Source organism: bacterium, assembly GCA_023382385.1.
In the GTDB taxonomy this organism is placed as follows: domain Bacteria; phylum Electryoneota; class RPQS01; order RPQS01; family RPQS01; genus JABWCQ01.
Map to the genome: position 1 here is coordinate 346,029 of JAHDVH010000003.1, position 80,900 is coordinate 426,928.

Sequence of the window (80,900 nt, forward strand, 5' to 3'; positions counted from 1 at the left end):
GCGCGGCCAGCGGTCCAATCACTTCCTGAATGAACCACTGTGCATTCTGAGGAGTGATCTGCACGTGATCCTGATTGTTCACTGGATAGTAGACCGAATCAAATGGTGTTAAGTCATAAAGATTCGGTGCACCTGCAATATTGAAGAACGGATCTGCCACATTCAGGTCCAGCGCGCTGATCGATGGAATGAAGCAGTGCGAGGGATAGAGAGCCTGAATATCGCCGTACGGTGCCGGCACAGCGGCCAGCTCTTCCATCGTGGCAGTTAATCCGCCGGGTGCGTTGTCCCACGGCAGGCACGGCGCAATGAATACATTGCTGAATCTGTCCGGCAGTGGCCAAATGACGTTGATCTCACCCTGCAACACACGGGTATTGACCGTGTTGCTGACTGCCCATACATTGCCGCGAATATCCACAAGAAAGCTGTCATACACCCAGCGAATGATCTGTGCACCCGGCGCGTATCCGCTGTTCTGCTGCGTGCTGCTTCCATTAATAACTGAAACCAGCCGCGGCTGCGACGGATAGTCTCCCAGTGAGGCTAAATCGCTCTGCAGAGCCGCAAACAACGGATCGGGGTTCGCCGTCCCGCTCCCGGATGACGAGAAGTGATACAGAAGCAGCTGGCGAGGAGCTGGAGTCAAGAGTGCGTCTCGAGCCGCGGCCGCTTCCGCCGCCTCGCTCGCAAAGAAGTCCGCCCAGTGCTGTATTCCAACCGGTATGTTTGCGCCGTTCTGCGGCGAATCAACTGAAATGAACGTCGACACGTTATGCTCGAGATTGTTCGCTTCCATGTAGGTCAGAGCATATCGTGTCGTGATGCCGCCGAGACTCGTCCCGATCATTACCAGAGGATGAATTCCGCCCGTCGCGGAGTTGATCTCCTCTATCAACTCCTGAACCAGGAACGCGTTGTCTTGAACGTGCATGGTCGAGTTGCCGTAGTTCAGCACAACAGCATCGAATCCGATCTCAAGCAATGTCTCGATGAGCAACTCCTGATTCATCAAGTCGTATAGCTCGTCCCAATTCAAACTGTTGTTCAAATCCAGGCCTTCCACCAGCACGATAGGACGGGTGAGCATACTGTGTCCCGGCGCGTACAGGATATACGCCTCGCCGCTCGCAGGAGTCCCCGAGAAGCTGTGGCTTGCGGTAAGCTGCCATGTCTCAGAAGGTGCGGGCGCGTCAAGCGAGCGCACGTCGAGGCGCGTCCGTGCGAATAGAACCTCACCGGAAGCCAACGTAACTCGCGCCGTGATTAGCTTCTCGCCCGTCGTGGCGTAGGATATGAGAGTTTTCTCTTCCGCGATTTTCCTATATCCCGAGCCATCAGAGAAGTCAACATCGAGAGAGGCAATCTCTCCGGCGTTTCCGAACATGTGACGCTCCCGGTCGAATTTGAAGACAACGTCTTCGCCGTGATAGGTCCATTCGTTCAGCACAGTCATTGCAACCGTGCGCTCGGTGGTCAGTAATTCTGTTCGCATTCCGGTTATCTGCCCGTTGTCATACTGAAGCAGGCTGTCCATGAGCCATTTGTCCGCGACGCGTTGATACTCATAGATCATCAGCATCAGCGGATAGTCGCCCGCGCGCTGCGCAATCTGACGGTCGCGGCGAAGTTCATCATACGCAGGAATCGTGTTCGGCGTCAAAGATGCACGCTTCAACTCGAACGCAATCTGCTCCCACGTCGAAAACGTCGCTGCGGGAGCCGCAAGTGTGCCATCGAAGTGCTCCAGTCCGGAGAGCGGTGTCGCGAGATCGTAAAGGATGCCGCTCGACAGCGGACTTTCTTTCATCCCGCCATACCGCGACTCCAACTGGCCCACGATCATGCTTTTCAATTCATCCAACTCGACACTCCCGAAAACCAACCGCGGAAGCACGACAAGAAACGCAAACAACGAAATTCTCATCATCAGCAATACACCTGTTCTTTGAAAGTTGGCTCACTTCTTAAGGTACGACCTCGCCCTTGAATCTGCAAGCCTCTTAGACCACAAAACAGCCCTCGACGCGTGTCGAGGGCTGCTTCACCTGTGCCTTTTTGCGAATTAGCGGGCTTTCGCCTGCTCAGGGAGGCGCTCCTCAACTGCCAGTGCCGACACTGCGATCACATGGTAGAATGCCTTGGGCGATCCATCGTAGGCAATCGTCAGCGATGTCCCCGATGTTGTGCCCTCTAACGTCAGGAAGGGTCCTTCCGGCTCCGGCGACGACCATAGCTCATAGAGCGGCGCACCGCTGCTTGTCCAGTTAAACTGGAGTTGATTCGTCCCGGGCAAGAAAAGAATTGTGAGGTTCGTCGGGGCAGGGATTGATCCTACCATGAACTCCACCGGCACAACGACAAGCCCTTCGTCAGGATCGCTTGTTTGAATCAAGAGATCGCCCGTATACGTTCCCGCAGGCAATTCCCCGGCGTCGAATGTCACAGGAATCGTCACACAATTCCCCGGATCAATCGTTCCGGCTTCCGGAGGCGTAATCGTCAGCCAATCCACTGCCGCCTTGAGTTCTATCGCCATGTTACTGTGCAGATAGGCCGCGTTATAGACGACCTGCAAGCCAACAGTGCCGGCTTCGTTGTTTAAGCCGATCGTGCAGGATGCTAATCCGGCCGAACCGAGAACTAAGTCCTCGTATTGCAGCACAATGCGCCCGTTCGCATAAAGTAAGACTTGGAACGTGTAAAAATCTCCCGTTCCGGGATAGTGCGCGATGTTGTCCCACTCGACAATGAACCTATTGTTGGCAACGTCGTGGTACGTGTAAACCGTGCCGCCGGCTGGTGGGTATAGGTCATCCCAAAACGGAGCAATCATCGCCAGTGGTCCGGACGGATAAGGCAAAGGCTGATTGAAGTAGGCGGCATTCGCTGCGCCAAAGTGAATGTTACCGTTCGATGAAATCTTGACCGAGGTGTAGCTGATTCCGTAGAATGAAAACGCGAACGGTAAGTTTACTGTCACAGTCTGATCGTCTCCGGTCACACCTGCGTTCGTTCCAATGGCGTTAATCTCAAACCAGCTATACGTGGGTCCGCCTGCTTCGTCTGAGTCGATCCAGCGATAGCCAAACGCATCCGGCCCGCCCTGTGCGTCTATAGGCGAACGACCGTCGCGATTCTCGATTTCAAGTTCCGGCTTCTCGCCGCGATTAATCGCTTCGATCAGGCTAATCTGCTCCTTCGTCATGACCACTTCCGTCGGCGCAACATAGCTTGACAGCGCGAGCGTCGGAGTCGTCTGATCCCAATCGATCTGCCAACTTAGAGGACACTCTCCGATATTGCAGATTTGCAGGGATCCTGTATCGGTTCCACCAATCGGTGCTGAGCCTGTCAATGAGGCCGGTGCAATGGTGACCTCACCAAATCCGTCACAGCCCGGTCCTGTTGAGAAGTAAACCGTGCGTCCCGCTTCCTGTCCCCACGAATTCGCGTCGGCCGCGCCGTTGCACACATATTGCGAATAAACACCGGCTGCAGTCTTGATGCCGACGGTCGTCGCGCTCGTTTGCGTCAACGGCTCGTCGTACTGGAACAGAATGTGATTGTCGCCGGTCGCCGAGGAATAGAAGCCCTGATCATAAATGATGATCTGGAAGCTCGATTGGCCGCCCCCACTGAAATGGCTGATCTGATAGAATGAAATCACCAGCCAATGGTTTGCAGCATCGTAGTAGTAGGCCACCTGACCTGAATAGGTCGTCATGTCGTCCCAGTTCGGATACAGTCCCGCTGGCATACTGCTCGGGAAACATGTGTTCGACCACGATGTTGCGCTGTTGCCGAATGTGACATAACCGTTGGACCCGATATAGTAGCTCGTGTACGTCGTGCCGTAGAACTGGAAAGGAAACGGGAAATTGATCGCTGTAGTTGCCCCGTCGTCTACCGAGTTTAGCACAGCCGTGCCGCTTCCGCCTTCCATAGGCGTAATCGCCCGCCACACGAGGGGGAATCCTCCCACGTCCACGTTTTCACACATTGTATACCCGTATCCATCCGGTGCACTGCACTCGTATCTTGGATCCGTTAACAACGTGAAGTTCCGTGTCGTCGAGGCCCCGATCACCACTCCGTCCACTTGATGCGGTGCGCAGCCTGCACCGGTCGCGCGCATGTCATAGGTCCCTTGTGGCAGCGTAATCGAATAGAATCCCACGCCATTTGTGGTCGCAGGGGCGATGGGCGTGTTCAAAACGGTCACGGTCGCTCCGACAGCGGGACCGCCGTTGCAGTCGGTCACTATGCCGGACACCGTCCCCTGCGGGGCAAGCGTCAGCACAAAATTCCGCGTCACCGTGTCGCCTTCCACGATGACCACATTTGTCGCGGACTGCGAGATGTAGCCGAACGCAGAACATACAACCGTGTAAGTTCCAGCGGAAAGAGGCAGACAGTATGAACCGTCGCCACCGGTCAGAACTTCATTTGTTCCGCTGGTGATTCCGATACGCGCGCCAACGATCGGAGCGTTCGATGCATCCCGAACAGTTCCACACACCCGGCCCAAATCCGAAACCGCAATCACCGCGTCGTAGGCGTTAATAAATCCGTGACCGTATTGATTATCCTGTCCCGCCGGACCGTAGTCAATTGCCGTCTGCATGATCGCATCTTTGATCGTGATGTGATCGCAGTCCGGACAAGCTTCGCGCATCAGCGCAACCACACCCGCCACGTGCGGACCCGCCATCGAGGTCCCCGAGTATCCGCTGCTGTAACCGCCGCCCGGTATTGAAGAATACACGTTAACTCCCGGCGCCGCAATCTCAGGCTTGATGTTGTCCGGAACCGCCGGTGCACACGGCGTCGGCCCTTGACTGGAAAACGACGCCAGCGGATACGGCGCGCTGAAATTCGTCGCGTCCACCGCGCCGACTGAGAATATCTGGTAGGCATTCAATGAGTAAATCGCCGGACTCCGCAATCCGCTCGTGCTCTCATTTCCGGCTGACCACGTCACTACCGGCCCGGCCGCTTCGCAATTCGTGATAAACGAATTCCACAAATCAAAACACTGCGCGTAACCAAGTCCTGTAAAGACTCCCCAACTGTTCTGAATCACGTCCGGCACGTCGTCGAGGGTCGCGGGGTTCCCGTCCGGATCAGCAAACCACTGATAGTCGGCAATAATGTCGTTGTCAAAATCCTGGCTGACGCCCTGATTGATTGAGTTCGTCGCAATCCATCTTGCGTTCGGAGCTGAACCAACCGTGTTGGTGTCGTTGCCGGAAATCGCACGTCCCGTGATGGTTCCCATGACATGCGTTCCATGCCCGTTGCCGTCCGACGGAAAGTTCGGTGCGCTTCCGAGCGCATCGCGCCAGCACTGTGCCGCAGGTGCGAAATTCCCCCGCCAGCGGGAAGCCAGTGCCGGATGATTCCCGTCCACGCCGGTGTCGCAATTCGCCACCAGCACGCCCTGACCTGTAATCCCGAGCACGCGATTCACTTCCGTCGCCCGAATCGCATCCTGGCCGGGCGTCGTCGTTTCAGTGTCCAGCGGATTCCGATCCGGCTCCCGCCCGTCACTCATAATCGGCTCGATAAGCTCAGGCCGGAAATTCTCCGTCACGTATTTGATATCCCCGCGACTCCGAAGTGACTCGAGATACTCCTTTGTTGCAGAGACCACAAACAGATTCTCAATCCAGTAGGCCGTGTAGCCTTTGACTCTGCTCTCAGCTTTCGCGGCGTCCAGCTCCGCTTGAAAAGCCGGCTGTGTCTGCGAGGCGTTGTACTTGAGCGCGCTGATAACTTCCGCGTGCCGCTCTGCTAAAGACGCCCGGCGCGTGTGTAGTTGGAAGTCCAAATTCATGATATCAATCGGACTCTCGAGAATGACAATCGCACTCACGAACTCCTCTGACTCCGACTTCTCAAGCTGATAGTCCAATGTCGGCGAGAACTCTGCGGCCAACGCCGCTGTGCACCATAGCAGAATCATCGCAACTAACAAACGGGATCCATGTCTCATCTTCCAGCCTACCTCTCTTGGATGTGCTCTATTCTCTCGTACTCTGGGTAAAATCAAGCTATTTCAATTTGTTCAGCTTGTCAATATCTAACACCTTGCTGCAATTTTTTGTTTAGCTCCTGGATTCTTTGCGCGGCGGGTCTCCACTTTTGAAGCCCGCAAAACCGCGTTTGATTACGTTGAACTTGCACGGAGTGTCTGCGAAGTCAACTTCCCACACAGATTTTTGCCTGCCCCCAACTCCGGCCGCAAGAGGCATCCGTCTGCGCGCCGCCGACTCTCGAGCCATGCAATCACACCAGACCCATGTCCGACTTCCTTACGGCGTGTTGCGGAGAGGCAACTGGGTCAGAACAATGTTCGACTCAAATAGTCGAGTTCCTTGCTCAAAAATCGACTATTCCCAACTCCTGAAACTGTTGAACATAAATTTACTGACCCTCCTTGCCGCCACTATAGTAAGTATACTCATCCTTATTTCTCATTGTTTTATCTTCTATTTCAATCTTCACTATTCCTTCGGATATACTTATCCTCTTTCACTATATTAGTTTCGCTTCGACCAATGGATGGTGATACTTTTTGGGAAAACATGAGGAAAGAAAACATGAAACGATTGGTTCTGATGTTGGGCCTTGTTGTAGCCTGTACCGGCGCGCTCTTCGCCGCTGGCAAGACGATTGATCAAACAGCAATCGGTCAACAGTCTGCCAACAACAAGAGCGCGCTCGACCGTGAATTGCAGCGTCAAGCTCTGGAGGCCCAGATCTTCGCGGCCAAGACCCAAGGCGCAATTCCGCAGGCTCTGCTCGCTGAGTACGAGCAACTTCTGGATGATATGGGCCGCCTGAACCCGCAACATGGCGCGCTGGATCAGGGCGGCGACAACTGCTCGGACGCCGTGGACCTTGGCTCCGCGCTCGGTAACGGGATTGCCTCCGGTTCCACCGCCAATGCTCAAAACGACTTCCTGCACTTTGCGCAACAGCCCCCCTGCTATCAGGGAACCTATTATACCGGCAGTGCCACTGCGCCTGATGTCACCTACAAATGGACAGCTCCCCGCACCAGCACGTATACCTTTGCCCTGTGCGGAAGCAACTTTGACACCGAGCTTTCCCTCTGGAACTACACCTGTCCCACGCACCCTTCTTTCCCTGCTGATTACATCTGCGGGAATGACGACGCTCTGTCGGCATTCACATGCGAGTCCAACGGACTTCACTCTGTTGTCGGCTGCATCGCTCTGAACGCCGGACAGGAAATCCTCGTCGTCGTGGACGGCTGGAGCGGCTCGTCAGGCCAGTATTTCCTCTCGATTTTCGATTGCGACCCCGTTTGCTATGACGTTACGCTCGCCGCACCGGGTGCATACTCGGGAACCACTTGCGAACAGGGCAACGACTGTGCAGCCTTCGGTTCCGATGATCTTGTGATCGCAGTCGAAATCCCGTCTGCAGGCTTGTGGTCGTTCGCCTATAACGGCATCGGTTTTGACCCCTATCTGCGAATCGGCTATGAGTGCTGCACCAGCGACATTTGTAGCGATGACGACAGCGGTGGCGGCTTGAATTCGCTTTGCCGCTGTGTTTCGCTTCAGCCCGGCACGGTCTATGTGACCCTCGAAGGTCTGGGTAACAGCTGTGGTGAGTTCACCCTCTCCGTCACCACCGATGACTGCGTCGGCGGTCGTTGCTGCTACACCAATCCCTTCGGCGGACCTGCCTGCTCCACGACGCGCTTCGAAGAGTGCATTGCGTTGGGCGGTGTCTGGGATGAAGGCCTGTCCTGCGAAGAGAATCCCTGCGGCGTCGGACGTTGCTGCTACTATGACGACGGCGAACCCGTCTGCGAAAGCGGAGTTCGCGAGGACTTCTGCCAGTTTGCCCTTGGCGGCGTCTGGACGGAAGGCGCAAGCTGCAACACCCCCTGCCCCGCTACGGGCGACTGCGGCCCGATTGACCTCGTGTTCGCTGTGGACGTCACGGGTTCGATGTTTCAGGCGATTGACAACATCGTCAACGAGCTGCCGAACATCATCGCCATTGCCAACACCGCTTCAAATGGCGACCTGCGTTTGGGTCTGGTGACTTTCGATGATGAAGTCTTCGTCCACCATGCACTGACCAACAATATTGCCGCCGTGCAGGCGACCATCGCCGGACTCACCTCCTTTGGTGGTTTTGGGCTTCCTGAAGCATCCGACGAAGCACTCCGCGAGATCCTCACGGGTGACGGTCAGTGCGTATCAGTGGGTGATTTCAATGTAGCCTTCCGCGCCGGTGCCAACAAGATTGTCGTGTTGATTACCGACGCATCAAACGGTGGCTGTGATGACACCCATACGCCTGCCGATGTGGCTTACGCCCATCAGCGAGCGCTCGACGCACAGGCTGCCGGCGTTCGCATCTGCCCCGTCTGGCGTCCGCTGCCTGGTGCCGAACCGTTCGGAATCATTGTACCGGTGCTGCAGGACTACGCTCTGACATCGGCCGGCACGTTCTCAATCATCGGCTTTGACGGCTCAGGTGCCGGCGGTGCGATTAATCAAATCGTCGCCAATTGCGGTCAGGGCGAATTGCGCCTGTTCTCGCCGGGCATCGACCTGCGTTGCGATCCGAACGGCGGCGGCATCACCACCCCGACCTTTGATCTGCTCGTCCGCGTCGGTAACAGCGGCACGGAAACCTGCGAAAACGTTATGCTCGAACTCACCAGCATCGGTGGCGATGCCGGAACCGTCGTGCTGAACTCTGCCAATCCGGTTGCGCTTGGCAATCTGCTCGCGGGTCAATCGGTTGATCAGCTCTTCAACCTCACCGTGACTCCGGATGCCGATGGCGGCCAGATCGTTATCACCGCGACCGTCACGAGCGACAATTGCCCGTCGAACTTCCTGCAGATCGTGATTGATGTGCCGGATTGCGACGGCGACTGCGAAGGCGACTCCGAAATTCACTTCTACGAAATCGATTTCCGGGTTCCGCCTGACTGCATCTGCGCCCACCTGTGTGTCGGTCATCCGGTGCACGTCTACGTCTGCGGTGAAGGCTTCTCACCGGGACGCTATCCGCTTCTGAACATCGCGCCGGGCTGCATGACCGACGGCTGCGACGAAGAGTGCGATCCTGCTCAGTGGATGTTCAGCAATACCGGCTGGACGCTGATCGGCGACACCTGCTGGCACAATGTGATTATCCCGGGCACGGATGGCTGCATCTGTGTCTGCTTCGACCGCTTCCTGCCGGCTGAATTGGCCTCGTTCTCGGCTCTCCCGGGCAATGAAGAAATTCAGATCCGCTGGACTACCGCTTCTGAAACCCAGAACGACCACTTTGAATTGCTGCGCGACGGTGCTGTTACAGCCCATGTCGCCGCCACCAATTCGCCGAGCGGTTCGTCCTACTCGTTCGTCGACCGTGGCCTGACCAACGGCCGCGTCTACACCTACGAACTGGTCAGCGTCAGCCTGACTGGAGATCGTCAGGTCATCGGCTCACTGGAATCTGCTCCGCAAGCGGGAGCCGCAGTGGTCTCTGAACTGGCGCTCTTCCAGAACTACCCGAATCCGTTCAACCCCGAGACGAGCATCTCGTTTGACCTGGTCGAAAACAGCAGCGTTAAGCTGTCGGTTTACAATCCGGTTGGTCAGCTGGTGGCAACGCTCGTGGAAGGCTCGCTGAATTCGGGTCGTCACACGGTGCAGTTCAATGCAGCCGGGCTGCCCAGCGGTCTCTACTTCTACCGTTTGACCGTTGGTGAGACGGTTATGCAGAAGAAGATGCTGCTGCTGAAGTAATCCGGCAGCCGGATTTCGGTCCATCGAGGGGCCGCAGGCACAGCCTGCGGCCCCTTCCTCTCTAAATCGGTGAGTTTGGTGACCCTCTCACTTAACGATTGTTTAGTTGCTCAGCACACGTTCGCCTGTTAGTCGAAAAAGCCCGGCGAAACCTCCAGAATATCAAGAGAATACAGGCACACTCATCGCAGAAGTTTACCTTAATTGTCATATTTGCAAAAGGATACACTTTCGAAATTGGTTGCAATCGTGAGGAATCATGACTATATTTATGCATGAAAAGAGCGTAACGCTCCGAATCGTCACGCATTTATTTTAAGGGCAAAACAATGAAATTCAATCGAATCATTATCAGTGCCGGCATCTGCCTGGCCTTCGCCATCAGCTCCTTTGCACAGGATGAGGCAAAGACTCCGACCTATGTCGGCTCGGGTAAGTGCAAGATCTGCCATAAGGGTGAGAAGAACGGCAACATCTACGAAACTTGGCTTGACAGCAAACATGCTAAAGCGTTGGAAACCCTTGTCGCAAAGGGCGAGCAGAACAACCCTGAATGTTTGTCCTGCCACACCACCGGCTATGGAACGGCCAGTGGCTTTGACAAAATGCCCGATCTGCATGGCATGGAAGATTTAGGCGGCGTCGGCTGCGAATCCTGTCACGGCCCGGGTTCTGAGTACAAGACCAAGAAGATTATGGAGTCCCGCGAAGCGTCGATCGCTGCCGGAATGTGGATTCCGGATGAAAATACCTGCAAGACTTGTCATAACGAAAAGTCCCCCACCTTTAAGGGCTTCAATTACGAAGAAGCATTGCAGAAGATTATCCATCACGTCCCGCCAAAGGCGGAAGCCACCGAATAATTTTGTCCTGATGATGGTCGGCGCAACGGGACTTCCCCGCGAGGAAGTCCTGCGCCGGCCACAGTGGACGCAACACCTTTTGACCCGGAGTTTCCGGGTTTGCGCACGGGGATTCTTGTGAAAAATTTCACATGAGTCGGTGAGACTCCGGCCAAAAGGGGGAACCGAATATGAAGATTAATCGTCGTAACTTCCTGAAACTTGCCGGACTTGCCACCGCTAATGTGGCCGTCGGCACGCTGCCGGGCAAAGCCGTCGCCTCCCCCGGCCACTTTACGGGTCACCCCGAACGGCGCGGCGTACTTGTGGACACCACACAGTGCATCGGACTGAACTGCCGACGCTGTGAACTTGCCTGTGCCAAAGAGCACAACCTGCCGACGCCGGAAAAAGCTCCCGAAGATCCCACCGTCTTCGACAAGAGACGACGGACACACGCCGACCAGTTCACCGTCGTCAATCGCTTCAAGGGACAGTCGCCTGAAACCCCGATCTACGCCAAGAAGCAGTGCATGCACTGCGATGAACCGGCGTGTGCTTCCGCGTGTCTGGTCGGCGCATTTTCCAAAACGCCAAGCGGCGCAGTCGAGTATGATGCCAGCGTCTGCATCGGCTGCCGATACTGCATGGTCGCCTGTCCCTTTGATATTCCCACGTACGAGTATTTCAGTGCACTTCACCCTCGGGTTCGCAAGTGCACTTTTTGTTTTGAATCGCGGCTCCAGCAGGGCAAACCGCCTGCCTGTGTCGAAGCCTGTCCTCGCGAAGTCATGACGTTCGGCCGCAGGGAAGACTTGATCAAAGTCGCACGACAAAAGATTGTCCGAAGTCCCAACCGATACGTCGATCACATCTATGGTGAACACGAAGTCGGCGGCACAAGCTGGATGTATCTCTCGTCCGTGCCGTTTGACCAAATCGGCTTCCGCACGGATCTGGGGACCACTCCCTACCCCGAACTGACGCGCAACTACCTGTCGGCCGCGCCGCTGGTCATGGCGATTTGGCCGACGTTCTTCCTGAGCATCTATCTGTTCACCAAACGCAAGGAGGAACTCGCCGCTGAACAGCGCCTGCTGAATCCCTCTGCGGACGGAAATCACAGAACCAAGGAGGACAAGTAATGGCTACTGTCCTCGCTCCTCCTGCTCACCTGCGTCCTACGCCGAACTTCGTTCGTGATAAGCTGCTGCTCGGCATGACGCCGCGCGAGTATCTCAAGAGTTTGATGACTCCCGGACATTACATTGCCGCACTGATTCTGGCTGTCGGAATTCCCGTCACCTATCAACGCTTCACCGGAGGTATCGGCGCGATTTCCAACCTTACCGACGCCAATCCGTGGGGTATCTGGATCGGTATCGATGTGCTCTGCGGGGTCGCGCTGGCTGCCGGAGGATTCATCATCGGCTCCATCTACCACATCTTCGGTATGCACGAATACAAACCGCTCGTGCGTCCGGCCATACTCACGGGCTTTCTCGGCTACGCGCTCGTCGTGTTCGGTTTGATGTTCGACTTGGGCCGCCCGTGGCGTCTCCCCTATCCGATGGTCTGGTCATTCGGCACAAGCTCAGTCATGTTTGAAGTCGGCTGGTGTGTCGCACTGTATTTGTTCTGTCAGTTCATTGAATTCTGGCCGCCGCTCTTCGAGTGGATTGGAGCCAAACGCGCGCGTGCCTTTGCCGTCAAGCTGACGCTCGGTGCGACGGTGATGGCCGTGGTCCTTTCGACGCTGCACCAATCATCACTTGGCGCGCTCTTCCTGATTATGCCGTCCAAGCTGCATCCGCTGTGGTACAGCATGTATCTGCCGGTCTTCTTCCTGATTTCGGCAGTCTCGGGCGGAATCGGAATGATCATCTTCGAAGCCACCATGTCCCACCGCTACTTCAAGATGCAAACTGGACATCTGAGTCATCGCGAGCTTGACAAGCTCATTCTCGGGTTGGCAAAGGGTGGTGCGCTTGTTCTTTATCTCTACTTCTGGCTCAAGATCATCGGCGTGGCGCATGAACACCAGTGGGCATTGATTGCCACCGGATGGGGAGCGTGGTGGCTCGTGGAAGTCGTCGGCTTTATCCTGCTCCCGGCCTTCATGTTCCTGTTCGCTGTGCGCAGACTGAGTCCGACCCTCGCTCGCATTGCCGCCGTCTGGACCGTGTTGGGACTCATCCTCAACCGGGTAAACGTTTCCATCATCGCACTGAACTGGTATGCCGAGGAACGCTACATCCCGCATTGGAAGGAAATTACCGTCACTTTGATGATTATCACAATCGGCGTGTTAGTCTTTAAGTTCATCGTGAATCGCATGCCGATTCTCCTGCAGCATCCTGATTATGCGGGCGACAGCCATTAAGGAAGGATGATATCCATGTATACATTACATGACTTTACTGTTCTGACACAGACGGGTGAATATCTTGTCGCCATCCTCGGTCTGTTATCGTTTGTCCCATTTTGGAAAGCTTTGAATCAACGACCCAAGCGCCACTAATCGCGCTGTCGAGTCGGAGAATTCCGGCCATGAAATATTACATATTCTTGCTTATCGCCAGTTTTACGCTTGTGCTCTCCAGCGAGCGCGCCGAAGCCGTCTCGCAGCAACCCGGCGCGTCCAATGGCTGCTCGCAATGTCACGTCTGCCGGACACCTACGGCGGACGACCCTTGCCTCCGTATCTGCCCGCGACCGCGCGTCACCCCGCAAGATCTGAAGATGGGGCCGGATGAAGTGCTCATCAACGAACTCGAGAATGAGTACGAAGCCGTTCGTTTTTCGCATCGCCTGCATGCGGAAATGACCGCGATGGATCGCGGATGTCAGGATTGTCACCACTTCCAGCAGGTCGGCGGCATCACCGCCTGCAAAGATTGTCATCCCCCGCACATCGCCGACGAAAATCTCGAACAGCCGGGCCTGAAAGGTGCCTATCATCGGCAATGTCTTGGCTGCCATCAGGATTGGAGTCACGACACGTCCTGCGAAATCTGCCACCTGAAGAAGGGACAAGAGACGGCGACGCATCCGCTGCCTAAGCGTTCGCCCGGAAGCAAATTCGCCGGACTCGTCGAACCTGAAAAGAAGGTCTGGCATTCGTCCTATGGCGGCGGAACGATTGTCACGCTGTTTCACAGAAATCACACCGAGAAATACGGCATCTCGTGTGCATCGTGCCATCATGCTGAAGGCTGCGCGTCGTGTCATTCGAAATCCGAGCAAACCACCACGTCCATTCGCCACAGCGAAGAAGCTTTGCACGGCATCTGCAATTCCTGTCACTCGGAGATGAGCTGCAATCAGTGTCACATGAAAACGGAAGCCGTTGAGTTTTCTCACGACCGGACGGGGTGGCCGCTCAAGTTCTACCACGAACGACTGTCGTGCCGCCGGTGTCACGGCAATCCGAATCACTTTACGAAACCGTCGCGCGACTGCAATAGTTGCCACAAGGACTGGGCCGTCGGCACGTTCAAACACGCGCACACCGGCTACGGATTGAACGACACGCATGCTGAAATCTCCTGCGAGGAATGCCACGTCGGGAAGAATTTCGCGGTCAAACCGACCTGCAATTCGTGTCACGACAACGACATTACATATCCTGCATCGCAACCCGGTGGAAGATTGAGATAATTCCATGAAACGAGCACTTCTTACTCTCCTGCTTGTTGCCTGTTTCGGCACGCTGGCTTACGCAAACAAAGACAAAGACGCGGCCTGCATCGAGTGTCACTCCGACGCGACGCTGACACGGACGAATCGAGACGGTTCCATCGTGTCGCTGGCCGTGACCCCGGACTCGCTCGCTCGCTCGAAACACGCTTCGCTCGCCTGTGTGGACTGCCACGCCGATTTGAAGAACTTTGATGACTGGCCGCACGCCGAACGACTGGCAGCCGTGAGCTGCGCAAGCTGTCACAAGGAAGCTGCGACGGAAGTTGCCATGGGCGGACATGAAGGTGTCTTGAAGTGCGCATCATGTCATGGAACCCATAACATATTGGATACCAAAGACCCGCGGTCAATGGTCTCAAAAGAGAAAATAGATCGCAGCTGCGAGCAGTGCCATAACAGGATGCATCCCCCTCATCGCGGACGTACCACCGTCTATGAAAGCTACGACGTCGGCATTCATGGAAGGCTCGCAAAACTTGGAAAACAGGGTCTGCCCTCCTGCACGGATTGCCACTCGTCGCACGCCGTGCACGCGGAAGATCGCCAACCCGAAAAGCTTGAACAATCCTGTTTGAACTGCCACAGTGAGATCGTCGCGGAATTCAAGAAGTCGGTGCACGGTCAGTTCCGCGATGGCAGAAATCTCTCGCACTGTTTCGATTGTCACGGTGAACATCGCAGCCGCGCGCCATCAGACTCTACCTTGCGCGTGACAAACGAGTCACCGGCCGAGGCGACCTGCGGCGCCTGCCACGAAGAGTCCGTGAGGCTTTACAATCAGAGCTTGCATGCGTATGCGCTGCAGAGCGGTTCTCCACGCGCACCGCGCTGTGAAAGCTGTCACGGCGCACATAACATCCGCAAAGTGGACGACCCCGAATCGCCGATGCACCGCTCAAAACAGGTCGAGACATGCGCAAAGTGTCATAGCCAGATCGGCATCGCGCTCGATCCTGAAGTGCGGCTGCCGCGATCTTTCGAAAACTATCTCGAAAGCACGCACGGCAAACTTCTGAAGCAGGGCAACGAGAACGTTCCTGTCTGCATCGATTGTCACGGCGGTCACGCGGTGCTTGGCAGCACGAACCCGCTGTCCACAATTACGCTGACTAACATTCACAAGACCTGCGGACAGTGCCATCCGAAAGAACAGCAGCTTTACGAAGTTTCCATTCACTACCGCGCACTGATGAGCGGCATCACGGACAGCCCGACGTGCACAGGATGTCATGGTGAGCACTTGATGGTTTCGCCGAAGGATCCGAAGAGCAAGGTCAGTCACGCGCGAATCGCGGCGGAAACGTGCGGAAAGTGTCACGAAAACCCCGATATCATTCGCAAGTATGGATTGGCCCCGGACGTGGTCTCAACATATACAGACAGTTATCACGGTCTGGCCACGCGGGCAAGAAACCGGAAAACTCCCTCGTGTGCAGATTGCCACGGTGCGCACGACGTGAGAACTGCGGCAGACCCGCTGTCCTCCATTCATGAAGCCAACGTCGTGCAGACCTGCGCGACTTGCCATCCCCGAGCGGATGCGAAGTTCGCGGCATCTTATACTCACCGTGCCTTGCAGCCGCGCGAGGGCGGGGCTCAATGGTGGATTGCGCGGATCTATTGGATTCTGATTTTTGCGGTTATCGGCGGAATGGTCCTGCACAACCTGATCATCCTGAACTATCATATGATCAAGGCGCGCGAGCATCAAACCAGCGGTCCGAAAGTCACGAGATTTGACCGGCATCAGATCATTCAACACTTGGTCCTCTCGTTCACGTTTATTCTGCTCGCAATAACGGGATTTGCTCTGAAGTATCCGGACGCGTGGTGGGTCAGGATGCTCGCTTCGATCGGCTTCAGCGAAGGCATTCGCAGTGTCACGCATCGCGTCATGGCAGTAGGTTTGATCGCGTGCTCGATCTATCACATCGTCTATCTGTTCTGGACAAGGCGCGGCCGTGAAGAGTGGCAGGCACTGATACCGGCTAAGACGGATGTCAGCGACTTGACCGAGAATCTCTCCTATCACATGCAGAAGCGCAAGGATCCGCCGAAGTTTGATCGTTATGATTACTCACAGAAGGCGGAGTATTGGGCGCTGATCTGGGGAACAATCCTGATGATTGCTACTGGATTTGTGCTGTGGTTCCCCGCAGAACTTTCTCCGATTCTTCCGGCGTGGGCGATTCCGGTCAGCCAGACCATCCACCTCTATGAAGCATGGCTCGCGACGCTTGCGATCGTTGTGTGGCACTTCTTCTTCGTCATCTTCCATCCCGAGGAGTATCCCATGAGCTGGACATGGTTGACGGGCAAGATTCCGCTGCATCTTGTCAAGCATCGTCACGGCCGCTGGTACGAGAAAATTACAGCCGGAAAGACCGACGTTGAGACGAGCGAGACTGAGGCGCCCAAGCCAACTGAACCCGCATCAGAATAAACGACAAGCTCATGAGACTACTTGCCAGACCCATTCCCGTCCTGCTCTTCATGCTGTCGCTGGTTTGCCTCGTGGCACGGGCGCAGACCAACAACGACTGCATGGAGTGCCATAGCGATCCGACGCTGACGATGGAGACGCTGACCGGCTCCAAGTCACTCACCGTGACGACTGACAGCCTGAAGCGTTCCGTTCATGCAGGTCTCGATTGCATCGACTGCCACGGCGATCTGAAGGGTGCGGACTTTCCGCACGAGCGACCACGCCATGTGAACTGCGGCGAGTGTCACGAAGCTGCGATGAAGACGTTCATGGCAGGCTTCTTCAATAAGCTGAATGCCATGGGCTTCCGTGGAGTGCCGGAGTGTTCGGACTGTCACGGCACGCACAACATTACCGACCATGCGGATTCGCGCAAGGTTTGCGGCATCTGCCACCGCGCAGAACTCGCGGCGTTTGACAAGAGTGTGCATGCGCGGACGGGCAAGGCGGCCAAGGCGGAAATGAGCTGCACGTCCTGTCACGATCCGCACTTCAAATCCAAACGCGACAGTATGACGGTGGCGCAGTGGCACGAATACAATATTCGCGGCTGCATGGAGTGCCACAAGAACGAATCACGTAACTATATTGCCAGTCAGCATTATCAGAAACTGAAAGGCGGAAATCTTGACGCGCCGAACTGCGTAACCTGTCACGGAGAGCATGGAATATTGTCTCCCGAAGATCCGGCTTCGCATACCTCGGTTGAACGTCTTGACGCGCTCTGCGCGACCTGTCACAAGGGCTATGAAGAGTCGCTGCACCGCAAGGACAGCGTGGACGCGCGGTTGATGACCTGCGTGGCCTGCCACACCGGACATCAGACTCAAATGGTGCATGCGGTAGGCGGAATCTTCCGCGAAGAGCTGCCGGCCACCTGCAACCGATGTCACGAGAGTGAGCGCCATGCCAAGGAGTTCCTCGCGCACGGACGGATCATGAGCGCATCGGAAACGGGCGAACTGGCGAATTGCACACAGTGCCACGTCTACCACTTCAATCGCAAGATAGAGGGACAAAAGCCGATTTCGAACCTTCGCATGCAGTGCGAGAACTGTCATGCCAAGGAATATCAGGAATACATGCGGTCAGAGCACGGAATAGCCTATGCCAAGGGGCATACGGAGGCTCCGACGTGCGTGACGTGTCACGGAGAGAAGGACATCAAGAAAGTCAGCGACGACATGCGGCCGCGGCATATCATTGATATGTGCAGCAAGTGTCACGGCAATCGCGAATTCGCGCTGAAATTCCAGCTTAATCCCGAAGTCGTGCGGTCTTATTCCCGCACATATCACGGACAGGCCTACAACCTCGGATATCAGGGTGACGAATTTGCGACGTGTGTGAACTGTCACGGCAATCACGACATTCGTTCACAGAATGATCCGGGTTCTTTGGTCAGCCGTGAGAAGATTGTGCAGACGTGCGCACGCTGTCACAAGGACGCGAACGAGAATTTTGTGCAGTTTCTCTCGCACTACGATCCTCACGGCGGGTCGCTCGGGCCGACTTCACCTCAGAGAAAGGTGAGTCGCGCCGAGAAGTTCATGACGTCGCTGCTGCTGTTCGTGTTCGGATTCTTCGGGATTCACACGGTGCTTTGGTTGATCAGAGGATTTGCGGAGGGTCGTCCGAAGCGAACGCCGGAAGCGATGCGGAAGTGGGTGCGAAGATTTTCGCCGTGGCAGCGGACTTTGCACATCTCGCTGGCCACGAGTTTTCTGGTGCAGGCGATGACGGGCTTGCCGCTGAAGTTCTCGCACAGCGTGGCCGCATACTGGATCACGAGCAATGTGATGGATCTGCGGACGATGGCGCTCACGCATCGCATCGGTGCGGTGATCATGATCGCGACGTTCGTGCTGCACATCTTGAGTCTATTGACTGCGGCCTTCATTCAGCGCAAGCGCGGAATGTTCTACGGTGAGCATTCGATGACACCGCGCCTGCAGGACGCGAAGGACATGTTCAACCACTTCAAGTGGTTCCTCTGGCTCGGTCCGAAGCCGAAATTCGGCAAATTCACCTACTGGGAGAAGTTCGACTACTTCGCAGTATTCTGGGGTGTGATCATCATTGGTTCGAGCGGGTTCATTCTGTGGTTCCCGGAGTATTTTACGAAGCTATTGCCGGGCTGGATGATCAATCTGGCGCACATCGTCCACAGCGAGGAGGCGTTGCTGGCAACGGCGTTTATCTTCACGGTGCACTTCTTCAACGGGCATCTGAGACCTTCCAAGTTCCCGTTTGACGACGTGATTCTGACGGGCCGCGAGTCCACCGAAGAGATGGAGCGCGAGCGGCCGCGCGAAATGGCAGAACTCGTTGGTGAAGACAAACTTGACAAGCATGTGGTTCCGCCGATGAAGCGGTGGCACAAGATCCTACTGACTATCTGGGGATGGAGCGCATTTATCACGGGACTTGTGCTGCTCGTGTTTATCCTGTATAGTTTGTTCGGATAGTTGGGAACGGTTTGTGGAAACTGGCGGCGGCCCGGCAACGGGTCGCCGTTTTTTTGTGGGACTGAAGAGAGGGTTCTCTTGCGGCACTCAGGCTGGGGACGGGCACTTGTTGTAGAGTCGGGCTTGGGGTGGGAAGCTGCTTAGAAGAGATCCTTTCGGTATGACAGGAAAGGTAAGTGGGAAAGGTAGAGCTTCGTCTGTATTGCGCTGGCTTGTGTTCGCCCCGCGATCGGAGTTACTTAAGTTGGTTCAAGACGAGAGGTGGTTGCTGAGTCATCAGAGCACAGAAGCGTGGGCGGGCCACAGTTGGCCAGTCTGCCCGGTTCCTCCGGTTCGGTGCTTTGGTTGGTTAGCTGGTGCTAATATAATACAATATTTACGAAAAGTCAAGTGTTTTTCGTAAAAATGTTGTAAACATTTGGGCAAATTGGAGTTAGGGGGTCGAGGTGGGTAAACAGGGGATCCTTCAGCCGCAACGGCTTCAGGATGACGACCTGCTACGGTTGGTGGGTGCACTTTGGGTAGCAACCCGCTTGGACAGGAATCTTTGCAGGATGACACAAAGGAACTAATTGGGTGATTGCCAATGCTGGCCATGAGAGTCGCAACGGCGAAGAAGAATGCGAACGGCCCCTCTCTCGAGGGGCCGCGCAACAGTAAGGCGGATGGCGAATTCGGTCTTACTGGAAGAAGATGTTTACGACACCATTGACATGCAGCGTATCGCCCGGCAGGAAGATAATCTGATTTGCGTCAAAGTAGTTGGAGTTCGGATCCACGTTGTGATGACACAAATGACACTGCGGAATTGCGGGATGCGTCGGACTGGCCGGCGGCACCTGATGACAGGAGCGACAGTTGTTAAGAGTCTGCCCCGTGCCCCACGTCACGGGAACCAGAGGATCCCCGCCGCGGGCGTTGGAATGACAGTAGGTGGCGCAGTTGCTTTGATTCGTATACGTCGCGGGATATCCGTTAGTAGTTGATATCCGCGCATCGTCGAAGCGCACGTCCGCAGGCAGCGGGCCGATGTGATCCAATCCACGAACGCGATTGTGGCATTCGGTGCAGGAATAGCGCGTGTGCGCATAATGAGCACCGGGGTTACGGTCACCGAGCGGATTCTGCGCCGAAGGCGGCATGCCGTGACAGGTGCTGCACGACGCCGGACCTGAGTTCTGCGTGTGGCAGGTGCGGCAGCTTGCCTCTGTGCGGCCACCTGCGAAATCGACACCGTGACATGCCTGACAGTCTCGGATCGTCTGCCACTCCATTGCGCGAATCTCTGCGGCATGTCCCTGCGCGAAGTCGCCCTGATGCGGATACGAGTGACATTCGTAGCACCCGGTCTGCTGCGCCGAGATCGGCGACGGATCGGGACGCTCACTGGCCGCAGGATCAAAGGGCAGGATGTTGTGACAGCCTGCGCAGCTTTGTCCCTGACTGCCCATCGCAGCCTGACCGTGCCATTCGGGGCTATGCACATCCATCCATCCGGTGGGATGCGTCTTGTAGCTTGACGTCACGCGGTCTTCGCTGCAGGAGAGCACGACAACGGCAATCACCGCAATACTGAGCAGCGCGAAGAGCGCTGACCTTTTGGAATTAGTTTGCATGGCACCTCACGCAGGTTGGTTCGCGACGCGGAGTGTCATGACAGGACATACAGCTTTCGAGATCGAACTCAGCGGCTTCGGCATGCCGTCCGCCGGTCGCAGTCAGGAAACCCGGGCGGAAGTGGTCGGCGGGCAGAATGTTCATCTGCGCGTGACAGTCCACACAGAAGCTGCGCTGCTCGTGGCACGTGCCGCACCGGAAGTCGGACAGATGCGCATCGTGGCCGTGACGACTTAAGTAGTTTTTCGGATGCGGGTTGAAGACGGCGTCGCCCTGATGACAGGACTGGCAATCGAGCTTCGAGCCGCTGATGTGACACATCGAGCAATTTGCGTTGGCAGCGGCAGCTTCAATGCCGTGCCTTTGATCCCACATGACGGCGTGATCGTCGGGAACGAGTTTCTCGCCGGGCAGGTGACACGTGTTGCATTCCATCGCGACGGCACGCGTGACGTGGCAGTCCATGCACTCGGACATCGTCGGGAAGCGTCCGCTCTGTTTTGCGGAGATCGGTTCATCGAGATTGTTGTGACAAGCCGTGCATGCGAGCTTGGCATTACTCAGATGACGCTGATGGCCGAAGCCTGGGCTGTAATCGGAGATCACTTTGAGGATGAATCCATCGTAAGGTTCACCGAGCGCGATGCCCTTACCCGCCAAGTCGTTGTGCTCGTGACAATCGGCACAGGCCGACCACTTGGGCATCAGATTGTCCGTGCCCGCCCTGCTGGTTTCAACTCCGACGTGACAGGCCGAGCACTCGAGTCCCTGTTCGATGTGCACGGCGTGGCTGAAGGCAGGCGGTGCCGCGCGTTCAGGCTTGGCCACCGCGAATCTGCCGACGATAAAGACCACGATAACGGCGCAACTCAAGATCAGGAAGATGAATCGTTTCATGACACACCTCCCAGCATGCGGCGGAAGCTTGTCGTCAGATGGAAGAGCGCGCGCCAATCCTCACTGCGCAGCGGATCTTTCAAATGCTCAATCCTTGCTCCGATCGACAACATGCGTTGCGGCGACCACGAGAGACCGCCGTAGATGACTTGTGCTTCGGTATTGGGACGAATCTCGCTATTCGAACCGCGAGAGTAATCGAACCCGGCCATCCCTTCAAACTCCCGGTAGAGATAACGCGCCTGACCGTAGAAGCCGTCCATGTCGCCGTCTCCCGCGGAGAGCCAATGCGTGTAGCCGACTTCGGCTTCGGGGATGCCGACGCCGCAGCGAGCTTTGTAGAGCATGTCGTCTTCGGAAAACACCAGATAGCCCATACCCGTAGCGTAGATGCCCCGGTTCTTACAGAAAGTCCACTGCGCGCCGCCGCGAGCGGAGGTGGTTTTGGATTCTTCCAAGAACATCGCGAAGAAGGAGTCTTCAAAGATACGCGGGGTTTGCGTTCGGACATCGGCGGACACCAGCAGTTTGGTCATGGCCTGCCAATAGGCCGTCAGCTGCGCGGTTTCGATAGACGACTGCATGAGGTTCATGTGCAAGCGGCCACGCAGAGTCACGTCATCGTGAGGTTTGCCCGAAGCGTCGAGACCTGCGCCGCTAAACAGGAGGTCACCGTCTCTGCCGACATAGTAATAGGACAGACCGAGACGAGTTCCCTGAATGCGTGTGCGCAGATTGACGCCCGCAGCCATTCCCTGATCGTCATTCTCACCATCAAGCCTCAAGGATGAAGCGAGTCGATATCCAACATAGACGCGCGCATCGGTCCTGCGGTTGAACGTGAAGCTACTCCAGAGACCTGTGACATTCCCGCGACCGACACCTTCCGTAATCCACTGTTGTCCGCCGCGGATTTCCCACGGGGAATCGGAGGGTTTCCAAATCAGCAGTGCCCGACTGACGCGCACGGACGCCGAGCTATCGGCGTAGCCGTTCTGATACTCCGCATAGCCGCGCAATGTGCTTTCGAATGACCACGCGCCGCCTCCGCCAAAGCGGTGGACATTGAGACTGAGCAGCGGCACAACCTGCACACGATCCACGGAGTCGTCACGAACGTACGACCAGAGTCCGAAACGTCCGGAGACGGAGGCCGCTCGCGCGGCCTCCGTACTCACAAACGTCAAGGCAAGTGAGATCGTCAGGAGGAGAGTGCCCTGCCGAGATATTATGAATCGCATAATTTTGCGACCGTTCTATTGATGAGCGTCAACAAGTGACGCGAGGTTTACTCTGTCCAGGCAGCCATCTTGTTTGAATCCGGAGACGTTATGGCGGCACCACTTGCGTGCAGATAGTCAATCGCGTTGATCAGCAGCGAGCGCGCATACGGGTAGTTGTGGACGCCCATCGAGCCTTCGTTAGTCACGAAGTACCAAGCGTAGCCGGCTTCGCGCTGGACACGTGTGGAATTGCTCGCCAAGAAGTTCGGGGAGGTGCCGTTGTTCGGAAGCAGATTGAACAGCGAATCTCTCAGAGCGGCAATTTCCGTACGACGGCCGTGATAGTCGAAGTCGGCGGGAGTCGCGTGGCAGGTATTGCAGGCCTGCAGATTCGGTGCAAAGCTGTGTCCGTGCAACGGACCGCCGGGCTGACCGAACGGAATCACGTAGATGTGGCACTTGACGCACATGTCTTCAAGCGTGCTTTCACCAATCACAACATCGGGCTGGTGCGGCGATTCACGATTGTAGGTGTAGCCCGGGATTTCATAGGAGCCGTAGCCAACGACCATGTCGGCCTGACAGCTTCCATGCGGGCCGGGGCGCGCGTTTCCGTTGTTGATTTGGCCGAGGACATTGGCTTCAGTGCGGCGCGCGTGGTGGCACTGGCCGCAGAGCTGGCCTTTGCCGTAGCTGGGAATGCCCATCGCCTCATTGGGAATCTCGAAGCCTTCGGGATGATCCGGTCCGCCGTAGATGATGTCGAACGGTGCGAGAGCACGCAGATAGCTGGGGTTGTTTTCGGCATCGTGCGAGTGCACATCATGGCAAGTTGCACACGTGACCTGATAGTGTTCTTCCGGCAACTCACGCGTTGCCCATTCGGCGTCCCAAAGCTTAATGAAGCCTTCGTTCGTATGGCAGTCCATACATCCGGTGCGCGCGAATTCAGTATTAAACTCTTCGAGGCCTCCGGCATTCGCAATCGCATGGCCGTGACCGGATTCCATGTATTCTTCGTTCTGGCTGTGGCAACGATTGCAGGCGTCACCCGTCAGAGCCTTGTGGATGTCCGGTGCATGTCCTGCGAACTGCGGACCCTGTGGAGAGTGGCAGGCTTCGCATTGCACGTTATGCAGCATCGCAGACGGGAAGTCGTCAAAGCCGCCGTTGTCAATACCGGGGGTTGCGATGGAGCCGTCGAAGTTCACGATGTCGTCGTAGCCCGTGACGTGGCACTGCACGCAATACGGGTTGTTCGTGACATTGCTCGTGACCAGCGTTTCCCAAGCATTCGCGTGGTGAGTGGTCGACCAGCCGTCTACGTAAGCGGCGTGGCAGTGGCTGCAGCGATTGGCGTTGTCACCTAAGAAGCTCGGGAAGACAGCGGGGACGTAGGTGTTTACACCGACAGTAACCGTCGCAGTCGCGCTGCCGTCGTTGTCGGTTACGGTCACTGAGACCTGATACAATCCGATTTCCCGAGGCGGAGAGTAATTCGTTACGGCCATCGTCGGAGTTGCGAGTGTGCCGGTCGCGGCACTCCACTGATAGGTCATCGGATCGCCGTTCGGATCGTAGGCACTGACGAACAGCACGGTGCTTTCGCCGGTACCTACCGAATCGGGTGCAGCGACAATAGCGGTAATAATAGGTGCGGAGTCAGGGTTAAGACCTGCAGGACCCGCAGGACCCTGGTCTCCTTCGCAGCCCATGAAAGCGACGGTCACAACCATGACACTGACGAGGAGAAATACGGCTGGATGTAATTTTTTTCGATACATATGGTACCCCTTTGGGACCTTTTTCCCTGTTTTGGAAAGCTCCTGCTACGGACGGAAAATAATGACCCCCCGCGGAAGTTTTCCACAGGGGGTGTCAATAATGTTGATAAGTTTTGTCAGATTAAGATGGCAAACGGGAATGCCTGCGTTGGTCAGCAACTGATTGGAAACAATGATGATTCGTTGATGATGGAGACTCATTGTGCGTTCAAATTGCAACGACTAATGCCTATCCTTAGCCAATGCATTTATTCTACACAACTTTCGTTCCAAGTGCAACGGTGCAAAGACCTTGGAAGAACCGGATCAGTTCCAGTTCAAAATCTCAAGCCTTTCTTTTTCAGCAATGTAGACCCAAGCAGTCCACTTTGCAATTTGCTTGATAAGGAGGCTCTTTTCAACACTTAGGTGTTGCGATGCCTCCACGCTGACTTTAGTTGCACGAGTCGAGCCGACTCGTAACCCTATGGTTTTCAGTAATTAAGCTTTTAATATTGCGCAATTAGCTTTTTAGTGTCCCGTGGCGCGGTGGTCTCGAATGAAGCGCATGATCTCATCACGTTCGAAAAGAATGACTTTACGTGATAAGCGCACACATTTCAAGCGATCTTCACGCACCCAACGCATAATTGTGGTACGATGTACACGGCCGAGCATTTCGGCAGCTTCGGACAGAGTTAGTAGTCCCTGCGGTCCTTCTCCCGGCGCACGCGGCGCGGTCCCACCGTCGGCCCGGGTCACCTTAGCAACGCGAGTTCGCGGTGCTGTGTTCATGGCTTCTCCTTTCGCGGCAGTCTTCATTGGTTTTCGAGTACTCATTGGGCTGCTCCAAGCGATTCATACCACCGCTTGAATAGTTCTGGGTTATGAGCGGTACCGCTTCCGTCTTTCTTCAGCAGGTCCGCCAATTGTTGGTATTTTCGATAAGGTTCACTTCCGGCACGGTAAGCTGACATTGCTTTCTGCACGTTGCGTGCAATTTCCTGTGCATCGGACTTCCACATTTTCAACGTGTCGGCAGTGTTCTCGTCGTGACACGCGATGCAAGACGGCAAAACGTCGCGTGAAACATGAGTCCCGCTTACGGCATGGCAGTCCGTACAAACGATTTCGAGGTCCATTTTAAATGACGGCTTCGCGCCCGCGAATTCAGGAACGTTGCCGGCATACACAGCCGCTTGCGTCGTATGACACGTCTTGCAATCTGTCTTCGCCAGTGCAACGGACTCATGGTGGCAGGCGTTGCACTGGTTGCTCGACATTTGAATCGCGCCGTGACGGTCCGTCCGTTCCGACACGTGGCAGGCTGTACAGTCACCAGCGCGCGAATGTTTGCTATGGTTAAAGAGCTTGCCGTCATAGGCCACCACAGCGTTGGCCGCGCCCGGGTGACAGACTGCGCAGGCGTGCCCGGTCGCCGCAGGTGAGCCGGTGATGCGCGCGGTGAGCACGTCCACCAATTCCGGATTGTGCAACGGATTTCCCCGCCTGTACACATCAATCGCCGCCCGAATCGTGTCTGCTTCCGCAGGACTCAGTGTATGAAGCTTTGCTTCGAGGTCGCGCAAGCCCTGGGCAATCGTCACTTCCCAACGCGGCCAGAGTCTGTCGAACTCCGCGTCATGACAAGGCGTGCAGGAGGGCGGCTCAGGCTTGCCGCGAATCGTGTGCACATCCCCTGTGTGACAGGACGTGCAGGACATTCCGGCACTTGCCATAGACGACGGAGAAGGCGGAATGCCGGGCAACTCGCCGCGCCAAACTTTTTCGATGGCGTTATCCGGTTTGCCGTGGCACTGCCCGCAGGTCCGTTCCTGACTGGCAAACGCGACGGCTTCCTTGCCGTGCCTGATTTGAATGTGACAAGCCGTGCATTCCACTTTACGATCGGTCACGTGCATCTGATGAACGAATTCGTGATCATCGTAGCGCTCGATGTGAGCGACCTGCGCGTGACAGGAATTGCAGCGTTCGCGCGGGACAAAACCGTCGCCTGCAATTTCCGAAACGTGGCAGCTTGAACAATCAATCTTGCGGGCAAGCATCTCGGTATGGTCGTAGCTCGTGTCCGCGGCGGCCGGTCCGGTCGGGGGATTGTGACAAATCGTGCATGTGGCGAGCGCAGTCACCTGTCCCAGGGAATCCGGCTTGAAGTGGCACAGGAAACACGTGGACTCGTTGACCGATATGTGCTCGCCTTGAACGATGTTTGCGTGGCACGATGTGCAGCGCAACTGCCGACCGCGCCGGACATTCTCGAGATGCGGCTTGTGGTCAAACATCACACCCCGAAAACTCTCGGTGCTCTGCAGCAAGCGAGTGTCATGACAACCGGAACGCAGACAGCTCCTGTCATCGATTTCCGCCCAAGGCTTTGAGCGCTTATACAGTCCCGTCATATAATTGGTGACCATCGAGATGGCCAAGAACTTCGAGTGAATCGTTCCTTCCAACCCGGGCGGAATATGGCACTCCGTGCAGGTAACCATACTATGCGTTGATGTTTCCCACGCATCGAAGTAGGGAATCATCACATGACACGACTTACAGAAGTTCGGCTGCGACGTGACTTTGACAAAGAACAACAAAGAAAACAGAATGACCGCGGCAGAGGCAAACAACACCAAGCCGATGCGTCGCGGTCCGAATTCCATCAATCGCTTCCAGCCAACGCCAAAAAGCCAGAAAGGAAGTTTGATCGTCTCCCAGCAGGCGATGAAGAATTCGTGCAGAAGGAACTTGAACTTGGACACGTCAGCCAGAATTAAGCGGCAGGAAGGCCCGCCGTCGGTTCAACAGAATTGGACTCACCCTGTAAGGATACGTGGAAGGGGACAGCGAATGTTCAAGCGGACTCTTGAATGAAGGATTCGCAGGCCGGTCTTTCGGAAGCCTAATGCCCTCCTGAGCTTGCCACGCACCCTGAGACGGATTCACCCTTAAATATCGGAAAGCAATCAAGAGCAGTCAAGCATAAATAATGTGTTTGTGTCACTTTGTGGCGAAAAAGCCTAACAGGCAGAAGTGCATATCTTCTATATAAACTGCAAATCCGCCTGATTATGTCAACTTTTTGAGGAGGCAATGTGTCTTTGCGATGATAATTTCTGAGGCGGAATCAGCGCAAAGCACACCAGTGTGAAGTAAACGGTATCTAAGACGTGTTCGAAGTAGTGGGAGGCCAGAAGGTAGGGAATTGGGAGCGAGTCGGAGGCGAAAGCGGGTTGCTGAGCAAGGGTCTGGAGACCGGCTTGCAGCGGAAGAATAGTCTGATAGGCAAGGAGCGGGAGCGCCAAGCCGAGCAGGCCGAGCACCAACCTGCGAACCGCAGCAGGCAGCTGCGCGTCTGCGGGAAACTCGGTAGCCAACCAGAATGCGGCAGGAATCGGAAAGAAAGTAAGCGGGAACGTTGCCAGTTCCCGCACGCTGTGAGCGAGATAGCGAGGATCGGTCAGAGCATGAAAGACAAGGCGGGCATCGTTTGTGAAGAACACTGCGAGTGCCATCGTCACGCCAAACGCGTATAGAAGCTTCCCTGTTATGCGCGGGCGCCAAACCACTTTCCGATGAGTCATCCATTTGGCCGCGAGAATGAACAACGGAGTGAGCACAAACAGCGAGAGCGTGCTTGGCAGATGCAGGAGAAAAGAGCCGCCCGACTCATTGCGCGACACGCTTTGTTTTCCTTGAAGGATGAAAGCCCAAGTATCCGTTGCTCCGAAGTGCCAGAGGCTGCCAAGCAGACTTACAGCAAGGAGTGCTCCGGCGGCAGCACTCCAGCCGAGTCTGGCTTTACGATTACTGACTGCATCTTCTGCAAAGGTGGAGTGCCAGACCGCAAAGATGAATGCAATGATCGTCAGCGAGGGGACGTGGCCAAGGAAGTGCGACGCGTAAAGCGTTGTCTCCAGCAGAGTGAGTGTGCCGCCTTCGTGAACGACGGTATTCCACAGCCACCACTTACCATGATAGAACGCGAGGTAAATGTAGGACAGGACGTAGACGGCCGCCGGAACGGCCAGCAACCGCCTACTGTTCAATCGCTTTGAGAATGAGACGTGCGGCGGTTTCACAGTCAGCTGGTCTGACGTCGCGGTGTGTGACGAGCCTGATCGTACGCGGACCAAATGCAAAGAAGGAGACACCCAAGCGCTCCGCTCTGCTTACCAAGGTCTCGGCATCCCGTGCTTCCGGGTTCAAATCAAAAATGACGATGTTTGTCTGCACGCTGTTCATATCCAATGAGACGAGCGGCGAACTGCTCAACGTTTCGGCGAGTTTGCGCGCGTTGTGATGGTCATTGTGTAGCTGTTCAAGATGGTTGTCGAGCGCATACATGCAGGCCGCTGCCAGAATACCGGTTTGCCGCATCGCTCCGCCAAGCATTCGGCGATAGCGGATCGCTCGATTGATGATGTCGCGCGACCCAGCGAGCATCGAGCCGGCGGGGCAGCCGAGTCCTTTAGAGAAAGCAACGGAAACGAGGTCAAAGGGCTCGGCGAGTTGTGCGAACTCCCTGCCTGTGGCGAGTGCGGCATTCCAGAGGCGGGCGCCGTCGCAGTATGAGAATACGTTGCGCTCGCGTGCCGCTTGACCAATACGTAAAGCCTCATCCAGCGGAAAAATCACACCGCCCGCCCGGTTATGTGTGTTCTCGACGGCGACCAGCGTCGTCGGCGGATGGACGATGTGACCGGGGGCTTTGTAGGCTGACACAAACTCTTCTGCGGTGAACATCCCGCCGCTCCCGATTTCCGTGAATTGCACACCAGAATTTGCCGCAGCCGCACCAGTCTCATGAATGACGACATGCGACTCTTTGCTGACGATCACGTCATCGCCGGGGCGGGTCAACGTGCGAATCGCGCATTGATTTGCCATCGTTCCCGTCGGAAAGAATAGCGAGGCTTCCTTGCCCAGCAGGTCGGCAACTCGCTCCTGCAGGAGATTGACCGTCGGGTCCTCACCGAACTGGTCATCGCCGACTTCGGCTCCGGCCATTGCTGAGCGCATTCCTGCAGTAGGTTTCGTGATAGTGTCTGAACGAAGATCAATCATATGTAAACCGTTCCGGTTTCGAGTTAGTCTTGATTTGCCGCGAGCAAGCGTTTCGCATCGGAGAAAGCGATACCCTTGCGGCGGGCGTAGTCTTCCACCTGATCATCGGCGATTTTGCCGACGCCGAAGTATTTGGAATCGGGATGCCAGAAGTAGAATCCGGATACCGACGAAGCGGGCAGCATCGCAAAACTCTCGGTGAGCGTCATGCCAATCTGATTCTCTGCCTGCAAGAGGTCAAACAGGACGCGCTTTTCTGAATGTTCAGGACACGCGGGGTAGCCGGGTGCGGGGCGTATTCCCTGATAACGCTCTTTGATCAAGTCTTCATTGGAGAGAGATTCGTCTGCAGCATAACCCCAGAACTCCCGTCGGACGCGTTCGTGCAGATGCTCGGCGAAAGCTTCGGCCAAGCGGTCGGCCAGTGCCTTCATCATGATCGCGTGGTAGTCGTCATGTTTGCTTTCATACTCGCTGACCAGCGCATCCAAGCCGATTCCTGCGGTTACTGCAAAGGCACCCACGTAATCCGCCACGCCGGATTCTTTCGGCGCGACGAAGTCGGCAAGCGACAGGTTTGGAGAGCCTGAGTCTTTCTTCATCTGCTGACGAAGCATGTGAAAAGTCTTCAGAACTTTTCCGCGCTGTTCGTCCGAGTAGACTTCAATCGAGTCGCCGATGCTATTGGCGGGGAACAGCCCGAATACCGCGTGCGCAGTTAACAGTCTGTTCCTGAGGATATCCTGCAAGAGTCTTTGGGCGTCCTCAAACAGCGAGCGAGCACTTTGGCCAACTACTGAGTCCGTGAGGATTGCCGGATAGCGGCCCGCAAGCTCCCAAGCTTGAAACAGCGGAGTCCAATCGATACGTTCAATCAGAGTCTCAATCGGGTAGTCGCGTAATACGGTTACTCCGAGATTCCGTGGAACGGGTGGAGCGGCGAACTGCAAACGGGCGCGATTGGCGCGCGCTTCGTCGAGTGTGGCAAGCTTCAGTGTGCCGGTCTGCTGCGCCCGAATCACTCGCACCTTCTCGTAGTCGGCGGAAATCTCTTTGACAAACTCCTCGCGCAGCTGCTTGCTAATCAGACTTGTTGCGACTCCCACCGCTCGGGAAGCGTCCAGCACGTGAACCGTCGGGCCACTGTAGTTCGGACTGATCTTGACGGCAGTGTGCACGCGAGAGGTCGTGGCTCCGCCGATCATTAGTGGCATGTGCATGCCGCGTCTTTGCATTTCCGATGCGACAAATGACATCTCTTCGAGCGAGGGAGTGATCAGTCCACTTAAACCGATGACGTCAACCTGCTCTCTTTCGGCTCGGTCGAGGATTGTTGCGCAGGGAACCATCACACCGAGATCAATTACCTCAAATCCGTTGCATTGCAGGACGACGCCGACAATATTCTTGCCGATATCATGCACGTCCCCTTTGACGGTCGCGAGCAGAATACGACCCTTGCTGCTGCTGTCACCGGCTTTCTTCGAGGCTTCAATGTATGGGATCAGGTGCGCGACAGCTTTCTTCATGACTCTGGCGCTCTTGACGACTTGCGGGAGAAACATCTTCCCCGCTCCGAACAGATCTCCGACTCTGTTCATTCCGGCCATCAGCGGCCCCTCGATGACTTCGATAGGTTCCGCAAACTGCAGACGGGCTTCTTCGGTGTCCTCGACAATGTAGTCGTCAATTCCTTCAACAAGGGCGTGTGTCAAGCGCTCCTGCGCAGTGTGCTTGCGCCACCCCAGCTCGGCCGTCCTTGATTTTCCCTTTCCCTTGACCGTCGCCGCAAATTCGAGCATCCGGTCTGTTGCATCAGGGCGGCGGTTGAGCACAATGTCCTCAACACGCTCCAGCAGCTCCGGCTCAATATCGTCATAGATGGGGAGTGCGCCGGCATTCACAATCGCCATGTCCATTCCCGCGTGAATCGCGTGATAGAGGAACACGGCATGAATCGCTTCCCGCACGGGATTGTTGCCGCGAAACGAGAACGAGACATTGCTCAAACCGCCGCTGATTCTTACGTGCGGCAGCTTCGCCTTTATTTGACGCGTCGCCTCAAAGAACTGCACGGCGTAGTCGTTATGCTGCTCGATGCCTGTGGCAATCGCGAACACATTCGGGTCAATGACGATGTCCTGCGGCGCGAAACCTGCACGCTCCGTCAGCAGGCGGTAGGCGCGCTCGGCAATCGCCACTCTTCGCTCGACTGTGTCCGCCTGACCGTCTTCATCGAAGCACATGACGATGACCGCCGCTCCGTAACGGCGGCAAAGCTTCGCCTGTCTGAGAAACTCCGCTTCGCCCTCTTTCAGGCTGATAGAATTGACGACAGGTTTGCCCTGAATGCACTTTAGCCCCGCTTCAATGACCGACCATTTGGACGAATCGATCATGAACGGCACCCGCGCAATCGAAGGCTCGGTCGCAATCAGATTCAGAAAACGAGTCATGGCCGCTTCGGAGTCGAGTAGCGCCTCGTCCATATTGATGTCAATGACTTGCGCACCACTCTCAACCTGCTGCCTTGCCACTTCAATGGCTGCCTCAAAGTCGCCACTCAGGATTAGTTTTGCGAAGCGAGCAGAGCCTGTCACATTGGTGCGTTCCCCGACATTTACGAAGCCGCTTTCTTCGCCTATCGTCAGCGGTTCGAGTCCGGAGAGTCTTAATCGGGCGGGCTGCTGTGCCACGCTACGACGGGGATGTTTCTTCACCGCGCTGGCAATCGCCGCGATATGTTCGGGTTCCGTGCCGCAGCACCCCCCTGCGATATTCAGGAGTCCTGCTTCAGCGTAGCCGCCCATGACTTTCGCCATACGCCCGGGCGTATCATCATATTCTCCGAATTCGTTGGGCAACCCCGCGTTCGGATGCAAACTCACATAGCAATCCGCGATGCGAGAAAGCTCCTGCAAGTAGGGCAAGAGCGTCTCCGCTCCGAGGGCGCAGTTCAACCCTACTGCAAAGGGTTTGGCGTGGGCAACTGAATTCCAAAACGCTTCGGTGGTCTGACCGGAGAGCGTGCGACCGCTGGCATCGGTAATCGTTCCTGAGACAATCAGAGGAATGCGTTCACCGCGTTCGTCAAACAATTTTTCGATGGCGAAGATCGCAGCTTTCGCGTTCAATGTGTCAAAAGACGTCTCAACCAATAACAGGTCCGCTCCGCCGTCATATAACCCGCGCGCGCAAGCAAGATAGACTTCGACCATTTGGTCGAAGTTCAAGTCACGGTATCCCGGATCATTGACGTTTGGAGAAAGGGACAGCGTCTTATTGGTCGGACCGATGCTTCCGGCAATAAATCGCGGACGACTCGGGTCTAATTCTTCATATTTGTCGGCCACGTCACGGGCGATGCGAGCCGCAGCGAAGTTGATTTCCTCGGAGAGTTCCTCAAGTCCGTAGTCCGCCAATGAAGGAGAATTTGCCGTGAAGCTATTCGTCGAAACAATGTCTGCATCGGCATCAAAATACAGCCCGTGAAGCCGTTTAATCAAATCCGGCTTGGTTAACGACAGGAGATCATTACAACCCTTCAAATCTCGGGTCCACTCTGCGAATCGAGCGGCGCGGTAGTCGGACTCGGTCAAGCCTTGCCGCTGAATCAGCGTTCCCATCGCTCCATCGAGCACAAGTATCCTCTCGGACGCTATCCTCTGAAGCGCATCTATCCGGGTCTTGCGAGTCCAGTTAGCCATGGTAGCGAAATCGTATCCTTCGGTTTGACAAGAGGTTAAGAAAATTAGGTCGCGGCAGGACTTCTGAGACAACAGAAGCAGTAATTATACGAAATCCTCACTCGTCTTGCATACCCACAAAAGAAAGCCCCCATCCGGTATGGGTAACCGGACAGGGGCTCTTGCCTGAGGGAGCAAGACTTATTTGAGGAGCAACATCCGGTTCACGAGGCTCTGCTCGTTCACTGTAATGCGATACATGTACATTCCTGACGGCAGGCTTGCGGCATTCCAGGTGGTGACGTACGAACCTGCGCTCAGGTTATCGTTCACCAGCGTGGCCACCTGACGACCCAGCACGTCAAAGACTGTCAGAGTTACCAGACCGGAGACCGGAGTCGAGAATTCGATGGTCGTAGTCGGGTTGAACGGGTTAGGATAGTTTGTTGCGACCAAGTGCGAGACCGGAATCATAGACGGATTCGGGCTAACAGACATGCCTTCGAGAGGATCGAGCCCTTCCGTGTCGCCGGGCATCCGATAGAATTGGCCATCCACTTCATAAACCACAACCCACCGAGCCTCAAGGTTATTGATCGGGCAGGGAACCATGCCACCGACCACTTCAACATTCTGGCCGAGCGTTGGAATCACTGGATTGCTGAGATCGAAGTTTTCGCCAAAGTCGATAACGTAGTCAGCTGAGCCATTCATGTCGCGGTCGATACCAAGGAACACCGAGCCGAAAACATTGATGTCCACAACCTGTCCGGAAATTTCGACCCACGTCAGCGGATCCGAGCAACCGAAGCCTTCCGAACGGCCGCCGCCATCTCCACCATGCTCACCGTCACGTCCACCACGCGGCTCCCACCACAGTTCACCGTTCAGGAAGTGAACGTGAACAATCGGGGCCTCGCCGTGCGACATCAGCGCACCGACGATTGTCACTTCATCGCCATCCGCCGGACGCTCAGCGCCGCTGGGCGGAGTATACCACGGAGGACCAAAATTCAGACGGTAGTCAATCGCGCCGTCGGCATCGACATCCAGCGCATAGAAGGTGCGATCCGGATAGAGCGGGTCTGGCGTAATAATTGAAACCGTACCGGCCAGCTCGACAATTTCAAAGTGATGCCCGCCACCGCCACCGCCGCCATGCTCGCCGGAATCGGCTGCAACAAGCGTCAGCGTAACAAACGTGGTCTGGGCTTCAGAAATCTCGATGACTTCGCTGGCAAAGCCGACGCCGCGCTTGGAGGCATTGACGTTGTAGATACCTACAGGCAGGGTGTTCACGAGCAAGTTACCTTCCGCATCGGTCAAACCGACGAAATGCTGCGGGCGCGGTCCGCCGTGGTCACGAATAAACGAGACGCGCACGCGGGCCTCCTCAACAGGACTCGTCACTCCGAGAGAATCGGTAACCACGACATCGACAGACAGGCTGCCGGTGATGATGTTTGCGCCATGACCCGTCAACGGGATAATAACGATGTCACGCACGGGATCATTCGAGGTCACCGTCAGCGTCCCTTCATACAATTGAATATCCGTCGGTGTGAATGTCACCAGCACTTCCGTGCCGTTGTTCATCGGATCGGCGGTCAGCGTGAATTCCGCTGGTGAGTTCAAGGCGAACGCTGCGCCCGAAACACTTAGGGACACGTTCAGGTCCGCCGTGCCGCGATTCTCGACGCGGACAATGCGCGTAAAGGTCGTCCCGATACCGACAGGGCCAAAGAACACATGTTCCGGCATCAGGAAGATGCGCGGGGCGGGTTCAAAGACAGGCAGCGTTAGCGTGACTTCCGCCAACTGCCCCGGCAGAACTTCGACATCCGCTCGCACCGGCGGAATACCCGGAATACCGGCGGTCACAGAATAACCGATGGCAGGAATGGCCGGGAAGAAGATCTGACCTTCGAGGTTCGTGATGCCGTCAAAGTGTGGGCGCTGGTGTCCCTGACCGTAGCCAAGCACATTGACCATAGCGCCTACGACGGGAGCATCGCCCGCCAGAACTGTTACTCGCAGGTCGCCCGTCTGGGCAAATGCCATTGAAATGCCGAGCAGGGTTGCGAGGGTGAGAAGGAATAGCTTTTTCATAATTTTCTCCAGATACCGAATAAAGTGTGAAACTGGGTTACTGTTACTGCTTTCTGCGCTATATAATGGCAAGACCCGTTCCACTTCTTAATTTATGTATTTTAAAATATTTTCAAGGAAAATCTACCTCGGAACTGTGCGCTCACTTCACAAGTGATGTGAATACGGTGCGCACCCCCTTTACAGGTGAATTTGGAGCCGTGCGCCGAATTCAGTCGGGACGATTTCGTATGCTTTAACTGGTATTCGCAGAAAAGCAAGGTCAATCTGGGAGACTATATAAAGGGCTCCTGCAGCTAAGCCATAGGTCCACATTCGGCGGTGATGCGAGTCATAGGTTTCATACAAGCGCTCGACCGACGCGGAATCGGCTGCCAAGTAGTCCTTGCGAGCCGAGTTATTCTGGCTCAGCTCGCTGAGCCAAAGCGCCGTTACGCCTGCCTGTGCCGCAATGTAAATGAGTCCGCGAACGCTTCGGCCCTCTGCCAAGAAACCTGCACCCGGCAAGGCAAGATTCAGAAGCTGGGAGGATGGTCTGGCTCCCTGCTGAATGGTAAACTCTCGAATCGCCGCCGTCGGCACATCCATTGTTCTGGTGGACATCCATTCCCGCTTGACGTCGTCAAACACGGTGCGAAACTTCGGACTGACCTGAATTGGGTCCAGCACCAGTGCGGAGTCGAGTTCGAGCGCTCTGGCGAAATGTGCGCGGGCCTCACTTTCCCGTTCCAGCATGATCAGTGAATAGCCCCCAAGCAGTTCGAGAGCAACTCTGTCTGTTGTAGGCAAATCTCCCTGTCGGTCGGCGCGCAACACGAGCAACTCGACTTGCTCATATTCGCCAAGACGAAAGAGCGAGTCGGCTTGCAAGCGGAGATTGTCTTGGGCGAACAGGCAGGAAACCAGAGAGAGTAGTGCGATGAGAAGTTTCAGTTGCCGCCTCCAGATTGTCGAACAGCAAGTTCTGAGGTTTGCAGGTTTGCGCGAATCGAAAGTGTTTCTCCTGCAGCGGCCTGCCAGTCAGTTTCGATGGCAGGGAGGCTTGGATGGGTGATGCGCAAATTGTGATCGCCCGGCAGCACAACGGGCATTCGATGCAACGGTGTCGTGCCAATCCGCTCTCCGTCAACATACACATCGCCCCACGGTTCGACCGATACGTCGAGATGCTGCACATAGTGATCGAGACTTACCGTCGTCCGAGTGTCCTGTCGTAAATCGATGGAGACTTGAATCGGAGGATACGCCGGATTGCGCAACAGCACCACGTGTCGACCCTCCGGCAGTTTAACGGGTGCCCCCAGTGGCGTGATGCCGAACTCCACTCCCTCCAATGACACACGTGCCCACGGAGTCGAGTCCAGAAACAGATTAAAGCTGTCTGTCGCAGCCGGTGCGTTAACGCGAGTCTGCATAGTCCGGTCGGAAGGGTCTGTCAAGCGTGCAGGAGTATCCTGTTTTGGTGGAGGTGGGAAAGATTGGGGAACACTGTCTCCGGCCGCGCGTCGCGCATCAGACACTTGCGAATTGGGCGACGCGGTTCCGGCAAGAGTCGATGCGGTGTCGCGGCGCGAGGATTCTGCTCCGTGCGCACTATCAATGGCAGAAGTAATGCTTTGGGCCCCAACAGAGTCTTGCGCGAGGCTCTGGGAATCAATCTGCGTCAGGTGGGTGTTGTTGCTTTCCACGACTTTGCGGGTAGGCCATAAGACGTAAGACAGCACTCCCAGAATAATCGCAAGAAACAACGCAAGTGGGATAGTCCGCGAATGTGCCCTTTTGGTAACTCTCGCATCATGAGTATGACCGTTGAGGGAGTCGCGGGCTGCCTGCGCGGAGGCAGGTCGTTGCTCTGCCTCCTTTGAAAGACAAGTCTTGATTAACTTCTCAAGAGACTCGTCAAGCTCTGCCGCCTCAAGGCGACTCCAATCCGGCTCTTCTTCGCGGACGCGGCGCAACGATTCAAGCAGCGCGCCGGCATCAAAAGGATTCTCTCCGGTCGCGGCTTCGAAGAGCACGACGCCCACCGCAAACAAATCTGAAAGCTCACTTGGTCCTTTGCCCCGCGCAACTTCGGGAGCAAGATAGGCGGGTGTTCCCACAATCGCCGTATGATAAGTCAACTTGGGAACATCGGCAAGCAGCGCTAAACTGAAATCCGTCAGCTTGAACTCGCCGCTCGAACTGCACAGAATGTTTTCCGGCTTGATGTCGCGATGCAAAATCCCGGAGGAGTGAAGTGCGCTCAAACCGGAACAAAGTGCCTCCGCAAGCCTGCGGACTTCTGACGGGGAGAGCTTCTTCTCTCGTGTCAGACGACTGCGCAGAGACTCGCCATCCACCCACTCGTGCACCATGTATGGACCCTCGGAAGGATCCTCGCCGACTTCGTAGATCTTGACCAGCTGCGGGTGATTCAATCGCGCAGCCGCTCTTGCTTCGCGTTCAAAGCGAGCGAGCAGTTCGGGATCTCCGGCCAAATGCGGATGGAGAATCTTCAGGAATACGTCACGATCCAGACGGGCGTCATGCGCGCGGTATGCCGCCGAAATGTCTCCTCTGGAAAGTAACTTGCGGTCGGTGAGTCGCTCCCTCAGCGCTCTCATTGCGAGTCTTGTTCCCCCCACTCTTTGAGCTTATAGTGAAGGTAGCGGCGGGAGATCCCGAGTAACTGAGCGGCACGCGACCGGTTTCCGCCGCAGAGCGACAGCACTTGAAGGATGTGAACCTTCTCCGCCGCTTTCCAGCTCCAGTCCTCCCCTGCGGACGACGCGCTGGCGATTGCCTGATGGGAAATGTCCTCCGCTTCAATGCGGTCGCTGCGTGTAATTACTGCCGCTCGGACAATCGTGTTTTCGAGTTCGCGCACGTTCCCGGGCCACGTGTAAGACTGCAGGCGCCGCAGCGCCTCGGGTGAGATTCCTGTGACGTGATTGCCGAGTTTGCGCAGGAAGTGGTGAACAAGGAAGGGAATATCCGAAAGCCGGTCGCGCAATGGAGGGACCGATATCGGAAGGATATACAACCGATAGTAGAGATCCTCGCGGAAGTTGCCGGACTGAATCTCTGCCTGAAGATTCTTATTGGTCGCCGTCAGAATACGAACGTTGGCCTTGCGCACCTCCGTATCCCCCACCCGCCTGTATTCGGACTCTTGCAGAAAACGAAGCAACTTGGCCTGCAGCGGGGCCGGGATATCCGCAACTTCATCGAGAAAGAGTGTTCCGCCTTCCGCCGCTTCGACCAATCCTTCCTTATCCGCAACCGCTCCCGTAAAAGAACCGCGTTTGTGGCCGAAGAGTTCGCTCTCAAACAATTCGGCGGAGACGTTTCCGCAATACAGCGCCAGAAAGGGCTTTCCCGAACGCTGGGACGTGCGATGAATTTCGCGCGCAACCAGCTCCTTGCCTGTCCCTGATTCACCGGTGATAATGACGGGCAAGTCACTGGCGGCAACGCGGTCAATCAGGCTATACAACTCGCGGATTGCCGGACTGTCGCCAACTATCAGATTCTTGCTGCCGCGTGACTTCAGTGCGGCGATTTCGTTTTGGACGTGTTCAAAACGACGGGCGTTTTCAATCGCGAGTGTGGCAAAGGCCGCGAGCGTGGAGAGCGGGGCCAGATTCTCTTTGCGAAAGAGGTCGCGGTCCGAGCGGCTGTCCAGATAGAGGGCGCCTTCGATGGCATGCCGGCCCGAGAGCGGGAGAATGACTGCAGACTGAATGTGTTGGAGAATGATTGAAGACTTGCCGGAGAATCGCGGGTCTTCCACCGCGCTCTCTGTCAGTATCGGCTTGTTGCTCGAGATGACTTCCCGGACCAACGATTGCGAAACGTCTTCTACGCTGCGAATGTCGCCGCGTCTGGAAAACGAAGCGGCTAACTGAAGCTGGGTGCCCGTCGACAGAATAACCACCGCAGTTTCCGCGTGCATGGCCTGCGCCGCCGTCTCGAGAATCGCAGAAAATACCTCCTCCAGCGGCCGCAGCTCAAGGAGCTTCTGGCCTGCAGCGAGGACTTGCTCAGCGGTTAGAAGACCGGTGCTCATGGTGCTGATGCCTCAACAAGAAAGTAGCCCTCACGTGAGCGCGTCGAATTGTTGAAGTCGTCGTAAACAAAAAGCGTCCAGTAGTAGTCGTCGTCTTCCAGCGAATCCGGAACCTGCACAGATGTGTTCGAGGATGGCAGCGTATCCGACACCCAGACACGCACAACGATCGAGAATTCAAGGATGCGATCCACTGCCGCCTGATAGCGGAACGGATAGAATGCACTGAACGGCTGCCAAACCAACTCGGGGAAAGGGCCGGCAACCTGATTGGAATCGGGTGACTCTACAACTGGCGTTTCCTGCAACACTCGGAACAGAAAGGTGGGACCCACCGCGTGGCTATCCTCAGGAGTATAGACCACAAAAGTAAACGGCTGACCTACGACTGATTCGAGACGGTTATCAGAAAAATAAGACGAAGAAAAGGAGGCGGCCCAGCGCGCGTCATTCGTCAGCGACATTCGGACCGGCGCTCGAGTCTTGTATCGCACCTTCACCGAGTCAATCTCAATTACTGAGTCCGGCCACAGCTCCGTTAACACCGAATACGAGTCTGTAGTCGGAAACAACCGAGCAGTGTGCACGCTGCGCACACGAGTCTGAAATGTCGGCACAGGCAGCTCTTCCGGCGGAATTACGGGCGGTCGATAGTTTTCGGAAGCAGGATCGAGCGGGTTGTCGTGCGGGGCCGAGCAGGCCAACAGCAGTCCAAAGCAGGATATAAGTAAATATATTTTATAATTTTGAATCATAATCGATCGTTGCTGAGGTTGCTCTGGTAAGCTCAACCGGTGATGTTCTTCCTTTTGGAGCTTAGACACGGTAGTTCGCAGGAAGGTTGAATCGACCATGCGCACATGTGCACTTGGTGCGCATTTCCCTCATAATATAGCCAATTCTTACAAAACATGCGCCGCTTTGCTGCTTGCCTGAAGCAGGCCCCGATTCTCATACTGCAAATGAGTTCTATCAGGCAAATTCCTGAGCTATCGAGAAGATGAATGACAAGCAAGATATTCACAAAACGACACAATTGCTCCTTACAACAAACAATCTCCATTTCTTGTGACAAAGTCGCTTTAGGAACGAATTCCACAACGCTCAAATCAGACCAAGGAGGGCCAATTCTAAACTTCTGCTATGTTCAAATTGCGCTTTCGCAGGCGCTTGATTTTCCTTGCTTGCCGAACACTCCATCACGCGCAAGCGATTCGCGGAAGTTTGCAGACTCTCTTTTGCATGTGTATATTAATAGATATCAATCATTGCTGGAAACCGCGCGACGGGCAAGTAGAAATGTTTTGAGTCCGTCGAGCGCAGCATAGACCGGAGGCTGCATGTCTGAACCAACAACTCCCAGTGTGGAGATCGCTCCTCATCTGTGCAAAGCCTGTTTGCGCTGTATCGAGGTTTGCAAACCGGGCGTCATCGAGACGAATCTCGAACGCGCGTTTAATGAGTTAGGTTATCAGTGGGTAGAGTATAAGGGAGACGGCTGCACGGGCTGCGGCGCATGCTTCTACGCATGCCCCGAGCCGGGCGCGATCATTGTATTCAAGAAAGGCAGTGCGGCCTGAGCCAAAGGAAAGAGTATGGAATTAATCAAAGCAAACGAAGCGGTTGTCAAGGCCGCGATTCTGGCAGGATGCACGCAGTACTACGGTTATCCGATTACTCCTGCATCAGAAGTGGCGATGGCCGCTGCCAAATATCTGCCTAAGATCGGTGGAACGTTTTTGCAGGCAGAGTCGGAAGTCGCCGCAATTAATATGGTATATGGAGCGGCTGGTGCCGGCGCTCGGGTCATGACGGCATCATCCGGCCCGGGTATTTCGCTAAAGCAAGAAGGCATCTCCTATATCGCTGCGGCGGAGTTACCTTGTGTGATCGTGGACGTCATGCGCGCCGGACCGGGTTTAGGAAATATCTGGCCGGAGCAAGGTGACTACATGCAGGTCGTTCACGGAGGCGGACATGGCAACTACAAGACGCTGGTGTTCCTGCCGAACTGCGCTCAGGAAATGGCGGATCTTACGATTCTGGCTTTCGAACTTGCCGACAAATATCGGATTCCCGCCTACATCCTGACCGATGCTTACATCGGGCAGATGATGGAGCCCGTTGAGTTCCCGACGAAGACAGTGCATCCGCCGCGCAAAGACTGGGCGCTCTATGCCGACCATGAGTCCAAGGAGCACCTAATCTCTTCAATTCACATGAGCACCGAAGACCTTGAAAAGCATAACCTGCATTTGCAGGCGAAGTATGCCGAAATCGAGGCCAATGAAGTCCGCTATCAGGAAATCGAAGTGGACGATGCCGAGTTGGTCATGATTGGCTACGGGTTCATTTCGAGACTCCTGCAATCCGTGCTCGAAACGCTGCGCGAAGAAGGACACAAGGTCGGATTGCTCAGGCCAATAACCGCGTTCCCTTTCCCCTCCGTCCGTATTGAAGAGCTTGCGGACCGAGGAAAGGCTTTTCTCAATGTTGAATTGTCCAACGGGCAGATGCTCCGCGATGTGCAACTGGCAGTGGGCAGAAAGACGCCGGTTCATTTCTATAACCGTATGGGCGGAATGGTTCCGTCAGTCGAAGAGCTGACGAACGTTGCGCGCCGATACTTGACGAAGTAGGAGGATAGCGATGTCGCAACAAGTTCTGGAAAAACCCCATTCCTTCTACGATAAGTTTGAGCGCAAGGGAGGACCGCAGAAGACCACGCACTACTGTCCGGGCTGCGGTCACGGCAATGTGCACAAACTGATTGCCGAAACCATTGATGAAATGGGACTCGCGGACAACACGGTATTCGTGTCTCCCGTAGGCTGCTCAGTCTTTGCATATTACTACTTTGATGTCGGCAACATTCAGGCCGCACATGGCCGGGCTCCTGCGGTCGGCACCGGAGTCAAGCGTACGCGCCACAATTCCATCGTCATCTCGTATCAGGGTGACGGTGACCTCGCTTCCATCGGCACCGCTGAGATTATTCATGCGGCAAATCGCGGCGAGCAGATGACTGTGTTCTTCATCAACAACGGCATCTACGGAATGACCGGCGGTCAAATGGCTGCGACCAGTCTGTTGGGTCAGAAGACCGCAACGACACCGTATGGCAGAACAGTGGAAAATGAGGGCTACCCAATCCACATGGCCGAAGTCATTGCCACGCTCGAAGCGCCCGTGTTCGTGGCCCGCACGCATCTCGCCGACTTGAAAGGCATCATGAACACGCGCAAGTGCGTCCGCAAGGCGGTTGAAGCACAGGTTAAGGGGAAAGGATTCACGTTTGTCGAGATTCTCTCTCCCTGCCCGACCGGCTGGAAGATGGACACGCAGACGGCATGCGAGTATATCCTGTCGCAAATGCTGCCGGTGTTCCCTGACAAGGTCTTCAAGGATGTCATCGCCGAACGCGAAAGTTATTTCAGAGAGAACATCGAGCTTACGGATGAACAAATCCTCGAGACGCTGGAACTCGGGCAACTTGGCGAGCCGTTTCCCTATGTCAAGGATTTTGTCGAGAATTTCCCGACTACGAAGTTCAAGTTCGCGGGTTTTGGCGGACAAGGCGTCTTGACAGCGGGCGCGATTCTGGCCGCCCTCGGCATGCAGGAACATCTTAAGGTTTCGTGGATTCCGTCTTATGGACCGGAAATGCGTGGCGGGACCGCGAATGCTTCTGTGGTCTTATCGACGAAACCGGTCGGCTCGCCGATGGTGGTGAAGCCGGATGTGCTGGCGGTCATGAATGACCCCTCAATGGACGCCTTTGAAGCTACGGTGCGACCCGGCGGGTTGATGATTGTGAACAACACAATCATTTCACGAAAGGCCAAACGCACCGACATCGATGTGCTCTATATGCCTTTGACTGGTATCGCGGATGAACTGGGGCTGAAAGCCTCCGCAAACATGGTGCTGCTCGGCGCCTATCTCGAATACAGCAAGCTCTTGCCGGTTGAGCATCTCAAGCAGATTGTTCCCAAGGGACTGAAACGCAAACAGCTGGGCGAGCAGAACATTGTCGCCGTCGAAGCGGGCGCAAAGTGGATTCGCGACAACGTCAAGCGCAAAGTTGCGGAACCCGCGCTGGCATAGAGAGAATCATCGTCAGTTATGTAAAAGGGCTTGCCGTTCGGCAAGCCCTTTCGATTGATACGTATCTCTATAGTGTCAGTGCCGCGCGTCCACCGCCGCGTAGGCCGCCATCTGCACGATATCGTTGACGGCGCAATCAGGCTGGAGAATGTGTACCGCATGACTCATTCCCATCAAGATTGGGCCGATCGCCGTTGCTCCGCTCAACTCGGTCAACAGCCTGAAGGCAATGTTGCCACTGTTCAGATCGGGGAAGATAAGTACGTTGGCCGCTCCGCCCTTCAATGTGGAGAACGGGTAGAGAGTCTGAATGATTGATTCATCCAGCGCCGTATCCGCCTGCATCTCCCCATCGATAACGATGTCCGGTCGCAGCTTCCTCACGATACGCACGGCTTCCGCAACTTTGCGTGAGGCCTCATGCGGAACATTGCCGAAGTCTGAGAAGCTCAGCATTGCGACGCGCGGCTCACTCTTGAAGTTCGCACGCACAGTGTCCGCCGACAATATCGCGATTTCGGCAAGGTCTTCCGCCGTTTTCAGCTCGACATTGACTCCAACATCGGCCAGATACAGGTTTCTGTTCTTGAAGACCAGCGCATACATCGCAGCGACATGATTAACACCGGGCTTCTTCGGCAGGACTTGCAGCGCCGGACGCACGGTGTCCGAGTAGTGCTGCGAGATACCCGCGACCAAAGCGTCCGCGCGGCCTTCACGGAGCAGCATCGGTCCAAGATAATTGGGATTCCGAACCAGCTTGCGAGCTTCCATCAGCGTCATCCCCTTCCGCCTGCGCAAATCCCAGAGCTTCCCGGCAAGATTTTCGACTTCGGGGAACGTCATGCGCTGGGGATCCAAGATCTCCATTTCAGCGAGGCTGATCCCCAATTCCTTCGCATGTTCATGGATGACATCACGATCACCAATCAAGAGCGGATAGCCGATTCCTTCCTTGACAATCAAACCTGCGGCCCGCAACACCTTGGGGTGACTGCCTTCCGGCAAAACAATTCGCTTGCGATTGAGTCGCGCCTGATCGATAAAGATGCGCGTGACGTGCCGGCCGCTCCCGAGCAACTTCTCGAGATGATTGTGATACGCGGCGAAATCCTTGATGGGTTTCCGTGCAACACCGGATTCTCCCGCTGCGCGGGCCACCGCAACTGCGACGCGCAAAAGCACCCGGTGATCCATCGGCTTCGGAATCACGTACTCGCGTCCGAAGTGCAGATAGTCGAGGCCGTAGGCCGCACTTACGTAGTCGGGAACATCTTCCATAGCAAGCTCAGCCAGTGCGCGCGACGCCGCCATCTTCATCTCTTCGTTGATTTGCGTGGCGTGGCAATCGAGTGCTCCGCGGAAGATTGCGGGGAATCCGAGCACATTGTTGATCTGATTCGGGAAGTCGCTGCGGCCTGTGCAGACAATCGCATCGGGGCACGCTTCTTTGGCATCGCGATAGGCAATCTCAGGATCGGGATTAGCGAGCGCGAAGATGATTGGCTGCTTTGCCATCGACTTTACCATCTCTGGCTTGACTACACCTCCGACGGAACAGCCGATGAACACGTCCGCGCCGACCATCGCTTCGGCCAGCGTGTTTGCCGAGGTTTCGCGGGCGAAAGCCGCCTTGTAGGGATTGTAGCGCTTATGTCCTTCGGCCATGTCCTCGCGGTCAAGGCGCAGTGTTCCCTTCGTATCGCACATCAATATGTTCGCAGGATTCACACCCAGCGATATATACATCTTCGCGCAGGCGATAGCCGAGGCTCCTGCGCCGTTTACGACGACCTTGACCTGCTTGATATCCTTCTCGACCAGCTTCAGAGCGTTGAGCAGGCCCGCACCCGAAATGATTGCCGTGCCGTGCTGATCATCGTGGAAGACGGGGATTCCCATCGTCTTCTTGAGGGTTTCTTCGATATAGAAACACGCGGGCGCAGCAATATCCTCAAGGTTTATTGCGCCGAAAGTCGGTTCAAGCAGCTGGCAGGCTCGAATGACTTCCTCTGGATCTTCGCTGTTGATTTCGATGTCGAAGACATCGACCGCAGCGAATCGTTTGAACAATACTCCTTTGCCTTCCATGACCGGCTTGCCCGCCAGCGCTCCAATGTTTCCAAGCCCGAGCACGGCCGTTCCGTTTGAGACAACCGCAACGAGATTCTGCCGCGCCGTGTACTCCGATACGAGCTCTGGATTCTTCTCGATTCTCAAACACGGTTCGGCAACTCCCGGACTGTAGGCAAGCGACAGATCATATTGCGTTTCGACCGGTTTGGTCGGTATGACTTCAATCTTCCCCTTCGGTTCTCGACTATGATATTCGAGGGCATCTTCTGCTAATGACATCTTTCCTTACTCCTGAATTTCAAGCAACAGTGCTTGTGAAATTTTTCATTAATATACGATTTGGCCCCGTAGGATGCTCGTTTCAGCACCTTAATTGCGCTGTTTACGCAACTATTTGTCGCATTGTCACATTTCAGACGAGAAATTTGCCCGAGGGCTTGACAAGCTTGACTGCAATTTGTATATTCAAATATTCAATTGATTAATTGAGACAAGAAATGACACATTTTGATCGTCTGCGCGACAACCTAAGTTCAGAATTCTCCAAAATTGGCAGAGTCCTCTCCAGCCCTAAGCGAATTGAAATCATTGAGTTGCTGTTCCAGTGTCCCAAGAGCGTCGAGACACTTGCCGAGAATACCGGAATGAGTCTCGCCAATACTTCCCAGCATCTACAAGTGCTGAGAGGCGCCGGAATGGTCGAGGCCCAAAGGAGCGGCACCTACATGATTTATCAGCTCGCGAGTCCGCTCGTCCATGAGTTGGTCAGTATGGTTCGACAGGTCGCCGAGACGCACCTTGCCGATGTGGACAGAGCGCTCGCCAAAATCAGAGAAGGCACGACAGACCTCGAGAATATCGATCGCACACAGTTGATGCAGCGCGCCAAGGAGGGCAAGGTTATCGTCTTGGATGTCCGCCCGCAGGACGAATATAATGCCGCCCATCTGCCATTTGCGGTGTCAATCCCGCTCGCAAAACTTGAGAAGCAGTTGGCGACTCTGCCGCGCGACCAGCAAATCGTCGCCTATTGCCGGGGACCATATTGTCTGCTGGCCGGCGAAGCCGTTCGCCTGCTCAAGCACAAGGGTTTCAAAGCAACTCACATTCGTGATGGAGTCGGCGAGTGGAAAGCACATGGACTCCCTTTGGAAACAGGCTCCGAAAAAGGGTCCGAAAAGTAAACCTTCTAAACTAAGAATAGAAAAGAATCATGGGACTGATTGAAAAGCTCTTCGGAAGTTCGAAGGGCGTAAAACCGCTTGAAACAAGCGATGAGACGTTTGAGACAGATGTATTGAACTCTGACCTGCCGGTGATGCTCGACCTCTGGTCGCCGGGCTGCATGCCCTGCCAGGTTCTGGGCGGAATGCTCAGGGAACTTGCACCCGAGTATGCGGATCGAGTCAAAATCCTCAAGCTGAATGTCTCGCAGAATATGCAGACAGCTATGAAATTTCAGGTGCGCGGGGTTCCGACAGTGCTGTTCTTTAAGAAAGGCAAAGTCGTTGACCAGATGGTGGGACTTGCTCCCATGGATGTTCTGCGTCAGCGACTTGATCGTCTGGCGGCCTAAGCCGGAGAATCATTAGCACACACTCTCACACGACCTCTTTTGTATGCGACGACTTCTCTTTTCACTGGCATTGCTCTCCGCACTGATCATGCTGGTGATAAACATACTGCCGGAACCGGGCGGCGAACGCACTCCGCATGAGATACTGCGAGCAAAACACTCGGTAACGCGCAAGCCATCCGTTGATCACGCGAAGTTCTCCGTGCTGGACGGACCCTTCGAAAATCCTCAAGACGTCACCCGTGTCTGCATCTCCTGCCACACGGAACGGCACATTGAGGTGATGCAATCCTCACACTGGAACTGGGAACGCATCGAATACATCGAAGGTAAAGGCATCCGCAAAGTTGGTAAGAAGAACATCCTGAATAACTACTGTATCGGGATTTCCGGAAACGAGCAGGCATGCAACCGCTGTCATATCGGATACGGTTACGGCGATGCTTCGTTCGACTTCAAGAATCCCTACAATGTGGATTGTCTGGCCTGTCACGACCAAAGCAATCTCTACATGAAGGCCGGCGCCGGAATGCCTGACCCGAATGTGGACCTTGCAAAAGTGGCAAAAGACGTCGGGGCGCCGACGCGCACCAACTGCGGAACCTGCCACTTCTTCGGTGGCGGCGGCAATAACGTGAAGCACGGTGATCTTGAGATGGCGCTGTTCGAGCCGTCGCGTGAAATGGATGTGCATATGGCAGTCGACGGCGTGAATATGCAGTGTGTGGCCTGTCATACTGCGGAACAGCACCAAATGCTGGGTAAGCTGTATTCCGTATCTTCAATGAATCGCGACCGTGTTTCATGTGAAACATGCCACGGCGGTCTGCCGCACGCAGACAAGGTTTTGAATAATCACACGCTTAAAGTCTCCTGCCAGACCTGCCACATTCCAACCTACGCAAAAGACCATCCGACAAAACTGCAATGGGATTGGTCCACGGCCGGCCAGCTGCAAGACGGCAAACCATTCAGTCAGGTGGATGACCAGTTAGGTGTCGAAACCTACATGTCCACCAAGGGTTCATTTGTCTGGGGCAAGAACATCAAACCTGAATATGCATGGTTTAACGGCACGGCTTCGCATTACTTGCTCGGGGATACTTTTGATCCGGCGGATACGCTGCAGATGAATTCGCTCCGCGGTTCGTACGACGATCCCGACGCGAAAGTTGTTCCCGTCAAGATACATCGCGCGAAGCAGATCTACGACGTAGAACATAACTACCTGATTCAGCCGAAGACTGTCACAAATCATCCCGGAGACAGCGCGTTCTGGAGAGAGTTTGACTGGCAACGTGCGTCCGCCGCAGGCATGCGTGAAGTCGGACTTCCCTACAGCGGCAAGTTTGATTTCGCGCAGACTGTGATGTACTGGCCGATTAACCATATGGTCGCGCCGGCCAGCAAGTCCGTGACATGCGCTGAGTGTCACACGCGCCAAGGCGGGAGACTTGAGGGCCTGAACGATTTTTATATGCCGGGCCGCGATCGTGTGTTATGGATTGATCGGGCGGGAGCAGGACTTCTGGTGTTGACCATTCTCGGCATATTGGTTCACGGTACCGCACGCTTTATCGTATCGCGCAGACGGAACGGGGGACACTAAATGAAACGCGAATTAGTCTATCCGGTCTTTGAACGCTTTTGGCATTGGACGCAGGCCGCGCTGATTATTCTGTTAGGTGTCACAGGCTTCGAAATTCACGGTTCACTCCATTTCTTCGGGTTCCGGCAGGCGGTCAACATTCACTCTGTCGCAGCCATCGCATTTCTGATCCTGATCTGCTTCGCCGTGTTCTGGCATTTAACCAGCGGTGCGTGGCGACAGTATCTTCCCACATCCACTAACATCAGGGCGCAAGTGGACTATTACGTAACGGGCATTTTCCGCGGCGCTCCGCATCCGACGAAGAGAAGCGTGCTGAGCAAGCTCAACCCTTTGCAGAAACTCGTCTATGCCGGGCTGAAGGTCCTGGTCATTCCCCTGATGGTCACGACCGGTCTTATCTACATGTTCTATCGCTATCCGCAGCAATATGAAGTCATCAGTCTGAATATTGAAGGGCTGTCTGTGGTGGCGGCAATTCATACGCTTGGTGCGTTCCTCTTGGTCACATTTCTGATTGCACACCTCTACTTGACGACCACCGGCACCACGCCCACTGCAAACCTCAAGGCCATGGTCACAGGCTACGAAGACCTGCCCGACGAGCAGGCCGTCGCACACGAACGAAATCTCCTGCTAAAAACGGAAACGGTTAGCTGATGGAACACCGTACAACCAAATACATGAACCCGTATCTGGCAGGTTTCCTGCTCGGACTGGTTCTCTTAGGAAGCATCTTCATTACGGGGCGTGGACTCGGTGCCAGCGGCGCAATCAAGGATACGATTGTGTCCGTTGTGAGCGGCATCGCTCCTGAGCATGCCGCGGAGTCGCCCTACTACGGCCCGCTCATCGCCGATCAAGAGCACAGTCCGATGAAATCCTGGCTCGTGTTTGAGCTAATCGGCGTGCTGATCGGTGCCTTCGTATCCGGACTGATCTCAGATCGGCTCGGCTTTCGCAGCGAAGGCGGACCACGAATTCAGAACAAAACACGCTGGATGTTCGCGGTCATGGGTGGTGCGCTGTTTGCCATCGGTGCGCAGTTCGCCCGAGGCTGTACAAGCGGAGCTGCCTTAAGCGGTATGGCCGTGCTTTCCACCGCCGGCTTTGTGACCATGCTGGCGATTTTCGGAACGGGGTATCTGGTCGCTTTCTTTTTCCGCAGATTGTGGATCTGAACAAACGGGAGCTGTTCCATGGGACCATTTGTGCCGGATCCAATCTCTTTTGAGCTAAACTTAGTTATCGCGTTGCTGATAGGTATCGCCTTTGGATTCGTTCTCGAGCAAGCCGGCTTCTCTTCGTCACGCAAACTTGCCGGACTGTTTTACGGATATGACTTCACGGTGTTGCGGGTCTTCTTCTCAGCGGCCGTCACGGCTATGGGCGGAATTCTGCTATTAGGCTTTGCAGGCTTACTCGACACGGAGGCAATATACATTAATCCGCTCTGGTTGTGGCCAGCTGTCGTCGGTGGAGCCATCATGGGTGTTGGTTTTATTCTCGGAGGATACTGCCCGGGGACCAGCTTCTCAGCTGCGGCAATTGGTAAAATTGATGCGTTGTTCTTCATCGGTGGGCTGTTTCTCGGAGTGTTTGTCTTTGCCGAGATGTTTCCTGCCTGGGAAGAGTTCTATTACTCGTCGGCCTTCGGACCCGTCAGAGTCTTTGACACTTTGGGACTCTCGATCGGCTGGTTCGCGTTCTTGCTGATTGTTATCGCGCTCTCCGCATTCGCCGTCACCAGCTGGATTGAGAAGCGCGTTAGCGCAAGTGCCCCGTCACGGCAATTCCGCTTGCGTCCCCACTCCATCGCCGCCGTAGCCACCGTGCTCGCCGGCGTGCTGCTGATTTCGCTGCCGGATAGGAAGTCGCGCGTATTGGCAATGGTCACAGCAGCCGAGCACCTCGCCGCGTGTGAGACTGCGTTCATGACAGCCGATGAACTCGCCTTTCGGATTATTGACCGCGAACCGAACATTCAAATCGTTGACGTGCGCGATTCTGCTGCCTTCAACTCGTTCGCTCTGCCCGGAGCGATGAACATTCAAGTCCGTAATCTGTTCGACAAGGAATGGAATCGCCTGTTTGCACGCAGGCACGTCAAGAAGGTGCTGGTTGCCGAACACGAGAGTGACGCAATTGCAGCGTATCACGTTCTGGATGAGCTGGGATATTCCAACCTCGCTGTCCTCCAAGGTGGCCTGCCTCTCTTCAAGCAGGACATCTTATCCGAATCAACGCATGAAGCCGTGCCGCTTCACGAAGATGTAGCTGAATTTCGCATGAGTGCGCGAGAGACTATCAATAAACTCATCGAACAGGAACGGCAGAAACCTCCCGCTGTGGAGAAGAAGCCCAAGAAGGTGATTGGCGGCTGCTAAAATCATCCTGCGAATGTCAAAAGGCCCGCACTTGTGCGGGCCTTTTCTTCTGCCTTATGCTTTTCTATTTCCCCAAAAAGCGGCTAACGTTTAGTATTAGAGCACCATTGTGCTCAATTTGAGGCATATGAGCCAGAATAGGAGAATTTGTATCTGATTTTAAGCTCCTGTGAAAGCTGGACTCCCCGTTATGTAAGAGAGTCACAATCGGAGCCGCTCCCCTTTCCTTTTGTGAAGTGTTTCACAATATTTATGGTGTTGTCGTATCGGGGCAAAAAACCGCCCCGCTCCCCTCTGAAAACATCACTACCAATTAGTCATAGATTGAGGTCTTAACCGTGAAGAAAAAGTATATCATCGGCTGGCTGCCCGGTGACGGAGTCGGCATTGAAGTTCTGGAAGCTGCGAAGATCGTGCTCGACCGCTTGGATTTTGACGCCGAGTACATTCATGGCGACATCGGCTGGGAATTCTGGTGCAAAGAAGGCGATGCCCTTCCGCAGCGCACGATGGATTTGCTCAATCGTGTCGATGCAGCGATGTTCGGCGCAATCACTTCAAAACCCGCCAAACTGGCCGAGAAGGAACTAATTCCCGCTCTGCAGGGCAAAGGCATGACGTATCGCTCGCCTATCGTGAGAATGCGCCAGTCGTTTGATCTGTATATCTGTTTGCGGCCCTGCAAGTCGTATCCCGGAAACCCGCTGAACTTCAAAGAGAATATTGATCTCGTCGTGTTCCGCGAGAATACCGAAGACTTATATGCGGGCGTCGAGTTCGCGCCTGTTCCCGATGAACTGAAAGACACGCTCTTGAAACTCTCAAAGCCGTTCAAAGCGTTCGATGGAATTGCCCCAAGCGACTATGCCGTATCGTGCAAGATCAACACGCGCAAAGGCTCCGAACGCATCGTCAAGGCGGCCTTTGACTACGCGCGCAAACACGGGCGCAAGAAAGTCACGGTCGTGCACAAGGCGAACGTCGTCCGCGCGGCTGACGGACTGTTTCTGGATGTGGCGCGCGAAGTGGCTGCCAACTATCCGGAAATTACCTTTGACGAAGCGAACGTGGATGCCATCATGATGTGGCTGCTGAAGAATCCATTTAACTATGACGTGCTGGTTGCACCCAATCTCTATGGTGACATTGTCAGCGACCTGTGCGCACAGTTGGTTGGCGGATTAGGCTTCGGCTGCTCCGGCAATATCGGAACAAAACTTGGCGTCTTTGAACCCACACACGGATCCGCCCCGAAATATGCCGGACAATACAAGGTGAATCCGATCGCCACGATACTTTCGGCAAAGCAGATGCTCGAGTGGCTCGGCGAAATCGAGCTTGCAAAGCTCGTTGAGAAGGCCGTCGCCGAAGTGATCAAAGAAGGCAAGGTACGAACCTACGATATGGGCGGTTCGAATACGACGCTGGAAATGGGTCAAGCCATCGCCGACAAACTTCCCGCACTTATGACGGCTTGAGCTGATGAATTCCTTGATCCTTCATGAAGTCGGGCTGCGCGACGGGCTGCAAATGGAAAAGCAGGTCGTCCCGCTTGACACCAAGATTCGCTGGGCCGAACAGATGATCGATGCCGGCGTGGACATTCTCCAGCTTGGCTCCTTCGTGCATCCTGAAAAAGTCCCGCAAATGGCCGATACGGATGCGCTGTTCAACTACTTCAACGAACCGGGAAGAAGACCCGCCAATGTTACTCTCTCCGGTCTTGTCCTGAATGAAAAAGGACTGGATCGCGGGATGGCCTGTGGTGTGGACATGTTCTGCATGGGAGTCTCGGCAAGTGAAACGCACAGCAAGAAGAACACCGGCATGACCGTAGCTGAGGCGACTGATCGTATTATCGGCGCAGCTAAGGCCGCGCTGTCCGCAGGCAAACGCGTGCAAGTATCCGTTCAGTCTGCTTTCGGCTGCGGCTTTGAAGGTGCTGTGCCCGCCTCGCGTGTGCTGGGAATTCTCGACAAATACTTCGAAGCAGGCCTGAACGCGGTCTCCCTCGCGGATACTGCGGGCCACGCTCTGCCCGAACAAGTCGAAGCTCTGTTCTCTTCAGTATACAAGATGAATCCGCAGGCGGAATGCGCCTGCCACTTGCACAACACCTACGGTCTCGGATTGGCCAACTGCCGCGCGGCGATGAATGCCGGCGTAAGAATATTCGAGTCCGCCATTGCCGGCCTTGGTGGCTGTCCGTTCACAAAAGTCGCCGGCGGAAACGTCTGCACGGAAGACCTTGTTCACTATTGGCAGCGCGGCGGTTCACGCACTGATCTGGATTTGCCAAAATTGATTCAGACGGCTCAAGATCTGGCCAGCTACTTCGGCCGCGAGATGCCCGGCTTGGTCTACAAGTCCGGACCGGTCAATTACGCCGCATAAACTAACTGTAACATAACTGCTATGAAATTGCTTGAAGGTATTCGCGTCCTCGATCTGACCAACGTGCTCTCCGGCCCCTTTGCCACATTGCATCTGGCACTCGCAGGTGCGGACGTGATCAAAATTGAAAATCCGACGGACGGCGATCTCGCGCGCAAGCTCGGCTGTGTTCCCGATTTTAACAAGAAGCTGATGGGAACAAGTTTCCTCGCACAGAACGCGAACAAGCGCTCCCTGACTCTAAACCTGAAACAGCCTGCGGCCAAAGAAATCTTCAAAAAGCTCGTCAAGAACGCCGACGTGGTGGTGGAGAACTTCCGGCCCGACGTGATGAAGCGGCTCGGACTCTCATATGAAGTCTTGTGTGAGATTAACCCCAAACTCATCTACTGCGCCATCTCCGGCTTCGGTCAAACAGGGCCCGACGCGTTCAAACCCGCCTACGACCAGATTATTCAGGGATTGTCCGGCGAAATGGCCATCAACGGAGACGAGCGGCTGCATCCTCTGCGTGCAGGGTTTCCGATCTGCGATACGGTCGGCGGACTGAATGCCGCTTTTGCCGTGATGGGAGCGCTTTACTATCGCGAGCGCACGGGTGAAGGCCAGTTTATTGACGTTGCACTCCTCGACTCGATCATGCCGCTTATGGGCTGGGTCGTCGCCAACTGGATGATTGGACAGCAGCATCCCGTTCTGATGGGCAATGAAAACTTCACAGCCGCTCCCTCAGGTGTGTTCAAGACCAAAGACTGCTACATCAATATCGCCGCCAATAAACAGGAACAGTGGGAAGCCCTGGCGGATTTGGTCGGTGTGCCCGAACTTAAGACCGATCCGCGTTTTCAGGAGCGTGATGCTCGCAAGAAGAATCGCACGCAACTGACTCCCCTGCTCGAAGCGAAACTGATGGAGCGCGAAGGTGCGTTCTGGGTCGAAGAACTGAATAAGCATGATGTGCCGGCCGGATTGATTCTGTCCCTCGAAGACGCCCTGATGCAGCCTCAAATCGCACATCGCAAGGCGTTCAACAAGGTCAACGTGGACGGCATCGGTGACTTGGAACTATTCAATCTCACGGCGAAATTCTCGAAAACTCCGGGCGACGTTACCGCGCCGCCGCCGAAACTTGGTGAACATACCGATCTGCTGCTTGGCGAACTGGGCTACAGCGCCGCGGAGATTGCCAAACTGCGTGAAGACAAAGTAATTTAAGATATCAGGAGCAACATAATGCCCATGACGTTAGCAGAGAAGATTCTGGCGCGCGCGGCAGGTCTGCCGGAAACCAAAGCGGGAGACGTGGTCGAACCGCAGGTGGATCTGGCCATGTCGCACGAGAACGCCGCGCTCGTTCTCCATCAATTCAAGGAAATCTACAAGGGTCTCAATGTCGAGCCGCGCGTGTGGGATCCAAGCCGGATCGCGATCATTTTCGATCATCGTGTCCCCGCCGAAAGCTCGAAAACCGCGACGAACCAAAAGCGCGTGCGCGATTTCGTCGGCGAACAAGGCATCACGAAATTCCACGACATTCGAGGCGACCAAGGCGGCATCTGCCATCAGATTCTGCCCGAATACGGCTACGTGCGCCCGGGTGCCGTCGTGGTCGGCACGGACAGCCACACCACCACTCACGGAGCGCTTGGCGCGTTTGCCTTTGGCATCGGTGCGACGGAAATGGCCAGCGTCTGGGCACTCGGATCCGCGCTGAACATCGAGGTGCCCAGAACCATCAAAGTCGAAATCAACGGCGCCTTGTCAAATTTTGTGTCCGCAAAAGATGTGATCCTCTATCTCATCGGACTGATCAAAGCCAACGGTGCCAACTACCGCGCGCTTGAGTTTCACGGCTCGACGATCCGCAATATGTCCACGTCGTCGCGGCTGGTGCTTTGCAACATGTCCGTCGAAGCCGGCGCGACGGTCGGCATGGTTCCACCCGATGTCGAAACCAAGCGCTACCTGCGCGACGAAGCGAAAGTCTCCGACACCCTCTGGATGGAATCACCCGATGCCGATGCGGACTATGAGCGTGTCGTTCAGATTGATGCAAACAAACTTGCCCCGCAGATCGCCTGCCCGCATACGGTGGACAATGTGAAGCCTGTGACCGACATTAAGGGAAAGAAAGTCGACCAAATCGTGATCGGATCCTGCACCAACGGACGGCTTGACGATCTTGCCGCAGCCGCATCGCTGATCCGCACAAAGAAAGTGCATCAACGCACGCGCATGCTCGTCTTCCCCGCGTCGTGGAATATCTACAAAGCGGCCATGGAGCGCGGCTATCTGAAAGACTTCGCCGATGCCGGTGCCGTCGTCATGAATCCCGGCTGCGGCTGCTGCTTGGGCGTGCATCAAGGCGCGCTGGGCGATGGTGAAGTGTCGCTTTCGACAACCAATCGCAACTTCAAAGGCCGTATGGGCAATCCGAATGCTGAAGTGTTTCTCTGTTCGCCGGAAGTGGCCGCTGCCAGTGCCATTCGCGGCGAAATCACCGACCCGAGAGAGGTGTAATCATGCCGAATGTCATTGCCGTTCTGGGAGACGATATCTCCACTGATCATATCTATCCGGGCCGTTTCATGGCTACGGTGCTGCCCAGCGAAACTCCTCAATTCTGTTTCGCCGATATGACCGAACTGAACGCCGCGTTGAAAGCAAAACAATTCCCCGCAGGGAGCTTCCTGGTCGCGGGTGAAAACTTCGGATGTGGCAGCTCGCGTGAGCAGGCCGCTTCGACGATTAACGGCCACAACTTGATTGTGGTCGCCCGCAGCTTCGCGCGCATTTTCATGCAGAATGCCGTCAATCTCGGCCTGCCCCTCATCATCTGTCCGCAGGTTGAAGCCTCGGAAGGGGACGAGCTGGAGCTTGCTGGCGGCAAGCTCGTCAACAAGTCTACGCGGAAGCAATTCGACATTGAGCCGCTGCCCCCATTACGTCAGGCCATCATCGATGCGGGCGGTTTGGTCGCCTACACAAGAGAAAGAGTAAAGCAGAGACTCGCCGCGCATTGATTCGCTGCGGCTTAATCATAGTAAAGCCCTCTGGTTCACCATCAGGGGGCTTTTTCATTTTAGCTCATCCCTTGACACGCTTATCAGGTAACAAGCGTCTCGCACCACTTTGAGTGCCAACTCGTCCGCGTAGGGACCCTGAATCACAGTCACAGCCGACGATACTTGCTTTAATCCCGTAAGCATGTTGCCCAATTGGGTTCCCCATCCAAGCCGGGCAATAGGCTTGCAACCCTTACATAACTCAATGGACCCATCAGAATAATCTAAATCGTGATTGCCCAAATGTTTACAACATTTTTACAAAAACAGCTTGACTTTTTGTAGATATTGTATTATATTAGCACCAACAAACCACCAGCGGCGCAATCAAAATCCGGCACCAGCCAGACGAATCTCTTCCCGCACCCTCCTTAGTCTACAGTTTTCAGGTTATTGCTCGATAAGTTGACCCACGAGGGAGGATTGGTTATATTTGGGGCCAGCCAGAACATTTCTCTTGACCCCTGAGTATAAAGCACATGATTGACTCCCCTTCCCCGTTTGTCAAGCCGCATCCCGGCCTCCGAATCAAGGACTACCAGCCGGTCGTCCCGCGTCCCACTGCCGAACAAGTCGCACGATTCCCGCAGGATGCAACTGAGTTGCTCGACCGTATCTGGGCCAGACACAACGAGCTGATTCCCTACGGGCAGTATGGCCTCGACTGGATTCGTGGCAAGCACTTCCTGATTGCCGGTGGAACCGGTCCCGGCCTCGGTGGAGCCATCGAAAGCGCCGTGCGCAGATTCACCTCTGTTGACGGAAGCGTGACTGTGCTGGCTCGTGATCTAACCCGCTCCGTCGGTTTCGAAATGGGCAAGCAGATGGCCGAGCGCGCGGAAAGAATGGGCTTCGGCAATCGCTATCACCTGTCCAATGACGGGATGGCGCTCGAAGGTCCCGCCTTCGAGTCACTGCTGCAATCGCTCAAGGAAGCAGGGGCACAGCAGATCATTTACATCAACTGCGTTGCTGCGGCCGTTGCGGGAATGCTGCCCGGAATGCCCCCGATTTACGTCAAGGATGTCGATGAGGAAGGCCTTTTTCAATACAAGCTCCTTCCCTTGACAGACGCGCAGATCGAAAACACCCGCCACGTGATGGGCCGCATGGCCGTCGAGTTCCCGCATAAGCTCGAAGAAGCAGGCATTAAGGTTCACGTCACCACCTACATCGACTGGCGCGGCAGTCTGGACGTCATCAGCCGCGACCCTGAAAGTCCGTTCTACGGTCGTCAGGGACCCTACTCCACCAGCCTCTATCTTCCCAAAGAATTCCTGCAGGCGGACACCATCAAGTCCTACGGGCATGGCCGCATCGTGCTGGATGTATTTCTGCCTGTGATGCGCACCCGTGCCTTGGGTTTTATTCCGGGTGCAATTCCCCAGTCCTACCTGTTCGAAAAGATGATGAAAATGTCGGACATACGGCAGCGCGACGTTCCCGAACTCGCATTGGGAGTCCTCGACCAGATTGGCCGCGCCGTCTCCGGCGGAACCTACAATCCCTTCCCTCGTCTGGACGAACACGAAATCCCGCTCGAAGAGTGGTATTGGCAGATCGTCCAGAGACTCTGTGACGACGAGTCAAGTGAGTTTTACTGGAAGAAATGGATTGAAATGTAGCCTCGCAAGAGTGTGATTCCTTTCAAGGATCCGGTGCGAGCTGCGCCGGATCTTTCTTTATCTCACGATTTATCTGAGGATAGAATGGGATAACACGAGTCAGGTTCTGCCGCGTGCCAAGTGGACAATTCGGCGTAAATTCTCTACATTGGTGCTTACAATGAATAGCTATTTCTCTTAAATCTAAGGCATAGTAATGGACTACTTCCTAAACGAAGACCAACTGGCGTTGCGCGATCTGGCGCGCAAGATTGCAGAAGAAAGAGTTCGCCCCGTCGCCGCGCAGTATGACCGCGACGGAACCTTTCCGTGGGACATCGTGAAAGTGTTCGCCGAAGCCGGACTGTTCGGCATCGTGATTCCCGAAGAGCACGGCGGACTGGGCATGGGCGTGCTCGAACTCGCCGTCGTTACTGAAGAACTCTCCAAGGCGTGCGGCGGCATTACGCTCGCGCTTGCGGCTTCCGCGCTCGGCACCTTTCCGATTCTGCTCAGCGCCAACGAAGAACAGCAGAAGCGTTATCTGCCCGATCTTGCCGAAGGAAAGTATCTTGCCGCTTTCGGATTGACCGAACCCAACGCGGGTTCAGACGCGGGTTCGATGAGAACGCGCGCCGTGCGCGACGGTGACGACTACATTCTGAACGGTTCGAAGATCTTCATTACCAATGGCGGCGCGGCGCACATTTATACCATCATCGCCGTGACGGATCCGACGAAAGGGTCGCGCGGCACGACCGCGTTCATCGTGCAGGATGATTACCCCGGCTTCAAGGTCGGCAAGCACGAGGACAAGATGGGCATTCGCGCGTCGGCAACGAATGAGATTATTTTTGAAGACTGCCGCGTTCCCGTCGCAAATCGCATCGGTCAAGAGGGTCAAGGGTTTCTCGTGGCGATGAAGACGCTCGACAAGTCTCGTCCCGGTGTCGCGGCGCAGGCGCTCGGCATCGCGCAAGGCGCGTTTGATCTGGCCGTGGACTACGCGAAGCATCGCTATCAGTTCGGACATCCGATTATGAATCTGCAGGCGATTCAATTCATGCTGGCGGATATGGCCACCTCGATCGAATCGGCACGCGCGCTGCTTTATCAGACTGCACGACACATCGACGCGGGCAACAAGGACATCTCGCGTTATTCGGCAATGAGCAAGCTCTACGCCTCCGACGTCGCGATGAAGGTCACGACCGACGCCGTGCAGATCTTCGGCGGCTACGGCTACATGCGCGATTATCCGATTGAGAAGTACATGCGCGACGCGAAGATTACGCAAATCTACGAAGGCACCAATCAGATTCAGAGACTCGTTATCGGCAATTCACTGGTGAAAGGTTAGGCAGGCCGCTGTCGTTTCGGTGATACTCTACGAAACAAAAGCGCCTGACGATGGATCGTCAGGCGCTTCTCGCGAAGCAATATTGCTGATTACTTTTTGCGCCTCTTGGAAGAGCTTTCCAAGATCGGAGCGAGGGCATCCACCAGCGTGGGTTCACCGATCTCCTGCAGGTCATACATCACGCGCACGTGCGGCTTAGTAATCTTGATGACGCGACCGAGGTCAATCGGTGTCGCAACGATCACCGAATCCACTTTCGCCTTTGTAATCGTTGCCTCAAGGTCCTTCATCTGCTTTTCCCCGTATCCCATTGCTGGAAGCAGCGAACCAATGCCGGGATAGATCCTGAACGTCTCGGCAATCGAGCCGACCGCGAAGGGACGCGGATCCACCATCTCGGCAGCCCCGTATTTCTTTGCCGCGACCACTCCCGCGCCATACTTCATCTCGCCGTGCGTGCACGTCGGGCCGTCTTCAATCACCAGAACGCGCTTGCCGCGAATCTTCTCGGGGTGTTCAACCTTGATCGGAGAAGCGGCATCGATCACCATCGCCTTCGGATTGACTTCTTCAATCGTCTGCCTGAGCTGTTGAATCTGCTCCGGTGCCGCGCTGTCGATCTTGTTCATCACAATCACATCGGCCATGCGGAAATTCGTCTCGCCGGGATAATAGGTCATCTCGTTGCCGGCTCGCAGCGGATCGGCGACCGTGATGTAAATATCCGGCTTGAAGAACGGTAAATCGTTGTTCCCACCGTCCCACAAAATCACATCCGCTTCCTTCTCCGCCTCACGCAGAATCTTCTCGTAGTCCACGCCCGCATAGATGACTTGTCCGCGCGCGATGTGTGGCTCGTATTCCTCCATCTCCTCAATGGTGCAGTTATGCTTCTTCAGGTCAGCAATGGAGCCAAAGCGTTGCACAATCTGCTTCGTCAAATCACCATAGGGCATCGGATGTCTGACGGCGACGACTTTCTTGCCGGCGGCTTTCAGAATTTCCGCAACCTTGCGAGTGGTCTGTGATTTCCCCGCTCCGGTGCGCACGGCGCAGACGGCCACGACCGGCTTCGAGGACTTGATCATCGTTTCGCGGCCGCCAACGAGTTTGAAATTCGCTCCAGTTGCCAGAATCCGCGACGCCCAATGCATCACATATTCGTGCTTGACATCGCTGTAGCTGTAAACCACTTCGTCGATCTCGTGTTTCCTAATCAAGTTTTCAAGCTCTGATTCGGGATAGATTTTGATGCCCTTGGGATAGAGCTTGCCCGCGAGCACGGCGGGATACGTGCGATCCTCGATGCCCGGAATTTGCGCCGCCGTGAAGGCCACGACCTCGAAGGTTTCGTTATCGCGATAGACGGTGTTAAAATTGTGGAAGTCGCGGCCGGCCGCGCCCTGAATGATGGTTTTGATGCGTCGCATAGTGAGTTAAGAAGTGAAAAAAGTGAAGAGAAAAGTAGAATCGAAATGCAATTTAACCGTCTGATCGTTCGAGCGGCATCGACATGCAGCGGGGTCCGCCTAATCCGCGCACGAGTTCGGAGCCGGGAATCTCGAGCACGTCCACACCGGCATCGCGCAAGGCGCGATTCGTATGAACGTTCCGTTCGTATGAGATGACTCGATCGGGAGCGATGGCCAGCATGTTTGAACCTGCGGAACGCTGTTCGCGAGCGGCATATCGCAGATCGCCGTTCGCCGTGCGAATCACATTCAGATCGCCGCCAAGCTCATCGCTGAGTATTTGAAGCACCGAACGGTCGTCCCTTCTGGAAATCGGCCTTCCCCCGTCGGGATTTGCTTCGTAGCGGAGAATTGACGGGCCGTGTTCAACGACCGGAGGAAACAGCACAACAGTTCGCGGACCGACGATTGTGAATACCGTATCCAAATGCATGTATACGCGCTCCGGCGGAATCACGACTTCGTAGACGCGTTTCGCCTGACCGGCCGCGAACAGTTTTCCCGCGACCAGTTCTATCGTCTCGCTGCGCGTGCGTTCGCTGCGACCGATAGCAATCGACTCATCGTTCAGGACAATGATGTCGCCGCCTTCAATTGTGAAGGGCCGCGCTTCCAAGTCGCTGTCGCCGAAAATGAACTTCGTTCCCGTGAACGACGGATGAAGCTCTAGGACGGTGTGCGTCACCCACGTTTCGCGAATGCGGGCCGGATAGTGAGCGTTGCAGGAAATGACCTCATCGCGGAATACAAACGCCGGATCCCGTGTGAAGTAGGCATTCGGCAGCGGATCTATCAGGAAACGATCGTGGTGCACTTGCGCACTGGATGGCGCACTCCCGCTCGCCTGCGCGAACTCCTGCTCGGTTAAGCCGTGAAAGATCAGACGCGTTGTCGCGTCCACTGAAAAGTGATCCAGTATGGGCTTCGACAGCGCGGGATTGTGATTCAGCTCGCAGGCTTCCTGCACGAGGCGTGCACGTCCACTCTCAGAGGCGACTACGTCGTGCACGAGATCGGACAACATCAGCACGTCCACTCCGTTCTCCCGCAATACACGGCAGAATGCGTCGTGCTCCATCTGCATCTGTTTCAAGTAGGGAATATCTTCGAGGAGGAAGCCCTGAACATTACCCGGCGTTAGTCTATCCAGTTCATCTCCAGGACGATGCACGACCAGCGCCTTCAGCGGAGAGAACTCGTTGCAAACATTAAGTCTGAAGCGCTTCAGAAAATCCTCGCGATGGGGTGCAATCATTGACTATTCTTTTAGTATAGTGTTTTCCGCGCTGATTTTCAAGCTACTCCACGCTTTCCTGACCCTTTAACGTGGCGACTTGAACACTTGAATAATGGCACGAGGGCTGCTCACTCGTGAACAGCCCTCGTTATGATAAGGTCAGCGTCAGGGCGCCGACTCAACTGACTTGGGGCACCAACTCAGAAGATGTCTGTGTTTCCGTCTCGGTTTCCCAGGCCTTTTTGCTGAAACGGTCCAGCACTGTATACATTACCGGCACCAGCACGAGCGAGAGCAGCAAGGACGACAGCAGACCGCCGATAATCACGACACCCATGCCTGCGCGCATTTCGGAGCCGTCGCCGAGCGCCAGCGCTAAGGGAAGCATACCCACCACCATCGTCAGCGTTGTCATGATGATCGGACGCAGTCGTCGCGGACCGGCTTCCAACAACGCTTCATGTGCCGTACGCCCTTTATGCCGCAGTTGGTTGGTCAAGTCGACGATTAGAATACCGTTCTTAGTGACCAGTCCCATCAGAATCAACAATCCGATCATCGAGAACATCGAGAGTGTGTAGCCCGTCAAAGCCAGACCGAGGAACGCTCCCACAATCGCGACAGGCACCGAGAACATCACCACGAAGGGATATATGTAGCTTTCATACAGCACGACCAGAACCATGTAGATGAACAGAATGGACAGGAAGATCGCCTGCACCATATCCGTGATCATCGTGCGCATGTTCTCGACGTCACCATAGGCGAAGAACTGCACTCCCTGCGGCGGGACATACTGAGCCATTTGGAGATCAAATTCCCCCTGCACTTCTCCGAGTGAGCGGCCAACGACGTTCGCAGATACCGTGACAAGCCGCTGGCGATCCTTGCGCATGATGGACGAAGGACCGCTCGTGCGTTCTATGTCAGCGACATCACCCAGTCTCACCATCTGCCCCGCTCCGTTCTTCACTCCGATTTCCGCGACCTTGCTCGGATCATTTCGATACTCGGGCGTCAGCAGAGAGCGGATGTCCACTTCAATTTCGCCGGTGCGAAATCGCGTAATGATATTTCCATTGACGGCGCTGCGCAATGCGTTTGCGACTTGACCGGGCGTCAACAAACTTGACGCGGCGCGCTCGCGATCCACGACAATTTTCAGCTCCGGCGCACCGAGTTGGTAGCTTGATTGAACGTCGCGCGCACCCGGCACCTGACGCAGGACACTCATGGCGTAGTCGGCGGCGACCTGCACGCTGTCGAGGTTCTGTCCGCGCACTTCATATTGAATAGGTGCGGCGTTTGCCATTCCGAACATACCGATGTCGCTGATTCGAGTTTCAAGGCCGGGCATGTCTTTGCAGAACTGAACAATCTGATTTTGCGTCTCGGTCGTGCTCTGCTTGCGTGCATCGCGCGGCCTGAGTTTCACCTGGATGCTGCCCAGTCGCGGACTCTCTTCAAGTCCCCACTCCGACTCTTGCAGCCCGATCGTGCTCATGACCTGTTCTACTTCGGGGTGCGAGTCAAGAAAGCTCTCGACGCGGGACATGACTGCGCTGTTTTCTTCGAGCGTCGAGCCCAGCGGCATCTTGGTGAAGATCGCAAACTCGCCGCGATCCATCGGCGGCACAAAGTCACTGCCGATAAATCCAAGCGGGATGAGAGCTATCGAAAAGATCATCGCCGCCGTGACCATGCTGAAGACGGCAAGACGGTGCGACAGTGCCCAGCTCAACACTCCTCGATAGCGTCTTTCCAGAACGGCGAATCCTGCTTCAAACCGGCGGGCAAAACCGCGCATCCATTTCTCGCCGTGAACATTTTCCGCGCTGTTCAAGCGACTTGCCAAGAGAGGTGTCACCGTGAACGAGACGATCAGCGACATGACCAGCGCGGTCACAAACACAACCGAAAACTCGCGGAATATGTTGCCGACAAGTCCTTCAACGAATGCTATAGGCAGGAATGTCACCACGTCGACCATCGTAATGGACACCGCCGCGAGGCCGATCTCATTTCTCCCTTTGATGGCAGCTGTTCGGGGGTCCGCCCCTCGCTTCAACCATTGATGGATGTTTTCGAGCACGACGATTGAATCGTCGACAAGCACACCGATCACTGTGCCCAGCGCCATCATCGTCATCAGATTCACCGAGAAGTTGAACAACTTCATCGAAATGAACGTCGAGACAATTGAAATCGGAATCGCAATCAACACTATCAGGGAATTGCGCATTGAATGCAGGAACACGAGCAGGACCAGGGCAACTGTGATGAGCGCCTCTGCAATATTGCGCTGAACCTCTTTGATAGAGTTGCGGTTAAATATTGTGATGTCCTGACCGATCTCGATCGTGACGCGTGTGCCGTGCTCCGCCGACACCGCATCCAAAACCTTGCGAACGCGTTCAGACGTGCGCACGCTGTTTGCCTGTGCCTGCTTGACGATTTGAATTCCCAACGCGGATGTCTTGTCCAATCGCGTGAGCGAGCGGTCTGACTTCACCGTATCACTGACCTGCGCGACATCCCGCAGGTAGATGGCTGACCCGTCGGCGAGTGGAAGACGCGTCAATTCAATTTCGTGAAGTGCTTCATACTTTCCGGACAACCGAATCGTATAATCCTGCGATTGCGAATAGACTTTCCCCGCCGGAACATCCAGATTGTCCGCGGCCAGATACTGATTGAACTCTGTCAACGAGAGTCCGTGTGTAGCGAGCTTTTCGGGATCCACTGCAATCTGGATTTCACGTTCCGCCGCTCCTGTGATGACGACTTGACCGACTCCATCCACCTGCTCGAGTCTCGGACGAATGACCTGATCCACAAAAGTGAAGAGGTCCGGCTGGGACATTTCGCTGGATACCGCAAGGCGTAAAATCGGAAGCTGACCGAGGTCGGCTTTGAAAATCTGCGGTTCTTCGGCATCGTCCGGTAAAAGCGCACGCACTGTAGTTATCATCCGCTGCGTTTCCTGGAGGACGACGTCCGCATCCGCAGACATATCGAACTCCAGAATGACAACGGAAGCATTCTCGCGATTGACAGAGCGGATGTGCTTGAGCTTGTTCAGTGACACGACGGCGTCTTCAATCGGACGCGAGACCATCGTTTCAACTTCCTGCGGGCCTGCGCCCGGCCAGATGGTCACAACGGTGACGTACGGCCAGTTCATCGTCGGGAGCAGGTCCACCGGCAGCCGCTGGTAGAGCATGATGCCCAGCACCGCAATCGCCAGGAAGAACATGGCTACTGCGCTGGGCCGCTTTATCGATAGTTCGGTAATAGTCATACTTGTTTACTCCAGCGTCAGATTGATTTCGGAGCCTTGCGACAACAGCTGGTTTCCTGTCACGATGACGGTGTCCCCTGCCGCAAGACCGCTGATGGCAATCCGGTCTTCCATCGTGCCCAAGATCCGCACGATCTTTTTCGCCGCCTTGTTTCCGTTCGCCACAAACACGATGGTGCGTCCCACGTCCGGCAGTGTTGCGGCACGAGGCACCACTAAGCTGCTCTCGTCCACTCCCGCAAAGATCTTTGCGCGCGCAAACATCCCTGATTTCACACCCTCTATTCCATTCATGGTCAGTTCGACCGGAAACGTTCGTGCACCTTGCATGGCGCGCGCGCCGATTGAAGTGACCTCTGCCGCAAAGGTGTCACCGAGCGCTTCCACAAAAACCGCTGCCGGCGCTCCGATCTGAATGAACTTGAGTTCGGATTCAGAGATCTGAAGTGGAAGTTTCAGCTCACTGATATCGACCAATTGAAAGACCGGCTGACCTCTGTCAATCATCTGTCCGACTTCCGTCAGGCGCGCGGTGATCGTTCCGGCAAAGGGGGCACGAATTGTGGCTTCTTCATAGGTTTTCTTGGCCGCACGGTATTGCACTTCCGCGGACTTCCTGCCAAGACGTGCGTTCTCAAAATCCGATTCCGAAACGCTCTTCTCATTGAACAGCTTCTCAACGCGCTCGAAGTCCAACCGTGCCTTCTCAAATGCGATTTTGGCTCGCTCGGCATCCAGTTCAAGCAGTTCGTCATCCAGCCTAAGCAAGGGCTGGCCGGCCTTCACAACGGTGCCGACATCCGCGTAAACGTGCTCAATCTGTCCTCCGACTTCGGCGGAGAGAACAGATTCACGACGGCCCAGTAACGTTCCACTCTTCTCCACGAATAGTTCGAAGGGTTCTGTCTCCAGCACGAAGCCGCTGACGGGAATCACCGACGCATATGCAGTCTGGGCGATGTCGCCGTGCGCGTCCTTGAGCGCCTTGCCGGTCACGATCGCAACGACAAGGCCGATGAACGTCGTTAGTGTGATAATTCGCGTTCTACTCATCTATTTCTCCTGATTTCAATTTGCAAAGGGGGATTGACCGAGAGCGAGTCTCAATCTGGCTGCGGCGAGCAGCCTGCGATAGTTGGCGTCTGCGAGGGAAACACGCGCCGTCAATTCGTCCAGCTGCACTGCATCCATTTCCAGCGGCGTGACTTGCCCCTGCGCAAACTTCGTTTGAGCGATACGGCGGGCCTCTTCGGCGAGCTGCACCGCGAGCCGTGCGGCCGATTCATTCTCCTGCGCGGTCTTCAGATCCTTGGCAGCGGATTCATACTGCAGCCGCGCCCCGCGTTCGGCCTGCGCAAGATCCAGTTCGGCGCGCCGCCAGTCGGCCTTGTATTGGAGCGCCTTGCCGTGCGTCGCACCGCTGCTCCAGATCGGGATTGTCAATGACACTCCCGCGTAGAGGGCCGAGTAGTTGTTGCGTGGATGCACATCCCACTCATTGTTCTGCCACTGCCACTGATACTTTAACTGACCGCCGAGAACCGGCCAGCGAGCATTGCGATAGATGACGTAGAGATTTTCCTGCGCCACGGCGGCGTTGCGCAATGCCATGATATCGTCACGCTCCTTCAGGTCCGACTCGACTTCCGCCGTGTCCACGCCCAGGGCGTATTCAGCCAAACTTCCTTCGATTTGGAAGGTCGTATCTATCGGGACTCCGAGATATTCCCGAAGCGAAAGCTCCGCGAGCTGCAGATCGCTGCGGGCGCGGTCCAGTTCAGGTCGCTGGTTTTGCGCCTGAACTCGTACTCGCAGAACATCATAGTCGCTTAGCAAGCCGACGTCGCGCATGCGCTCAGCGCGTTTCAAGGAACTGTCGCTTACCGCGAGACTCAACTCGCGCGCGCTGACCACATCGCGCATTAAGAGCACCGTCCAGAAGCGCTGCATGACATCGAGTTCAGTTTGCGACTCCTGCCGTTCCACTCCATGCTTGGCGGCCAATGTGTAGGCTTTTGCACCACGCACGCCCGCTGCGATACGACCGAACGTGAGGAGAGGCTGATTCAAGGTTACGTTTGCTTGAAGCGCATTTTCCTGATCAAGCTCGAGAGCTGCAAAATCGCCGGTCTCGGGATTGGGGAAGAAAATCTTGCCTTTCTTGAGCGCGCGTTGATAGCCGACATGTCCTTCTATCTGCGGCAATGCGTTTGACCATGCTTCGTCCAATTGTCCGCGTGCCTTCTGCTGCTCAATTCGCGGTCGTTGCTGTGCAAGCGAGCGTGACTTGGCGATGGCAATCGCTTCGTTCAGCGTCATGCCGTTTGCGGCAGTCACCACAGCCAGTAAAAGCGTCAGAAATCCGAATTGTCTCATGCAGTCACCCCCTCTGCGAGTTCCTGTTTGCGTTTGTCCGTGACGATGGCATCGTAGACAAGTTTGCATGTGTATTCGATAATCTTGTAGGCTTGTTCGGGGTTTTCATAGCGTGTCGTGCAAGTGCCGCGATACAGCGCACTGATCGCTTCTGCAATCAAACGGGTATCGAAATGCTTAAAGCGTCCTTCACTCACACCACGTTCCAGAAGCTGTGTGATGACGTTCACCCAATTCTTGTGATTGCGGTCAAGTGCTTCGGCAACTTCAGGGTATTTCGCGCTCATGCTGACAAACTGTTGAAACAGGAGGTCAGGCAACGGGTCATTGGCCTTTTGCTCATATAAGAATCGATGTGCGAGATAGAGGGCTTCCGGGCCAAGCTGAGTGTCCTGGGCCATCTGAATCACCGCGCTTTGGCTTTGGTGTTCGAACTGCTCTGCCAAAGCAATCAGGATTTGCTCTTTTGAGGGGAAATACCAGTAGATAGCGCCTTTGGAAAGTCCGGCTTCGCGGGCGATTTCGTCTACTGAAGTCTTGTCGTATCCTTTGGTGGCGAACAGGCGTCCTGCGGCGACAAGGATTTGTTCGAGGCGTTGGTCTTTAAGCAGATGTTCTGTCATTTTGTCTCCAAACCGACTGGTCAGTCAATTGGGTGACAATCTACGCTCTTCATTTTTCAGTGTCAATAGCAAACCGACCAGTCGGTCAAATATTTAACTATTTGTATTTTATGCATAAAATAGAATTCTTGAGATTTTCGAGAGGCATTTTGCGGTTGTTCTGCTGCGCTCGGACCGAGGTGGTGTTGGGCACTTTGACGCCCTTAAATCAGTCAATAAGTCCTGTAGTTGATTGCGGATAAGACTTTGTGTATCTTTTCACAGGTGCCTGAGACCGGAGCACGGGACTCGAGGAGTTGCCCCGATTTTGAGCGGCTCCGGACTCAAGGACGGCCCTTTTCGTCGAGACCATTAGAATACCTATAGACAACCCGGAAACCATGAATCGCGATACTACACTCCCGACATCGCTTGCCGCAACACGCAACAGCACTTTGATTGAACCTGCATCGCGAATCGAACGCCTGTTAGGCAAGTCGGCGTCCAAATGGACAGAGCACGATCTTGCCAATGTATTTGTCACATTGAATCTTCGTCAAGTGTCGCTCATGCATGTTTGCGGAGACGGCATGTTGAAGACGCTCGACTTTGCGCCACGTGACCATAATCACTTCATGCAAATTGTCCGATACGGCGAGCGCGCTGACGGATCGAGTCTGTTCCCCGGACTCGGTATTGCATCGGGCGCCTCGGATATAGTCTTGAAACCGCGCCTCGAAACGGCATTTGTCGATCCGTTCTCCCGCGAGGGGACACTGGCAATTCTGTGCGGCCACATTACGCGCGAGGGCAAACCGCTCCCGCAGTCTGGTGATTCGGTTGTTCGCCGCGCCTACGACTTGTTGCTTAAGGAGTCAGGTTACGAATTGCACGCACTCGGTGAAATCGAGTATTTCATCGGCCACCACGCTGCGGACAACGTGGACGTGACAAATGAAGATCGCGGCTATCACGCCAGCGCCCCGATGGTGTTTGGACAGGAATTGCGCCGACGCGCGCTGACACTGCTGGCGGAAATGGGAGTTCCGGCGAAGTATGCTCACAGTGAGGTGGGATTTGCCGGAGCGGAGAGCGACTCCGACCTGACGTGGGAACAGCACGAGATTGAGTTGGCGCTAAGGCCACTGCCTGAGGCCGCTGACTCCGTCGCTCTGACTCACTGGGTCTTGCGGAATCTCGCTCACGAAGCAGGTTTGCGCATCAGTTTCGATCCTGTGGTGAAACGCGGGCACGCGGGAAGCGGCATGCACTTCCACCTTGCCGGTTATCGGGATGGACAATACCTAACTGTGCTGGAAGCCGGCGGAAAGGTCAGTAAATACGCGGAAGTATTAATCGCAGGGCTACTGAAACATGGTTGTGCGCTGATGGTCTTCGGGAATCGCACCAAGAGCTCGTTCGTGCGGCTCTTTCAAGGAAAGGAGTCTCCTGCGGGAGTGACTTGGGGGCAGTATAACCGCAAGGCTCTTGTGCGTCTGCCGATTATCACCAAAGATGCGGACGGCGGCACCGTCACAGCGGAGACGGTCGAATTCCGGCTTCCGGACGGCTCGGCGGTTCCGCACTTCCTGCTGGCGGGCATCGTGCAGGCCGCTCGGGCTGCGAACTCGTTCACGGATCGTTCCAAGCTGCTTGACAGCCTGCGTGCGGACGCCAAGGATACCGTTGCAAGCAAGTCCATCCCGCGAGGATTCGCCGAGATTGCCGAGCTGCTGGAGCAGGAGCGCGCGGTATTTGAGGCCAACGACGTTTTCTCTCCCGTGCTGATGGATGCCGAGATTGCGCGTCTGAAGTCTGCCGGATAACGCATCAGCGGCTTGCACAAAACTATGAAGCCCCGGCATTTCGCCGGGGCTTCCTTTTGAGTTTATGATACGAGTAGTTTACTGCATTGCCTGACGTTGCAGCGCCGCAGGAAACCCGCCGAGCGTGTCCGTGCGGTAGCGAAGCACTGCTTGTGTCGATGCGCTCGCCGATCGCACCTGCACAAAGTGACAGTCATTCGGGAACGGTGCAGAAGCCGGCTCCGCTTGCCAGTCATCCCATTGCACAAGCGAGACATCATCAAACCACGCATATCCCGTATTGGCGGCGGGCGCGGACAAAGTGAAGCGGATGACAATGAAATTCGTGCTGCCCGGAGGAGAAAGCGATGCGCTGCGCTTCACCCACTCAGTCGTGCCGTTAAGCATCGTCCCGATGTCAACTTGCGAGAGAAGAGTGCCTCCAGATCGCAATGAATAGTATTGCGCTTGAATGGCGACACTTGCGGCATTCTCCGTTCGAACATAGCCCACGATGCTGTGCTGCAGCGACGTCAAGAGACGAATTCTAAACTCATTGTTGGCGACTACGTTTTGCGGAACTCCCGTATTTCGGCGCAAACGAATACTGCGCTGACCGCTGTGTGCGAAGTCCGTGTTGTAGCCTTCATCCGCGCTGTTCAGCAGCCAATCGTTCGCGCCTTCATCTTCCATGTTTCCGAAGTAGAGCAACTCGCGGCCGTAGCGAATCTGGAAATTCTCACCATTCAGAACTTCCGCTGACACAGGGTAGCCGATGTCAGGCAACGAGTGCGGCTCGGATATCCACCAACTTCCCGACTGTGCCAATGCCAGCGTGTCCTCACGGAAAGCGGGGATTCGCAGAGTCGTCAGCGTGTCGAATACGATAAACGCGCTGTCCGCTCCCAGCGGACGGATGAGCCACGTGCCAAGCCTGCGCGACATTTCGGTTTCATAGTCCAGAATGTTGCGCGCCAACTCTCCACGCGCCGGCTGCGGAATCCAGTGGTTGATATAGGCCGGATGCACGACGGCTGCATCTACGCCGACGCCTTCAGAGAAGTGCGTGCGCAGAATGACCGTTGGCATGGTTTCCGCATACGTCAGATCGAAAATAAAATTGCCGAGACTGTGCGCGATAAGTTTGCCGTTGTAGACTTCAAATCCCTGAATGATGTGCGGGTGATGTGCGATGACGAGATCTGCGCCCTGGTCGATCGCGTATTGCCTGATCTGCCGTTCCAACGTGTCGGGCACAAGCTCAAAGAGCATGTCTTCGTCGCCGAACGGTTCCTGCTCAGACTGCATCTGCAGGATAGGTTCGAGTGAATACTCGCTTCCCGAATGTGTGTTGATCACGACGAAATCGGCCAGCTGACCCGCAGCAGGGACAGTCGACTCAATCGCGCTGCGATTCCACATGGCAAAGCCAGGCCGCGAACGCGCCGCATCCAGAAACGGCTGCACGTTGTTGTATGAGCCTGTGCGGTCCGAGAAGCTCAGCATGGCAATCGATAGTCCGTTGCGCGACAGGAAGCGCACGCGGCGCGCAAGCTCGTCGTTCATACCTGAACCGTTGTGAACTATTCCCGCCGTGTCCAATACGTACATTGTTTCGAGCATTCCTGCAGTCAAGTAGTCAAAGACGTGATTGTTGGCGAGTGTCACGAAGTCCACGCCCGCGTTCACCAATCCGCTGACATTCGCAGGACGCGACTTGAAAACGATTCCCTTGGTCGGATGCCGTTCCGTCGCCGTTGTCAACGGGCACTCGAGATTCATGGAGGTCAGATCCGCAGTTTGCAACCAGGGATAGGTCGGTTCAAAGAGGGTATCAACGCCCCACGATTCAATGATGCCGTTGTTGTTTTCGTATCCACGCCCCGTAATCACATCCCCCGTGAATGCGAACCAGAGTTGGCGCAAACCTGTCACAGGGGAATCCACGACCACCTGAGTGGCCCAGTTGGCTCGGGAATCGCTGTCGGTCACATCGAGTGTAACAGTGTGACGACTGTGGGCGGGATAGACGCGAGAGGGATTCTGCAAGGACGAGATCGTCCCATCACCGAAATCCCAGCGGTGCGTCAGCCAGGGGCTATCCAAGTCATAGGCAAGTGAATGGAAATTCACTTGAATGGAGTCCGGATGCGAATGACTCTGGATATTCCAGCTGAACTGCACGACAGGGGGAAGGGGTAAGGTTTCCGTTACATCGCGGACTTCATCGAAAAAGACTTCTCCATCCACTGCCACCGTGTCGTTGTCGTTGACAAACCGAAGTTCCGTGATACGCGGCAGATACCCGAAGCGGCCCAGCCAGTCTTCGCCAATCGGAAAGAGCACTTCGTTCCACACTCCATTCTCAAACCACCCTTCGTATGCTGTGTTCCAGCGGAGCGACTGAGGAGCTTCCTTCCCCCAGAGAATGTAATACATCACCTCGACCGAATCTGCCACGCCGAACGCCTGAATCTCACCGAGACGCAGGAGCTTGGCGGCAACGGCCCAAACAGTGTTGGCTCCCACGCTATAGGGCGGAATTGCGATGCGCTTCCAGGAATTTCCAAACATGCGCAGAGAATGAGCCCCCTCATAGAAGTCCTCATCTGAGATTTCGGCACCCGACGGTTCGAGGTCTTCACCCGCGATGCTCAAGAGATTCGGGCTGTCCTCAAAAGACGCAAGAGTAATCCCCGTGTCCGGCGGCAGAGCAAAGTCTACAGGGTCGACGCGGAAGAATCCCAGCGCTTCGACACCCTCCTCGTAGCGATGAAAGTAGAACGTGTCGCTGGTAATCGCCAGAGTGTCCGCATTGAGCATGTCCGCGGACGTGCCGAGCAGAACAGCCCAATAACTCAGGTGAGCGGCAGGAAACCAGTTCAGCAGAAACCCTTCGTCTGTGCGCAGGATTGTCAGTGTTGTGGAAGGTTCGTCGAGAGCCGAATGTCCCGGACGAGTTTGCGTCTGCGCCGAATTCACGGACAGCGTCACGATGACAAGCAGTGAGAGTGCGAAAAGAGCTACCCGCTTCATGGAAGGGGCTCCGCAATAATCTTGGAGAATTGTCGAGGTGCCATGCAGTAAATATAGCGGTGCGTTGGCGGCTTGTCAACCGCATTTTGTAAGTTCTTGGAATAAGATGCTTTGGGTCAGGTTCGCTTCCATCATGCCGGTTCTTGGTAACACGTTGTTAAAATGAGGGTTTGAGGTGTAGACAACTGCTTTCTCTGACGTCGGGGAGGAACTTTGCATTGAAAAGGCCCACCTTTCGGCGGGCCTTGTTTACGTTGTAACTCTGCGTGTCAGTCTAAACTCTTCGCTAATCCCACCTGATTCAATATCCGGTAGACAGTTTTGCGGTCCACACCCGCACGTGTTGCCACGCGGCTGATGTTTCCCTTCTCTTCCGTGAGCAATTGCGAGAAATACTGTGTCTGAAACTGGTCCAGCAGTCGCGCTTTGGCAATGTCATAGGTCAATTGCGCGTCCACTTGAGGTACCCGCTTTGTGGTGGATTGAAGCTGTGCGGGCAAATCTTCTTCTCTGACCACCGATTTGCTCGCCAGCGAAATGGCGCGTTCCACGACATTGCGCAACTCACGCACGTTTCCCGGCCAGTCATAGCTCTGGAAAATTTCCAGAACCTGCGGTGTGAAGCCCTCCAGCGAACGTCCATACGCATCGCCGATCTCTTTAAGGAAGTGATGGGCGAGAGCGGGGATATCATCGGGACGCTTCCGAAGCGGGGGAACGTGCAGGGTCACAACCGCGATTCGAAAATACAGGTCTTCGCGGAACTGTCTTTGCTGAACGGCCTCCTGCGGATCACGGTTTGTCGCGGAGATGATTCGCACATCCAGCGGGATCTCGCGGTTCCCACCTACCCTGCGCACCGTCCGCTCTTGAATGACGCGCAGGAGTTTTGCCTGCATTGCCAATTCCATCTCTGTAATTTCGTCAAAGAAGAAAGTACCGCCCTGTGCTTCTTCGAGCATTCCCTTGCGTGCGGTGGAAGCTCCCGTAAATGAACCTTTTTCATGGCCGAACAACTCGCTTTCGACCAGATTAGCGGGAAGCGCACCACAGTTTACCGCGAGAAACGGCGAACCGTTGCGGCGACTCGCTTGATGCAGTGCGCGGGCAATGATTTCCTTACCGGTTCCCGACTCTCCCTGAATCAATACGGAAGCTTCCGTATCCCCCACGCGCGCGAGCATCTGCATAACTTCGCGCATCGCAGGATCCACCGCGATAATCGAAGAGGAGCCCTTATGCTGAGCCAGCTCATGGCGCAGGCGGTGATTCTCCTGCAGCAGCTTGCGCTCCTTCAACGCGCGCTTGACCGCGTGCACAAGCTGTTCCCGAGCAAATGGCTTGACCACGTAATCCGTGGCGCCTTCCTTCATCGCTTCGACGGCGGTCTCTACAGTTGCGAAGGCCGTCATCATCACGACGGGCAAATCACTGCGCGACCACTTAATCTGCCGCAACACTTCCATGCCGTCGCGGTTGGGAATCATCAAGTCGGTAATCAGGAGATCCGGATCGAATTCGGCAACGGCTTGATCAACGTGCAGGCTGTCGGTCATCGTGCGGACCTCGTAGCCTTCGCGTGACAGTATCATCTGGCAATTTGCAAGCAGATCCGGTTCATCGTCAACAATGAGAATTCTGGAAGACTGTGTCATATTCATGCGGCTGGTTTGTTTGCTGGAAGATTGACCGTGAATGTTGTTCCCTGACCTGTCATGCTGGCGACGTGAATGGCGCCACCGTGATCTTCAACTAAGCGATACGTGATCGCAAGCCCAAGGCCTGTTCCGACTCCGACGTCTTTGGTTGTAAAAAACGGATCGAAAATCTTCGTGAGAATTTCCGCGGGGATACCTGCGCCGTTGTCTTCGACGCGTATCTGGACTCGCGAGTCTATCTGCTCCGCGACGATCCTGATTCGACCTCCTCGCGGCGTGGCATCCATAGCATTGATGATTAGATTGATGAAGACTTGCTCAAGCTCCGTGATCTCGCCGCTGACTGTCGGAAGTTTTGGCGAAATCTCAGAGACCAGCTCGATTCCCCGTTTCTCCACTTCCTTCCGAACCAGCAGCAGCACGCCGTGAATCAGCTGGTCAACATGCAACTCCGCTCGTTTTCCCGAAGACGTGCGGGCAAAAGTCAGGAGTTTGGAGACAATTTTCGAAATGCGATCCGTTTGACGGTGCATCATCGAAAGATGATCAGCCATATCCTCCACAGGACGACCGGACTGTACATCCTCCAAAAGCAGTTCGATGCGGTTCTTGATAATCCCCACCGGATTATTGATCTCGTGCGCGACGCCTGCCGCAAGCTGTCCGGTCGCGGACATCTTCTCCATTTGAACCAGTCCGGCCTGTGCATCCCTCAACTGCTGAGTGCGCTGCTCCACGATCAGTTCGAGGTTTTCATTCTGCCGTTGAATCTCCTGTGCAAGCGCCATTCTTTCCTGGTTTTCTGCGAGGATCGCTCTGTCCGCGCGCACTGCGATGACCCAGACGACGAAGAACAGTGCCAGACCCGTGAGCAATGTGCTTATCAGAATCACGTTGCGCAGCTGCTCGACTTTGCGATACGTGGGTGCAACGTTCATCAGCACTTCAAAAGCAAAGCGGGCGGAGCTGCTGTCGGCTGTCCGGAAGTCCACCGGATAAAAGCCCAACATGTGATCCGTATCGCTCGCAGCAGTCGGCAGATGTCCCGGAGTCTGTTCGCTAACGAGTTTAGAGGACGACTTGCCGGCCAAGGCCGAGAGCAGCATGGAGTTGGTCGGCTCTGACCTCCCTTCCCGTGTCGAATCCGTTGAAAAGACCAGCTTGTGCTGCTTGTCATAAATACTGATGCGCTCGATCTGAAATCCGCTGACAAACGTATGCACAATCCCCGTTAGCTCGCGATGGGCCAGCGGATGATCGAAGGGAAAAGTGTCAAATGTCATTTGCCACGGCTCGAGGTAGAACTTATCAATGGAGCGGGCCAGGTGGCTGACTGCGGCACTGCCGTATTGCTCCGCGACCGAAATGAGATTCGCGCGGCCGAGGCCATAGGCCACAAAGCCGCCAATCCCGACAATCAGGAGATCAAGGAGCAGGAAGTTGAAGGCGAAATAGCGAGTCAGGCGAGGTGCCGGGCGTTGGGGCATGCGCGTGACCCGTTGGAATTATTGGACTTCATAATTGATCTGCGGTAGTTGCTTGGACTGTGACTTTCCTGCCCCACTTCGGCGAAATCGTTGTCATTTGTGTGGCAATTGTTCTACAGTCGTAAAGGTATGAAAAAATTTGAGTAAGTCAATATGCCCCCAAAATGTCCCAGAAAATGATCTAACTCAGCTTAACAAACTACATAGCACGGAAAGTCCTGGGTCGCTTTGTAATATTTTATTTAATATACTCTTATCAAAGTACGTGCGGACCAAATGACGTTGTGGCACACCCGTTGCCATATGCAAAACGGGGACCGCAATGCAGCGTGGCTGTCATGAGTTCCTTCAGTCGTTGCGGTCCTCGCTTCCCCAATCCCTTTTATGCGGTGGCAGCTTCACAGGGCTCGGCCAGGCCCGGCGCGCCCCGCGCCCAGATTATGATACTAACCATAAACACCCGAACAGGTAAACGACCCATGAGACTCAGGCTTCTTAGCACGATTTCACTCGCTCTACTCTGGTGGTCAACAGCAGGCTGGTCTGCTACTCACCATGTGTCAATCCAGAACTTTTCGTTCGCGCCGCAATCGATTTCGATTTCGGCCGGAGACAGCGTGATCTTCACGAACAACGATGTCGCTCCCCACACGGCGACGTCTACGACCGGATTGTTCGACAGCGGCTTTTTGAATGTCGGTGCCGTGTGGGGAACTCAATTTAATTCTGACGGCTCGTATCCATATGTCTGTCTCTATCACTCCAACATGACGGGCGTCATCACGGTAGGTGGTGGACAGGGCACCGACACAGCGTGGGTTGAACTTACCAGTCCGACAGCTCTTCCACTCGCTGACGTGCGATTCTGGGACGCAAACATTGGCTGGATCGCCGGCGAGCAGGGAATCCTGCGCACGACGAACGGCGGAGACTCATGGCAGCTGGTGGGAACGTCAGACGATGCGGAAGCGGTGTTCTTTATTAGTGCGACTGAAGGCTGGGCGTGCGGCAACGATGGCATGATTCTGCACACGACCAATGGTGGTCAGAGCTGGACGCCGCAGAACAGCGGTGTCGAAGAGAAGCTGCGGGACATCTGGTTCACGGACTCGCAAAATGGATGGGCGGTCGGCAGAAACGGTATCCTCATCCGCACGACCAACGGCGGTCAAACCTGGAACCCGCAGAGCAGTCCGGCAACGGACGACTTGCGCGGTATCTACATGCTCGACGGCCAACGCGGCTGGATTGTCGGGTCTGACGGACTGATTCTCTATACGTCGAACGGCGGTGCGAACTGGAATACTCAATTGAGCGTGCCGGGAGGCGAAGAAGACGAATTTGAGGCAGTCGTGGCGATAGACGAGAACCATGCGTGGGCGGCTGGAGGGCAGGGACGAATCTATGCGACCACGAATGGCGGTCTCAATTGGACTCCACAGGCCAGCGGGACGACGGTCGCTCTGCAGGACATCCACGTCCGAGGTTCGGACTTCGGGTGGGTGTGCGGTGCTGGCGGCTTCCTTGCGTCCTTGATGAGCGAGGGAGGAATGTGGCATACGCAAATCCCGCCTGTCGTCGCGACCTTCACGAGCGTTTACTTCGTCAGTGACTCGCTGGGATTTATGGTCACGGGTGACGGGCGCATCTTCCGGCGCAGAATCGCTGAGGTGAGCAGTTCCGCACCGCATGATCATCATCACGCGCACGTCTCGCACATGGATCTCGCACAAAACTACCCTAACCCTTTTAACCCGGCCACGACGATTGAGTTTGTGCTTCCCGCCGCAGGACTAACCACACTGACAATCTATGACATTCTTGGTCAGCAAGTCGCCCAGCCGATACGAGATGTGTTGTCCAGCGGAACACATCGAGTCGAATTCGTCGCCGAGAACCTTCCCAGCGGAGCATATTTCTATCAGCTTCGCAGCAACGACTTGATCGAAACCCGGAAGATGATGCTGCTAAAATGATCTTTCTTCCAAACGATATAGAAGGGGGAGATTCCAGATGAGACGAGTATTACTGGCCGTACTGTGCGGATTCGGAGTAAGTGTTGCCGGAGAAATGTTCACGATCGTGCAGGGCAACGTGGAGAACCTGGTCACGTTCACCAGCGACGCACCGCTTGAACAGGTCGTCGGCAAGACGCATATGGTGACAGGATATGTCTCCCTCCCTGACGGCACGTCCTCAGGTCAGGCTGAGATTCACCTTGACTTGGCATCGCTTGACACGGGCCTCAGTCTGCGCAACAAGCACATGCGGGAAAATCATCTCGAGACGCAGATATTTCCCGAGGCTGTTTTCACGCTCAACACGCTTTTCATTCCCACTGGAAGCCTGCAACCTGGCGAACGCACTGCCGTCAAGGTGAGCGGAGCACTTGCGCTGCATGGAGTGACGCGCGAGATTGCTCCAGAAACGCATCTTACTCTGTCAAACGGCGGCGATGAGCTCAGAATCGAATCCAGTTTCTCAATTTCGCTGAAGGACCATCAAATCAAACGCCCTGAGTTTCTGGTGATGAAACTCGCCGACGAACAGAAGATCGAAGTCAAGTTAGTGGCGAGACGTTCACGTTAGAGACTTCTGCCCGCGCAAAGACGATGAAGCCCTCGGAGAAACTCCGAGGGCTTCTTGTTCCTACCATTGCTTGGTGTGACAGTCTTTTCGCACTTCTTCCACCATCCTCAAGTCAACAAGTTTCTTGAATATTTTTTGAGAGGAGCACGCGCCTCGGCCAAGGGTTAGCGGAACTTATCCTAACTTATCCAGACTTTTCAACGGAATCTCATAACTGAATAACAATAAACGACTTATACAACTGACTAACAATTTCCAAATCTTTCGAAGATTTGTTGCGACATTGCATTGATTGGGTTAGATTTACCATAATTTGCGAAAAAACTGGGACACTACATGACTTCTGAGGGTAGTGGACCGGAATCGCACCTCCCCTCGGATTTGTTGCTCACAATTCAGCAAGCGGCGGATCTGCTGGGAGTCTCCAAGAATACGATACGAAGGTGGTGCCGCAATGGCTTGCTGGAGTGCATTCGTATTAACAGTAGGGGAGATCGCAGATTCACCCGAGAGAGTCTGCATGCGGTTCTCGGTCCAAAGCGAACAGGCAGACCGAAAAGTCTGGAAGAAACGGAAAGCAGTCATGGGGCGAGTTAAGGGACTCCTCCAAGGAAGCTAAGCAGAAAATCAGAATTAGTGCAAAGGCGACTCATGAATGATTTTTGTTCCTATTAGTAAGTGCTGCAAACGTGTTTCGCCATCGATGGCGATGCCAGCCGGTTCGGCAAGCGAATGCTACGTAGTTTAGTGTGCAAATTACTGCACACTTTTTTTGTCGACTGATCATGTTATTGGGGAAGAAGCGTGAAGAAGAATCGCAAGAAAAAAGCAAGTGTTCGCCGAAAGGCGCGCATTGAAGTCGAAGGCGGGGTCTACGTGCTTGACTATCGCCTTGCGACTGAGCAGTTTCATAAGCAGTTAGTCACTAAAGTGCTGAGCGAAGAAGGCGGGAATATCTCTGAGGCGGCGCGGAAACTTGGCGTCAGCCGCAGGACGCTGCAGCTGCAGACCACTAAGCTTCAAATTGACGTGGATTCCATTCGAAATGGTGGTTCTGAGTAGCTGCGCTTCCAAGCACAGCAGACCCAAAATCTGGAGTCATACAGAGGCAAAATGGTTCAAATAAACCTGAGCCGCAAGTCCGGAATCTTCCTGATCGTTCCATAAGATGCTGGAAGTAAAGAGATAGCGATATTTGAGTGCAACTTGCAAACATTGGTATTGTCCTTTTGGTCTATTGACAGACTTCGGATCGTGTCGTAAATTGTGTCGAAATATGATAATCATACTTGGACTGGAGCCGGGGCGGGCTATCCGTCGCGCGGAAGTGATTTCTTATGAAAGTTCGTAGCTGGGTCAGTAGCCTCGCCTTACGGGGTATCAATATAGCAAGACTGCGCGGACATTTGTTGGTCTGCGCAGTTTTCGTTTTCGCAGGTG

Annotated in this window: 54 protein-coding genes (1 of these 54 only partly in view); 28 read left to right on the forward strand and 26 right to left on the reverse strand. The window is 55.2% G+C overall.

Annotation, left to right across the window (positions count from 1 at the left end):
- Window positions 1-1,930, reverse strand: partial view of a hypothetical protein gene (locus KJZ99_09785; protein MCL4306193.1) — the 5' portion only. 200 nt of this gene lie to the left of the window's left edge; 1,930 of the gene's 2,130 nt are visible here — the first part of the coding sequence; it begins with the start codon at window positions 1,928-1,930; the stop codon falls past the left edge of the window.
- A 135-nt stretch (window positions 1,931-2,065) separates the two neighbouring features.
- The gene (locus KJZ99_09790; GenBank protein ID MCL4306194.1) at window positions 2,066-5,998 is read right to left on the reverse strand and encodes a S8 family serine peptidase; all 3,933 of its coding nucleotides are present in this window, start codon (window positions 5,996-5,998) and stop codon (window positions 2,066-2,068) included.
- A gap of 607 nt (window positions 5,999-6,605) precedes the next feature.
- On the opposite strand from KJZ99_09790, the gene KJZ99_09795 reads away from it, so the two are divergent.
- The 7 genes from KJZ99_09795 to KJZ99_09825 all read left to right on the forward strand — a co-directional run bounded on the left by KJZ99_09795 (window position 6,606) and on the right by KJZ99_09825 (window position 19,294).
- The gene (locus KJZ99_09795; protein ID MCL4306195.1) at window positions 6,606-9,797 is read left to right on the forward strand and encodes a T9SS type A sorting domain-containing protein; all 3,192 of its coding nucleotides are present in this window, start codon (window positions 6,606-6,608) and stop codon (window positions 9,795-9,797) included.
- A gap of 329 nt (window positions 9,798-10,126) precedes the next feature.
- Entirely contained in the window at window positions 10,127-10,660 is a 534-nt protein-coding gene (locus KJZ99_09800; protein ID MCL4306196.1) for a cytochrome c family protein, read from the forward strand.
- Window positions 10,661-10,830: 170 nt separating this feature from the next.
- Window positions 10,831-11,784, forward strand: coding sequence for a 4Fe-4S dicluster domain-containing protein (locus KJZ99_09805; protein ID MCL4306197.1), 954 nt, complete (start codon window positions 10,831-10,833; stop codon window positions 11,782-11,784).
- Between the two features lie 74 nt (window positions 11,785-11,858).
- Window positions 11,859-13,022, forward strand: coding sequence for a polysulfide reductase NrfD (nrfD, locus tag KJZ99_09810; GenBank protein ID MCL4306198.1), 1,164 nt, complete (start codon window positions 11,859-11,861; stop codon window positions 13,020-13,022).
- Window positions 13,023-13,189: 167 nt separating this feature from the next.
- Window positions 13,190-14,299, forward strand: a complete 1,110-nt coding sequence (locus KJZ99_09815) for a cytochrome c family protein (protein MCL4306199.1) — start codon at window positions 13,190-13,192, stop codon at window positions 14,297-14,299.
- A 4-nt stretch (window positions 14,300-14,303) separates the two neighbouring features.
- On the forward strand, window positions 14,304-16,784 hold the full coding sequence (locus tag KJZ99_09820) for a cytochrome b/b6 domain-containing protein (GenBank protein MCL4306200.1): 2,481 nt from the start codon (window positions 14,304-14,306) through the stop codon (window positions 16,782-16,784).
- Between the two features lie 11 nt (window positions 16,785-16,795).
- Window positions 16,796-19,294 carry a hypothetical protein gene (locus KJZ99_09825; GenBank protein ID MCL4306201.1) on the forward strand — a complete coding sequence of 833 codons (2,499 nt, stop codon included), beginning with the start codon at window positions 16,796-16,798 and terminating at the stop codon, window positions 19,292-19,294.
- 680 nt (window positions 19,295-19,974) lie between these two features.
- Here the strand turns inward: KJZ99_09825 and KJZ99_09830 are convergent.
- From KJZ99_09830 to KJZ99_09895, 14 genes are all read right to left on the reverse strand, one after another.
- Entirely contained in the window at window positions 19,975-20,910 is a 936-nt protein-coding gene (locus tag KJZ99_09830; GenBank protein ID MCL4306202.1) for a CxxxxCH/CxxCH domain-containing protein, read from the reverse strand.
- On the reverse strand, window positions 20,900-21,808 hold the full coding sequence (locus tag KJZ99_09835; protein MCL4306203.1) for a hypothetical protein: 909 nt from the start codon (window positions 21,806-21,808) through the stop codon (window positions 20,900-20,902). Before KJZ99_09835 ends, KJZ99_09830 begins: the two co-directional genes overlap by 11 nt.
- Window positions 21,805-23,049, reverse strand: a complete 1,245-nt coding sequence (locus tag KJZ99_09840; GenBank protein MCL4306204.1) for a hypothetical protein — start codon at window positions 23,047-23,049, stop codon at window positions 21,805-21,807. The genes KJZ99_09835 and KJZ99_09840 overlap by 4 nt, the downstream gene beginning before the upstream one ends.
- Window positions 23,050-23,096: 47 nt before the next feature.
- Window positions 23,097-24,815, reverse strand: a complete 1,719-nt coding sequence (locus tag KJZ99_09845) for a PKD domain-containing protein (protein ID MCL4306205.1) — start codon at window positions 24,813-24,815, stop codon at window positions 23,097-23,099.
- A gap of 510 nt (window positions 24,816-25,325) precedes the next feature.
- The gene (locus tag KJZ99_09850; GenBank protein ID MCL4306206.1) at window positions 25,326-25,589 is read right to left on the reverse strand and encodes a helix-turn-helix domain-containing protein; all 264 of its coding nucleotides are present in this window, start codon (window positions 25,587-25,589) and stop codon (window positions 25,326-25,328) included.
- Between the two features lie 41 nt (window positions 25,590-25,630).
- Window positions 25,631-27,568 carry a NapC/NirT family cytochrome c gene (locus tag KJZ99_09855; protein MCL4306207.1) on the reverse strand — a complete coding sequence of 646 codons (1,938 nt, stop codon included), beginning with the start codon at window positions 27,566-27,568 and terminating at the stop codon, window positions 25,631-25,633.
- A gap of 312 nt (window positions 27,569-27,880) precedes the next feature.
- Complete coding sequence (locus KJZ99_09860; GenBank protein MCL4306208.1) at window positions 27,881-28,855, reverse strand: hypothetical protein; 975 nt, start codon at window positions 28,853-28,855, stop codon at window positions 27,881-27,883.
- Window positions 28,845-29,873 (reverse strand): aminotransferase class I/II-fold pyridoxal phosphate-dependent enzyme, encoded by a 1,029-nt coding sequence (locus KJZ99_09865; protein ID MCL4306209.1) that lies wholly within the window; start codon window positions 29,871-29,873, stop codon window positions 28,845-28,847. The genes KJZ99_09860 and KJZ99_09865 overlap by 11 nt, the downstream gene beginning before the upstream one ends.
- Before the next feature lie 23 nt (window positions 29,874-29,896).
- Window positions 29,897-33,580 (reverse strand): methionine synthase, encoded by a 3,684-nt coding sequence (gene metH, locus KJZ99_09870; protein MCL4306210.1) that lies wholly within the window; start codon window positions 33,578-33,580, stop codon window positions 29,897-29,899.
- A gap of 180 nt (window positions 33,581-33,760) precedes the next feature.
- On the reverse strand, window positions 33,761-35,668 hold the full coding sequence (locus KJZ99_09875) for a T9SS type A sorting domain-containing protein (GenBank protein ID MCL4306211.1): 1,908 nt from the start codon (window positions 35,666-35,668) through the stop codon (window positions 33,761-33,763).
- A gap of 180 nt (window positions 35,669-35,848) precedes the next feature.
- Window positions 35,849-36,538 carry a hypothetical protein gene (locus tag KJZ99_09880; GenBank protein ID MCL4306212.1) on the reverse strand — a complete coding sequence of 230 codons (690 nt, stop codon included), beginning with the start codon at window positions 36,536-36,538 and terminating at the stop codon, window positions 35,849-35,851.
- Window positions 36,539-36,597: 59 nt separating this feature from the next.
- Complete coding sequence (locus KJZ99_09885) at window positions 36,598-38,274, reverse strand: protein kinase (protein ID MCL4306213.1); 1,677 nt, start codon at window positions 38,272-38,274, stop codon at window positions 36,598-36,600.
- Window positions 38,271-39,719: a sigma-54-dependent Fis family transcriptional regulator gene (locus tag KJZ99_09890; protein MCL4306214.1), complete on the reverse strand. Its 1,449-nt coding sequence runs from the start codon at window positions 39,717-39,719 to the stop codon at window positions 38,271-38,273. The genes KJZ99_09885 and KJZ99_09890 overlap by 4 nt, the downstream gene beginning before the upstream one ends.
- Entirely contained in the window at window positions 39,716-40,423 is a 708-nt protein-coding gene (locus KJZ99_09895; GenBank protein MCL4306215.1) for a hypothetical protein, read from the reverse strand. The genes KJZ99_09890 and KJZ99_09895 overlap by 4 nt, the downstream gene beginning before the upstream one ends.
- Before the next feature lie 636 nt (window positions 40,424-41,059).
- On the opposite strand from KJZ99_09895, the gene KJZ99_09900 reads away from it, so the two are divergent.
- From KJZ99_09900 to KJZ99_09910, 3 genes are read left to right on the forward strand one after another with little or no spacing between them, the layout of a single operon-like run.
- Window positions 41,060-41,299, forward strand: coding sequence for a 4Fe-4S dicluster domain-containing protein (locus tag KJZ99_09900; protein ID MCL4306216.1), 240 nt, complete (start codon window positions 41,060-41,062; stop codon window positions 41,297-41,299).
- Window positions 41,300-41,314: 15 nt separating this feature from the next.
- Window positions 41,315-42,358: a 3-methyl-2-oxobutanoate dehydrogenase subunit VorB gene (gene vorB / locus KJZ99_09905; protein MCL4306217.1), complete on the forward strand. Its 1,044-nt coding sequence runs from the start codon at window positions 41,315-41,317 to the stop codon at window positions 42,356-42,358.
- Between the two features lie 10 nt (window positions 42,359-42,368).
- Window positions 42,369-43,826, forward strand: a complete 1,458-nt coding sequence (locus tag KJZ99_09910; protein MCL4306218.1) for a 2-oxoacid:acceptor oxidoreductase family protein — start codon at window positions 42,369-42,371, stop codon at window positions 43,824-43,826.
- Between the two features lie 75 nt (window positions 43,827-43,901).
- Here KJZ99_09910 and KJZ99_09915 read toward each other — a convergent pair whose 3' ends face one another.
- Window positions 43,902-46,181, reverse strand: a complete 2,280-nt coding sequence (locus KJZ99_09915; GenBank protein ID MCL4306219.1) for an NADP-dependent malic enzyme — start codon at window positions 46,179-46,181, stop codon at window positions 43,902-43,904.
- 218 nt (window positions 46,182-46,399) lie between these two features.
- Between KJZ99_09915 and KJZ99_09920 the strand changes: the two genes are divergently transcribed.
- From KJZ99_09920 to KJZ99_09980, 13 genes are all read left to right on the forward strand, one after another.
- The gene (locus KJZ99_09920) at window positions 46,400-47,086 is read left to right on the forward strand and encodes an ArsR family transcriptional regulator (protein MCL4306220.1); all 687 of its coding nucleotides are present in this window, start codon (window positions 46,400-46,402) and stop codon (window positions 47,084-47,086) included.
- Between the two features lie 29 nt (window positions 47,087-47,115).
- Window positions 47,116-47,478, forward strand: a complete 363-nt coding sequence (locus tag KJZ99_09925) for a thioredoxin fold domain-containing protein (protein MCL4306221.1) — start codon at window positions 47,116-47,118, stop codon at window positions 47,476-47,478.
- 43 nt (window positions 47,479-47,521) lie between these two features.
- A complete protein-coding gene (locus tag KJZ99_09930) occupies window positions 47,522-49,087 on the forward strand; it encodes a tetrathionate reductase family octaheme c-type cytochrome (protein ID MCL4306222.1) in 1,566 nt (521 codons plus the stop codon).
- The gene (locus KJZ99_09935; protein MCL4306223.1) at window positions 49,088-49,747 is read left to right on the forward strand and encodes a cytochrome b/b6 domain-containing protein; all 660 of its coding nucleotides are present in this window, start codon (window positions 49,088-49,090) and stop codon (window positions 49,745-49,747) included. It abuts the gene before it with no gap.
- Entirely contained in the window at window positions 49,747-50,268 is a 522-nt protein-coding gene (locus KJZ99_09940; GenBank protein ID MCL4306224.1) for a YeeE/YedE family protein, read from the forward strand. The genes KJZ99_09935 and KJZ99_09940 overlap by 1 nt, the downstream gene beginning before the upstream one ends.
- 18 nt (window positions 50,269-50,286) lie before the next feature.
- The gene (locus tag KJZ99_09945; GenBank protein ID MCL4306225.1) at window positions 50,287-51,474 is read left to right on the forward strand and encodes a YeeE/YedE family protein; all 1,188 of its coding nucleotides are present in this window, start codon (window positions 50,287-50,289) and stop codon (window positions 51,472-51,474) included.
- Between the two features lie 338 nt (window positions 51,475-51,812).
- A complete protein-coding gene (locus tag KJZ99_09950) occupies window positions 51,813-52,952 on the forward strand; it encodes an isocitrate/isopropylmalate dehydrogenase family protein (GenBank protein ID MCL4306226.1) in 1,140 nt (379 codons plus the stop codon).
- A gap of 4 nt (window positions 52,953-52,956) precedes the next feature.
- The gene (locus tag KJZ99_09955) at window positions 52,957-53,868 is read left to right on the forward strand and encodes a hydroxymethylglutaryl-CoA lyase (GenBank protein ID MCL4306227.1); all 912 of its coding nucleotides are present in this window, start codon (window positions 52,957-52,959) and stop codon (window positions 53,866-53,868) included.
- Between the two features lie 21 nt (window positions 53,869-53,889).
- Entirely contained in the window at window positions 53,890-55,083 is a 1,194-nt protein-coding gene (locus tag KJZ99_09960; GenBank protein MCL4306228.1) for a CoA transferase, read from the forward strand.
- An 18-nt stretch (window positions 55,084-55,101) separates the two neighbouring features.
- Entirely contained in the window at window positions 55,102-56,388 is a 1,287-nt protein-coding gene (locus KJZ99_09965) for a 3-isopropylmalate dehydratase large subunit (protein MCL4306229.1), read from the forward strand.
- A 2-nt stretch (window positions 56,389-56,390) separates the two neighbouring features.
- The gene (locus KJZ99_09970) at window positions 56,391-56,891 is read left to right on the forward strand and encodes a 3-isopropylmalate dehydratase (protein MCL4306230.1); all 501 of its coding nucleotides are present in this window, start codon (window positions 56,391-56,393) and stop codon (window positions 56,889-56,891) included.
- A 521-nt stretch (window positions 56,892-57,412) separates the two neighbouring features.
- Window positions 57,413-58,558 carry a hypothetical protein gene (locus KJZ99_09975; protein ID MCL4306231.1) on the forward strand — a complete coding sequence of 382 codons (1,146 nt, stop codon included), beginning with the start codon at window positions 57,413-57,415 and terminating at the stop codon, window positions 58,556-58,558.
- Between the two features lie 196 nt (window positions 58,559-58,754).
- Window positions 58,755-59,897, forward strand: a complete 1,143-nt coding sequence (locus tag KJZ99_09980; GenBank protein ID MCL4306232.1) for an acyl-CoA dehydrogenase family protein — start codon at window positions 58,755-58,757, stop codon at window positions 59,895-59,897.
- A gap of 89 nt (window positions 59,898-59,986) precedes the next feature.
- On the opposite strand, the gene KJZ99_09985 is transcribed toward KJZ99_09980, so the two are convergent.
- The 6 genes from KJZ99_09985 to KJZ99_10010 form a co-directional block, all read right to left on the reverse strand.
- Entirely contained in the window at window positions 59,987-61,327 is a 1,341-nt protein-coding gene (locus KJZ99_09985; GenBank protein ID MCL4306233.1) for a cyclic 2,3-diphosphoglycerate synthase, read from the reverse strand.
- Window positions 61,328-61,379: 52 nt separating this feature from the next.
- Window positions 61,380-62,624: an arginine deiminase gene (locus KJZ99_09990; GenBank protein MCL4306234.1), complete on the reverse strand. Its 1,245-nt coding sequence runs from the start codon at window positions 62,622-62,624 to the stop codon at window positions 61,380-61,382.
- A gap of 160 nt (window positions 62,625-62,784) precedes the next feature.
- Complete coding sequence (locus KJZ99_09995; protein ID MCL4306235.1) at window positions 62,785-65,907, reverse strand: efflux RND transporter permease subunit; 3,123 nt, start codon at window positions 65,905-65,907, stop codon at window positions 62,785-62,787.
- Window positions 65,908-65,913: 6 nt separating this feature from the next.
- Window positions 65,914-66,960: an efflux RND transporter periplasmic adaptor subunit gene (locus tag KJZ99_10000; GenBank protein ID MCL4306236.1), complete on the reverse strand. Its 1,047-nt coding sequence runs from the start codon at window positions 66,958-66,960 to the stop codon at window positions 65,914-65,916.
- A 15-nt stretch (window positions 66,961-66,975) separates the two neighbouring features.
- Complete coding sequence (locus KJZ99_10005) at window positions 66,976-68,283, reverse strand: TolC family protein (protein ID MCL4306237.1); 1,308 nt, start codon at window positions 68,281-68,283, stop codon at window positions 66,976-66,978.
- A complete protein-coding gene (locus tag KJZ99_10010) occupies window positions 68,280-68,906 on the reverse strand; it encodes a TetR/AcrR family transcriptional regulator (protein MCL4306238.1) in 627 nt (208 codons plus the stop codon). The genes KJZ99_10005 and KJZ99_10010 overlap by 4 nt, the downstream gene beginning before the upstream one ends.
- A 380-nt stretch (window positions 68,907-69,286) precedes the next feature.
- Here KJZ99_10010 and KJZ99_10015 point away from each other — a divergent pair, with 380 nt between their 5' ends.
- Window positions 69,287-70,711 (forward strand): glutamine synthetase, encoded by a 1,425-nt coding sequence (locus KJZ99_10015; protein ID MCL4306239.1) that lies wholly within the window; start codon window positions 69,287-69,289, stop codon window positions 70,709-70,711.
- A gap of 78 nt (window positions 70,712-70,789) precedes the next feature.
- Here the strand turns inward: KJZ99_10015 and KJZ99_10020 are convergent, their stop codons facing one another.
- The 3 genes from KJZ99_10020 to KJZ99_10030 form a co-directional block, all read right to left on the reverse strand.
- Complete coding sequence (locus KJZ99_10020; protein ID MCL4306240.1) at window positions 70,790-73,726, reverse strand: CapA family protein; 2,937 nt, start codon at window positions 73,724-73,726, stop codon at window positions 70,790-70,792.
- A gap of 269 nt (window positions 73,727-73,995) precedes the next feature.
- Entirely contained in the window at window positions 73,996-75,381 is a 1,386-nt protein-coding gene (locus tag KJZ99_10025; protein ID MCL4306241.1) for a sigma-54 dependent transcriptional regulator, read from the reverse strand.
- A 2-nt stretch (window positions 75,382-75,383) separates the two neighbouring features.
- Entirely contained in the window at window positions 75,384-76,871 is a 1,488-nt protein-coding gene (locus KJZ99_10030) for a hypothetical protein (protein MCL4306242.1), read from the reverse strand.
- A gap of 479 nt (window positions 76,872-77,350) precedes the next feature.
- Between KJZ99_10030 and KJZ99_10035 the strand changes: the two genes are divergently transcribed.
- The 4 genes from KJZ99_10035 to KJZ99_10050 all read left to right on the forward strand — a co-directional run bounded on the left by KJZ99_10035 (window position 77,351) and on the right by KJZ99_10050 (window position 80,522).
- Window positions 77,351-78,847, forward strand: coding sequence for a T9SS type A sorting domain-containing protein (locus tag KJZ99_10035; GenBank protein MCL4306243.1), 1,497 nt, complete (start codon window positions 77,351-77,353; stop codon window positions 78,845-78,847).
- 37 nt (window positions 78,848-78,884) lie between these two features.
- Complete coding sequence (locus KJZ99_10040; protein ID MCL4306244.1) at window positions 78,885-79,460, forward strand: YceI family protein; 576 nt, start codon at window positions 78,885-78,887, stop codon at window positions 79,458-79,460.
- Window positions 79,461-79,796: 336 nt separating this feature from the next.
- Window positions 79,797-80,057 (forward strand): helix-turn-helix domain-containing protein, encoded by a 261-nt coding sequence (locus KJZ99_10045; GenBank protein MCL4306245.1) that lies wholly within the window; start codon window positions 79,797-79,799, stop codon window positions 80,055-80,057.
- A gap of 207 nt (window positions 80,058-80,264) precedes the next feature.
- Window positions 80,265-80,522 carry a hypothetical protein gene (locus KJZ99_10050; protein MCL4306246.1) on the forward strand — a complete coding sequence of 86 codons (258 nt, stop codon included), beginning with the start codon at window positions 80,265-80,267 and terminating at the stop codon, window positions 80,520-80,522.
- Window positions 80,523-80,900: the final 378 nt, after the last annotated feature.

Bases quoted from the DNA above. Each gene is read 5' to 3' on its own strand.
- KJZ99_10000 (MCL4306236.1), bottom strand. From the start codon at position 66,960: ATGAGTAGAACGCGAATTATCACACTAACGACGTTCATCGGCCTTGTC.
- KJZ99_09835 (MCL4306203.1), bottom strand. From the start codon at position 21,808: ATGAAACGATTCATCTTCCTGATCTTGAGTTGCGCCGTTATCGTGGTC.
- KJZ99_09795 (MCL4306195.1), top strand. From the start codon at position 6,606: ATGAAACGATTGGTTCTGATGTTGGGCCTTGTTGTAGCCTGTACCGGC.
- KJZ99_10025 (MCL4306241.1), bottom strand. From the start codon at position 75,381: ATGACACAGTCTTCCAGAATTCTCATTGTTGACGATGAACCGGATCTG.
- KJZ99_09995 (MCL4306235.1), bottom strand. From the start codon at position 65,907: ATGACTATTACCGAACTATCGATAAAGCGGCCCAGCGCAGTAGCCATG.
- KJZ99_09975 (MCL4306231.1), top strand. From the start codon at position 57,413: ATGATTGACTCCCCTTCCCCGTTTGTCAAGCCGCATCCCGGCCTCCGA.
- KJZ99_09930 (MCL4306222.1), top strand. From the start codon at position 47,522: ATGCGACGACTTCTCTTTTCACTGGCATTGCTCTCCGCACTGATCATG.
- KJZ99_09900 (MCL4306216.1), top strand. From the start codon at position 41,060: ATGTCTGAACCAACAACTCCCAGTGTGGAGATCGCTCCTCATCTGTGC.
- KJZ99_10040 (MCL4306244.1), top strand. From the start codon at position 78,885: ATGAGACGAGTATTACTGGCCGTACTGTGCGGATTCGGAGTAAGTGTT.
- KJZ99_09830 (MCL4306202.1), bottom strand. From the start codon at position 20,910: ATGCAAACTAATTCCAAAAGGTCAGCGCTCTTCGCGCTGCTCAGTATT.
- KJZ99_09945 (MCL4306225.1), top strand. From the start codon at position 50,287: ATGGGACCATTTGTGCCGGATCCAATCTCTTTTGAGCTAAACTTAGTT.
- KJZ99_10010 (MCL4306238.1), bottom strand. From the start codon at position 68,906: ATGACAGAACATCTGCTTAAAGACCAACGCCTCGAACAAATCCTTGTC.
- KJZ99_09935 (MCL4306223.1), top strand. From the start codon at position 49,088: ATGAAACGCGAATTAGTCTATCCGGTCTTTGAACGCTTTTGGCATTGG.
- KJZ99_09875 (MCL4306211.1), bottom strand. From the start codon at position 35,668: ATGAAAAAGCTATTCCTTCTCACCCTCGCAACCCTGCTCGGCATTTCA.
- KJZ99_10035 (MCL4306243.1), top strand. From the start codon at position 77,351: ATGAGACTCAGGCTTCTTAGCACGATTTCACTCGCTCTACTCTGGTGG.
- KJZ99_09960 (MCL4306228.1), top strand. From the start codon at position 53,890: ATGAAATTGCTTGAAGGTATTCGCGTCCTCGATCTGACCAACGTGCTC.
- KJZ99_09790 (MCL4306194.1), bottom strand. From the start codon at position 5,998: ATGAGACATGGATCCCGTTTGTTAGTTGCGATGATTCTGCTATGGTGC.
- KJZ99_09885 (MCL4306213.1), bottom strand. From the start codon at position 38,274: ATGAGAGCGCTGAGGGAGCGACTCACCGACCGCAAGTTACTTTCCAGA.
- KJZ99_09840 (MCL4306204.1), bottom strand. From the start codon at position 23,049: ATGCGATTCATAATATCTCGGCAGGGCACTCTCCTCCTGACGATCTCA.
- KJZ99_10020 (MCL4306240.1), bottom strand. From the start codon at position 73,726: ATGAAGCGGGTAGCTCTTTTCGCACTCTCACTGCTTGTCATCGTGACG.
- KJZ99_09990 (MCL4306234.1), bottom strand. From the start codon at position 62,624: ATGATTGCACCCCATCGCGAGGATTTTCTGAAGCGCTTCAGACTTAAT.
- KJZ99_09850 (MCL4306206.1), bottom strand. From the start codon at position 25,589: ATGAACACAGCACCGCGAACTCGCGTTGCTAAGGTGACCCGGGCCGAC.
- KJZ99_09845 (MCL4306205.1), bottom strand. From the start codon at position 24,815: ATGTATCGAAAAAAATTACATCCAGCCGTATTTCTCCTCGTCAGTGTC.
- KJZ99_10005 (MCL4306237.1), bottom strand. From the start codon at position 68,283: ATGAGACAATTCGGATTTCTGACGCTTTTACTGGCTGTGGTGACTGCC.
- KJZ99_09965 (MCL4306229.1), top strand. From the start codon at position 55,102: ATGCCCATGACGTTAGCAGAGAAGATTCTGGCGCGCGCGGCAGGTCTG.
- vorB (MCL4306217.1), top strand. From the start codon at position 41,315: ATGGAATTAATCAAAGCAAACGAAGCGGTTGTCAAGGCCGCGATTCTG.
- KJZ99_09820 (MCL4306200.1), top strand. From the start codon at position 14,304: ATGAAACGAGCACTTCTTACTCTCCTGCTTGTTGCCTGTTTCGGCACG.
- KJZ99_10015 (MCL4306239.1), top strand. From the start codon at position 69,287: ATGAATCGCGATACTACACTCCCGACATCGCTTGCCGCAACACGCAAC.
- KJZ99_09865 (MCL4306209.1), bottom strand. From the start codon at position 29,873: ATGATTGATCTTCGTTCAGACACTATCACGAAACCTACTGCAGGAATG.
- KJZ99_09805 (MCL4306197.1), top strand. From the start codon at position 10,831: ATGAAGATTAATCGTCGTAACTTCCTGAAACTTGCCGGACTTGCCACC.
- KJZ99_09815 (MCL4306199.1), top strand. From the start codon at position 13,190: ATGAAATATTACATATTCTTGCTTATCGCCAGTTTTACGCTTGTGCTC.
- KJZ99_09825 (MCL4306201.1), top strand. From the start codon at position 16,796: ATGAGACTACTTGCCAGACCCATTCCCGTCCTGCTCTTCATGCTGTCG.
- KJZ99_09910 (MCL4306218.1), top strand. From the start codon at position 42,369: ATGTCGCAACAAGTTCTGGAAAAACCCCATTCCTTCTACGATAAGTTT.
- KJZ99_09985 (MCL4306233.1), bottom strand. From the start codon at position 61,327: ATGCGACGCATCAAAACCATCATTCAGGGCGCGGCCGGCCGCGACTTC.
- KJZ99_09940 (MCL4306224.1), top strand. From the start codon at position 49,747: ATGGAACACCGTACAACCAAATACATGAACCCGTATCTGGCAGGTTTC.
- KJZ99_09915 (MCL4306219.1), bottom strand. From the start codon at position 46,181: ATGTCATTAGCAGAAGATGCCCTCGAATATCATAGTCGAGAACCGAAG.
- nrfD (MCL4306198.1), top strand. From the start codon at position 11,859: ATGACGCCGCGCGAGTATCTCAAGAGTTTGATGACTCCCGGACATTAC.
- metH (MCL4306210.1), bottom strand. From the start codon at position 33,580: ATGGCTAACTGGACTCGCAAGACCCGGATAGATGCGCTTCAGAGGATA.
- KJZ99_09925 (MCL4306221.1), top strand. From the start codon at position 47,116: ATGGGACTGATTGAAAAGCTCTTCGGAAGTTCGAAGGGCGTAAAACCG.
- KJZ99_09970 (MCL4306230.1), top strand. From the start codon at position 56,391: ATGCCGAATGTCATTGCCGTTCTGGGAGACGATATCTCCACTGATCAT.
- KJZ99_09800 (MCL4306196.1), top strand. From the start codon at position 10,127: ATGAAATTCAATCGAATCATTATCAGTGCCGGCATCTGCCTGGCCTTC.
- KJZ99_09890 (MCL4306214.1), bottom strand. From the start codon at position 39,719: ATGAGCACCGGTCTTCTAACCGCTGAGCAAGTCCTCGCTGCAGGCCAG.
- KJZ99_09955 (MCL4306227.1), top strand. From the start codon at position 52,957: ATGAATTCCTTGATCCTTCATGAAGTCGGGCTGCGCGACGGGCTGCAA.
- KJZ99_09920 (MCL4306220.1), top strand. From the start codon at position 46,400: ATGACACATTTTGATCGTCTGCGCGACAACCTAAGTTCAGAATTCTCC.
- KJZ99_10030 (MCL4306242.1), bottom strand. From the start codon at position 76,871: ATGCCCCAACGCCCGGCACCTCGCCTGACTCGCTATTTCGCCTTCAAC.
- KJZ99_09980 (MCL4306232.1), top strand. From the start codon at position 58,755: ATGGACTACTTCCTAAACGAAGACCAACTGGCGTTGCGCGATCTGGCG.
- KJZ99_10045 (MCL4306245.1), top strand. From the start codon at position 79,797: ATGACTTCTGAGGGTAGTGGACCGGAATCGCACCTCCCCTCGGATTTG.